Below are 112,701 nucleotides of genomic sequence, written 5' to 3' on the forward strand. Positions count from 1 at the left end.
GTCGCTAACCCACTTACCGGAGACCTCTTCAGTTATCGATCACCGCCACGCCGTGACCTCACCCGGCCCACGCCCACTTACGAAACACGGCCTAGGTCCTGTTTCATAAGGGCGGTCGAGCCGAGGCGGAGTCCGGACGGCGATCCGGCAAGGCGCGGTCTCGTCCGGATACCGGTGTTGTATCCGGACGAAACCGCAACGCCGCCGGTCGTCGTCCGGGCCCGCCGCAGGCCGGCCAGTTCTTATGAAACAGGACCTGGGTCCTGTGCCGGGTCGCACCACTCGGCACCGACGGCCGGCGGGGCATGACGCCCCGTCGGCCGCCGCCGTTTCGTCCTGATGGTGGGCACGTATTGACCGCGCCCGGTCGGGTATGCCGCTGCCGTGGCGGGTAACCGTCGCGTGACCTCGAAAGGGAACGCCCAGAGCCACCGCACGGGGGAGTGCAGCGCACATGGGTGTAGGAAGCGGCATTTTTCTCATCGCGATCGGCGCGATCCTGACCTTCGCGCTGAGGGCCAACGTCTGGTGGATCGACGTACGCGCCGTCGGCTGGGTGTTCATCCTGGCCGGGCTGGCCGTACTGCTGACCACTGTCTGGTTCTGGCAGGACCGGCGCAAGCGGGCTCGAACCCTCATCGTGGAGGAGAACCGGCTGTCTCATCCCACGGCGATGATGCCGCCACCGCCGGACCCGCCGCCACCAACCGCGCCGCCGTCCTGATCCCGGCACAACGCGTACCCCTGAGCCACCCGTCCGATCGGCGGGTGGCTCAGTCGCGTGCGGTGTGCCGAGCCGTGAGCGGCGCTCCCGCCCTGCTCAACTCCGTCCAGCCGAGCGGGCAGCGGTGCACCGCCAGCTCGGCGGTGCGCAGACCCTCGTCGTTCACGCCCTCGGGGTCGAGGAGCGCGGAGAGCAGCGAGATGCCTGGATTGTGGGCAATGAGCAATGCCGTGCGGGCCGCCGGGTCCACAGTGCGGACCAGCGACAACAACTCCTCGGGGTGCGCGTCGTACGCACCCGGCTCATAACGGACGGTTGGGCGAGGACCGGTCGGGCCACCCTCCGGCGGTGAACCGGTCATCCCCATCGCCACCCCGTGCCAGGTCTGGCGGGTGCGTCGGGCCGTCGAGCAGATCACCACGTCGGGCAGCAGCCCCTGGTGCGCCAACCAGGCCCCGGCCGCTGCCGCGTCGGCGTTCCCGCGTGCGCTCAACGGCCGCTCCGCGTCGTCCGCCGCGTCGTTGCCCTGCTCGGCCTTCGCATGCCGTAGCAACACCAGTGTCCGTGTGTCGGGGTCGGCGTCCGTCATGCCCCCAGCTTGCCCGATTGGCGATCTCCGTGCCTGGGTAAGTCGATGGATGCCGCACCCCTACCGACGGCCGCGGCGCGACGTACGCCAGGTTAGAGCCGAGGAGCGAGACATGGGCATTGGTGGCAGCATCTTCTTGATCGCGTTGGGCGCGATCTTCGCGTTCGCAGTGGAGGCCGACCTGGGTTGGCTGGACCTGGCCGTCGTCGGCTGGGTGCTGATGCTCGCCGGCGTCGCCGGCCTGCTCGCCACCCTCTACTTCTGGAACAGCCGCCGCCGCCCGGTAGTGGCCGCGCCGGTTCGCGAAGAGCGCGTGGTGGCCGACCGGGTCGTGCCGGTCCAGGCCGACCAGGTCGTGCAGGAGTACCGCGAGGTGCGTCGGCCGGGCCGACCGGTCTGATCCTCGCCCACACACTCCGGGGTCCCGCAGCGTCGCGGGGCCCCGGCTCGCGTGTGCACGATCATGGCTATTGCCGCCGCCGTGCGTTGCCGCCGAGCGGCGTTGCCGGGACCCTGGGTCCTGGCGGTTGGGTCAGGCGAACAGCGCGAAGTAGATCGCGATGTGGTGACAGAGCGCCGCCAGCAGGGTGCAGGCATGGAAGAACTCGTGGTGGCCGAAGACGGTCGGCCACGGGTTGGGCCGGCGCAACGCGTAGAAGACCGCGCCGACGCTGTAGATCGCGCCGCCGACGATCAGCAGCACCAGTGCCGCGACGCCGCCCCCGTGCAGGATCTCCGGGAGCATGGCCACCGCCACCCAGCCCAGCGCCAGGTAGAGCGGCGCGGACACCCAGCGTGGCGCGTGCGGCCAGACCACCTTGACCGCAACGCCGGCCAGTGCGCCACCCCAGACCAGGGCCAGCATCACGGTGGCTGGCCGGGGCGCGAGCAGCATCGCGCAGAGCGGTGTGTACGTGCCGGCGATGAACACGAAGATCATCGAGTGGTCCATCCGGCGCATCACCTGGTAGCCGCGCTCCGACCACACGCGACGGTGGTACAGCGCGCTCGTGCCGAAGAGCCCGCAGACCGTCAGGCTGTAGATGAGGCAGCTCACCAGGGGTGCCCACCCGGGCCGGGTGGCGGCGATCGAGCAGAGCACGATGCCGCAGACCAGGGCGACGAAGAAGGCGTACGTGTGCAGCCAGCCGCGCATCCGGGGCTTACCGATGTCGACCGGCTTCAGGCGAAGCGGGGCGGAGGTGGTCACCCAGTCAGGTTACGGCACCGTAGGTTACTTGCAAGTAGTGGCGTTGGTGACACCCGGCACCGTCAACGTGAACACCGGATCGGCACGGCATCGGCGAGGATGAGCGGATGCGGATCCGACCCGTCGGGGCGCACGCCCTGCTACTCGACTGCACCGCCCCCGCCGACATCCCGGAGGCCGCCCTTGTCGAAGCGTGGCGGGCCGAGCTGTGGCGGCGTCGGGAGCGGGGCGACCTGATCGCCGTGGAGATCGTGCCGGCGGCCCGGACCGTGCTACTCGACGGCCTGCCCGACCCGACTACCACCGCCGAGCAGTTGACCCGTTGGGCGTCCGCCGTCACCCGGGCGCGAGGCGCAGCCGAACTCCGCGACGCCACAACCGAAGGCGGGGCCGACGACGCGGCTGACGTGTTCGTGCCGGTCACCTTCGACGGGCCGGACCTGGCGGCAGTGGCGGAACACTGGGGCGTGGACGTGCCGGCAGTACGGCACCGGTTGACCAGTACGCGGTTCCGGGTCGCCTTCTGCGGATTCGCGCCTGGATTCCCCTACCTGACCGGGCTGCCCGCCGATTTGGCGCTGCCCCGGCTGGCCACCCCCCGTCCCCGGGTGCCGGCTGGCTCGGTCGCGTTGGCGGGCCCGTACGCCGGCATCTACCCGGGCGCTTCCCCGGGCGGCTGGCTGCTGGTCGGTCGGACCGACCTGGTGCTGTTCGACGTTGCCGCGGACCCGCCGGCCCGACTCGGCCCGGGCACCACGGTGCGGATGGTGGCGGCGTGAGGGGCCCGGCCGCCATCGAGGTGATCCGCGCCGGTGCGCTCACCACGGTGCAGGACCTGGGCCGGCCCGGCTGGGCGCACCTGGGCGTACCCCGGTCCGGCGCCCTCGACCCGGGTGCGCTGCGGTTGGCCAACCGGCTGGTCGGCAATCCGGAGCACGCGGCCGGCCTGGAGATCACCCTGACCGGCTGCACCCTGCGGTTGACCCGGGCCGGCACGGTGGCGGTCACCGGCACCGAGGTTCCCGTCCAGGCGGGTGCCCGGCCCGGTGACACGGGACGCCCGCTCAGCGTGCCGGCCGGGACGGTGCTGCGGATCGGTCCTGCCCGGCGGGGCGTACGGAGTTGGCTGGCCGTGGCGGGCGGCATCGACGTGTCACCGGTGCTCGGGAGCCGGGCCACCGACACCCTCTCCGGGCTCGGCCCGCCCCGGCTACGGGACGGTGACCTGCTGCCGCTCGGTGATCCGGTCGGCACCCCGGCACCGGTGGACCTGACCGTGTGCCCGACGCCGCCTGAGGAGCTGCACCTGACGCTGGGTCCCGGTCCTCGCGAGGACTGGTTCACGCCGACGGCGTTCGACCGGCTCTTCGGCAGCGCGTACACCGTCAGCCCGGTGAGCAACCGGGTCGGTGCGCGGCTCGCCGGCGCGGCGCTGCCCCGCGCGGTGGCCGGCGAACTCCCCAGCGAGGGCATCGTGCTCGGCGCGGTGCAGGTGCCGGCGGACGGACAACCCCTGATCTTCCTCGCGGACCATCCGACCACCGGTGGATACCCCGTCATCGGGGTGGTCACCGACGTGACCCCGCTCGCGCAGGCCCGGCCAGGTACTACCGTCAGATTCCATGGACCTCAACGCTGACCTGGGCGAGGGATTCGGCATCTGGCGACTCGGTGACGACGAGGCGCTGCTGAGCCTCGTGACCTCCGCCAACGTCGCCTGCGGCTTTCACGGCGGCGACCCGTCGACCATGCGGCGGGTCTGCGAGGGCGCCGCGCGACGCGGCGTCGCGGTGGGCGCGCAGGTCGGCTACCGGGACCTGGCCGGCTTCGGCCGGCGGCACATCGCGTACGACTTCGCCGAGCTACGCGACGAGGTGACCTACCAGTTGGGGGCGCTGGACGCGTTCTGCCGGTTGTTCCGCACCCGGGTCCGCTACCTGAAGCCGCACGGCGCGCTCTACCACGCGGCCAGCACCGACGAGTCCCAGGCGGCGGCGGTGGTCGCCGCAGTCAGCGGCTACGACCCCGAGCTGCCCGTCCTCTGCCTTCCCGGCTCGACGCTCGCCCAACTCGCCGTGGGCGCCGGCGTGCCGGTGGTTGCCGAGGCGTTCGCCGACCGCGCCTACCTGCCCAACGGGGCGCTGGTGCCGCGCGGCACCCCCGGCGCGGTGATCACCGACCCCGAGCAGATCGCCGAACGGGCGGCGCGGATGGCCACCCAACGCAGCGTGGTGGCTGTCGACGGCACTGTCATCCCCTGCTCGGTCGACTCGATCTGCGTGCACGGCGACACCCCGGGCGCGGTCTCCGCCGCCGAACTCGTCCGCGCCACCCTGATCGACGCCGACATCACACTGGCCCCGTTCGCCTGACCGGAGGGGCCCAGCCGGGCCCCTCCGAATCGCATCAGGCGTCCAGGCCGCGGAGCACCAGCGGCAGCCGGGTCACGGCGCCGTCGACCACCTGGACCGGTACGCCCCAGTCCTGCCGGGTCAGGTGGCACGCCGCGTGCTCGACGTCCGCGTCACAGGTCGCCGCCTGCGCGGTCACCTGGAGCACCCCCGCGGTGACCTCGCCGTTGAGCACCAGCCGGCGGGACAGCTCGGTGCCCGTGCCGGCACCGTCCACCAGCAGTTCCGGCGGGGACGCGGAGACCACCAGCCGGGTCGACGGCCCGTACGTCTCGTCCAGCTTCTGCCCCGGTGCCGGGGTGAAGACGATGTCCAGGGTGACCTCGCCGGCGGCGACGTCGGTCGGCTTGCGCTCGGTGCGGTGCCGTGGCCCGTCCACAGTGCTGGCACCCGCCGCCGACAGTGCACCGGGGGCGAGCCGGGTCAACCGGTGTGCGGCGGACTCCACCACCAGCACCTCACCGGACGAGGTGAGCACCAGGTCGCTCGGCTCCGCCAACCCGTCGGCGACGGTGGAGACCTGGTTGCTGGCCGGGTCGAAGCGGCGCACCGCACCGTTGTACGTGTCCGCGATCAGCACCGAGCCGTCCGGCAGCGCGCACACGCCCAGCGGGTGCTGGAGCAGCGCCGACTCCGCCGGGCCGTCCACGTGCCCGAAGTCGAACAGGCCCTGACCGACGGCGGTGCCCAGCACACCGTTCTCGACGTACCGGATCGAGCTGGTCTCGCTGTCGGCCACCCAGAGCCGGGTGCCGTCGACGGAAATGGAGAGCCCGGACGGCTGGGCCATCCACGCCTCGGCCAGCGGGCCGTCGCGCAACGCCTCCACTGTGGTGCCGGCGTACATGCCGGCGGTCCGCTTGATCGGGTCGAACCACCAGAGCTGGTGGATGCCGGCCATCGCGATGATCAGCTTGTCGTCGTACCAGGCCAGGTCCCACGGCGACGAGAGGTCGACGGCGAACGCGTCGTGGGCGTGGTCGTCGACCTCAGCGCGCCACTGCCGCCCACTGCCGGCAACGGTGATTACCTCGCCGGACTCCAGCCGTACGCCGCGCAGCAGGTGGTTGACGGTGTCGGCCACCACCAGGTCGTAGCCGGCCACCTCGGCGACGTGCGTGGGCAGCACGCACACGCCCTGCGGCTCGGAGAACGTCGCCGCCGCGGCCGGGCCGTCCGCCCGCCCGCGCTCGCCCGAGCCGATCCGACGCACCGGCGTCTCGCCGTCCGGGTCGACCTCGACCACTGAATGCCGGGCCGAGTCCGAGACCAGCAGGTTGCCGTTGGGCAGCAGCACCGCCTTACCCGGGAAGCGCAGCGCGGTCTCCGGTGCCGGCGGCGGGACGTACGGGCCGTTGCCCCGGTGCAGGGTGCCCTTGGCCTCGTGGGTGGTGATCAACTCGTCGATCAGTCGGGCCAGCCCCTCGGCGTGCCCCTCGCCGGCCATGGTGGCCACCACGTAACCCTCGGGGTCGATCACCGACAGGGTCGGCCAGGCCCGGGCCGCGTACTGCTGCCACATGTCCATCTCGGGATCGTCGAGTACGGGGTGGTGCACCCCGTACCGCTCCACCGCGGCGGCGAGCGCGTCGGCGTCCTTCTCGTGCTCGAACTTCGGCGAGTGCACGCCGATGACGACGAGTACGTCGCCGTACTTCTCCTCCAGTGGGCGCAGCTCATCGAGCACGTGCAGGCAGTTGATACAGCAGAACGTCCAAAAATCCGCGATGACGATCTTGCCTCGAAGGTCGGCGAGCTTGAGGTCGCGTCCACCGGTGTTCAGCCAGCCCCGACCGCGCAGTTCGGGAGCCCGTACTCGTGCGCTCATGCACCCATCGTGCCTGACCACCGGCCCGTGCCCGGCCGGAGGGGGCGAGATTCGGTACCACCTGCGGGTACGACGACGGCGGGGTCACGGTTGCCCGTGCCCCCGCCGTCGGTGCGGCTACTTCGCGGCCGGCTTCAGGCAGAGCACCCGGTTGGTGCCCTCACCCGGCAACACCACGTGGGGCTGCGTCGTGTCGGTGCACTTCTCCTTGGCGTCCACCTTCGAGACGATCGTGAACGCGCCCGCCTCGCCGCAGTCCGCCGCCGACGCGCCGGCCTGCCCGGACTGCTTCACGCAGGTGCCGACCGCCGGGTCGAAGGCCGGTGTGTCGTTCCCGCCGACCTTGCCGAGCAGCAGCAGCAGGCCGAGGGGCACCGCCAGGATGAGCATCGCGGCGATCAGCACCGCGGCCAGCACCCGGCCGTTGCGGACCTTCGGCGTCGGTGGCTCCACCTTCGGCTCGTCGACGGCGTCCGGCTTGAACGCGTCGAACCGGCCCTGGTCCGACTGGCCGGCCTCCTGGCCCCAGGACGGCGCGGCCTGCGGCGGTGGCGGGAACGACGGAGGGAAACCGCCGCCCGGCACCGATTCGGTCGCCGGCCCGCCGTAGCCCGGCGCGCCGGAGCCCGGGCCGCCGAAGTTCGGCGCACCGAAGGTCGCCGTTCCGTTCGCGGTGCCGGCGGCAGACGCCCCGGGGCCGCCGCCGAACTGGTCCGCCGGTGCCTCGGCACCGGAGTGCGGGCGGGTGCCGTTCACCGGCCTGTTGTTGCCCGGGGCGTCGACGAAGGACGGCACACCGGGCGGGAACGCCGGCGGCGCCTCGTTGAACGCGTTCGGTGCGGGCTGCCGGTCGTCGAAGCGCGGATCGGCCGAGGGCTCGCCGCCCCAGCCGGGCCCAGCCTGCCGCTGCGCGTCGTTCTGCCACTCGGGTGCGGGCTGCTGCCGCTGCGCGTCGTTCTGCCAGTCGGGAGCGATCTGCCGCTGCTCCTCGTGCTGCCAGTCGGGCGTGGCCTGTCGTGGCGCGTCGTTCTGCCACTCCGGAGCACACTGACGGTCGGTGCCCGGGTCGCCCTGGAACGCCTCCGGCTCCGGCTCGGCCTCCGGCTCCGGTCGTGCCGGACGGCCGTACACCCGGGGTTGCGGGTTGGCCGTGCCGGTCGGTCGGATGGCCTGGTCGGTCGGGGGCATCACCCGGCTCGCCAGCGGCACCGAAGCGCTCGCCGTGGCCCGGGCCGCCGCGCCGGCTGCCGACTCGGCGTCCGACACCGGTACGACCGCGCGGCCCGCTCCGGACTCGGGCGAGGTGCGCGGGGCGGGTACCACCGCGCCGCTCGCGGAGACGTCCTCGGGGCGGCCACCGTACTGCGCGGCGGCGTCCGGGGTCTCCCGCTCGGCGTAGGCGGGCTGCTCGGGGATCGGAGCGAACTGAGCCTGGGGTGCGTAGTCGGACGGCGGGACGGCGGCCAGGCTGGCACCCGGGACGCGCTGCTCCTGCGGGGGCAGCGGCACCGCGTTCGCCGGCGAGATGCCCGGCGCGGGCCCGGGCTGGTAGGCCGGTGCCTCGTCGCCGCGGTCCGCCTCCCAGCCTCCACGGGACTGGGCGGAAGCTTCGGCCTCCGCGCGACCCCACACCTCACCGGGGGCCCACGGCTCGGCCTCCGGCACGCCGCCGGAGTTGCCCTGGGCGGCGTTGTCCGGGCCGGCGGCCCAGTTGGGCGCGCCGCCACTGGTGGGCACGCTGGCGCTGGCACGGGCGGGAAGGTTGCTCGGCTCCGCCGGGGTCCACCCTGCCTGCTCCGGCCGCTCGGTCGGCTGCTCCGGTTGGGAGAGCACCCAGTCGGGCTGCTGCGGACGGCCCTCGGCCTCGGCCCAGGCGGCCGGCTGCGCGGGCTGGTCCTGCCGCGCGTCGTTGCCGTCGTTCCACGATGCGGGCTGCGCCTGCGCCTGCTGCTGCGCGGCCCACCCGCCGGAGTTGGCCGGATCGTCCTGCGCGGGCCAGTTCGTGGTCGGGGCCGGGACCTGGGCGGCGCCACGGGCCGGGCTCTGCTGGGCGGCCTGACCCCAGCCGGGGGCGGACTGCTCGGTCGCTTCGGCGGGCTGGCCCCAGGCCGGTGGCGACTGCTCCGCCGGCGTCCACACCGGCTGGTCGTCCCGGGCGGCGCCGGCGGCGGGCCAGCCGCCGTTGCCGGTGGCCTGCTCCTGCTGGGCGCCGCCGGACCAGCCGGCGGCCTGCGGTGCGTCGGACTGCGGAGATTCGGTCGCCCGCCAGTCGGCTGCGGGCGGGTTGGCCTGCGCCGCGCCGCCCCAGCCGCTGGCCGGGTCCTCCTGGGCGGGCCAGGCGGCGGTGGCCGGGGGAACCTGCGCGGCGCCCCGTGCGGCTGGCTGGGCCTGCACCCAGTCCGGCTGCTCAGCGGGGGCGTTCGGGGTCCAGGTCGGTGCGGGTGCGCTCTGCTCGGCCGGCGTCCAGCCCTGCTGCTGCGCGGCCCAGGGTTCGGGCTGCGCCGGAGACGGCGCGCCGTCGTTGCCGGTCCATGCGCCGGGCTGCCGCTGCGGCGGCTCGCTCGCGCCGCCACCGGCGGCCCAGGCGGGCTGCGCCGGGTCGTTGGGCTGCGCTGCGGCGGCACCCCAGGCGGGGGCCGGCGGCTGCTCGGGCTGGGTCGCCCATGCCGGCGTCGACGGGTTCGGTCGCGTCGGGGGCGGGGGTGCCCAGCCCAGGTCGGGGCCGGTGGCGTTCTGGCCGTTGTCCGGCTGCGCCGGGCGGTCGCCGTACGGCGCCGGTCCGCCGGCACCCGGTGACACCTCGTCCGGCTCCTGGCCGGGTCGGTGCGGGCCCTCGGACGTCATGGGTGCGCCTCCTCCATCACATGTCGGCTCGCCGGTGCCGATCGGTCTCCTCGGCGTGGCTGCCGGCGTCACCGGCGTACCGCTGTGCCGGCTCCCCGCACGGTATCGGGTGGTGGCACGAACCGTCCAAGGAGCACTGCTCGTCACTCACCGTGTCCGGTTGATGTCGAGCGGTTCTTGTCGGCTCGGCGTCTGCCGGGTCGGCGGGCGGCGACCGAAGCCCACCGTACCGGGCGCTGCGGCAGGGCGGAATCCCGGTGGTGGTGGTTGGGAAACGCCGATGGCCCACCCGGTGGGCCGGGTGGGCCATCGATCTGGAGGAGGTGAGGAATGTAGTGGAGCGTCAGCTCATGTGACGCTGGGCGATGACGAGGATTTCCTCGCGAACCGCCGGCGAGTTCGCCGAGCGCAGCGCGTGCTCGATGGCACGGGCGCGGCGGGTCGCGTCGCGGTGGTTGCGGATTCGCTCGATCATGCTGCTCATTGGTGGGTCCCCCTAGCTATTCGGTTGTCAGCCCCTGATGCATCTATTCAACAGCAGAAGCCGGCGAAATTCCATCGATTATTAGGTGAGCTGAGACACCTGCCTAACAATCAAAGGTCAACAGGCTGCTTGGCCGACGGTTCCTTCGCTCAACGGACACGGCCGGTGTGCCGGGCGTTAACCCGTGGCACACCGGCCGTGGCTGGCGTTCTGAAACGATCAGGTCCAGGCGAGCAGCGCCGCCTCCGGATCCGTGAGGAAGTCGCCGACGTCCCGCAGGAACTTCGAGCCCAGCTCACCGTCGATGATCCGGTGGTCGAAGCTCAGCCCCAGCGTGGTGATCTGGCGAACCTTGACCTTGCCCTTGTGCACCCAGGGCATCTCCCGCACCGCGCCGAAGGCCAGGATCGCGGACTCACCCGGCGGCAGGATCGGTGTGCCCGTGTCCACCCCGAACACGCCGACGTTGGTGATGGTCAGGGTGCCGCCGGACATGGCCGCGGGCGAGGTGCGGCCGGACTTCGCCGTCTGCACCAGGTCGGTCAGCGCGTCCGCCAACTCCCGCAGCGAGAGGCGGCCGGCGTCCTTGACGTTCGGCACGATCAGACCGCGCTCGGTGGCCGCCGCGATGCCGAGGTTGACGTACTCCTTGACCACGATCTCGTCGCCCGCCCAGGTCGAGTTGACCATCGGGTGCCGTTGCACCGCCAGCAGCACCGCCTTCGCCACCAGCAGCAGCGGCGAGACCCGTACGTCGCGCCACTCCCGCCGGCCGCGCAGCCGGTCCAGTGCCTTCATCGCCCGGGTCACGTCGACGGTCAGGAACTCCGTCACGTGCGGGGCGGTGAACGCCGAGCGGGACATGTTCTCGGCGGTCAGCTTGCGGACGCCCTTGACCGGGATGCGCTGCTCCCGGTCCGCGCCGAAGCTGGGCGCCGTCGTCGCCGTGATCGGCTCGGCAACCACAACGCTCGCGCCGCTCGCCGCCTGCTGCACGTCCTCCCGGGTGATCGAGCCGAGCGGCCCCGACCCGGTCAACGTGGCGAGGTCGACCCCGAGATCCTTGGCGAGCTTGCGCACCGGCGGCTTGGCCAGCACGGCTCCACCGCTCGCCCCGCCGCGTCGATCATTGACTTGTGGTGCCGGAATCGTGGGAGTCGGGGCCGGTGTGTGACCCACCACAACTCCATGATCGACCCCAGCGGGGGCGGCGGGCGCCGGGACCGCACCCTTGCGGGGGCGGCGCTTCGCGGAGGTGGTACGCGGCCCGTAGCCGACCAGCACCGCCGTCCGCCCGCCCGGGGCCTCACCGCCGATCAGACCGGGTTCGATCATGCCCTCGGCCGGTGCCACCTCCACCGCCGCCAGCGAGGCCGCCGACGGGGTGGGCAGGTCACCGCTGGCCGTGGCAGTGGTCGACAGCGCCTCCAGCGGCCCGGCACCCGGGTCGGTGTCGATCGCGATGATCGGCGTACCGACCTCGACCGTGGTGCCCTCCGGGTGGTGGATCGCCTGGACCTGGCCGGCCCACTTCGCCGGGATCTCCACGGCCGCCTTCGCCGTCTCCACCTCGACGATCGGCTGGTTCAGCTCGATGGTGTCGCCGACCTTGACCAGCCAGGCCAGGATCTCGCCCTCGGTCAGCCCTTCGCCCAGGTCGGGCAGGTTGAACGTCTTGATCCGGGACATGTCGCTCACCAGCCGAAGGTGCGGTCGACGGCGTCGAGCACCCGATCGAGGTCGGGCAGGTACTCCTCCTCCACCCGGGCGGCCGGGTAGGGGGTGTCGAAGCCGGTCACCCGCAGCACGGGCGACTCCAGGGAGTAGAAGCACTCCTCGGTGATCCGGGCGGCCAACTCGGCGCCGAGGCCGATGTTGGACGGTGCCTCGTGCACCACGACCACACGGCCGGTGCGCTTCACCGACTCGTACGCCGCGGTCAGATCCAGCGGCGAGAGCGAGCGCAGGTCGATGACCTCCAGCTCCCGGCCGTCCTCGGCGGCGGCGGTCGCCGCCTCCAGGCAGGTCCGCACCATCGGCCCGTAGGCCAGCACGGTGACGTCGGTGCCGGGCCGCACGACCCGGGCCGAGTGCAGGGGGTACGCGTCGGACAGCGGCGCGTCCAGGTCGACCTGGCCCTTCTCCCAGTAGCGCCGCTTGGGCTCCAGGAAGACGATCGGGTCGTCCGAGGCGATGGCCTGCTGGATCATCACGTACGCGTCCTGCGGGTTCGAGCAGGTCACCACCTTCAGGCCGGCGGTGTGCGCGAAGTACGCCTCCGGCGACTCGGAGTGGTGCTCGACCGCGCCGATGCCGCCGCCGAACGGGATCCGGATCACCATGGGGATGCTGAGCTTGCCGCCCGAGCGGTAGTGCATCTTCGCGACCTGCGACACGATCTGGTCGTACGCCGGGTAGACGAAGCCGTCGAACTGGATCTCGCAGACCGGCCGGTAGCCGCGGATGGCCAGACCGACAGCGGTGCCGATGATGCCGGACTCGGCCAACGGGGTGTCGATCACCCGCTGGTCGCCGAAGTCCTTCTGGAGACCGTCGGTGATCCGGAAGACGCCGCCGAGCTTGCCGACGTCCTCGCCCATGATGATGACCTTGGGGTCGTTCTCCAGGGCGCGGCGCAGACCGGTGTTGAGGGCCTTTCCGATGGTGAGCGTCTCCGTGGCCATCAGTGGGCGCTCCCCTCGAACGACTCCATGTAGCGGCTGAACTTCGCGCGCTGCTCGTCGAGCAGCGGAGACCCATTGGGGTAGACGTGGTCGAACATCGTCACCGGTTCCGGGTTCGGCATCTCGGGCACCCGCTCACGCAGGTGCACCGACTCGCGGCGGGCCTGCTCGTCGACCTCGGCGAAGAAGCCCGCGTCGGCGATCTGCTGCTTCTCCAGGAAGGCCTTGACCCGGGCGATCGGGTCCTTGGCCTGCCACGCCTCGACCTCGCTGGCGATGCGGTAGCGGGTCGGGTCGTCGGAGGTGGTGTGCGCGCCCATCCGGTAGGTGTACGCCTCGATCAGGCTCGGGCCCTGCCCGAGGCGGGCGTTGTCCAGCGCGGTGCGGGTGACCGCGTACGTGGCGAGCACGTCGTTGCCGTCCACCCGTACTCCGGGGAAGCCGAAGCCGGCGGCCCGCTGGTAGAGGGGCACGCGGGTCTGCCGCTCCAGCGGCTCGGAGATCGCGTACTGGTTGTTCTGGCAGAAGAAGACCAGCGGCGCGTTGAACACGCTGGCCCAGACGAACGCCTCGTTCACGTCGCCCTGGCTGGTGGCGCCGTCACCGAAGTAGGCGATCGCCGCCTCGCCGTCGTCGGTGCCGGTCTTGCCGTCGATGGTGATGCCCATCGCGTAGCCGGTCGCGTGCAGGGTCTGCGCTCCGATGACGATCGTGTACATGTTGAACTTGAACTCGTTCGGGTCCCAGCCGCCCTGGTCGACGCCGCGGAACAGGCCGAGCGGCATGATCGGGTCGATGCCCCGGCAGTAGAGGACGCCGTGCTCCCGGTAGGTCGGGAAGGCCATGTCCTGGGTACGCAGCGCCCGCCCGGAGCCGACCTGGGCGGCTTCCTGGCCGAGCAGGCTGGCCCACAGGCCCAGCTCGCCCTGACGCTGGAGAGCGGTCGCCTCGGCGTCCAGCTTCCGGACCAGCACCAGGTCGCGGTAGAGACCGCGGTATTCCTCGTCGGTGAAGTCGACGCGGTACTCGGTGCCGTCCGGCCCGATGGCGCTGTCGATCCGCTCGCCTTCGGGGGTGAGTAGCTGCACCAGCGCGGGGTCGCCGGCCGCGCCCTTCCTGGAGCGGGGTGCAGCCCGCCTGCTGCGGGTGGTGCCCCCGGGGTCGCCCTTTGCCATCGGTGTCTCCCTGTCGTGTCTGCGTCGGCACCGGGGGGTCACCCGGCCGCGCAACTCGTGCGCCTGCCCGGCTGCTGCCGGACCGGTTCCTGGCGGCCGCGCCTAGCCCCGGTGGGGGTTGCCGCACGGCGTGATCCGGGGTCTGGCCGAACCCGGATCGGGAGCGCCGGCGCTCAACCGCGCCTGCCGCGAGGGTGCGCGGAGGTCACGGCTGCGTTGCCGTCGTGCTCCATATTTGCAGAGCAGGTGAGCGCGCCCACAGTACGCCTGCCTCCGCAATCCGACTGCCCGTGCTTTGACGCCGTTTGTCGCCATCATGCCGGCCGGCGTTTCCCATGCGTTGAGGCACGATTCGTCACCGTTCGGGTAGCACCGCGTGTCGACACGCTGTGGAGGTTGGCTGACCCAGGGTGACTACGCCAGGCTGATTCCCGCAGGATCGCGCCTATTGGGTTATTTGTCGGGTTTTACCCTACGGCGGCGTCCATTCATGTCCTCCGACGGGGCCGACGACTAGGGGTGTGCGGTGTACGAGCCAGGTGACGGTCCCGGCACACCAGCGCTCGGTCGGCACCGGTCGGCTGGCGGCTATCGCCGGGTGGTCGGTGTCCACCGGGCCCCCGGCGCCGGTGGCACCTCCCGCGGTTACCTGCTCACCGTCGCGCTGCTGGCCGGCACGGCGTCGATGCCCATCCTCGCCGCGATCAGCGCGGGCTCGGCCACCCCAGGCAGCACCGCCCTACCGGACAGCAGCACCCCGTTCATGCCGACCCCGTCCGTCGGGCCGGTGGTGATCCCCATGCCGATGACCAGCCAACCGGCGCTTCCCCCGCTCGGCACACCCAGCGTCGGCCCGACCAGCGGCTGGCTGCCGGCCGCGCCGTCGAACGCGCGGGGAGGGCCCGCCGCTGCCGATCCCGGGCCCGCCCGGTGGACGACCGCCCCGCCGGTGGCACCGAGACCCACGCGGAGCACCTCGCCGCCGGTACCCCCGCCCGTCGCTCCGCCACCGCCGACCGACCCGGAACCGACCGATCCGCCGGATGCGACCGATCCGCCGGACCCCACCGATCCGCCGGACCCCACCGATCCGCCGGACCCGACCGACTCGCCGGACCCGGAACCGACCGACCCGGACCCCACCGACTCGGCGGACCCGGACCCGACCGACTCGCCGGGCCCCTCCAGCTCGGCCGATCCCGATCCGACCCCGACCCTGACGGTGGACCCGACACCCACACTGGACCCGACGTCCACGCCGACCGACGACGCGACAGCGACCGCCGTGCCGACCAGCACCCGGTCCGTCCCGGCCCCCAGACCCACGCCGCTCGCGGTACCGCCCCGCCGACCCGGCCCGGTGACCCCGTCGCCGTCGGCCGTCGCCCCGACGCCCAGCGTGAGCCCGGCGCCACTGGCCGGACCGACATACCCCGCGGTCTCGCCGACGGTACGGTGACGATCAGGCGCGACCCGTCCGGCGACGGCTGCGCCCGGCGGTAGGCGCGTACCGGAGGAGGTGGCGTGGGCGGCGGTGCGGAACCCCGCCCGGTCGTCACCCGGCCCGGCCCGGGGCTGCGGATCGCCCGGCTGGTCACCGAGGTGACCGCCCCGGCGGTACTCGTGTCGCTGCTGATCATCACGGTGAGCTGGCGCAGCGCCAGCCGCCCCGGTCAGGGCCTCGTCTGGGGTCTGCTCGCCACTCTCTTCGTCACCGGCATTCCGTTCGCCTACATCGTCGGCGGGGTACGCCGGGGCCGGCTCACCGACCACCACGTCGGCCGCCGGGAGCAGCGCCGGGGGCCGCTGCTGGTCGGCCTCGGTTCGGTCGCGGCAGGGCTTGCCCTGCTCGCCGTGCTCGGCGCGCCCCGCCCGGTGCTGGCACTGGCGGTGTCCGGCCTCGTCGGCCTCGTCGTCGCCGTGTCGGTCAGCCACTGGTGGAAGATGTCGATCCACTCGGCGGTGGCCGCCGGCACACTGGTCATCCTGATGCTGACCTTCGGGACCCGACTGGTCGTCGCCGCACCGCTGCTGGCGGTGGTCGGCTGGTCCCGGGTACGGCTGAAAGACCACACGCTGGCACAGGTGCTGACCGGAGGTGCGCTCGGCGCCCTGATCGCCGCGGTGATCTTCGGTTCGCTGCGTTAGCCGGGCCGAGGGCGGGCGGCGCGCAGCCGCCCACCCTCGGACGCCGTCAGGCGCCGTCGTCGGCGAGGCGGTGGCGGTTCGCCTCGATCCACGCGTCCAGCGCGGCCGGGTCGTCCGGGTCCACCCCGTCGGCCATCAGCTGCGCCACCGCGGCGGTGGCCGCGCTGCGCCGCTCACCGGTCGAGTAGAGGCGGGCGAACTCCGGCACCATCTCCTCGATCGCCTCGTCGGTGCGCGTCGTCGCCGCCTCGGGCAGCCCGCGCTGGCGCGACGCGTACCGCGCCCAGGCCCGCAGCACCCGGGGGAGCATCGCCGCGTCGTCCATGTCCAGCACGGCCCGGCGGTGCACCCAGTCCAGCAGGAAGAGCCCGGACACCGCCGGACTCCAGCGCATCGGATCGGCGTCCGGGAAGCTCGCCGAGTGGTCCAGCAGCAGGCTCAGGCAGAAGTGCAGCGAGGCCAACTCCGGGCCGTCGACGGCGTCCAGCCCAAAGCGGGCGGCCTCCGGCGCGGCGAGGAACCGCCGGACCAGGTCGGTGCGCTCGGCCGCGGAGAGCGGCTCGACCTCCGCCGGACCGGTCGGGTCGGCCGCGGTGGGCAGCATCGCCAGCCGGGCCCCGACCAACGCCCGGTCGGTGGCGAGCGACCCCTCGCCGGGCAACTCGCCCAGGTCGTCGGTGACCGCCAGGTGGCGAGCCACCTCGCCCCGGAACTGGGCTGGATCTTCGGTACGGAACCAGGTCAGCTCGTCGTCGGCGCACATCTGCCGGACCTGGTCCAGGATCCGTTCGGCCGGCCCGCCGACGAAGATGTCCTTGGTGATCCCGATGTTGTGGTCCACCAGGGCCACCAGCGCGTGCTCCGAGCCGCCGGACTCGTCGTCGTAGGCGAAGCTCGCGAGGTAGGAGGTCTGGTCGCCGTACACGTCGCCGTACGCCCAGGTGCCGGTGAGGTGCACCCGGCCGAGCTGAGCCGTCCAGGTGGGCGCCTGGCTGCCCGGGCGCACCCGATCGGCACCCTCGGCGGTCGGAACGAGGGTGGCGAAGACCTGCCGGATGGTGGTCGCCGCCGCGACCCTGCGGCGGGCGGTGGCGGCGAGGAAACCGGTGACGAACTCCCGTACGGCGGCGTCGCGGTCGGTCTCCGCGATCGCGTAGACACTGCCCAGCAGGGCGCTGCCGAGCATCTCGGCGTCGAGGGCGGACTCCAGCTTGGTCACGTCGCGTGCGGCGTGCAGCACCGCGTCGTAGGGGGTCTGAGGCGTGGCCATGCTCCGACCCTACGCCGCCCGGGGCGTACGCAGAGCGGTAGCGAGCCGTGCGGGAGCGTCAGCGGCGTGCGGCGTCCCGCAGCGCGTCGCGTGCCTGGGCGTACGAGCCGAGCACGGTCCGTACCGGTGTCAGTACGTACTCGTCGCCCACCTGGGCGACCCGCGCCGTCAGCCGCTGGTCGGCGCGGGCCCGGGCGCGCCGGGCGGCCAGGCGCACCACCGGCCGGGTCAGTGCCGCCACCAGCAGCCCGGCCAGCAGGCCGCCGAGCAGCAGGACGGTCGGCAGTGGCACCTGGCCGACCATCGGGTTGTCCAGCGCGGGCAGGCCGAGCGCCCGCAGCGCGTAGCCGAGCACCAACCAGCCCAGCCCGACCACGGCGGCGAGCGTGACCAACCACTGCACACCGCCGACGAGACGCCACCACAGCGGGCGACGGTCGAGGCCGAGGTCGGTGCCGGCGATCGTGCGGTCCAGGGCGTCCGGCAGGTCGCCGAGGCGGGACCGGGCGGCGGAGGTCACCGCGCCGGGCCAGGCCGCGGGCAGGTCGGCGGCGGCCCGGTCGGCCACCGCGCGGATGGCGAGGCCGAGCGCCGAACGCTGGGCGGCCGTCGGGTCCGGTACCGAGGTGGCCGCCACCAGGCTCTCCGCCGGGTCGGCCTGGTCACCGGTCGGACCGGGCAGGTGCAGCCGACGCAGCGGGTCGGGCCGCAACCGCCGCCAGCCCCGGACCACGGGCCAGCCGGTGGCCGCGCCGGCCCGGTGCCGGTACGCCCGCTCCACGGCCTCGGTCACCGCCGGCACCCCGGCGGCCCCGGCCAGCGCCCGGTTCAGCCCGTTGACGGAGGTGTCGTCGGGCCCGCCCGCCGGCCGGGCCGAACCGACCAGCTCGTCCAGGCCGGCGACGACCGTGTCGACGTCGCCAGCGAGCCGCCGCAACGCGGCCTGCCGCTCGGCGACCGTGCGCTCCAGCGCGTTGCGCAGCCCGACCATTCCGGCCGGATCGATGGCGGTGGTGGCTAGCAGGGGCACCCCGGTCAGCCCGTCCGTGTCGAGCAGCCGACGCAGGTCGTCCAGGACCCGGGGCACCTCGGCCGGAGGCAGCCGGTCGGCCTGGTTGAGCACGACCAGGGTGACGTCGCGGTGCCGGTGGAACTCGCGCAGGTAGCTGTCGTGGATGACCCGGTCGGCGTACTTCTGCGGGTCGACCACCCAGACCACCTGGTCGACAAGGCCCAGGAGTCGGTCCACCTCGAGCCGGTGCGATCGCTGCACCGAGTCGAAGTCGGGCAGGTCGAGCAGGATCAGCCCGTGCAGGGCCGTCTCGTCGTCCGCGTCCAGGGCGCTCTCCCGGACGAAGCGGTGTCGGGGCAGTACGCCGATCCAGTCGAGCAGGTGGTTGGCGCCCTCCAGCGGCCCCCACACGCAGGCGTGGGTGACGCCGGTGGTCGGCCGGCGCACCCCGACCGGCGAGAGTTCCAGTTGGGCCAACGCGTTGAAGAGGCTGGACTTGCCGCTGCCCGTGGCACCGGCCAGGGCGACCACCGTGTGGTCCCGGGACAGCGCGAGCCGGGTGCCGGCCCGCTCGACAAGGGTGTGCGCGGGCACCAGGTCGGAGTCCGGCAGCAGACCGTCCACGGCGCCCAGGAACCGGCGTACCGCGTCCAGGCGGGCGATCAGCGCGTCGGCGTCGACCCGCTGGTCCCCGCGGAACACCTCGCGTACCCGGCCGGCGATGTTGCTCACCGGGAGCCCTCCTCGTCGGCGGCGGACAGGCCGCTGCGGTGCCGGGCCAGCTCGACCCGGCCGGCGGCCCGGCGCAGTCCGTCGCCGGCGTCCGCGGCGGGGCGGGCGTCGGCGGTGCGGCTCAGGAAACGGTCGGCCTCCGCGTCGAGCAGCGTCCGCACCCGGCCCAGCAGGTCGGTGCGGGCCTTCGCGGCGAGGGTACGCACCGCCTGGTCGCCGAAGATCGCCTGGAGGACGGCCTGCGCGGCGACGGTGGTGCCGGCACCGGTCGCCAGTTCCAGCCCGGTCGGGATGAACGCGGTGGAGGCGAAGACGGCGATCATCACGGCCAGCCCGGTGGCGTTCACCGCGTACGCGGCGGTGCGGGCCACGAACCGCTTGTCACCGCCCTCGACCCGGACCAGTTCCAGCACTCCGCGCTGCCAGTCCCGGACCATGCGCTCGGCGCGTTCGGGTAGGTCGTCGCTCGGGTGGGCGAGCGCCGGGTCGAGCAGCCCGGCGCCGGCCGGGTGTGCCTTCCACCCGGTGTACGCGGACTCGGCAGCCTCCGAGGCCACCCCGCGCAGCAGCGTCACCAATTGGGACTCGATGGCGTTGCGCAGCTCGGCGGCGGGCGCCGGCCGGCCGGTGACGGCGGCCACGACCCGGTCCCGGAGGCGGCCGATCCGTGCCTCCAACGTGCGGAACAGCTCGCCGGTGCCGACGAACTCCTGCCAGCGGGCGAGCACCTCACCCCGGAGCAGCCGGCCGTCCTGGAGCCCCTGCTCGACGGTGCGCTCGGCACCCCGGTACGCGGCCCGGACCCGTTCGTCCAGCCCGTCGGCGGCGGCGAGCTGCTCGTCGGCGGCGTCGGCCAGATCTTCCACGGCGGGGTGGAGTGCGGCCAGCGCCCCGTCGAGGGTCTGGCGGACCACCGCCGCCCGGGCGTCCGCGTCGGCGGCCAACCGGGCGAACCAGTCGGCAAGGGGGGCGGTGACTCCCTCGGGGAGCAGCCCCTGACCGTCGGTCCAGGTTTCGGGCAGCACGAACAGCGGCGCCCGGCCGAGGTCCTGCTCGGCGAGCATCTCGGTCAGGTGCGCGGCGATCTCTTCGGTGGCCTCGGCGGGCACCCGGTCCAGCACCATGGCGATCACGGCGCCGCGTGCCCGGGCGCTGCGCAGCAGCTCCCAGGGCACCGCGTCCGCGTACCGGGCGGCGGTGGTGACGAAGAGCCACAGGTCGGCGGCGGCCAGCAGTTGGGTGGCGAGCGCCCGGTTGGCGTCGACGACCGAGTCGATGTCGGGCGCGTCGAGGAAGGCCAGCCCGGCGGGCAGGGCCGGGGCGGTGACGAGGTGCAGGGCGCGCGGATCGTCGCTCGGCTCGGTGGTGCGGGTCAGACCGGGCAGGAGCTCTCCCTGCCGAAACCAGGCCGCGTCGGACGGGTTGCAGACCAGCACCGGGGAGCGGGTGGTCGGCCGGAGCACGCCGGCGGCGCTGACCCGGGCCTTGACCAGGCTGTTGACCAGGGTCGATTTACCCGCGCCGGTGGAGCCGCCGACCACCACGAGCAGTGGGGCGTCCAGCCGGGCGAGCCGGGGCAGCAGGTAGTCGTCGAGTTGGTCGGTGAGGGCGGTGGCGGTGTGCCGGGCGGGGCCGGCGGAGGGCAGCGCGAGGGGATAGCGGGTCGCGCCGATCGCCTCCCGGAGGCCCGACAGTGCGCCGGGGAGGCTGCCGTCCCCGGTGGTGGCGGGGGGCTCCTCCGCGGCGGCCGGCGGGTCGGTGCGGGCTGCGACGGCGGGCGCACCGGAATGGGTGGCGGGATCGCCGTGCGTCGTCACCGCTAAAGCGTGCCCGACCGATGCAAGGGAAGACAACCGGACGGTAATAACGGCTGGGTTGCGTCGGGTTGACTCAAGTCACCTTGACGATTGGCCAACGCGTGGCACTATTGAGTCAAGTTCACTCAACTTGTGGTGGGGCCCGCTGCGGGCGGTGCTCGCCAGCAGCCCACGGGCGATGCCCGTCACCTGCACAACCTTACGAAGCGAGGAAGCGAAGATGGCACGTGCGGTCGGTATCGACCTCGGCACGACGAACTCCTGCGTCAGCGTTCTCGAGGGCGGTGAGCCCACCGTCATCGCCAACGCCGAGGGTTCGCGGACGACTCCTTCGATCGTCGCGTTCGCCCGCAACGGCGAGGTGCTCGTCGGTGAGGTCGCCAAGCGCCAAGCGGTGACCAACCCGGACCGGACGATCCGGTCGGTCAAGCGCGAGGTCGGCACGAACTGGTCCGTCGACATCGACGGCAAGAAGTACACCCCGCAGGAGATCTCGGCCCGGACGCTGATGAAGCTCAAGCGGGACGCCGAGGCGTACCTGGGCGAGCAGATCACCGACGCGGTGATCACCGTTCCGGCCTACTTCAACGACAGCCAGCGCCAGGCGACGAAGGAGGCCGGTGAGATCGCCGGCTTCAACGTGCTGCGGATCGTCAACGAGCCGACGGCCGCCGCCCTGGCGTACGGGCTGGACAAGGGCTCCAAGGAGCAGACCGTCCTGGTCTTCGACCTCGGTGGCGGCACCTTCGACGTCTCGCTGCTGGAGCTGGCCGAGGGCGTCGTCGAGGTCAAGTCGACGAGCGGTGACAACCAGCTCGGTGGCGACGACTGGGACCAGCGGATCATCGACCACCTGGTCAAGACGTTCCGTGGTGAGCACGGCATCGACCTTTCGCAGGACAAGATGGCCCTCCAGCGGCTCCGCGAGGCAGCCGAGAAGGCCAAGATCGAGCTGTCCGCAGCCACCACCACCAACATCAACCTGCCGTACATCACCGCCGGCGCGGCCGGCCCGCTGCACCTCGACGTGACGCTGAGCCGTGCCGAGTTCCAGCGGATGACGCAGGACCTGCTGGACCGCTGCAAGGGCCCGTTCGAGCAGGCCGTGAAGGACGCCGGGATCAAGATCTCCGACGTCGAGCACGTCATCCTGGTCGGTGGTTCGACCCGGATGCCCGCCGTGACCGACCTGGTCAAGCAGCTCACCGGTCGTGACCCGAACAAGGGCGTCAACCCGGACGAGGTGGTCGCCGTCGGCGCCGCCCTCCAGGCCGGCGTGCTTAAGGGTGAGGTCAAGGACGTCCTGCTGCTCGACGTGACTCCGCTGAGCCTGGGCATCGAGACCAAGGGCGGCATCTTCACCAAGCTGATCGAGCGCAACACCACCATCCCGACCAAGCGTTCCGAGGTCTTCACCACGGCCGACGACAACCAGCCGTCGGTGCTGATCCAGGTGTTCCAGGGTGAGCGGGAGATCGCGGCGTACAACAAGAAGCTCGGCACCTTCGAGCTGACCGGCCTCCCGCCGGCGCCGCGCGGCGTGCCGCAGATCGAGGTCGCGTTCGACATCGACGCCAACGGCATCGTCAACGTGCACGCCAAGGACCTGGGCACCGGCAAGGAACAGAAGATGACGATCACCGGCGGCTCCTCGCTGCCGAAGGACGACATCGAGCGGATGCGCCGGGACGCCGAGGAGCACGCGGAGGAGGACAAGCGTCGCCGCGACGACGCCGAGACCCGCAACGTGGCCGAGGCGCTCCAGTGGCAGACCGAGAAGTTCCTCGCCGAGAGCGGCGACAAGCTGCCCGCTGAGAACCGCGAGCAGCTCAACGAGGCGCTCGGCGAGCTGCGTGGCGCCCTCGGCGGTCAGGACATCGAGAAGATCAAGTCGGCGCACGAGAAGCTGGCTCAGGTCTCCCAGCAGGCCGGTTCGCTGCTCTACTCGTCTCAGGCCGAGCAGGGTCAGCAGCCGGGTGGCGAGCCCGGCCCGGGTGCGACCGGCGCGACCGGTGCGACCGGCCCGCAGGCCGGCGGCGCCGACGACGTGGTCGACGCGGAAATCGTGGACGAGGACGGCAAGAAGTGACCGTCGGCCTCCGACACGTTTCCACCGCGAAGGGGATGAGGTAGCCGCATGACGCAGAAGCCACGAGCCGCCGACCCGGGCGACACCGGGTCGACGCCGGGTGGCTCCGCGACCACGGAGCCGACCGGCGACGGGGAGCGGGTCGTCATCCGCAACAACCGTAAGCTCGTCGACACCGCCGAGCCGGAGGGGACCGCCGCGGACGCGGAGGCCGGTGTGCCGGCCGAGGGTCTGGTCGAGGACGCCGAGGTCGTGGTCGACGAGATCGAGGTCGAGGTCAACTCCACCGACGGGCCGGAGCCGTCCGGCCCGGCGGTGGTGGACGCCCCGGCGCAGCCGGTGGACGGTAGCCGCGCGGGCACCTCGCTCGGCGCCGAGCTGGAGGCACTACGGGCCGAGCTGGACGAGCGGACCAGGGATCTCCAGCGGGTGTCGGCGGAGTACGCCAACTACCGCAAGCGGGTCGACCGGGACCGCAGCCTCGTGCAGGAGCAGGCGACCGGCTCGGTGCTGGCCGCGCTGCTGCCGATCCTCGACGACCTGGACCGGGCCCGGGAACACGGCGACCTGGTCGGGCCGTTCGGCACGGTGGCGGAACAGCTCACCACCGCGCTGGGCAAGTTCGGCCTGAACGCCTTCGGCGAGCAGGGCGACCCGTTCGATCCGACCCGGCACGAGGCGGTCGCGCACCAGACCTCGGCCGACGTCAGCGAGCCGACCTGCGTACAGGTCATGCGACGCGGCTACCAGCTCGGTGAGCGGCTGCTGCGCCCCGCGCTGGTCGCGGTCGCGGATCCGGAATAGTGCCAGGCAGTGAGCAGGCCGTCCCACCCACCGCCCAGCGGTGGGTGGGACGGCCGGGCCACCAGGGTCGGAAGGAGGTGGACCGGTGAGTTCGAAGGACTGGATCGAGAAGGACTTCTACGCCGTGCTCGGCGTGGACAAGGCCGCCTCCGCGGATGACATCAAGAAGGCGTACCGCAAGGTGGCCCGGGAATCGCACCCGGACCACAACCCGGGCGACCCGAAGGCCGAGGAGCGATTCAAGGCCGCGTCCGAGGCGTACAACGTGCTGTCGGACAGCGGCCGCCGTCGCGAGTACGACGAGATGCGTTCCCTCTTCGGCTCGGGCGCGTTCCGGCGCAACGCCAGGGGTGGCGGTCAGCCGGGCGGCATGCCGTTCGACGTCTCCGACATGTTCGGTGGCGGCGCAGGTGGCGGCGATCGTCGCTTCGGTGGTGCCGGCTTCCAGGATCTGTTCAGCTCGATCTTCAGCGGCGGTCAGGCCGGTGGGCAGGCCGCGCCACGCGGTCCGGCCCGTGGTCGAAACGTGGAGACCGAGGTGGCGCTGGACTTCGGCGACGCGGTGCGTGGGGTGACGCTGCCCCTGACTCTGCGCGCGCCGGGAGTCTGCGACACCTGCCACGGCAACGGGGCGAAGCCCGGCACCCAGCCGCGTACCTGCCCGGTCTGTCATGGTGCCGGCGTGACCACCCGCGACCAGGGGTCGTTCAGCTTCTCCGAGCCGTGCCGCAACTGCCAGGGCGTCGGCACTGTGGTCGAGGAGAAGTGCCCGGAGTGCCACGGCAGCGGCGGCGTCACAAAGACCCGCACCATGAACGTGCGCTTCCCCGCCGGTGTGGCCGACGGTCAACGCATCCGGCTGGCCGGGCGCGGTGAGCCGGGCGAACGCGGTGGCCCGGCGGGTGACCTTTTCGTACAGGTCAAGGTTCGGCCGGACGAGCTGTTCGGGCGTACCGGGGACGACCTGACGCTGACCGTGCCGGTGACCTTTGCGGAGGCCGTGCTCGGCACGGACCTGCGGGTGCCCACGCTCGACGGGGCGGTGACCCTGCGGGTGCCGCCGGGGACGCCGAGCGGTCGGGTGCTGCGGGCCCGGGGCAAGGGTGTGGTCCGCCGCGACGGGCAGGCCGGTGACCTGCTGGTCACGCTGGACGTGGTGGTGCCGGCCCGGTTGTCCGACGAGGCGCGCACGGCGCTGGAGTCGTTCGCCGAGCAGACCCCGCCGGCGGCCCGGGAACATCTCGACGCGCGGGTGCGTCGAGTCAGTTAGTCCGGTGGAACGGACGCGGAGGTGAGCGGGATGTCGGGCGAGTTCCTCGGTTCGGGCGACCCTGCCTACGAGGCCAAGGTGTTGATGATCTCGGTGGCGGCTCGGATGGCGGGGATGCATCCGCAGACCCTGCGCCAGTACGACCGCCTGGGGCTCGTGCAGCCCGGCCGAGCCGCTGGTGGCGGGCGTCGCTACAGCGTCCGCGACGTCGTGCTGTTGCGCGAGGTGCAGCGGCTCAGTCAGGACGACGGAATCAACCTGGCCGGCGTCAAGCGGATCATCGGGCTGGAGCGGCTGCTGGAGCAGGCGCAGCAGCGGGTGGCCCGGCTGGAGGCTGAGCTGGACGCCGCGTACCGCCGGGTGGCGGAGCTGGAGTCGCTGGCCCGCTTCCCGGGCCGGGATCTGGTGCCGACGAACCGCACGTCCACCGCCCTGGTGGTGTGGCGTCCCCGCCGTACGCCCGATCGCTGAGCTGCCGCTCACCCGGATCTGTCTTCTCGGCCCGGACCGCGCCGGATTCCCGGCGCGGTCCGGGCCGCTTCAGTTAGCCTGTCGATAAGGGTCCAATCGGCCTAATCTGGACCTACCGGCATGGCGAGGGGGAGCGATGGCGGAATCGGCGAAGAAGGTGGCCCAACAGACCGAGGACCGGCTGGAGAACCTGGCCGAGACCGTCCGCAAGAAGTTCGACAAGGTGACCGAGGGGACCTACCGGGACCGGATCATCGCGGGCCGGTTCGCCGAAAACGGGGACCACGCCGCCGAACGGGTCCAAGCCGAACCAGAACGCAAGCAGGACTGACCGGTAACCAACGTGCGGGCCGGGACCCACGGGGGGTCCCGGCCCGCCCCGCGTACCCCGCGCGCCCCGCGCGCAATTCCGCGATCTTGCAGTTTGGGATGACGGAATGTCTAGCTTCGCGCAATAGGTCGGAACAGAAAGTGCAAGATCGGCGAAAGAACCGCAGCGAATCCGGCAGTTCAGCCGAGGCGGCGGTTCTCGCGGACCAGGCCGCCCTCGCACCAGTCCCGATAGACGAAGAGGTCCGGTCGGGCCAACAGCACCCGGCCGTTGTGCGCCCAGACCTTCATCAGTTCGTCGCCGTCACGCTCGGCCTGTTCGACGAGCTTGCGGAAGCGGCGCTTGGGATGGGCGCGGAAGTTCGTCCGGATGCCGTCGGCCGCGTAGATGTAGAGGCAGTGCAGCGCGAACCGCCGGGCCGGGCAGGTTGGATCCATCGCTAACTCGAAGAGCGTCAACACCAGCCGGTCGCCGGAGACCAGCAGGTCCCAGTCCGGTGGCATCGACGCCAACGGCACTGAATCGGGCTTGTACGCCCAAGCTCGCAACTCCGCCGGAGTCGGATCGACGGGGTTGGCGAAGCCGTGGAACGTCGACTCCTGCACGCTCACCGGCTGACCTTCCGCTCTCGCCCGCGTTTGGCAACGCTGCCTGCGGACCCTGGCTGCTGGGGCGAAACGGTAACCCGCCGTCGGGTGCTGCGGTAGTACCCGCGAGGAGCAATTCCGCAACCGTTGGCATGGGCGGGTCGGTTGCATCGATGACACAGCCGATGATGTCCCCATGACCATCCACGTACGACAGTTACAGCGAGGAGCCGAGGCCGAGTTCGTCACGGGGCTGGAGTGGCTTTTCGCCCCTCCCGGCCGCCGTCCCGGGGATTGGGACCGCGATCGTGCCGTCGAGCGGACCGGGCTCGCCCACGACGACGTCGCACTCTTCGCGGCGCGATCGGGTGAAGGCCAGGTGGTCGGTGTGGCCAGCGTCTACGTGGACATCCTCTCGGTGCGCTTCGGCCGTCGGGCTTCGATCGAGGACCTCGCTGTGCACCCTGAGTGGCGCTCCCGGGGTGTCGGCTCCAGCCTCCTGACGACGGCCAGGGCATGGGCGCACGACCACGGTGCCGACTACGTCTTCCTGGAGTCCGGCCTCGCCCGGACCGAGGCGCACCGCTTCTACCTCCGCGAGGGTGCGACCCATGCGGCTGCGGCGTTCAGGTGGACCTCAGTGCAGTGAGTCGATGACCGGGGCCGGCCCCCGCCGCTGCGCCGCCGCTCGGTTGCGCAGCCACCGCTTGAACCACGGGAAGTCCGGCAGCCGGGCCAGGATCGGCCCGGTCACCACGGTGATCAGGACGTACGTCGCGGCCAGCGCTGCCAACCGCGGCTCGACGCTCCCGGCGGCCACCGCGAGACCGGCGATGACGATGGAGAACTCACCTCGGGGTACGAGTGCCAGGCCGGTCCGCCATCGACCGGGTTCGGCGATGCCGACCCGACGGGCGGCGAGGTAACCGGTGGCCGTCTTCGTCGCCATGGTGATCACGGCCAGCGCGAGCGCCGGCAGCAGCACCGGCGGGATGTCCTGCGGGTCCGTGGTCAGGCCGAAGAAGACGAAGAACACCGCGGCGAACAGGTCCCGCAGGGGCGAGAGCAACTCGGTGGCGTGGTGCGCCACCGGGCCGGAGAGCGCGATGCCGACGAGGAACGCGCCGACCGCCGCCGACACCTGGAGCGACGCGGCGATGCCCGCGATCAGCAACGTCAGACCGAGTACGCCGAGCAGCAGCGCCTCCGGGTCCTTCGCCGACAGGGCGGACGAGATCAGGTGGCCGTACCGGATGGCGACCACCAGCACGATCAGCACGGTGCCCACCGCGACGGTGAGCGCGATCCCGCCGCCGAGCAGGCCGGTGCCGGCCAGTACGGCGGTGACGAGTGGCAGGTAGAGCGCCATCGCCAGGTCCTCGATGACCAGCACCGAGAGGATCACCGGGGTTTCCCGGTTACCGAGCCGGCCCAGGTCGGCGAGGACCTTGGCGATCACCCCGGAGGAGGAGACCCAGGTGATGCCGCCGAGCACCAGGGCGGCGACCCAGTCCCAGCCGAGCAGCAGGGCGAAGGCCGCGCCGGGCAGCGCGTTGAACACGCCGTCGATCAGCCCGGCCGGGGCTGCCGAGCGGAGGTTGCCGACCAGTTCGTTGGCCGAGTACTCCAGGCCGAGCATCACCAGCAGCAGGATGACGCCGATCTCGGCGCCGACCGCGAAGAACTCCTCGCTGGCGGCGAGCGGGAGCAGCCCGCCGTGCCCGAACGCGAGCCCGGCGAGCAGGTAGAGGGGAATGGGCGAGAGGCCGAAGCGCCGGCTCAGCCGGCCGAGGAGGCCAAGCAGCAACAGCAGCGCACCGACTTCGATGAGCAGCGTGGTGAAATCGTGCATCCGCCTCAGCCGTCCGGGTCACTGTCGGCGAGGATGGCGGACACACCGTCGAGACCTCTGCGGGTCCCGACGACGACCACCACGTCGCCGGCTGCGAAGCGGAAGGAGGGGAGTGGCGAGACGATCACTTCGCCTTCGCGCAGCACCGCCACGATGGAGGCGCTGGTGCGGGTACGCGCCTTGGTGTCGCCGAGCTTCCGGTTGACGTACGGGGAGCCGGCCGTGATGGCGATCTGCTCGGTGAGCAGACCGGCGGCCTGCTCCCGGAGCCCGGAGAGTTGACCGAGCATCAGCGACGCACCGAGGATGTCGGCCAGGGCCTCGGCCTCGTCGTCGGTCAGCGGGATGTCCGCCTGGCAGGCATCGGGGTCGTCGGGATCGTAGAGAACGAGATCACGGCGGCCATTGCGATGGGAGACGACGCCCAGGCGGCGTCCGGACTCCGTTACCAGATCGTGACGTACCCCGATCCCGGGTAGGGCGGTCTGCTCGACACGTACTCGCACCAGCCAAGGCTACCGCTTGATGAACAATCCGCAGATCTTGGACGGCCGCCGGTCGTCAGACCAGGCCCTGCGCAGCTCATCGGCCGTGATCGACTCGACTTTCATGATGTCGCGGTGTCCTGGTGGTCCGGACACCCCGACTTCAAGGAACCCGAGTCGATCTTTACGACTACTCCGCTACGAACACCCGTTCTTCCCGCACCTGCCGAGGAGAGGAAGATCGCTGATGGTTGACCGAGGGTGGCGGCGATGACCGGGCGGTACGTCATCCATCTGCCGATATCCGCGCCCGACCTGGCGCGCGCCAAGATGTTGGGGCGCACCGCCGGCCGGTCGCTGGCCTTTCTCGCCCGGATTGACCTTGGCGGGATAACCGTCTCGACCGAGGATGCCCAAGGGGTGCGGCACTGGGTCTTCTGTGACCGGCGGATGGACGGTGGCCATCGCTGTGTGCTCCGCGCCGACCATGAGACCCCCTGCACCGCCCGGTTGCCCCGGCGAATCGGCCCGTGATGGCCGTCCGGGTGCGCTCCTTGAGGTGATCGACTCGGCTTCCCGGAAGTCGGGGTGTCCGGACCACCAGGACACCGCGACTTCAAGGAAGCCGAGTCGATCAAGCGCTGGCGGTCAGCGGAGGCTGGCGAAGAACTCGCGGATGTCGGCGACCAGGACACCGGTGGCCTGGTGGGCCGCGTAGTGGCCGCCGACGTCGCCCCGGCCGTCGACGTCGGTCTCGTGCGCCGTCCACCGGACGATGTTCGCGTGGTCCCGCTCGGCGAAGCGGCGGATGGACTGGAAGTCGCCGGGGAACATGGCCAGCGCGGTCGGAGCGGTGGTCGGCTCGGTCGGCGGCTCGCCGGCGTGTGCGTCCTCCCAGTAGAGCCGGATCGCCGAGGCGGCAGTGCCGGTGAACCAGTAGAGCGCCACGTTGGCCAGGACGAAGTCGGCGTCCAGGCTCTCGTCGAAGAGCTGGGCGTTCCAGGCGAGCAGCCCCACCGGCGAGTCGGTCAGCGCGAACGCCAGGGTCTGCGGCTGCTGACTGTGCACCTGGTTGAAGGAGAACTTGTTCTCGTAGAACCACTGGAGGTGCCCGAGCGCGGCCTGGTCCGTCTCGGAGAGCCCGGCGAACTCGGCCGGGTCGCCGGAGGGGAACGAGAAGAGTTGGGTGACGTGTACGCCGAGCACGTGCTCCGGATCGACCCGGCCCAGCTCCGGCGCGACCATCGAGCCGGCGTCGTTGCCGACAGCGCCGTAGCTGTCGTACCCCAGGCGGTTCATCAGCTCGGCCCAGGCGCGGGCGATGCGGAACCGGTTCCAGCCGGCGCTGCGGGTCGGGCCGGAGAAGCCGAAGCCGGGCAGCGACGGGACGACCACGTGGAAGGCCGGCGCGTCCGGGTCGGTCGGCTCGGTGAGCGGGGCGATCACGTCGAGGTATTCCAGCACCGAGCCGGGCCAGCCGTGGGTGAGCACCAGCGCCGTGGCGTCCGGCCGGGACGACCGGACGTGCAGGAAGTGGATCGGCTCGCCGTCGATCTCGGTGACGAACTGCGGGTGGGCGTTCAGGCGGACCTCGACGGCACGCCAGTCGAACCCGCCTCGCCACCTGTCGACGAGGTCGCGCACCCGGTCGTTGCTCATCCCGTACGAGTCGCCCGCGTCGGGCAGTTCGACGGGCCAGAGGGTGCGGTCCAGCCGGGCGGCCAGGTCGTCGAGGGCGGTCTGCGGGATCTCGACGCGGAACGGGCGGATCGCGGTGTCACTCATGCCGGAACTCCTTCGGAACGGAATGTTTCGTTCTGCGACTACCATAGCAGAGCGGAACGATCCGTTCCACTGCTAGTCTGGACGCATGTCAACGACGTCCGGCAAGACCCTCGGCGGTCGCCGCGCCCAGGCCGCCCGCAACGACGAGGTCATCCTCGAAGCCGCCCGCGCGGTCTTCCTCGACGACCCGAAGGCCCCGATCGCCGCCGTCGCCGAGCGCGCCGGCGTTGGCATCAGCGCCCTCTACCGGCGGTACGCGGGCAAGGAGGACCTGCTGCGCCAGCTCTGCCACGACGGGCTGCGCCGGTACGTCACGGAGGCGGAGACCGCCCTCGCCGAGGCGGACGACTGGGCCGCGTTCACCGGTTTCCTGGCCCGGGTGGTCGACGCCGACGTGCACTCGCTCACCGTCCACCTGGCCGGCACCTTCACCCCGACTGAGGAGATGGGTCGGGACGCGGTGCGCGCCGGTGAGTTGGCCTCCGCCCTGGTCGACCGGGCCCACGCGAGCGGGCGGCTGCGCCCCGACGCGGTCGTCCACGATCTGGGGTTGTTGTTGGAGGCGTGCGCCGCGGTCCGCGTACCGGATCCGGAGCGAACCCGCGAGCTGCGCCGTCGCCAGCTCGCGGTCCTGGTGGCGGGCCTGTCGTCGGTGCCGGACGAGGGCCCGCTGCCGGGCCCGGCCCCGGCGGCCGGGGAGTTCGACTGGCGGTGGCGACGCCGGGAGTGATGGGCGTCACGCGCTAAGGTTGAGCGGAATACGCTCAACTCTGGTTGTGTCCAACCCAGTGGACAACGCCGATCCGGGGGAGCCCATGAACACCGAAAGACTCACCACCAAGAGCCGCGAAACCATCACGGGCGCTGTCGCGCTGGCCAACCAGCGTGGCCACGCGACAGTCGAGCCCTGGCACCTGCTGCTGTCACTCCTGGACACCGACGGCTCGACCGCCACCGGTCTGCTGCGCGCCGTCGGGGCCGACCCGACCGAGCTGCGCCAGGCCGCCCAGCGCGCGGTCGACAACCTGCCGGCCGCCCGCGGCTCCAGCATCGCCGAGCCGACGTTGGCTCGGGAGTTCGTCAACGCCATCGGTGCCGCCGAGCAGATCGCCCGGCCGCTGGGCGACGAGTACACGTCCACCGAGCACCTGCTCGCCGGCCTGGCCCGGGTGGGCGGGGCGGTGTCCGGCGCGCTGAAGACCGCCGGTGCCACCGAGGATGCCCTGGTCGCCGCCTTCCCGACCGTGCGCGGTGGGGACCGTCGGGTCACCACCGCCGACCCGGAGCAGACCTACCAGGCCCTGACCAAGTACGGCGTCGACCTCACCGCCAGCGCCCGCGACGGCAAGATCGACCCGGTCATCGGCCGGGACTCCGAGATCCGTCGGGTCATCCAGGTGCTCTCCCGGCGTACCAAGAACAACCCGGTGCTGATCGGCGAGCCCGGCGTCGGCAAGACCGCGATCGTCGAGGGCCTGGCCCAGCGGATCGTCACCGGCGACGTGCCCGAATCACTCCGCGACAAGAAGCTGATCTCGCTGGACCTCGGCGCGATGGTCGCCGGCGCGCAGTACCGCGGCCAGTTCGAGGAGCGACTGAAGTCCGTCCTGGAAGAGATCAAGAACTCCAACGGGCAGGTCATCACGTTCCTCGACGAACTGCACACCGTCGTCGGCGCCGGCAAGGGCGAGGGCTCGATGGACGCCGGCAACATGCTCAAGCCGATGCTGGCCCGCGGCGAGCTGCGGATGGTGGGTGCCACCACGCTCGACGAGTACCGCGAGCACATCGAGAAGGACCCGGCGCTGGAGCGCCGTTTCCAGCCGGTGCTGGTCGGTGAGCCGACCATCGAGGACACCATCGGCATCCTGCGTGGGCTCAAGGAGCGCTACGAGGTGCACCACGGCGTACGGATCACCGACGCCGCGCTGGTGGCCGCCGCGACGCTGTCCGACCGCTACATCACCGACCGGTTCCTGCCGGACAAGGCGATCGACCTGGTCGACGAGTCCGCCTCCCGGCTCCGGATGGAGATCGACTCACGTCCGGTCGAGGTGGACGAGATCGAGCGGGCCGTCCGCCGGTTGGAGATCGAGGAGATGGCCCTGGCCAAGGAGCCGGACGCCGCCTCGGCCGAGCGGTTGGAGCGGCTCCGCAAGGAGTTGGCCGACAAGCGCGAGCAGCTCACGGTGCTCTCCGAGCGCTGGCAGACGGAGAAGAGCCACATCACCAAGCTCTCCACGGCGAAGGAGGAGTTGGAACGCCTCGGCGGAGAGGCCGAGCGGGCCGAGCGGGACGGCGAGCTGGAACGCGCCGCCGAACTGCGCTACGGCCGGATCCCCGCCCTGAAGGTCGAGCTGAAGCAGGCCGAGGAGGAGCTGGCGCAACTCCAGGCCGACGGCGCGATGCTGAAGGAGGAGGTCGGCGCGGACGACATCGCCGCCGTGGTCGCCTCCTGGACCGGCATCCCCGCCGGACGCCTGCTGGAGGGTGAGACGGCCAAGCTGCTGCGGATGGAGGAGTCGCTGGGCGGCCGGGTGGTCGGCCAGACCGAGGCGGTCGGCGCCGTTTCCGACGCGGTACGCCGTGCCCGGGCCGGTATCGCCGACCCGGACCGCCCGACCGGCAGCTTCCTCTTCCTCGGCCCCACCGGCGTCGGCAAGACCGAGCTGGCCAAGGCCCTCGCCGAGTTCCTCTTCGACGACGAGCGGGCCATGGTCCGCATCGACATGAGCGAGTACGGCGAGAAGCACTCGGTAGCTCGCCTGGTCGGTGCCCCACCCGGCTACGTCGGTTACAACGAGGGCGGTCAGCTCACCGAGGCGGTGCGCCGACGCCCGTACTCGGTGGTGCTGCTGGACGAGGTGGAGAAGGCTCACCCGGACGTCTTCGACGTGCTGCTCCAGGTGCTCGACGACGGTCGGCTCACCGACGGCCAGGGCCGCACCGTGGACTTCCGTAACGCGATCCTGATCCTCACCTCCAACCTCGGGTCGTCGGTGATCAGCGACCTGACGCTCGCCGATGAGCAGCGCCGCGAGGGCGTGCTGGCCGTGGTCCGGTCGCACTTCAAGCCGGAGTTCCTCAACCGGCTGGACGACATGGTGGTCTTCGCCTCGCTGCGAGGGGACGACCTGCGCTCCATCGTCGACATCCAGTTGGACCGGATGCGGCGGCGGTTGGCCGATCGCCGGCTGGGTCTGGAGATCACCGATGCCGCCCGGGACTGGCTGGCCGAGCACGGCTACGACCCGATCTACGGTGCGCGACCCCTCCGTCGTCTGGTCCAGACCGCGATCGGAGACCAACTGGCGAAGGCCCTGCTCTCCGGATCAATCCGAGACGGAGAAACGGTGAAGGTGGACCGCTCCACCGAAACCAACACCCTCTCCGTATCCCCCGCCTAACCACCCTTCAACGCGGTGATCAAGAGGTTCGCGTCTTCCCATGACGCAAACCTCTTGATCAACAGGGTGGAGCGGGGGCAGGCGGGGAAAGGGTGGAGGCATGTTTGGAATGCGGAAGGCTTGGGAGCGCGAATTGGGCGCCGCCGTCGACGAGTTGGTGGCCGCTGACACGCTCGCCTTTGGTGGGGTGGGGATCGCGGGCACCCTGTTGCCGGTGACCGAGGCGTACCAACGGGTCGAGGCCGCCGTCGGCGACCACCCCGATGAGGTACGCCGCCAGCTCGACCGGGTGCTGGCCGACGGCACACCCGCCGGCCGGGCGTACGCGGCCACGCTGCTGGAGCGGGTCGACCCGGAGACGGCCCGAGCGACGTGGACGTCGCTGCGGGATGATCCGAGCGAGTTGACCACCTTCGTCGGCTGTGTGATGGACCGGGAAACCCTCGGCACCTACGCCAGTCGGCGGCTCGCCGCAGCATGATCCATTCGCCGGTCGGCGCTGCCCGATCGGTTCTGCCGGTTGCTGACGACGCACCGTACGTTGCGAGCCATGAGCCCGCCCGCCACCGCGCCGCGTCCGCCTCGCCCGGCCACCGTGACCATCGCCTTCTGGCTGCAACTGGCCGTGGTGCTGGTGCTGCTCGGCCTGGCCGCGCTGACGGTGGTCGAGGCGGTGCGCTTCGATGGCCAGATCGACCGCGCGGTACGACTGGTGCCGGACGCCGACCCGGACGAGGTGGCTGGCGAGCGGCAGGGCAACGTCGTGATGACGCTGATCCTCGGCGTGCCGGCCGTGTTGCTCGCGGTCTGGTTTGCGGCCACCGCCGTCCCGGTCCGGCAGGGCGCCAACGTCGCGCGGATCCTGGTCTTCGTGGCCAGTGGAGCGCAGTTGCTGGTCTGCTTCGGGCAGTGCTGTTCCGGAGGCTTTCTCGTGCCGCTGCTGACCATGCCGGAGATCGGCGACGAGCCGCCACCGGACTGGGACGAGGAGTGGGAGACCTCGACGTTCTACGACACGCTCTACGCCGGCACCGATCCCTGGGAGGACCTGCTCTTCCCGGCGGCAGGGCTGGGTGTGCTCACCGTTCTGGTCCTCTCCGCAGCCGTGACCCTGCTGCTGGCGCTGCCGCCGGCGAACCGCTGGTTCGTGCCGCGTACCGCGAACGAGGCGCTGCCCGGGCCGGCCTGGGTGACACCCTTCCCGACCTACGCGCCGACCGGTTACGGATACCCGACAGCTCCGCTCGTGCCGGGCTTCCTGCCGCCGAACCAGCCGCTCCCACCCGGCTACCTGATCTGCCCCGACCCGGCCGCGCACCTGACGCCGGGAGCCCCGGGCGCCTCACCAGGGCCGACGGGACCGCCGGTGCCGCCCCCGGAGGACGCACCCGATCACATCCGCTAGCTGAGCTGTCGGCCACAGCGCGGGCCTTCCAGGTGCCGACGGTTGTTACCGTCTGCGCCGACGTACCTGGGGAGGTGGTCGCGTGGACGCGCTGGTGACGTGCCTGGTGGCGGCTGTTGCCGTACTCGCGGTGGTCGTGGTCGTCGTGCGGGCCCGCCGACGGCCGACGGGCCGGCCCCCCGGCCAGCCGGCGGAGCCGCCGGGCGGTGGCCCGCTCCGCCGGCTGGCTCCGGGTGACAGCGTGCGGATCCGCGAGCGGGAGTACGCGGTGAGTGCCACGATCCGCCTGGTCGAGGGCGACTGGAGTTGGGTGCAGCACCTCCTCGACGACGACTCCGGCACCCGGCACCGGCTCTCCGTGGAGGACGGCCCCGAACTCGAGCTGGTCTTCTGGACCCCGGAGCCGGGCGCCACCGTCACCCCGGGCGCCCCGACCATCGAACTCGGCAGGCGGCGCTACACCTGGGCCGAGACCGGGCAGGCGCGTTACACCGCGACCGGAGAGACCGAGTTGCCGTCGACCGGGACGATGCGCTACCACGACTACCAGTCCGGTGGCACCGCGCGGCTGTCCTTCGAGGCGTACGGCGAAGAGGGTTGGCGGGTCGCCCGCGGTGACCTGCTCGACCCCGCCGACCTGACGATCCGCCCGCCCCGGGCCTGAGGCCCGCCGAGCCGGCCCGGGCGGACGCGCCGGGCTCGTCACGGCATGCCGAACTGGCCGGTTGTCGATACGGTGTGGGCGCGATCTAGGGAAGGAGAATCGTGGTCGATTCCCAGAGCACGCCGGCCCGTCAGCGGCCATCCATTGTGTCGATTTCCAGTTACCTGCTCTTCCTGTTCCTGGCGCTCCAGGTAATCAGTCTGATCATCACGCTCAGCACCTTCAGCAAGACTCGGGACGCGCTCCGCGAGGCGTACGCGGGCAGCGCCACCGACGGTGACCAGGTGGCCGACGTCTTCGCCGTCATCGGCATCGGCGGGAGCATCGTCCTGCTGCTGCTCGCGGTCGTGCTGGGTGTGCTGGCCCTGTTCAACAACCAGGGCCGCAACGGCGCCCGGATCACCACCTGGATCGTCGGCGGCATCATGGTCTGCTGCGTGGGCGGTGGTCTGCTCAGCAACGCGGCCGGCGGTTTCAACACCGGTGGCGGGACCACCGGCGACGCGCCGAGCCCGGAGGAGATCCAGCGCCGCCTGGAGGAGGCTCTGCCCTCCTGGGTGACCCCGGTCAGCCTCCTGCTGGGTGTGCTCAGCCTGATCGCGCTGATCACGGCGCTGGTCCTGCTGGCGCTGCCGAAGGCCAACCCGTTCTTCCGCAAGCCCACCGCGGGCTGGGAGCCGCCCACCCCGGGCGCCAGCTACCCGGGCCACCCGCAGGCGCCGGGCCAGCCCGGTTACCCGCAGGCATCCGGTGAGCCGGGTTATCCGTCGAGTGGGGAGCCGAGCTACCCGCCACCGGCCGCGGACCGCCCGGACGACACGCCGCCCACGGATCGGCCCGGGTCAACTCCGCCGCCGAGCAACTGACGGCTCGATAAGCACGACGCCGACGATCCCTCCGAGTAGGTTGCAACCCGATGCCTACCGGAGGGATTCGTCGTGTCGTACCCGGAATCGGCACCGGCCCGCCGGCCCGCCGCCGCCCTGTCGGCCGCGACGGTGCTGTTGGTGATGGCGGTCGCCGCGCTCGCGTACGCGGTGGTCTCCCTGGTGGTGCTGGGCGGGACGGTCGACGCGTTCCGCTCCGCCGCCCGCGACACCTCGGCGAGCCCGGAGCAGATCGACGGCGTGGTGGCTCTGCTCCGTGCGTCGGCCGTGCTGACGGCGGTGGTGGCGGTGCTGTCCGCGCTGCTGCTCGCCGGCCTGGCCCTCGGTCTGCTGGCAGGTCGCAACGGCGTCCGGGTGGCGACCTGGGTGGTCAGCGGGCTCGGCCTGTTCGCCGCCTGTTGCAGCGTGGTGGTGGTCGTCGGCGAACGGGCCGCGCCACTGCGAATGGGCTCCGGCGACCAGTCCCTCGCCGAGTTGCTGGGTCTGGTCGGCGACGCGTACCCGTCCTGGTGGATCCCGCTCAACGCCGGGCTTTCCGTCGCACAGGCGCTCGGTTACCTTGTAGTAGCTTCGCTGCTGGCGCTGCCGGCGGCGAACAGCTGGTTCGGCCGCCACCGCTCGACGGCGCCAACCGCACCGCCCGTGTTCCCGCCCGCCCCGCCCCAGCCCTCGTCGGCGCCGCATACGCCCCCGTACCCGCCCAGGTGAGGACCACTCCGTGACGCTCGACCCCACGACTGCCGAGCGCCGAGCTCTGATCACCGGGGCCACCGCCGGCATCGGCGCGGCGTTCACGCGACGCCTGGCCGCCGACGGCTGGCACCTGGTGCTCGTCGCCCGCGACGCGGCGCGGCTGACCGAGCTGGCCACCGAGCTGGGTTCCACGTCCGGACGCGAGGTGGAGACGATCTCCGCGGATCTGTCCACCGACGACGGCTGCGCCACCGTGGAGCAGCGGCTCGCCGACGGCAGCCCGGTGCACCTGCTGGTCAACAATGCGGGGATCAGCCTGAACAAACCGTTCCTGCGCTCCACGGCGGAGGACGAGGCGCGACTGTTGCGACTCAACGTGCACGCGGTCATGCGGTTGACCCTGGCGGCGCTTCGGCCGATGACTGAACGGCGAAATGGGGCAGTGATAAATGTCTCTTCGGTCGCCGGGTTCGGGACGGCCATGCCCGGGTCGACATACTCCGCCAGCAAGGCGTGGGTCACCAACTTCAGTGAGTCCGTCGGCCAGTCAGCGCGGCCGTTCGGCGTTCAGGTGATGGCCCTCTGCCCCGGCTACACCCGCACCGAATTCCATCAGCGGGCCGGCATCAACATGTCCAAGACGCCGGAGTGGCTGTGGCTGCGGGCCGAGGATGTGGTGGACGAAGCCCTGCGTGACCTGCGCAAAGGCAAGATGGTCAGCATCCCGGCGTGGAAGTACAAGGTGGTCGTGGCAGGTATGCGACACGCGCCGCGGCGGCTGCTCCAGGCGGTCGCGCGGGACACCCGCGGCCGGATCGGTCGCGACGAGCGCTGAGCCTCGACCGGCCCGCCGGCCCCGAGCGAGTGGTGGGACGGCGTTGGCACGCCGCTGTCGGGCCAGTTGCTGAGCGTAGTCGAACATCGCCAGTCATCGGTTCCCCTCGGGGCTGATCAGGGTGGACCCCGCATACGGCGTTCAGAGTTGCGCAGTAACCTCTATCGCCATGGGGGACCACGACGACCTGCGTAAATTCATTACCGACCTGGCTGTGGTCCACGGCCGGGTCGTGCTCTCGTCGGGGCGCGAGGCAGACTGGTACGTGGATCTGCGGCGCGTCACGCTCCATCACCGGGCCGCTCCTCTGGTCGGCCGGGTGTTGCTCGACCTCACCGCCGACTGGGAGTTCGACGCCGTTGGGGGCCTCACCCTGGGCGCGGATCCGGTCGCGCTCTCGATGCTGCACGCCGCCGCTCCGACCGGCCGGGCCCTGGACGCCTTTGTGGTGCGCAAGGCGGGCAAGGCCCACGGTCTTCAGCGGCGGATCGAGGGACCGGAGGTGGCTGGCCGCCGTGTGTTGGCGGTGGAGGACACGTCCACGACGGGCGGAAGTGTTTTGACAGCTGTCGAGGCACTTCGCGAGGCCGGGGCGGAAGTCGTGGGCGTGGTGGTTATTGTTGATCGAGGCGCCGGCGACGCGGTGCGAGCCGCCGGATTGCCGTACCGGGCGGCCTATACGTTGGCTGACCTCGGCCTTGTGGCGTAAAAGTCTGCCGATTCGGATCTGCTGATATGCAGGCGGATCGATGCTGCTGGTGGAAGGATGGAATACGTGGGAACTGCGTTGGCCGAAATGACTATGCCTCAGATCTCGCCGCTAAACGGCGAGCCGATCGAACGTGCCGATGCCGAGCGTCTGGCCGGGGTCCTCAAGGCCCTTGCTGATCCTGCTCGGTTGCGGCTGCTCAGCCTGATCCAGTCGGCCCCCGAGGGCGAGGCGTGCGTCTGTGACCTGACCGCGCCGCTCGGCCTCTCTCAGCCGACGGTCAGTCACCACCTGCGCATCCTCACCGAGGCTGGCTTGTTGCAGCGGGAGAAGCGCGGTGTCTGGGCGTACTACAGCCTGGTCCCGAGTGCGATCGCGACGATCGCCGACCTGCTGACCCCGCCGCGTAAGCGGGCCACCAAGAAGGCCCGCTGACGTAGGCACCATGCCGTCCCGAGCCGGGGCGGCGTCCGGTGGCGAGCCAGGGGTGGCGCCACCGGTGGTTGACACCTGCTCGGCCCCGGTCGCACCACCGGAGGCCGGGTGCGACATGCCGACGGCCGACCCCCTCACCAGGGGGCCGGCCGTCGTCGTACCGCTCAACGGTCCTGACCGTGCTCCGGGCGCTGACGGCCGTCCTGGTGCTGGTCGTGGTCGAACGCCTCGCGGGCCGCCTCCACGGCGCCGGCGGCGCTTGCCGCCGCGACCACCGCGACCGCCTCGCCGCGCTTACGAGCCCGCCGGTCGCGCAGGAACTCGAAGAAGATCGGCAGCACCGAGATCACGATGATCAGGGCCACCACCGGCAGGATGTAGTGGTCGATCTTGTCGCCGATGGCCTGGTAGATCTGCTCGGCCAGCAGGTAGCCGATCAGCAGGATGCCGTCCACCCAGAGCACCGCGCCGACGATGTTCCAGAGCAGGAACTTCTTGGCCGGCATGCCGAGCGCGCCCGCGACCGGGTTGAGGAACGTCCGGACGATCGGAATGAAGCGCGCCAGCACGACGGCCTTCGCCGGGCCGAACTTCTCGAAGTAGTACTCGGCCTTCTCCACGTACTCCTTCTTGAAGAGCCGGGAGTTCGGCCGCTCGAACATCGGCCGGCCGTACCGCGCGCCGAGCCAGTGCCCCAGCTGTGCCCCGACGATCGCGCAGATCGGCCCACCGATCAGCAGGCCGGCGAGGGAGAGGCGGGTGCCGTCACCGAAGATCGCGTCCGCCACCGGTGACGAGGCCACCCCGGCTAGGAACAGCAGCGAGTCACCCGGGAAGAAGAAGCCCACCAGCAGGCCGGTCTCGGCGAAGAGGATCACCCACACGCCGATCAGCCCGAAGGTCTGCAACAGATCCTTGGGATCGAGCGGGTTCAGGGCGACGCTCTCCACGAGAGCGCGGGTCTTCTCAGCTGTGTCCACGGCCACAAAGGGTACCGAAGCCCGGGGCCCCGGCCGCGCCGGACCGGCCCGTCACCACCCGCCCGCGCCGTGGGGCCCAACGACGGTGCCCCGCCGACCGTGGTGGTCGACGGGGCACCGGTGGTGCGGGATGGATCAGGCGACGAAGCGGGTCCGGCGGCGCTTGGCCACCAGGTAGCCGCCGACGCCCGCGGCGAGCAGCAGCGCGCCGAGGCCGGCGATCAGCCCGGTGGACTGACCGGTGATCGGCAGCGAGCCGCCGTCACCATCACCGTCACCGTCGCCACCGCCCGTGCCGCCGGCCACGTTGACCAGGATCTTGGCGACGTCGTTGGCCGGCTTCAGGTCCTCGGTGAAGCCGTCGCACTCGCACTTGGCGTTGATGGTGACGGAGCCCGCCGCGTTCTCGATCACCTTGTCGATCCGCAGGCCGATGTCGACCAACTGCTCCTCACCAACACCGATGAAGATGTCCGGGTAGCAGCGGTAGAGCTTTGCGCCCGGCTTGCCGGCGTTCTCCCAGTCCTGCTCGTCGCCGTTGAGCGGCGCGCAGAACTCGGGAACCTCGACTGCGGTGGTGCCCTCCGGAACAGCAATGTCGATCTTGGTGACCGGGGTGCCCGAGCGGCCGAAGTCCAGCGCGGCCGGGCCGTCGTTGCGGACTCCGACGGAGGCCGTGACCACGTCGCCGGCCTTGCCGGTCAGTTGGCCGCCGACCGCCACCAGGTCCGTGCCGTTCTTGCCGGTGACCTTGACGCTCATGCCGGACCAGTTGTTCATCGGGTCGGTGTCAGCCTGGAAGCCGCGCGCCCCCATCTTGGACGGGACCTCCGGAAGGCTCAGGACCGGACCGTTGCCGGGCTTCCCAACCGAGATGCCCCCGGCCTCGAGGTAGGCGTTGAAGTCCTCGAACTCGGCGATCGTCATCCAGTTGTAGTAGCCGTACTCGCTGCCCGGCGCGTAGGTGTCCTTGCCGAGCACGTAGGACAGCGAAACCGAGCGGGCCTTGCCGGCGGCGGTCACCTCGTCGAAGGCGCAGGTCCGCAAGTGACCGTCCTCGTAGGTGCAGTTGCTGTACTGCTTTTCGGGGCGGATCGCGTAGTCGAGGTCGAAGACCGCGACCGCTCCCTTGGCGGCGGTATTGCCAGCGTTGCTGAGTGTCAGCGGAGCGCTGAACGTGCCGCCAGGAGCGGACGAGATGTTGGTTTCCTCGCCCGGGGCGGCCAGGTCGACGCCCTCGCCGATCCGCAGCTTGGCGGTGTGGCTGGCCGGAGCGAGACCCTCGGCGCTGACCGTGACCTTGAGGTTGCCGGTGTCGCCGTCGGCAGCCTTCGCGGCCGGCGTCAGGGCCACCTCGAAGAGGCCGCCGAAGGCCCACTCCTCGAGACCGATCTCGAAGGGGTCGGTGCAGGTCAGAACACCGGCCTCCGGCGACTTGCAGTCGAAGCTCGATGATTCGGGCTTGACCTGGACGACACCGCTCAGGTCCCGGTAGTCGTAGGTGACAGTGAGACCTTCGACCACCACCGGCTCGGAGGCGAACAGGAGGGGGGAGTCGATCTTGCCTTCGGACCCCGCAGCAATTGTGGTGTCGCTGAAGTAGACGCCCAGTTCGATGGGCGCCTCCGGGGCGGCGACGGCCGGGCTGGCGGCGGCGGCGACGAACGCGCCTGCTACGCCCAGTCCGGCGAGCCAACGCCGGGTGGAGTGGGTGAGCATGAGGGGGGTTCCTCCAGTTGGGGGATCAGGTGGAGCCTGCGGATCTTAAGGAATCGCTAAGGCTGACTGCAGCCCCCAAAGCCGCTCGCTGAGCAAGACGAACCAAAAGGTTGATGAGAGTCACCGCAATGTTCGGTCGGTCCGCTTCCGTCAAGGGAGGCAGGAGCCCCCGGGAGGTGCAGTGACGTACGAGGAGTTCGCGGACACGCGGCTGGCCCCGCTACTGCGGTACGCGGTGATGCTGACCGGCGAACCACACCAGGCCCAGGATCTGGTCCAGGAGACCATGGTCCGGGTCCAGCTCAACTGGCGTCGGGTCGCCCGGGCCGACTCGCCCGAGCGTTACGTACGCCGGATGCTCACCAATCAGTACGTCGACTGGCGGCGCGGCTCGTGGGTGCGCCGGGTGCTGCTGCGCGGGGATCCCGACGCATCGGTGCCGGTGCCCACCGACCACGCCCAGTCCGCCGTGGACCGGGACCAGGTCTGGTCCTGGCTGTCCCGGCTGCCGCGTCGGCAGCGGGCTGCTCTGGTGCTGCGCTACTACGAGGACCTGCCCGACGTCGAGATCGCCGACATCCTCGGCTGTGCCGTCGGGACCGTCCGCTCGTCCATCTCCCGGGCCCTGGCCACGCTCCGGGCCGAGTACGTGGAGGCGTGAACATGCTCGAGGATGACCTGCGTGCCGCGTTCGCCCGGCACGAGACGTTGACCCCGTCGACCGGCCCGCTGCGGGTCGCGATCGATCGGCTCGCCGCTGTCCGCCGTCGCCGCCGGCAGCGGTTCCAGGCCGCTGGCGTCACGCTCGCCCTGCTCGCCGCGCTCGGAGTCGGGGTGCCGCAACTGCGCCCCGATCGGCCGGCGGAGGGCCCGCCGTCGTCGTCCGGTCAGCCGGCTGGGGCGCGGTCCGGGGCGCTGAACGTCCTGTTGCTCGGGGTGGACGGCTTCGGCGAGCAACCGCCGTACCGGTTGGCGGACTCCGTCCTGCTGGTGCACATCCCGGCCGACCGGAGCCGGCCGTACCTCATCTCGTTGCCGCGCGACCTGGAGGTCGCGATTCCCGGCCGGGGGATCGACAAGCTCAACAGCGCGTTCTACAGCGGTGCCGGGGAGCCCCGGCCCGACTTGGCTGCCGGCTACGACCTGACCCGCCGGGTGGTCGCCGACCTGACCGGGGTACGCGTCGACGCCGGCGCGGTGCTGACCTTCGCCGGTCTGCGCCGGATCACCGAGGCGGTCGACGGGGTGGAGGTGTGTCTGCCGAAGGAGGTGCGGTCCTGGCACACCAGCCGGACCTTCCCCGCCGGCTGTCAGCTGCTCGACGGGGCTGCCACCGTTGACCTGCTGCGGCAACGGCGGTATCTGCCCGACGGCACGTTGGACCGGGACCGCAACGCCCAGCGCTACCTGGCCGGGCTGGTCCGGCGGGCGGTCGCCCAGGACGTGCTGACCAATCCGGTACGGCTCACCGCGCTGCTGTCGGCCGCCGGCACGGGTCTGGCGGTCGACGACGACGGCCTGCCGCTGACCAGGCTGGTGGCGGTGCTGCCCGAGCTGAAGAGCGTCGACCCGGTGGGGCTCAGCCTGCCGGTCGGTCCCCCGGCAGGCAACGCTTCGCGGCTGCCGCTGAACCCGAAGCAGGGCCCGGAGTTCCTCGCCGCGCTGCGCGAGGATCGGTTGGCGCAGTGGGTGGCGCAGCACCCGGAGCAGGTCAATCCCGTCCGGTGACGGACGAGGGCATCACGACGACGCCCCGTCGGCCCGGTACGGGTCGGCGGGGCGTCGGTCGGGTCGGGGTGGGTCAGGCGGTGAAGCGGCCGCCGTGGCGTCGGGCGAGCAGGTGGCAGCCCGCACCGGTGACGAGCAGCAGGGCGCCGATGCCGGCGATCACTGTGGTGGGGGTGCCGGTGATGGGCAGCGAACCGCCGCCACCGCCGCCGCCATCGCCATAACCGTCATCGTGGCCACCGCCGCTCTGGGCCGCGTTGACCACTATGGTCGCCTTGTCGTTGGCCGGTTTGATGTCGTCCTGGAAGCTGTCGCCCGGTGCGCACTCGCACGGTGCGTTGACCCGCACCGCACCCCGGGCGTTGGCGATGACCTTGTCGATGCGTAACCGGAACTTCATGGTGTAGGTCTGCCCCGCCACCAGCAGCATCTCCGAGGCGCACTGGTACGTGCGAGTGCCCGGCCGCAACTGACAGGTGTCGGGGATCTCGACGGCGGTGGTGCCCGGTGGCAACTCGACGACGGTGTGGGTGGCGGCCTCGTAGTCCGCGTTCGTTCGGTCGAGCGTCGCCGGGCCGTTGTTCCGGAAGCCGACGGTCGCCGTGACGACGGTGCCAGCCGTGCCCTTGAGCGTGGCGCCGATCGCCGCGAGGTCGGTGCCGTTCGTGCCGGTGGCCTTGATGGTCCACCCGGTGTAGTCGTTACCGGGGCCGACGTCGGTCTGGGCGGCCTGCCGCATCCTGCCGGGCGCCTCGGTCAGAGTCAGTTTCGGACCGCTGCCGGGGGTGGCCGTCCGGGCGCCGACGGCTGCCCGTACCCGGGTCAGGTCCTCGAAGTCGGCAACGGTCATGAATTGGGCGTAGCCGGACTGGTTGGTCGGCGCGTAGGTGTCAGTGGCGAGTTCGAGGTTCAGCGTGGCGACGAGCCTGGTGCCCACCGGAATGTCCTCGTCGAACTGGCAGGAGACCAGGTGGTCGTCGGCGTAGCGGCAGTTGCTGAACCGGTCCTTGGCGCGGATCGAGTAGCTGAAATCGAAGACCGCGACGAATCCGCTGACGGCCTTGTCGCCGGCGTTCGCCACGACCAGCGGCACGGTCAGCTTTCCACCCGGCTTCGAGGAGAATTCGGTGAACGGCCCGCCGGCCAGGTCGACCCCCTCGCCGACCCGTACGCGGGAGGTGTAGCTGCCGCGCCGGCCGCCGGCGGCCTCGTAGCTGACCGCGACGTCCCCGGAGTCACCGAGCTGCGCACCCTCGGTGAGGGCAATGCGAACCTGCTTTGCCGCGTTGCGGTAGATCCCGCTGCCCAGCGGCGGCATCTCGTAGAGGGCGACATCGGCGGGCTCCGTGCAGACGAGAACGCCCGGCTCCGGCGCGGTGCACTTCTGGCCTTCGGCGGGGGTCACGGTGATCTCGGAGGCCAGGGAGCGATAGTCGTACCGCACGGAGACGTCCTTGAGGACCGTCGGCTCGTCGGCGTACAGGAACAGGGCCCGGGTGGTCGGCGTCGCGCCGACGGCCAGGGTGGTGTCCTGGAAGTAGGGCTCGATTGTGGCCGCAGCGACGGCGGGGGTGGCGGAGGTGGCGACCAGCGCGCCAGCCGCGCCGAGCCCGGTCAGCCAGCGGAGCGAGTGCTTGAGCATGGGGTCCTCCCGTGGGGGTACAGGTGGCGCTCGTCCAACCTAGGGACGCCCGGACCCTCCGGTAACCCCTACCGGATCGATATTTGTCTAATGACCCGAACGGCTGAACACCCCTGTCGCAACGGGCAGCCGACCCGCGGCGGAATCAGCGGTAGTCGTCCTCGTCCCCGGTGACCACCCGGGCCTGCTCCATCGCGTCCCAGTCGTCGACCTCCAGGCCGCGGTGCGGCTCACCGTCAAACTCGGTGGGGCCGGCGACAGTGGCCTGCTCGACCGCGTCCGCCGGGTCCGCCTCGGGGTCGCGTTCGTCGGGCGCGAGGTGGTCGCCGGGGGTGAAGTCCTCGTCGGGCTGACCCATCGTCCCTCCCGGGGGTCTCGGGGCACGGTTCCCACCCACCGTACGGGCTGGGCCGGCGCGCCGCCCGGAAGCCGAGTAGGCGGAATCAGCCCTCGGTGACGCGCCCCGGTGCCAGGATGGTGCCGTGGGCTTCCTCATCAGACTGGCGATCACCGCGGTCGCGCTGTGGATCACCACGCTGATAGTGCCCGGCGTCGACGTGCATGGTCGCTCAGGTGGCAACACCGTCCTCACCCTGATCGTGGTGGCTCTGATCTTCGGCGTGATCAACGCGGTGCTCAAGCCGGTGATCCGGGTCGTCGGGTGTGTGTTCTACCTGCTGACCCTGGGCCTGTTCGCGCTGGTGGTCAACGCGTTGCTGTTCCTGCTCACCGACCGGATCGCCCGCGGGCTCGACCTGCCGTTCCAGGTGGACGGATTCTGGCCGGCGTTCTGGGGAGCCATCGTGATGACGGTGGTGACCTGGTTGATCAGCGTCATCGTGCCGGACAACCTGGACCGCCGGTGAACGACCAGCACCGGGTCGGTTGTTCCGGCGCACCTCACCTACGGGATACTTCCGGGCGGAGGACAGCGCGGTCCGGCGCACAAATGAAGAACAGCGGCCAGCACGGCCGAGAGTGGTAAGTAAGGAGCACATCACATGCCCATCGCTTCCCCCGAGGCTTACGCGGAGATGCTGGACCGCGCCAAGGCTGGCCGGTTCGCGTACCCCGCGATCAACGTGACCTCCTCCCAGACGCTGAACGCGGCGCTCAAGGGCTTCGCCGACGCGGAGAGCGACGGCATCATCCAGGTCTCCACCGGTGGCGCCGAATACCTCTCCGGTCCCTCGATCAAGGACATGGTCACCGGCGCGGTGGCGTTCGCCGCGTACGCGCACGAGGTCGCCAAGAAGTACTCGGTGAACATCGCCCTGCACACCGACCACTGCCCGAAGGACAAGCTGGACGGGTTCGTGCGTCCGCTGATGGGCATCTCGCAGGAGCGGGTGAAGCGCGGCGAGGAGCCGCTGTACCAGTCGCACATGTGGGACGGCTCGGCAGTGCCGGTTGCGGAGAACCTCGAGATCGCCGCGCAGCTGCTCGACGAGGCCGCCAAGGCCAAGATCGTCCTTGAGATCGAGGTCGGTGTCGTCGGTGGCGAGGAGGACGGCGTCGAGAACGCCATCAACGACAAGCTCTACACCACCACCGATGACGGCCTGGCCATGGTCGAGGCCCTCGGCCTTGGCGAGAAGGGCCGCTACATGGCGGCGCTGACCTTCGGCAACGTGCACGGCGTCTACAAGCCGGGCAACGTCAAGCTGCGTCCGGAGATCCTCAAGCAGATCCAGGACGCCGTCGGCGCCAAGTACGGCAAGGACAAGCCGCTCAGCCTGGTCTTCCACGGCGGCTCGGGCTCCCTGCTGAGCGAGATCCGCGAGGCTCTGGACTACGGCGTGGTGAAGATGAACATCGACACCGACACCCAGTACGCCTTCACCCGCCCCGTCGTGGACCACATGCTCCGCAACTACGACGGCGTGCTGAAGATCGACGGCGAGGTCGGCAACAAGAAGCAGTACGACCCGCGCGCCTGGGGCAAGGCCGCCGAGGCCGGCCTGGCCGCCCGGGTCGTCGAGGCCTGCGAGCACCTGCGCTCGACCGGCACCACGATGACCAAGTAACGACGTCCCGCCCGACGGCCGGCTCCCCGCACTGGGAGTCGGCCGTCGTCGTCAGGTCGTCAGGTCGTCAGCAGGCGTACGGCCTCGCGAACGTCGTCGGTGAGGTGGATCGTCGACGACAGGTCACCGAACGGGGACGCCGCCAGCAGCGGACGCAACAGCGCCTCCACCGGCAACTCCCCGGTCCAGTAGGCGCGGTCCAGGAAGATGTACGCCCCGCTGGCGCCGTCGGTGCCGTAGTAGGTCTTGGTGGCCGCCTGGAACACCTCCTGCACCGTGCCCGCCCGCCCCGGCGCGAAGACGATGCCGCCCCGGGCGAGGCGCAGGATGGTGTCCTCCCGGATCGCGTTCGAGAAGTACTTCGCGATCCGCCCGGCGAACAGGTTCGCCGGCTCGTGCCCGTACAGCCAGGTCGGAATGGCCAGACCACCCGCACGCGCCCAGCCCAGCTCGTCGCCACGTGGCCGGGGCACCCCCGCGTACCGCTGCCGGACCGTCAGCGCCGTGGCCGTGTACCGGTGGTGGTCGGTGAAGTCGGGGGCGGTGGCCAGCAGGTCGATCGCGGCCGTCACATCGGTCTGCGGCCGGTCCGCCAGGTAGGCGCCGAGGTTCGCGGCCTCCATCACACCCGGGCCGCCGCCGGTCACCACCAGTCGGTCGGCCTGCGCCAGCTCCCAACCCAGCACGGCCGCCATCCGGTACGCGGGACTGCCGCGCCGCACCGCGTGCCCACCCATGATGCCCACCACCGACTGCGGCCCGAACGCATTCAGCCAGACCCGGGTGGCGTCGGCCAGCGCGTTGTCCACGCCGTGATCGTGCAGCCGTTGACCCAGCGCCTCCTTGACGTCCGGCAACGCGCCGCCGTGCGCCCGGTAGTGGTCGTACACCCGGGTGTCGTACATCCCGGTGAACCCGCCCTCGGCGAACCCGGCGGCCAGGTCGTCCGGGGTGTAGAGGTGCGTCGGCTGGCTCGGGTACGGCAACCCGGAGAACGGCGGCACCACGTTCGCGCCGCGCCGGACCAGGTCGGCACCCACGTCCCGGGACGCGAACCGGCAACCGACGAAGAGGGTGCCGGCGACGTCGACGCCGGTCAGGTCGGGCACCGGCGCGAGGTCGAGCCGCAGGCCCTGCACGGTCAGCCCGGCCAGCCGACCGGTGGCCAGCTGCTGGTCGAACTCGGCCCGGGTCTGGATCTCACCGGCATGCAGGTGCGGCTCAATGACGTCCGCGGGAGGTGGGGTCGGCACCGGGCCATCCTGCCCCTCCGTCGGGGCTGGTCAAACCTCGGGCCGGGGGTGGAACCGACAGGAGCCCGATGGTCGTGGCCACCGGGCTCCTGCATTACCGGTTCCTGGGGAGGCTCCGGACCATTATTTGTAGTGGAAAACACCAGGCGGCGGCATAGGCCGCAGGCGTGACCAACTCCTCAGCCGTTCAGCGGGACACGTCGGCCGACCCGCTCGCGTGTCGCCCTGTCCAGCGGGTTGAATGGGGCGATGCAGAACCTTTTGCCAGAGCCACCGGCCACCCGCCTGCCCGCGAACGACGAGGCCGACGCCGCCCTGGCCGCCGCCGACGAGGCCGGCACCGACGAGGCGTACGCCAACGTGGCGGCCGGCTTCCCGACCTACAGCGCGGCCTGGGCGGAGCTCGCGGCGCGGGCGTTCGCACAGGGCCAGGTGGTGACGGCGTACGCGTACGCCCGCACCGGTTATCACCGGGGCCTCGACCAGCTGCGCCGTAGTGGTTGGAAGGGGCACGGCCCGGTGCCGTGGTCACACGAGCCCAACCAGGGCTTCCTCCGCTGCCTCTACGTGCTGTCCCGTGCCGCCGACGAGATCGGCGAGGCCGACGAGGCGGCCCGCTGTGCCCAGTTCCTGCGCGACTGCGACCCGGAAGCGGCGGACGCGCTGGCGAGCAACTGACCCCTGCCCCGGCGGCCGGCCCGAGACCGGGCCGGCCGTCGGCGGGTCACAGCCCTTCGGCGACCGCGGCGGCGATCTTCAGCCAGGCGTCCCGGGTGGCCGAGGAGAGCCCGCCGTACCGGATCGGCTCGCCGCTGTCGATGAGCCGCTCGTACGGGGCCAGCAGAACCGCCCGGGTGCGGGCCGCGAAGTGCTCCTGGATGGCCGGCAGGTCGATCTCCTTGCGGGACGGTGGCATCGACACCACGGTCACGGCCTGGCGGACCAGCCGTTGCCGGCCGCTCTGCTCCAGGTGGTCGAGCATCCGGGCGGCGGTCTCGGCGGAGTCGTTACGGGCCGACATGGTGACCATCAACTGGTCGGTGGCGTCCATCGACGCCTGCCAGTTCTGCGCCCGGACGTTGTTCCCGGTGTCCACGAAGATCAACTTGTAGAACCGGCTGACCACCTCCCGGATCTCGGCGAACGCCGCAGCCGTCAACATCTCGCCACCGGTGGCCGACTCGTCCGAGGCCAGGACGTCGAACATCCCCTCGCCCTGCGAGCGGACGTACTGCGACAGGTCCCCGACCCGCCCGTGCGCACCCTGGAACTGCCCGAGGTCACGCAGCATGTCCCGCACCGTGCGGGAGTGGAAGTCCTGTTGGGCGCGCATCCCGAGCGTGCCCTGGGTCTCGTTGTTGTCCCAGGCCAGCACGTAGCCGCCGCGCTTCTGACCGAACGTCATCGCGAGCAGCAGGATGGCCACCGTCTTGCCGGCGCCGCCCTTCGGGTTGACGACTGTCACCTGCCGCAGACCGCCGAAGTTGCGGCGCACCATCTCGATGTCCCGCTTGAGCTCCTGCTCGTGCCGCCCCGGAGAGAGTCGGAGCAGGCCCATCTTGTTGACCACCGCGCGTACACCCATGGTCGCCACCGGATCGGCGGGTCGAACCTGGCGGCGTCGGGCGAAATCCTCGGCGGTCGGTGCGGCCGTGGTGTCCGGTGTCCAGCTCGCGTCCGGGTACGCCGCCGCGTCCGGGTACGCGGGGGCCGGAACCCGGGTCACCCCGTCGGCCTCCTGGTACGGCTGCCCGGGCGTGCCGCCGGGCGAGCCCTGCTGCCAGGGCGGTGGGTGCCAGCCCGGCGAGGGCGGGAACGGCCCGGGCGGCGGGGTCGCCGGCCCGGCCTGCCCGGGAGCGTGCTGCGGTGCGGCAAGGCCGTGCGGTGGGTTGCTGAACTGCGTCACGTCGGGCGGCGGCGGAATCTGCGCCGGGCCGACCTGACCGGGGATGAACGGCTGCCCGGGGTGTGCCTGCGCGGGACCGGCGTACGGAACGACCGAAGGCGGAGGCGGGATCGGAGGTGTCGCGCCAGCCTCGTCCGGAGCGGGCGCGGTCGTTCCGGACGGTCGTTGCGGCGGGTACGCCCACGGCGACTCGGCGATCGGCCGCGCCGGCCCGTCAGGGGACCCGTCCGCACCGGCCCCGCCGACCGTCGGGCTGTCGGTGGCGTTCGGGCTGGCAGCGGACGCGGTGGCCGCCGGAATGGGCGAGTCGGTGGCGGCGGTCGAGGTGGAGCGGTCGGCGGGTGCCGATGCGGCGGGGCGGTCGGCGGCGGTCGGGTTGTCCAGGGTGAACGGCAGGTTCAGGTCGACGCCGCCCGGGGTGACCGGCGCGGCGGTCGGGCCCCGGTCGCCGGGCATCACCCGTGCCGCGTCGGGCGCGGCACTGCCCGCGTCGCCCCCGGCGGGACGGCCGTCGCGCGGCGCGGCGGTGGTGCTCGGTGTCGCGGCGGCAGCCGGGACGCCGGGGCCGGCTGGCCCGCCGTTGCTCCCCGGGCCGGTTGGCCCGCCGTTGCCCCCGGGGCCGGTCGACGACGGCGTCGGCCGGGCCGCGGTCGCCGGCGGAGCGGCCGGCGGTGACGAAGCGGCCGGGTCGGTCGGCGGCGGCCAACTCGGCTGCGCCGGCGCCCAACCAGACCCGACACCGGACGGGCCGCTGGCCCTCCACCTCCCAGGTGCCGGGACGGCGCCGGTGAGCGACGGGTAGTCCGACGGCGAGGGCGGCGACTGGGCCGCAGCGCCGGGCTGGCCGGGAACCGGCGGTCGCCCGATCGGCGGCGCGGCCACCGGTGGCGTGACCGGATGTGTGACCGGCGACGGCCCACCCCGCTGCTCGGCGACCGCAGCCCACGGCGGCACCGCGCCCCGGTCGCCCGGATCTGGCGGCCAGAGTGGTTCGACGTCCCGCTCCGGCACCGGCTGCTGGCCGGGCACCTGCGCCCGGTCGGCGTTCTCGTCCATTACGGCCCTCCCCAGTCCTCCTGCGAGGATAGGCCCAATCGCCCAACAGGGCCGATCGGCGCAGGCAGGTCGGCCGGTCGCGGTCGAGGTCAGATCGACCAGACCGCCCAGGCGCCCGGCTCGACCCACCAGGAACGCTTACGGGTCAGCTCGCTCTCGACACCATCGTCGAGGTACGGCACCCTGCCCTCCCTGGGCAGCACCGACACCGCCCGCCCACGGGCCCGCCGCACTTCGAGGCGTACCCGCTTGCGCCCCCACGCCGAGCGGACGACCACCGGCACGGCCACCGCGACCTCGACCTGGCCGTCGGCCGGGTCCGGCGCGGTCAGCAGCGTCACGTCGTTGAGCGTCGCGTACCCGCCGGCGTTCCCCACCGCGCAGGCCAGCAGCGGTTCCGTACCGTCGGTGAGGATGGTGTCGTCGACCTCCACCCGGGCGCGCCAGTGCAGCGGCCGGCCGGTGTCGTCGGCCGCGCCGAGGAGCGCGCCGTCCAGGGTCACCGAGCCACCGTCGTTGCGGAGCAGGTCCAACCGGCGCGGCGTGCCGTCCAGCACCGCAGCGGCCACCGCCGCCGGGTCACGGGGCAGCCCAAGCTGCGCGGCCAGGTCCCGGTGGGTGCCGCCACGGGCCGGGTCGAGCGGGAGTACGGCCACCGGCGGCAGGTCGGGCAGGGTCCGGTTGCCGGGCAGATCCGCGGGGCGCTTGCTCGGCGCCGGGGCGTACCGCTTGACCAGCCGGCGCAGCACGGCGCGCAACTGCCCGTCGCTCGCCGTGGCGATGACCAGCCGGGTCTTGCTGTCCGGGTCCGGCCAGGTGAGGCCGTCCGGGCGGGCTGGGCCGTCGAACCGGGCCAGCACCGCGTCGATCTCGGCGTCGGAGCGGGCGGTGACCGTCTCCACCCGGGCGCCCCGGGCGTTCAGCGTGTCGGCGCACGCCAGCACCGGCACCCGTGGCCGCTCCGTCGCGCACTGCCCGGTGTCGGTCTCGCCGCTGCCGGCCTGGTCGGTGTTCGGCTGGCCGGTGTCGGCCCCGGTCGCGCCGCCGCAGCAGGCCCCGCCGCTGCCACAGCCCCCGGGAGCGTCCCGCTCCGAGCCAAGGGTGAGCAGCACCACGTCGTACACGGAAGGAGCCTCCTGCCTCTCGACGCGACCCCTGCCGGCCACGCCGTCACTACTTGTTAACCTGACACCCCGGGCTCGCCGAGCGGTCGCCACCTGGCACCCGAGCCTTCTGGAGGCGGAAAAGATGCCAGCGATCGTGCTCATCGGCGCTCAGTGGGGCGACGAGGGCAAGGGCAAGGTTACCGACCTGCTGGGTGAGCGGGTCGACTACGTCGTGCGCTACTCCGGCGGCAACAACGCCGGGCACACGGTGATCACCCCGGACGGCCAGAAGTACGCGCTGCACCTGATGCCGTCCGGCGCGCTCTCACCGAACGCGATGATCGTCATCGGCAACGGTGTGGTGGTCGACCCGAAGGTGCTGCTCGCCGAGATCGACGGCTTGGCGGAGCGCGGCGTCGACGTGTCCCGCCTGCGGATCTCCGGTGACGCTCACCTGATCATGCCGCACCACCGGGCGCTGGACCGGGTGATCGAGCGCTACCTCGGCTCGTCCCGGATCGGCACCACCGGCCGCGGCATCGGCCCGGCGTACGGCGACAAGGTCGCCCGGATCGGCATCCGCCTTCAGGATCTGCTCGACCCGGGCATCCTGCGCAAGAAGCTGGAACTCGCGCTGCGCGAGAAAAACCAGATCCTGTTCAAGGTCTACAACCGCAAGGCGATCGACGTCGACGCGACGGTCGAGGAGTACCTGGCGTACGCGGAGCGGCTCAAGCCGTACATCGCGGAGACCCGGGCGATGCTCTGGGACGCCCTGGACCGGGGCGAGACGGTGCTGCTGGAAGGCGCCCAGGCCACCATGCTCGACATGGACCACGGCACCTACCCCTTCGTGACCTCGTCCAACCCGACCGCCGGTGGCGCCTGCGTGGGCGCGGGCATCCCGCCGACCGCGATCAACAAGGTCATCGCGGTGAGCAAGGCGTACACCACCCGGGTGGGTGCCGGGCCGTTCCCGACCGAGCTGTTCGACGCCAACGGCGACCACCTGCGCAAGATCGGTGCTGAGTACGGCACCACCACCGGGCGGGAGCGCCGGTGCGGCTGGTTCGACGCGGTTGTCGCCCGGTACGCCTGCCGCCTCAACGGCGTCACCGACCTGGTCATCACCAAGCTGGACGTGCTGACCGGCCTGCCCAAGGTGCCGATCTGCGTCGGCTACGAGATCAACGGCGTCCGGGTCGACGACATGCCGATGAGCCAGACGGACTTCCACCACGCAAAGCCCGTCTTCGAGGAACTCGATGGCTGGTGGGAGGACATCACCAAGGCCCGCAGCATCGACGACCTCCCGGAGAACGCCCGCCGCTACATCGCGAGGGTCGAAGAACTCTGCAACACGAGGGTGAGCGTCGTAGGCGTAGGCCCAGGCCGAGAAGAAAACGTAGTCCTCCACCCCCTCCTCCCCTAACCCCCCCCCGGCGCACCGCACCCTCCCCTTCGCGTTGATCATGAAGTTATTGCCATCGCCGTCGGCGCGTCGAGGCAATAACTTCATGATCAACCAGTTCTGAGAGCCTCGTTATCCACAGGGGTGGAGGGGTTGTCCACAGGGGGATGTTTCGGGTTCGGCCAGGGTGGTCGGGTGGATGCCTTGGATGTGGTGCGGCAGGTTGCGGCCGTGCGGGACGGAGTTGTAACGCTCAGGCAGGCGCGTGCGGCTGGCCTGACGACGCATGAGGTGCAGCGGCTTTGTCGGGCTGGACGCTGGCGGGTCGTGGCGCGTGGTGCCTACCTGGTGGACGCTGACCGGTACGACGGCGTTCCCCGAGCGGCGCGGATCAGGGCTGCGGTGGCCTCCTTCGGGCCAGCCGCAGCCGCTGTGCTCGCAACGGCTGCGGAGCTGCACGGGTTGGCCGGTCTGCGGGCCACCGACGTGATCGACCTGTCGGTGCCAGGCCCGATCGCCAGGCCGGCCCGGCTTGCCCACCCGGAGGTGGTGGTCCATCAGTTGGTCATTCAGCCCGACCAACTTGTCCGGGTGAATGGAATCACCACTACAGAACCGCTGCGCACCCTTGCCGACGTGAGCCTTCGGGTTGATCGTCTTTCGGCGGTGAGTGTGCTGGATTCGGCACTGAATCAGCGGCTCGTAACCACCGATGATCTGCTCGCCATTCCGCGCCTCGTTCGAGGACGACGCGGTGCGGTCGTGGCGCGTGGCTACCTCAGCGAGGTCGATGGGCGTGCGCAGTCCCCGTTGGAGACCCGGACCCGGCTGCGCTGCGTGGACGGGAGAGTGCCACCGGACGCACTGCAACTTGAGGTACGCGATGAGGACGGCTACCTGTTGGGGATCGGGGATCTCGGCTGGCGTGGCCCTCGCGTCATCGCCGAGGCCGACGGCCGCGGCCCTCACGGTGCCCCTGAGGCCGCCTACGCCGACCGCCGTCGCCAGAACCGCCTCGTCAACGCCGGCTGGACCGTCCTCCGATTCACCTGGCAGGACACCCTCCACCCCGCCTACATCCCCCACACGGTCCGCCAGGCAATCGCCGCTGCCCGACACCGTCGATCATGAAGTTGTTGCCACGACACGCCGCGGCGGAGGGCGATAACTTCATGATCAACGGTGGGGTAAGGGGGGACAGTAGGATCTCGGGCGTGCGGGTTCTTCTGGTGGGTGGTGGCGGGCGCGAGCATGCGCTTGCGCTCGGGTTGGTGGCGGATTCGGCGGTTTCTGCGGTTGTCGCGGCGCCGGGTAATCCGGGGATCGCGAGCGTGGCTGAGCTGCGGGCCGTCAACGCCACAGATCCGGCCGCGGTGGCGGCGTTGGCCGTGGAGGTGGCGGCTGACCTGGTGGTGGTCGGGCCCGAGGCTCCACTGGTCGCCGGGGTCGCCGACGCGGTACGCGCCAAGGGCATCGCCGTGTTCGGTCCGTCCGGTGCGGCCGCGCAGCTGGAGGGCTCCAAGGCGTTCGCCAAGGACGTCATGACCGCCGCTGGCGTGCCGACCGCCCGCGCGTACGTCTGCGCGGACGAGGAGAGCACCGCCCGGGCGCTGGACGAGTTCGGCGCGCCGTACGTGGTGAAGGACGACGGGCTGGCCGCCGGCAAGGGCGTGGTGGTGACCGACGACCGGGCTGCCGCGTTGGCGCACGCCAACGAGTGCGGACGTGTCGTGGTCGAGGAGTTCCTCGACGGCCCGGAGGTCAGCCTCTTCGTGGTCACCGACGGCGAGGCGGCGCTGCCGTTGGTGCCGGCACAGGACTTCAAGCGGCTCGGCGACGGCGACACCGGGCCGAACACCGGTGGCATGGGGGCGTACGCGCCGTTGGCCTGGGCACCGTCCGGCCTGGTCGACGACGTGATGCGCGATGTGGTCCACCCGACGCTCGCGGAGATGCGTCGCCGGGGCACCCCGTTCGCCGGCCTGCTCTACGTGGGGCTCGCGATCACCGCCGCCGGTCCTCGGGTGATCGAGTTCAATGCGCGCTTCGGCGACCCGGAGACCCAGGTGGTGCTCGCGCTGCTGGAGACCCCGCTGGGCGGGCTGCTGCACGCGGCGGCCACCGGCTCGTTGGCCGAGCACCCGCCGCTGCAGTGGCGGGACGGCAGCGCCGTGACAGTGGTGCTCGCCTCGGCGGGTTATCCGGCCGCGCCGCGCACCGGCGACGTGATCACCGGTGCGGACCGTCCGGGCATCATCCACGCGGGCACCGCCCGCCGGGCCGGCGACGGCGCGTTGCTCTCCGCCGGCGGCCGGGTTCTTTGCGGTACGGCCACCGGCGCCGATCTGGCAGCCGCGCGGGACGCCGCGTATGCGCTGGTGGACGGGGTGGAGTTGGCCGGCTCGCAGCACCGCACCGACATCGCCTCCGCCGCGATCGAGGACCGGATCACAATTCCCGGCTGAACTCGGGCAACCCCTGTCGCAGCCGCCACCGGTCGCGCCGACCTCACCCCCGTACGACCCGCGGTCAGCCGTAGTAGCGGCGCAGCTCTCGGGTCAGCACCTTGCCGGTGGCGTTGCGGGGTAGGTACTTCACGAGGATCACGTCCCGGGGGACGCTGAACCGGGCCAGGAAGTGCCGGACATACTCGCGGACCGCCTCGGGGTCGAGGGTCTCGCCGGGGTGCAGGGCGAGGAACGCGGAGAGGCGCTGGCCGTACTCGGGGTCGGGCACGCCGATCACTGCCGCCTCGCGGACCTGTGGCAGTTGCGCGAGCAGGTCCTCCACCTCGGACGGGAAGACGTTCTCGCCGCCAGAGACGATCATGTCGTCGGCTCGGCCGTCGACGAAGAGCAGCCCGTCGGCGTTGAGCCGGCCGAGGTCGCCGGTGTCGAGCAGCCCGTCGTGGGTTTCCCGGCTGGCACCTGAGGTGTAGCCCTCGAAGAGCATCTCGTTGCCGACGAAGATCCGTCCGACCCGTCCGTCCGGTACGGGTTGGCCGTCGTCGTCGAGCAGCTCCAGGCGGGTGCCGTGCGGGGGACGACCAGCGGTGGTGGGTGCCTGACGCAGGTCCTGCGGGCCGGCGATGGAGGCCCAGGAGACCTCGGTGGACCCGTAGAGGTTGTAGAGGACGTCTCCGTAGACGTCCATGAACTTCGGGGCCAGTCCGCCGGGCAGGGCGGAGCCGCTGACCGCGACGACAGTGAGCTGGGGGCGCGGGTCGGGCGGGGGCACCTCCAGCAGCCGTTGCACCATCACCGGTACGGCGAAGAGCGCGTCGCAGCGGTGCGTGGTCAGGGCGGCGAGCGTGGCGGCCGGGTCGAAGCGGCGGTGCAGCACGATGGTGGCCCGTAGTGCCAGGCAGACCTGGAGGGCGGCGAATCCCCAGGTGTGGAAGATCGGTGCGGCGATCATCACCCGGTCCCGGGCGTGCAGGGGGATGCGGTCGATGATGGACACCAGTGGGCCGAAGCCGCCTGGTGTCGGCCGCCGGGCACCCTTGGGCGTGCCGGTGGTGCCGGAGGTGAGGACGATGATCCGGCCGTCGCGCTCGGGTGGTTGCAGGTCACCGGGCAGTGCCCCGGCCACCAGTTCCTCGCGGGCGCGTTCGTCGAGCCGGTGCAGCTCGGCGGGGAGGCCGAGGACCCGATCGGCGAACTCGTCGTCGTGCACGAGGAGCCGCAGTCGCTGCTCCTCGGCGACGGTGCCGAGCTGGGCGGCGCTGAGCCCGGTGTTGACCAGTACCGCGTCGACGCCGAGCAGGGTGGCGGCGACGATCGTCTCGATCAGTCCGCTGTGGTTGCGGCAGAGCACGCCGATCCGGTCGCCGGCCTGTACGCCGAGCCCGGCCCGCATCGAGCGGGCCAACCGTTCGGCCCGGTCGAGCAGGTCGTGGTAGGTCAGCTCGACGCCGTTCTCGTCGATGACGGCGGGCCGGCCCGGGTCCCGGGCGGCTGCCTGGCGTAGCTCGCCTGCCAGGCTCCACCCCCACGTGCGCAACGCGTTGAGCTGCGAGGCGACCCGGATCGGGCTGCCGGGGGTGAGCAGCCCGCGACGGGTCAGCGTGGTGACGACGAACGGCAGGTCCATGCCGCAGACCTCCTCGGGGTGGTGCGCGGACGGGCGGCGGCCCGCCCGTCCATCAGGGCTTCTTTCCTTGATCATGCACTGGGCGCGGCTGAGGGCCCAGTTCGCGTCGGCGTGGGGTGACAAAGACGGCACAGATCGTGGAGTCCGGGCCGCCGTCGGCCCGCCCGTCGAGGAAGGGCTGGGCCGACGGCGGTCAGCGGATCTGCATCCCGGAGATCGCCCGGGAGATGACCAGTCGTTGGATTTCCGAGGTGCCCTCGAAGATGGTGTAGATCTTGGCGTCCCGGTACCAGCGCTCGACCGGGTGGTCACGCAGGAAGCCGGCTCCGCCGAGCAGTTGCACTGCCTTTTCGGTGACCGACACGGCCACCTCGCCGGCCTTCAGTTTGGACATCGATCCTTCGCCCGCTGTGAACGGGCGGTTGTTGCGGCCCATCCACGAGGCCCGCCAGACCAGCAGCCGCGCCGCGTCGATCTCCATCCGCATGTCGGCCAACGCGAACGCGACCGCCTGGTTTTCGATGATCGGGCGTCCGAACTGGACGCGGTCCTTCGCGTAGTCGAGGGAGTACTCGTAGGCGGCCCGTGCCACGCCGAGCGCCTGGGCGCCGACGGTGGGTCGGGACAGCTCGAACGTGCGCATCGCGGCCTGCCCGGTGGACCGCTGACCGGAGCGGGCACGGTCGAGGCGTTCCAGCAGGGCGTCTCGTCCGCCGAGGAGGCAGCGGCCGGGTACGCGTACCCCGTCGAGGAAGACGTCGGCGGTGTGGGACGCGCGGAGCCCGAGTTTGCGTAGCTTGCGGGTGGCGGCCAGGCCGGGGGTGCCGGGCGGTACGACGAACGCCGCCTGACCCCGGGAGCCGAGCGCGGGGTCGACGGAGGCGGTGACCACGTGCACTCCAGCGATGCCGCCGTTCGTGGCGTACGCCTTCTGGCCGGTGAGCACCCACTCGTCGGTGGCCTCGTCGTAGACGGCCCGGGTGCGCATCGCGCCGACGTCGGAGCCGGCTTCCGGCTCGCTCGTGCAGAAGGCGGCGACGGTCGGCGAGTCGACGTCGCCGAAGCACTGCGGCACCCACTCGACCATCTGGTCCGGGGTGCCGGCGCCGTAGATGGCGGCGACGGCGAGCGAGGTGCCGAAGATGCTCATACCGATGCCGGCGTCACCCCAGAAGAGTTCCTCGCTGGCGATCGGGAGGGAGAGGCCGGTCGGGTCGGCCCAGCAGGTGGCGAGGAACTCGAAGCCGTAGAGGCCGACCTTGGCGGCTTCCTGGATCACCGGCCACGGGGTGTCCTCGCGTTCGTCCCACTCGGCGGCGGCCGGGCGCACGACCTCGGCGGCGAAGCCGTGCACCCAGTCGCGTAGATCCCGCTGTTCCTCGTTCAGGTCGAGCGAGAACTCAGCCATGTCAGGCCTTGGGGATGTCGAACAGGTTGGCGATGTTGGCGGCGAGGCCGAGGTCGCCCTTCGCCTTCAACTTGCCGGTCATGAACATCATCACCGGGTTGGCGCCACCGGAGACGATCTTCAGGAACTCGACCGGGCCCATGGTGAGGCTGAGCTTCGGGTCGTGCTGCGGGGTCGAGTTCACGACGCAGGTGCCGTCGGCGATGACCACCTCGTAGGTGTCGCTGCCGCCGTCGGGGCGACCGGTGATGATCCAGTGGATGACCGCGTTGGTGGAGCCGGCCCGGTCCGCGCGGAACAGCGACGGCATCCGGCCGAACACCTCGCCCAGGACCTTGTCGCGCATGTCGCCGGACATCACCTGGGCGATCTTGTCGTCCGGGGTGGACTTGACCAGCTGGGCGAACTCCTTGGGGCCGACGTTGGCGAAGTTGGCCGGGTCGAAGTCAGTCATCAGGTGCGCCTTCCGGAAGATTGGCTACTCGCGCGTAACCCTACGCACGAGTAGGTATGCTCGCAAGGTGTCCAGCGTCCCCGCCTTCAAGCGCCTGCCTCGCGCCGTCCGCGAGCAGCAGATGCTCGACGCGGCCGTCAAGGTCTTCTCCCGACGTGGTTTCCACGCCGCCAGCATGGACGAGATCGCCGAGGACGCCGGCATCTCCAAACCCATGGTGTACGCGTACCTCGGCACCAAGGAGGAGCTCTTCGTCGCCTGCCTGCACCGGGAGGGCACCCGGATGATGCAGGCCATCGCCGGGGCGGCGGCCCCCGACCTGCCGGCCGACGAGCGGCTCTGGCGAGGGCTGAGGGCCTTCTTCGGCTTCGTCGGCGCCTACCGGGACGGCTGGGCGGTGCTCTACCGGCAGGCCCGGGGCGAACAGCCGTTCGCCGGCGAGTTGGCCACCATGCGGGCCCGGTTGGTCGAGGTGGTCGCCGGAATGCTCGACCACGCGTTGCGCGCCGAGGGACGCGAGATCGCCGCCATCGACCTGGAGGTCGTCGCGTACGCCCTGGTCGGCGCGACCGAGTCGTTGGCCGACTGGCTCGCGGACCACCCGGACGCCGACCCGGGGAAGACGGCCACCCGGATGATGAACGTGGCCTGGCTCGGCGCCGCCCAACTGCTGCACGGCGTCACCTGGCGTCCGCCGGCCGTCTGACGGCCCCGGCCGGAAGAGCGTCGGTGCCCGGCTCGCCGGCCCGCGCCGTACGGCGGCGGTTGCGGAGCCAACGGACCACCTCGACGACCACCGTCACCGTCAGGGCGAGGCCCAGACCGAGCAGGAGACCACGCAGCGGAACCTGCTCGAAGGCGAGCCCGCCGACGTATCCGACCAGCGCGGAGTAGAGCCCCCACGAGCTGGCGGCCAGCGCGTCGAAGGCCAGGAACCGCCGCCGGGGATAGCGCACCGCACCCATGGTGAGGGTGACAGCGGTCCGGCCGCCCGGGATGTAGCGGGCCACGGTGAGGATCAGGCCGCCCCGGGTGGCGATCCCCCGACGGGCCCGATCGATGGCGGCCCGGCGTCGACCGTCGGGCGGCAGCCGGTCGAGCAGCCGGGTGCCGCCACCCCGCCCGATGGCGTACGAGATGTGGTCCCCGACCAGCGCCCCGGCGGCGGCCACCAGGATCACCGCCGGCAGGTACGGCGCTCCGGAGGCCGCGAACACCCCCGCGGTGATCACCGCCGTCTCGCTCGGCACCACCGGGAAGAAGCCGTCGAGCACCGCGATCGCGAAGATCGCCAGGTACACCCAGGGCGAGGACATCGTGTCGTGCAGCAGGTCGAGCAGATCCATGATCCCGATGCTGGTCGGGGCGGCTGCTCCCGACATCGGCCAGTGGTCAGGCGGGCGGCACTACGAAGGTAGCGGCCGGCCCGGACTGGGCATCGGGGTCATCCCCCACCTCACCCGCCGTGGACGGCGGCTTCCTGGTCCGGGCCCTGATCCCGCTGGTGGGTGCGGCGTGATCCGGGTCGTGGTGGTCGACGACGAGCAGTTGGTTCGGGCCGGGCTGCGGCTGATCCTTGAGGCGGCCGAGGACATCACCGTCGTCGGTGAGGCAGCGGACGGTGTCGGCGCGCTGGCGCAGGCCCAGCGGTTACGCCCCGACGTGGTGCTGCTCGACGTGCGGATGCCGGGCGTCGACGGGCTGACCGTGGCGCCCGACGTGGTCGCCGTCGGCCCAAAGGTGATCATGTTGACCACCTTCGACCTCGACGAGTACGTGCACCGCGCGCTACGTGCCGGCGCGGTCGGCTTCCTGCTCAAGGACACCCCGCCCCGCGAGCTGGCCGCCGCCGTCCGCACGGTGGCCGCCGGGAACGCGATGCTCGCCCCGACGGTGACCCGGCGCCTGATCAGCTCGTTCGCCGAACGTGGTCCGGCCCGCCGGGACGCGGCCCGTGAGCGGCTCGCACCGCTGACCGAGCGGGAGCTGGTGATCGTCCGGGAGGTGGCGCGCGGGCACGGCAACGCGGAGATCGCCCGGCGGCTGACGATGAGCGAGGCCACCGTCAAGGCACACGTCAGCCGGGCGCTGGCGAAACTCCACGCGGGCAACCGGGTGCAGCTGGCCATCCTGGTGTACGACGCCGACCTGCTGTGACGGGTGCGCCAGTCACCGTCGGGCGGCGGCGCGACGGTGCGCCTGGCGGCGCAGCCACCGGATCCCCTCCAGCCCGAACGTGACGACCAGCGAGACCCCCACCCCGACCAGCACGCCCTTCACCGGGTCACGTTCGAAGGCCAGCCCGCCGAAGTAGCCGAGCAGCCCGCAGTACAGCGCCCAGGTGATCGTCGCGATGCTGTCGTACAGCAGGAATGACCGGCGGGGATAGCCCACCGCGCCCATGGTGAGCGTGACGGCGGTCCGCCCGCCCGGCACGTACCGGCTGGTGGTCAGGATCATCCCGCCGCGTCGGTCCACCGCCCGCCGGGCCCACTCGGAGCTGGCCCGCCGGCGGCTGCCGTCGGGCAGGCGGGCCAGCCGGCGGGCACCTCCGCCCTTTCCGATGGCGTACGAGACGTGGTCGCCGACCAGCGCGCCCACGGCGGCGCTGACGATCACCAGGGTCAGGCTGGGGTGCCCGCCGCTCGCCGAGAGCACCCCCGCGGTGATCACCGCTGCCTCGCCCGGCACCGCGGGGAAGAACGCGTCGATCGCGGTGAGCCCGAAGATCACCAGGTAGACCCACGGCGACGTGACCGTCCCACGGAGGAGGTCGAGGAGGGCGTCCATTCCCCCATGCTTGCCGGGCGCGACCTGCCCGGTGGGCGAGTCGCCGGATCCCCCGGAGTTGTCAGCTGGCGCGGACCAGGGCCGGTGGGGCCAGCAGTGGGCCGCACGGGGTCTTGTCGTCGGCGGTGGGGCCGTGCGAGGTCAGCACCACCGGTGTTCCCAGCTCCGCGCGTACCGCCTCGGCCCAGTCCGCCGGTGGGCCGTCGTACACGGGGCGGGAGCGCAGCAGGCGGGCGGTGAGCGCGGCCTGCCGGTCCAGGTCACCGGGCGGGCCCGGGGTGAGCCGGTCGGTGGTGTCGTAGCGGCGGCAGATCCGCAGGTCGGGGCCGGTCAGGTCGAGGTGGGTCAGGGCCAGGCCGTCGACGCCGCCGGCCGCGGCGAGGGCGTACCGGTGGGCGACCGCGTCGAAGTGGCCGAACCGGAACCGGCCCTGCCACGGGTTCGTGGTGTTGTGCGCGTCGGCGAACGGCAGGCTGGGGTCCTCGGTCACCAACGGGCCGTGCCCGTGCCGGGTGGTTACGATGCGGAGCACCCCGATCCGGGTCACGTCGCCGGGCCGACCCGCCTCGGCGAGCAGGCTGTCGACGTTGGCGAACGTCGTGGTGCTCCAGGTGGTGTACGGGTGGAAGCCGTGCCACTCGTCGAGCAGCACCCCCTGCGCGCCCTCGAAGACGCAGGTCCCGGTGCGCAGCGCCTCGGCGAGCCAACTGCCGTCGACGATGGCGACCCGGTCGGCGAACCCCGTGTACGCGGGCAGGCAGTCCTCGATCGGTGGCGCGTCCAGTGGGCCCAGCTCGGCGGTCAGCCGGTCCCGCAGGATGGTCAGCCTGCGGCGCAGCAGTGCCGGGTGGTGGCAGTCGGCGACCCGGGGCGCGTCGTCGGGGTGGGCGAGACCGTACGCGACGGCCTCGCCCACCCCCAGCCCGCAGGAGCCGTGCCGGTCGGCTCCCCGGGTGATCTCGCGGGCCCGGTTGGCGGCCCGGTGGTACGGGGTGGCGAGCAGTGCGTCCCCGTCGACGGTCAGCCGGTCGAGCGCGTCGGGCACCCCGAGAGTGGCGAGGTGGTCGGCCTCGGCGGCCATCGCCAGCGGGTCCACCACCACGTGCCGGGACAGGTGCGTACGCACACCGGGATGGAAAGTGCCGGCGCCGAACTGCGCGAACGTGTGGTGCCGCCCGTCGCGCAGCACGACGTTGTGTGCCGCCTGCGCGCCCCCGTTGAAGCGGACCACCGTGTGCACGGGACGGGTGGCGCAGAGCCAGTCCACCACGGTGCCCTTGCCGGCGTCGCCGTAGCCGAGGTCGACCACCGCCACGTGGTTCACAGCCGGGTCACCGCGCTGGCCGTGTCGGTGAACGTCGGCAGCGTCGACACCTCGGCCCGCCGTCCCCGGCCGAGGCGGGCCAGCGCCTTCGACACGGTCCCGGTGGCGCTGGAGCCGGCAAGGTCCAGGTCACGCAGGCCCTCGTCCAGGTCGATGGCCTGCTCGCCGAGGCCGATGGTGAGCGCGATGGTCTCGCAGACCGCGTCGAGGTCGTCGAGCACGACGGCGTTCTGCCCGAGCAGGTCCCGCCAGAAGTCGAGCACCTTGGCGTTGCCGGAGTAGTGGCTGCCGGTGGGGAGCAGGTAATAGGTGTCCCAGCGGCGGGTCACCTCGTCGACGACCTGCCGCAGCGGCACGTCCTCGGAGAGGTCGTCCCCGATCAGGCCGGCCACCTCCCGGGCCTTCACCCGCTGGTACGCCAGCTCGTCGCCGATGATGAACAGGTAGCCGCGCCGGCCGCGCTTCTCCCAGTTGTCGGTGACCGTGTGCCGGGCCATGAAGTACATGGCCAGCTCGTACGACTCGCTCATCTGTCCGCCGCCACCGCCCTCCAGCACGATCCGGCCGAGGTCGTCGTCCATCCGGTTGTCCGACTCGAACTGGCCCACCTGCAACGGCACCCGGTCGCAGGCGGCGTCGCCGATGGCACCGAACATGATCTGCGGGTCGCTGGCGTAGCCCTGCCGTTGCAGCAGCCCGAGCAGTTGCGGCAGCTTGGTCTGCAGGACCCGCGGCACCGTGCGCATCGAGCCGGTCACGTCGAAGAGCACCGCGACGGGGGTCGACCGGGGGTGCTCGGCGGAGTCGCGGCTCTCGCGGGTCGCGTCCCTGGGGTCGAGCGCGGGGTGCACGGTGCGCGCCCCACTGTCGCTGTAGGAGAAGGCGCTCCTGCCGGTCGACCGGCGGTAGCGGTCGGCTGCGTCGTACACGTCGGTGGACCAGATTCCACTGCCCATGACAGCTCCTTAGGGGGTGAGGGTGAAGGGTCGGAAGGTGCGTGGCCCGTAGAGCCGGTCCAGCACCTGGTCGAGTTCGCGCAGCAGGCGCCACGCGTCGTCGGGCCGGGCGCCCAGCGACCGTTGCCGGCAGCCCTGCGCGAAGGTGTGCAGCTCGCGGGGCGCGCGCGGGCCCATCAGCCAGCTCATGCAGTGGCTGGCCATCGCGATGTCGGTGCCCGGCCCGCACGGCTGCTTCTTGAGGACTTCCTCCGGGTCCCAGCCGTGGCCGGGGACCACCGCCGGGATGGTGCTGCCGACAGCCGCGGAGAAGCACCAGTCGATCAGCACCACGCCGTGGGCGTCCGGCTCGATCAGCACGTGTCGGGGCACTACCGCGCCGTGCACCACGCCCGCGCGGTGGGCCAGGCCGAGCACGACCAGCAGTCGCCGCCACATCCAGGCCACGTCCCGGGCGTCCAGCCCGTCGGGGTACGCGCGCCGCACCTCGTCGAGGTCGTGCAGGCCGGGTGCGGTGGCGAGCACGTTTATTCGCCGTTCCGCGCCGGTGGTGGCGTCGCGGTGCCGGAACTCGTCGACCAGCCGGGGCACGTACGGCAGGTAGCGCGGGTCGCCGCGCTCGGCGATGGTGCGCAGGGCGTGCGCCTCGCGGGCCATCAGGTCGTTGTCGGTGGGCCGTCGGGGGAGCTTCAGCAACCGGTCGTCGCCGACGTCGTAGAGGTCGGCGAGGTCACCCGAGTGGGCCGGCGCGCCGAGCCGGTAGTCGCCGAGGACTGTGGTCTGCCGTGCCTGCCACCGGGTGGTGACGTGGATGAACGCGTCGATGGCGTCGGCGCGTACCGCCGGGTCGGTCGGTAGGCGGTCGGGGTGCAGGGCCGCGACCAGCTCGCGGTAGCGGCGGGCCGGCTGGTCGGCGCCGAACAGGTCCGCGTCGGTGCGGGCGGCCGCGACCAGGTGGATTGCCTCGGTGGCCCTCACCGCACCGTCTCCTCGCGGGCGGGGCGCAGCAGCGCCGGGTGCAGCAGGCGGGCGTCGCCGGCCCGGTAGAGCCGGGCGCGCGGGCCGCCCCGGGCACCACCGCGCTCGGTGCTGGCGCCGGTGCTCTCCACGAAGCCCGGCACGGAGAGCACCTTGCGGTGGAAGTTGCCGGCGTGCAGCGGGTGCCCCCAGACCGTCTCGTAGACGCCGCGCAGTTCGCTGATCGTGAACTCGGCGGGGAGGAAGCGGGTGGCGAGCGGGGTGTACTCCACCTTGGAGCGGGCCCGTTCCAACGCGTCGTCGATGATCCGGCCGTGGTCGAAGGCGAGCTGCCGGCTGGTCAACGCGGTCACCGGCAGCCAGATCGCCTCGTCGGCGTCGCTGCCGGCGGCCGGGTCCGGCAGGTCGGGGGCGAACGCGAGGTGGGCGATCGAGACGACCCGCATGCGCGGGTCGCGGTCGGGCGCGCCGTAGCTGCCCAACTGCTCCAGGTGTACGCGGCGCAGCTCCTCGCCGCCGAGCCCGGTCTCCTCGGCCAGCTCCCGTCCGGCGCCAGTGGTCAGGTCCTCGTCGGGGCGGACGAAGCCCCCGGGCAGCGCCCAGTGCCCGGCGAAGGGTGCCTCGCCGCGTCGGATCAGCAGCAGGTGCAGTGCGCCGTCGCGGATGGTCAGTGCCACCACGTCGACGGTCACGGCGACCGCCGGATAGGCCCGGGGGTCGTACGCGGCCAGGAACTCCTGCTCGTTCATCATGTCTCTCTCACTTTGAGAACATCTCTCTCTGAGAACAACTTAGCGCAGAAGTGCGTGCCTGCCAAGGGCAGGACCAACTCAGCACACGAGGCGGTGGCGTGGTGCGCTCAGCGCACGAGGCGGTGGCGTGGTGCGCTCAGCGCACGAAGCCCGTCAGGTGGGGTCGGCCCCGTGAGTCGTGCAGGGCGAACCCGCCATCCGGCAGGAGCGCGAAGCTCACAGTGCTCGGCAGTGGCACGGGCAGCTTGAAGGCGACCTCGACGGTGTACGCGTCCGGAAGCCGGGCCTCCAGCGCGGCCAGGCAGCGCGCCTTGCTCCACATGCCGTGCACGATCGGCCGGCGGAAGCCGAACAGCCGCGCACCGAGTCGGGAGGTGTGGATCGGGTTGTGGTCGCCGGAGACCCGCGCGTACTCCGTACCGACGCGCGGTTCCACACGCCAGCGGGCGGTGGCCGTCGGTGCGGCGGGTCGCTCGCCGGGCTCGCGCCCGCCCGGCCCGCGCTCCCGACCGAGGTACGTCGAGACGCCGCGCCACACCTCCTCCCCGTCGACCGAGCCGACCAGCACCACGTCCACCTGCCGCCCCCGGTCGTGGGGGCGCAGGTTCTCCGCGTACGTCGTGAAGTCGAGGGTCTCGTCGGCGGTGATCGGGCGGTGCGTGGTGATCCGGTTGCCAACGTGCACCAGGCCGATCAGCGGGAGGGGGAAGTCCGGCGCGGTCATCAGGCGCAGGGCCAGCGGAAAGCCCATGACGTGCGGAAACGTCGCGGGCAGCCGATCGGTGAGCCGGAACCCGCAGACCCTGTCGTAGTCGGCGAGCTGCGCTCGCTCGACGCTCACCCCACCCACTGTCAACTCGACAGCCGGCAGGTCGGGCCCGCGCCGTCCACCCCCGAGGCCCGGTAGCGCGCCGAGCAACGCCCGTCGGTGCAGCGCCCCGACCGCCGGCATCCGGGGCAGCTCGACCAGGCTACGGCCGCCCGACTCCGGCCCCGTTCCCATCACGCCCCCAGCAGGCTCTGGCCGCAGACCCGGACCACGTTTCCGCTGACCGCGCCGCTGGCCGGCCAGGCCAGCCAGCCGATCGTCTCGGCCACGTCCACCGGCAACCCGCCCTGGGCCAGGCTGTTCATCCGCCGCCCCGCCTCGCGGACCACCAGCGGGATGCGCGCGGTCAGCCGGGTCTCGATGAAACCCGGGGCCACCGCGTTGACGCTGATCCCGTGCTCCCGCAGGGCCGGCGCGAGTGAGTCGACCAGCCCGATCACGCCGGCCTTGCTGGTGGCGTAGTTGGTCTGCCCCCGGTTGCCGGCGATCCCGGCGATCGACGAGACCGAGATGATTCGCCCGCCGGCCGGGATCAGCTCCCGCTCCAGCAGTACGTCGTTGATCCGTTCCTGGCTGGAGAGGTTGACGTCGATCACCTGGTCCCACCGGTCGGCGTCCATCCGGCCCAACGTCTTGTCCCGGGTGATGCCGGCGTTGTGCACCACCACGTCGACCCGGCCGTGCCGGCCGGCCAGGTGCTCAGCGAGTCGGGTCGGCGCGTCCGGCGCGGTCAGGTCGAGTTGGACGGCGGTGCCGCCGATGTCGTTCGCCACGGCGGCGAGCGCGTCGCCAGCGGCCGGAATGTCCAGGGCCACCACCTTCGCGCCGTCGCGGGCGAGCACCTTCGCCAGCGCGGCACCGATGCCCCGTGCGGCGCCGGTGACCAGCACGACCTGCCCGTCCAGCGGGCGGTCCCAGTCGGCCGGGACGCTCGCCGCGCCGCCGCCGACCCGGATGACCTGCCCCGACACGTACGCGGACCGGCCGGACAGCAGGAACCGGAGAGTCGATTCGAGGCTCGTGAGTGTGCCGGCGTCACCATCCGCGCGGCTCACGTGGACGAGTTGCGCGGTGGTGCCCCGGCCGAACTCCTTGCCGATGCTGCGGACCAGCCCTTCGAGGGCGCGCTGGGCGGTCGCCTCCCGGGGTGTCGGGCACTCCTGCGGAGGGGTGCCCAGCACGATCACCCGGCCGCTGGGCAGCACGGCCCGAGCCTGCGGGTGGAAGAAGTCGTAGAGCTGGCGCAGCTCGGTCGAGTCGGTGATGCCGGTGGCGTCGAAGAGCAGCGCTCCGTACCGCTGCGGGGCGGCGGCGGCCGGGTCGGCCAGCTCGACCCCGGCGCTGGTGAGGATCTTGGCAACCGGCTCGGTGAGCCGGCCGCCGGTGGCCGCGCCGAGCAGGGCCGGGCCGGCCAGCAGCGGGTCGCCGGGGTGGTGCCGGCGCAGTCGGGGCGGGTCGGGCAGCCCGAGGCGCTTGACCAGCGCGCGGCCGGCGGCCGATTGGACGAAGCTCGCGTACCTGTCGGTCATGGGCGTAGCCTACTGGCGAGTAGGGTTCGAGCAACACATGTCGAGGAGGCGGATCGTGCAGAGCATCCGGCGGGTCGCGGTCATCGGGGGCAACCGCATCCCCTTCGCCCGCTCCAATTCCCGCTACGCGGACGCGTCGAACGCGGACCTGCTCGGCGCGGCGCTCGACGGCCTGATCGCCCGCTACGGGCTGGCCGGGCAGCGCATCGGCGAGGTGGTCACCGGGGCGGTGCTCAAGCACTCCCGCGACTTCAACCTCACCCGTGAGGTGGTCCTCGGCTCCCGACTCGACCCCCACACCCCGGCGTACGACATCCAGCAGGCCTGCGGCACCGGCCTGGAGGCCACCATCCTGGTCGCCAACAAGATCGCCCTCGGCCAGCTCGACGTGGGCATCGCCGGCGGTGTCGACACCACCTCCGACGCCCCGCTCGCCGTCAACGAGGAGATGCGCCGCACGCTGCTCAAGCTCAACTCGGCCCGTACGTTGGGCGAACGGCTCAAGATCGCGGCGAAGCTGCGCCCGTCCCAGCCGTTCAAGCCGGAGATCCCGCGCAACGCCGAGCCGCGTACCGGGCTGTCCATGGGCGACCACGCCGCCCGGACCGCAGTGCGCTGGCAGATCGACCGGCGCTCCCAGGACGAGCTGGCGCTGCGCTCACACCAGCGCCTCGCCGCCGCGTACGACAGGGGTTTCTTCGACGACCTGATGACGCCGTACCTGGGGCTCACCCGGGACGCGAACCTGCGCCCGGACAGCAGCCTGGAGAAGCTCGCCTCGCTGAAGCCGGTCTTCGGCACCCGTGGCCCGGACGCCGAGCACGCCACCATGACGGCCGGCAACTCGTCACCCCTCACCGACGGGGCGTCCACCGTGCTGCTGGCCAGCGAGGAGTGGGCGGCGGCGCACCACCTGCCCGTGCTGGCCTGGTTCAGCTGGTCGGAGACAGCGGCGGTGGACTTCGTGCACGGCGACGAGGGGTTGCTGATGGCGCCCGCGTACGCGGTGCCCCGGATGCTGGCCCGTGCCGGGCTGACGTTGCAGGACTTCGACTACTACGAGATCCACGAGGCGTTCGCGTCGCAGGTGCTGGCCACCCTCGCCGCCTGGGAGTCGCCGGAGTTCGCCAAGGACCGGCTCGGCCTGGACGCGCCGCTCGGCGCTGTCGACACCGACCGGCTCAACGTCAACGGTTCGTCGCTGGCCGCCGGGCATCCGTTCGCCGCCACCGGCGGGCGCATCGTGGCGACCCTGGCGAAGCTGCTGGCCGAGCGGGGCAGCGGGCGCGGGCTGATCTCCATCTGCGCCGCCGGTGGGCAGGGCGTGACCGCCATCCTGGAACGCTGACTGGCCTTCGTACGACGACGCCCGCCAGACCCTGAGGTCTGGCGGGCGTCGATCGTGTGGTGGGGCTCAGCCGAGGGTGAACTTCTCCCAGGTGCTGATGGTCGGGCCGTTGGCGATCAGCGGCTTGGATCCTGCGCCGTCCGCGCTGACGTACTTGTTGTTGATGGCGGCCTTGAAGCTGACCGTGCCGTCGCTGTTGCGGACGATGGTGAACCGTTCCCAGGTGCTGGCCGTCGGGCCGTTGGCGATCAGCGGCTTGGCGCCTGCGCCGTCGGCGGACACGAAGTGGTTGTTGACCCGGGCGAGGAGGCCGACCTGCCCGTTGCCGAGATCCACCACGTCGAACCGCTCCCAGAGGCTGGCCGTGGCAGCCGAGGCGATCAACGGCTTGGCTCCTGCGCCGTCGGCGCTGACGAAGCGACCGTTGACCTTCGCCTTCAGCGACCGGTTCGCGTCCGGTACGACGACCTGGAGGAACTTCTCCCAGGTACCGATGGTGGGCCGGTCGGCGCTCATCGGAACGGCCCCGCTGAAGTCGGCGGTCACGTACATGTTGGTGATGGGGGCCTGGAGGCTGATGGTGCCGTCGCTGTTGCGCACCAGCGTGAACGCCTCGCGTATGTCCACGAGCTTGCTCGTCGCGGTCAACGTGACGTGGTCGAACTGGGAGATGCCGACGTAGCGCCCGGCCGCCCGGGAGAAGAGGGCGACCTTGCCGTCGCCGGCGTCCGCCAGGTCGAACTGCGCGATGGTGCTCGGTTCGGCCTGGTTGGGTCGAAGCCCGAAGCCGGTCTCGAAACTCACGTAGCGGCGGTTGGACAGGGCGCGCAAACCAATGGTCCCGGTCGGCCGCAGCATGCTGATCTGATTGCCGTAAGCCGTCGACCGACCGTCGGTGCCGGTAACCGTGACGGTCACGGGGTAGAGGTCCGGCTTCGCGTAGGTGTGCGAGGCGATCGGGCTCGTCTGGGTGACGACGCTGCCGTCGCCGAACGAGAACTGGTAGGACGCGATCGGGTTGAGGCCGGGGGTGGAGGCGGACGCGTCCACAGTCACCGACTGCGTCTGGAGATTCAGGGCAACGTCGAACGACACGACCGGGGCGCGGACGGCCTCCACGGCACCACGGTCCGCGAAGGTGACCGGGCCGGCGCCGGTGTTCGCCACCGCCGGGTCGTCGACGCGCGGCCAGCCGGCGCGGTCGAGCGTCTGGTAACCGGGCGCGGCCGAGTTCGCCGAGTCGATGTTGTCCCGGGCCTGTCCCGTCTCGCGGTCGTGGGCGGCCTGGCCGGAGGCGGCACGGAACGCGGCGAGGCTCATCCGGGTGTTCCAGGCGTAGATCTGCGGTGAGTCGTTGTTGTAGTGGTGGGCGTTGTTGTAGTCGACCACCGTCTTCCCGACGGCACCGCCGTAGACGCCGATCTCGACACCGTCGAGGAACGCCTCGTCGCAGTAGCTCTGGTCGAAGAAGCCGTTCGTGATCAGCACGTTGTTCTGCACGGAGACACCGGACGAGGCTCCGTCGACCCGGATCCCGTCTCGGCAACGGTCCTTGATGGTGTTGTTGGTGATGGCCGTGCCGGTGCCACCGTTGTTGTGCACCCCGTGGCCGGGGCCACCGTCGATCTGGTTGTTGGCCACCACAGTGTCGACCGCGCCCGCCCCGATGGCGACTGCCGCTCCGGTGAAACCGCTGACCTTGCTGTCGAGGATGCTGACTCTCGGCCCGTCGACCCGAACGCCGACGCCGTCGGAGGGTGTCCGGTACCCGGCGCTGCTCAATACGTTCACGGATTTGACCAGCACGTCGCTGCTAGCGGCGTCGATGATGATTCCGGCGTTCAGGGTCGGCCCGCTGGCGTTGATCTGCTTCAGTGTCGACCCGGTGACGCCGGCCAACCGGACAGCGGGCGCGGTCGAGGAGGTGTCCATCGCGAAGTTGCCGCCCTGGATGGTGATCCGCGAGGAGTTGCGCAGGTCGAGGCCGGGCAGCACGCTTGTCGACCCGTTGGTGCGCAGATTCTTGAGTACGACGTCGTGCTGGCCGTCGATCACGAAGCCGGCGGTCGCGCCGATCAGAGTTGCCACCTCACTGGCGAAGAAGGTGACTGGCTGCTCTGGCGTGCCGGACGTGGGGATCGTGACGCGTTCCCGGTAGTTGCCGCTGCCGACGTCCACCGACTGGCCGGCCGTGACCACCGCAGCCGCGGCACCGATGGTGCAGAACGGCTGCGTCAACGTGCCCGGGAACTGGTCGGAGCAGCCGGTGGCGGGGTTCTGCCGGACGTAGAGCGTCGTCGGAGCGTCCGCCTGGGCCGGCAGCATGGTGCCCACCAGGGCACCACCGGTCAGCACGACGGTCGCGAGACCGGAAAGGAGGGATTTGCCCATGCTTTGCCTCGGGGATGAGGAGGATCCGGCGGTCGCCGGGAGTCAGATAGAGGTGATCATGCATCACCGGCGGGTCGTGGCACTGACCGCAGTGACAAAAAGGCCACTCCGCCGCTGTGTGCACGGCGACGCCCGCCGGACCCGAGGGCCCGGCGGGCGTCGACAGTGCGGTAGGGGTCAGCCGAGGGTGAACCTCTCCCAGGAGCTGATGACCGGGCCGCTGGCGATCAGTGGCTTGCTGCCCGCGCCGTCCGCGCTCACGTACTTGTTGTTGACGGCGGCCTTGAAGCTGACGGTGCCGTCACTGCTGCGGACCATTGTGAACCGCTCCCAGGTGCTGGCCGTCGCCGCGCCCGCTATCAGCGGCTTGCTGCCAGCGCCGTCGGCGGACACGTAACGGTTGTTGACCCGGGCGAGAAGGCCGACCTGCCCGTTGCCGAGATCCACCACGTCGAACCGCTCCCAGGTGCTGGCGGTCGCCGCGCTCGCGATCAGCGGCTTGGCCCCCGCGCCGTCGGCGCTGACGAAGCGACCGTTGACCTTGGCCTTCAGCGACCGGTTAGCGTCCGGTACGACGACCAGGAGGAACTTCTCCCAGGTGCCGATGGAGGGTCGGCTGGCGCCAAGCGGAGTGGCGGCGTTGACGTCCGCGGTCACGTACTGGCTGGTGACGGGGGCCTGGAGGCTGACGGTGCCGTCGGCGTTGCGCACCAGCGTGAACATCTCGCGTACGTCCACGACCACGCTGTCCGCGGTCAACGTGGAGAGGTCGGACTGGGCGACGGCGACGTAGCGACCGACCGCCCGGGAGAAGAGGGCGACCTTGCCGTTACCGGCGTCCGCCAGGTCGAACTGCGCGATGGTGTTCGGTTCGGCCTGGTTCGGTCGAAGCCCGTAGCTCTTCTCGTAGCTCACGTAGCGGCGGTTGGACAGGGCGCGCAGACCGACGGTCCCGGTCGGCCGCAGCATGCTGATCTGCCTGCTGTAAGTCCCCGACCGACCGTCGGTGCCAGTGACCGTGACGGCGATCTGGTAAGCGCCCGGGTTCGCGTAGGTGTGCGAGGCGATCGGGCTCGTCTGGGTGACGGTGTTGCCGTCGCCGAACGAGAACCGGTAGGACTCGATCGGGCTGAAGCCGGGGAGGGAGGCGGACGCGTCCACAGTCACCGAGCGCGCCTGGATGTTCATGGCGAGGTCGAACCGCACCTCCGGACTCCGGACGGCTTCGGTGGTGCCACGGTCGGCGTACGTGACCGGGCCGGCGCCGGTGTTCGGCACGCCCGGGTCGTCGATGCGCGGCGAGCCGCCGCGGTCGAGGGTCGGGTAACCGGGGGCGGCCGAGTTCGCCGAGTCGATGTTGTCGCGTGCCTGCCCCGTCTCGCGGTCGTGGGCGGCCTGGCCGGAGGCGGTCCGGAACGCGGCGAGCCCCATCCGGGTGTTCCAGGCGTAGATCTCCGGTGAGTCGTTGTTGTAATGGTGCGCGTTGTTGTAGTCGACCATCGTCTTTCCGACGGCACCGCCGTAGACGCCGATCTCGACCCCGTCCAGCACCTTGTTGTCGCAGTAGACCTGACCGAAGTGACCGTTCAGAGCGAGCACGTTGTTCTGAACGGAGACGCCGGACGAGGCTCCGTCGACGCGGATGCCGTCCTGGCAGCGGTCCTTGACGGTGTTGTTGGCGATGGCCGTGCCGGTGGCCCCGTTGTTGTGCACGCCGTGGCCGGCGCCCCCGGAAATCACGTTGTTGGCCACCACCGTGCCGGCCGCGGTGGGCCCGAGCGCGATCGCCGCATTGGTGAAGCCGTAGATGCTGCCACCGATGAACGAGTTGCGCGGCCCGTCGATCCGGACGCCGACCGTGTTGTCGGCAAGGATGTAGTTGGCATAGCCCTGCACGCTCGTGTCCTGGATGGCCACGTCACTGCTGGCGGCGTCCATGGTGATGCCGGCGCTGGCGGTCAACCCACTGACGGTGATCTTCGACAGGCTCGAGCTGGTCACGCCGGCGAACCGGATCACCGGTGACGTCGCGGGTATGTTCAGGCCGTAGGTGCCGCCCCGGATGGTGAGGCCCGAGGAGTTGCGTGCGTCCAGGGCCGGCACCTCGCCCGACCCGACGACGCGGAGGTTCTGGAGCACCACGTCGTGCTGGCCGTCGATCACGAAGCCGGCCGTCGCGCCGATCAGGGTGGCTGAGGAACTGGAAGTGGTGAGGAAGGTGACCGGCTGCTCCGGCGTGCCGGATGTGCCGATCGTGACGCGCTCCCGGTAGTTGCCGCCGCCGATGTCGACGGTCTGCCCGCCGGTGACGATCGCTGCTGCGGCTCCGATGGTGCAGAACGGCTGCGCCAAGGTCCCCGGGTACTGATCGGAGCAGTTGGCGGGGGGATTCTGCCGGACGTAGAGCGTCGTCGGAGCGGCCGCCTGGGCGGGCAGCGCGGTGCCCACCAGGGTGCCACTGGTCAGTAAGGCGGTCGCGAGACCGGCGAAGAAGGATTTACGCATGCTGGCCTCGAAGAAAAGGAGGATCCGGCGACGCCGGGAGTCAGATTAGGCGATTCTGCATGATCGACAAGCGAGGTGCTGACCTGGGTGACAAAACGGCCACCCGTCTCGTGACCGTCCCGGTTCCGGCGAACCGAAGTGGCCGGCAGTAGACGTTCACGTCCCGTTCAACGGCCGGCTGACCGCCCGTGAGGTTGTCGGGTAACGGTGACCGTTCGCACCCCCGAACGAGGTGCGTTCGATGACACCTGCGTCCGGAACGGGGCCGGTAAGTGTTGGTGCTGTCTGTCGTCATCCCGATGTACAACGAGGCCGCGGTCATCCCGGCCCTGATCGCCCGGCTGCGTCCGGTGCTCGACGCGCTCAGCGTTGAGTACGAGGTGGTGGCCGTCAACGACGGCAGCCGGGACGACACGGTCTCGGTGCTCTTCACCCATGCGCGGAGCTGGCCGCAACTGCGCCTGGTCCAGTTGCGCCGAAACAGTGGACACCAGGCGGCGTTGACCGCCGGGCTGTACCGCGCCCGTGGGCAGTGGGTGGTCAGCCTGGACGCCGACCTGCAGGACCCGCCGGAGACGGTCGCCGAGATGCTGCGGGTAGCCCGTGAGCAGGGCGTCGACGTGGTGTACGGCGTACGCGCCGACCGCAGCTCGGACACCGTGTTCAAACGGCGAACCGCGCAGCTCTACTACCAACTGATGCGCCGGCTCGTCGGCGCCGAGGTGCCCGCCCAGGCCGGTGACTTTCGGCTGGTCAGCCGGGACGTGATCGAGACCCTGCGTCAGCTGCCCGAACGCACCCCGGTCTACCGGCTGCTGGTACCCGCGCTCGGCTTCGCCAGTGCGGAGGTGCGCTACTCCCGGGAGGTTCGGGCGGCGGGCGAGACGAAATATCCACTGCCCCGGATGATCGCGCTCGCGTGGGACAGCATCGCCAACTTCTCCGCAGCGCCGCTGCGTCTCGCCACCTGGCTGGGAGCGATCAGTTTCCTGGCCTGCCTCGGCCTCATCGGCTTCGGCGTCGTGGCGTACCTGCGCGGTCTGACCATCCCCGGCTGGACGTCGACCTTCGTGGCGGTCCTGCTCCTCGGTGGCGTGCAACTGGTCTGTCTCGGCCTGCTCGGCGAGTACGTCGGGCGGATCTACGCGACAGTGCAGGGTCGACCGACGTACCACGTCGGGGCCGACTCGGCGGACACCGAGCTGGCCTCCCCGTTTCCCGCCGCGCCGGTGGGTAGCGCCGGTGCCTGACTCGCTCGGGTTGGTGGACCGACCCGCCTCAGCGCCCGCGCCGCAGCCGGACCGACGATCCGCCCGGTCACTCCGGTCCGCCGTGGTCGCGGCCCTGCCCTGGGCGGTGCTCCTCGCCGCGTTGCCGGCCGCCTGGTCGTACACCAACGTTCCCGCCGTCGACGTGCTCCGCTATGTGGCGTACTGGTCATTGGCCCTGGTGTTACCCGGCACCCTGGTGCACCGGGCGGTACGCGGTGGCCGCGGCAACCTGCCGGAGGACCTGGGCTTCGGCGCGGCCACCGGGCTGCTGCTCGAACTCGGCGTCTGGATCGCCGCCGCGGCCACCGGTCAGCAGCACCTGCTGCGATGGTGGCCGGTGCCCCTCGTGCTCGCCTTCCTGGCCGTTCCCCGGCTACGTCAACACTGGCGGGTCGGGGCCCGCCGGCCGCTCCCTCTCGCCTGGCACTGGTCTGTTGTCGCTGTGCTGCTGCTCGCGCTGCTGTGGGCCGTCGCGCAGTGGCGTCTGGTGCCGCTCCCGCCGGTTAACCACAGCTACTACCAGGATCTGCTCTACCACCTGTCGCTGGTCCAGGAGCTGACCCGGGACCTGCCCTTCCAACTGCCGCAGATGGCCGGCGAGCCACTGCGCTACCACTACCTGTCCGACGCGCACATGGCCGCCGGCAGCATGATCACCGGTATTCCACCCGCAACGGTCCTGCTGCGGCTGTGGCTGGCGCCGGTTGCCGTCGTCAGCGTGCTGGTCACCGCCGGCCTGGCCCGGGACCTGACCGGCCGCTCGTGGGCGGGCCCGGTGGCGGGCGCGGCGGCTGGCCTCGGCATGCCGGTGGCCGTCAACTCGGCCATCGCGGACGGCGCCTTCGCGTTCTCCTTCTCCAGCCCGTCACAGACGTACGTCCTGCCACTGCTGGTGCTGCTCGCCGGCATCTGCGTCGACGCCGTACGCGGGCGACCGCTGGGCGTGGCCTGGGCGCTGCTGCCGGCACTCGGGCTGGCCTGTGCCGGCGCCAAGTCCAGCGCGCTGCCGCCGCTGATCGCCGGCGTCGCAGTGGCCGTCGCCGCCACCTGGTGGCAGCAGCGCCGGCGGGTGCCCTGGCCGGCACTCGCGACCCTGCTCTGCCTGGTGGTGCCGATGGGCCTCGGCTATCTCCTCTTCGCCGGAGGCGGAGCGGGCACCCTGGCCCCACAGGCGTTCGCGTTCCTGCACGCGATGCCGCAGTACCGGGAGACCATCGGCGCGGGCGACGGGGTGCGCGGCGGCGGGCTGCTGCCGTTCGGTCTGAGCAGGGCGGGGGCGTCCGGTTGGCTGCTCACGTTCGTCCTGCTCGGCTGGTGGCTGCTGGTGCAGTTGCCCCGGCTGATCGGGATGCTGGTCCTCGCCGGGCCACGCCGTGCCGATCCGGCACCCTGGCTGCTGTCGGGGGCGGTGCTCGCCGGCGCGGGCGGCATCTGGACCCTGCACCATCCGTCGCTGAGCCAGGTCTACTTCTGGTTGGACGTGCTCCCGTTCGGCGCGGTGCTGACCGTGTGGCTGCTCACCCTCGTCCGGCCGCCCTGGCCGGTGGCGGTGTCCGCCGCGGTGCTCGGCGTGGCGTCGTACCTCCTTGTGCCCATGATGCCCCGGCCGGCCGCGACCATGGTCGGTTGGATGGGCGTCCTCGGCCGGTCGTACCTGCGGCTCGCGGTCCTTCTCCTGCTGGCCGCGTTCGTCGCGATCGGAGTCCGTGCGCTGCTGGGTCGCCCCGACGGCGGCGGGCGGCGGCGGACCGTAACGGTGGCGTTGGCCGGCGTCACGGCGGCGTTGCTCGGCGCGAGCGTCGCCCGGGGCGTCGACGGAGCGGTCCGGTACGTCCAGGTCGCACCGGGGCTGCCCGCGTCTGTCGCGCAGCCGTCCACGGTGACGGCAGCGGAGATGCGGGCCGCGCTGTGGCTGGACGAGCACGCGGCGGACGGCGACGTGGTGGCCACCAACGTGCACTGCCGTCCGGTGCCGACCACCGCGCACTGCGACGCCCGCGCCTACTGGGTGACCGGGCTGGGTGGGCACCGGACGGTGGTGGAGAGTTGGGGTTACACCGATGCCGCCCTGGCCGCCAACGGACGGCGGGGTCTCGGATACGTACGGCAGGATCCGCCGGACCCGGCCCGGTTCGCGCTGAACGAGAGGGTGTTCCGGGCACCCACCACGGCCGACCTGGACCGGCTGCGCGCCGACTACCGGGTCCGGTGGCTGTTCGCCGACACCCGGGCCGGCGAGGTGTCGCCGGCGTTGGCCGGGCTGGCCCAGGTACGCCTCGTCTCCGGCAGCGTCACGGTCTACGAGCTGCGCTGATCGGCCCTCGCACGACGACGCCCGCCGGACCCTGAGAATCCGGCGGGCGTCGTTCGGTCGCGCCGGCTCAGCCGAGGGTGAACTTCTCCCAGGTGCTGACGGCCGGGCCGTTGGCGATCAGCGGCTTGCTGCCCGCGCCGTCGGCGCTGACGTACTTGCTGTTGATGCCGGCCTTGAAGCTGACCGTGCCGTCGCTGTTGCGGACCATGGCGAACTTCTCCCAGGTGCTGACGGCCGGGCCGTTGGCGATCAGCGGCTTGGTGCCCGCGCCGTCGGCGGACACGAAGCGGCTGTTGGCGCGGGCGAAGAGGGCGATCTGACCGCTACCGAGGTCGGCGATGTCGAACCGCTCCCAGCTGCCGACGGTCGCCGCGCTCGCGATCAGCGGCTTCACACCGGCACCGTCGGCTATCACGTAGCGGCCGTTCACGCTGGCCTTCAGCGACCTGTTCGCGTCCGCGACCGGCACCTGGGCGAATTTCTCCGAGGCGCTGATGGTGGACCGGCTGGCGCTCATCGAGATGGCGCCGCTGGCGTCGGCGGTGACGTACAGGTTGTTGCTCGCCTTGAGGCTGACGGTGCCGTCACTGTTGCGGACGACAGTGAACTTCTCCGGCGTGCCGACCACCTGGCCCACGGCGTTCAGGGACTCGTTGGCCGACTGCGTGACGTAGCGGCCGTTGGACCGCGCGACGAGGGCCACCTGGCCGTTGCCGGCGTCCCCCAGGTCGTACTGCGCGGCGGCGGTCAACCCGGCCTGGTTCGGCAGGAGAACCGACGCGGACGTTCCCACGTAGCGACGGTTCGACATCGCGAGCAAGCCCACGGAAGCGGTGCGCCGCAGCACGCTGACCTGCTCGGTGCTGCTGCCGGTCAGGCCGTCGGTTCCGGTGGGGCTGACGGTGACGTTGTAGGTGCCCGGCGTGGCGTACTTGTGCGTGGCGATCGGACTGGAGTGGCTGGTGGAGATTCCGTCGCCCCAGCGCACGTCGTAATCACGGATCGGGACGAAGCCCGGCGTCGAGGCCGAGGCGTCCACCCTGACCGTGCTCGTGGCGAGGTCCACTGTGGCGTCGAAGGACGACACCGGGTGTTTGATGGACTCACCAGCGCCACGGTCGGCGTACGCGATCGGGCCGGCGCCGGTGTTCGCCACTGCCGGATCGTCCCGGCGAGGCTTGCCCTCGGTGTCGAGATCCTGGTAGCCGGGCGCCGTCGAGTTCGCCGAGTCGACATTCTCCCGGACATCCGACGTGTACCGGTCGTGTGCGGCCTGCCCGGAGACGGTGCGGAACTGGGTGAGACCCATCCTGGTTCCGTTCCACGAGTAGCCGGTCGCGGAAGCGGACTGGTGCCAGGTGTTGTTGTAATCGATCACCGTGCCGCTCACCGCGGCGTCGTGGACCGCGATCTCAGCACCTTCGGAAGCCTGCGGGTCGCAGTAGCCCTGGTTGAAGGCGGCGTTGTTGCGGAGCACGTTGTTCTGCACCGAGACCTGCGACGATGCACCGTCAACCTGGATGCCGCCCAGGCAGCGGTCCTGGATCTCGTTGTTGGCGATGGCCGTGCCCACGGCTCCGCGGTTGTGGATGCCGTACCCGATCCCGCCCTTGATCCGGTTGTTGGCGATCACCGTCCCGGCGGCGGCAGGGCCCACCGAGATGGCAGCTCCGGAGAAGCCGGCGACATCGCCGTCAACGATCGTGCTGCGCGGCCCGTCGACTCGAATGCCCACGCCGCTACCGGCGGCGCCGTGGTTCGGGGCGGTCGACACCAGCGTGTTGCTAACGCGCACGTCGCTGGTGGAGGCATCCATCGTCAATCCGTCGGCGAGCGTCGCTCCGGTGGCGATGAGGCCATCCAGCCATGTCCACGTCGAATTGGCGAGTCGGATGGCGGGCGCGGTGGCGACGTTCGCCATGGTGAATCTGCCGCCTGCGACCACTACGTTCGAGGCGTTCCGCAGATCGAGGGCGGGCACGTCGGCAGACCCACTGACATTGATTTCCTGGATATAAATGTCGTGCTGGCCGTCGACGACCAGCCCCGCGTTGGGACCGACGAGCGTCACCGGGGTGCGAGTGGTCTTGGCGACGAAAGCGATTCCCGATTCCGGGGTGCCAGAGCTGGTGATGGTGACGCGCTCGGCGTAGGTGCCGCCGTCGATCCAGACCTCCCCGGGGGCGGTCACCACGGCGGCTGCGGCACCGATCGTGCAGAACGGCGTGTCGTCGGAGCCGGGCCCCTGGTCGGAGCAGTTCGCGTCGGCCTGCTTGACGTGCAGAAGCATCACAGGGTCGTCTGCCTGGGCGGGTGCGCCGGTGGCCAGAAGGGTGCCGCCGGTTACCGCGATCGCGGTGAGGCCGGCGAGGAATTTTCTACGCATGCATGCCCTCTGTCGTGAAGGGTGGATTCGGCTTCGCCGGAGATCAGATGGAGACCATGATCCGATACCGGCTGGTAGCGCGCCGCCCCGGCGGACAAAACGGCCAACGGGCCCCAGCGGCACCCGCCCTGGCCTGCCGGCCGTACGGGCCGCCGGGTAGGAGAGAATGAGGCACGTGACGACGATCCCCAACGTGCTGGCCAACCGGTACGCCTCGCCCGAACTGGTCGCCCTCTGGTCCCCGGAGGAGAAGGTCCGGATGGAGCGGCGGCTCTGGCTCGCCGTTCTCCGCGCTCAGCGCGACCTGGGAGTGCCGGTGCCGGACGGCGTTGTCGAGGCGTACGAGCGGGTGCTCGACCAGGTCGACCTCGCCTCGATCGCCGAGCGGGAGCGGGTCACCCGGCACGACGTGAAGGCCCGGATCGAGGAGTTCAGCGCGCTCGCCGGGCACGAGCACGTGCACAAGGGGATGACCTCCCGGGACCTCACCGAGAACGTCGAGCAGCTCCAGGTGCGCGCCTCACTGGAGCTGATCCGCGACCGGGTGGTGGCCACCCTGGCCCGGTTGGCCTGGCTGGCCCACGAGCACTCCGAGTTGGTCATGACCGGCCGGTCGCACAACGTGGCGGCGCAGGCCACCACGTTGGGCAAGCGCTTCGCGTCGGCGGCCGAAGAGCTGCTGATCGCGTACGAGCGACTGGAGGAGCTGATCGCCCGCTACCCGCTGCGGGGGATCAAGGGACCGGTCGGTACGGCCGCCGACCAGCTCGACCTCTTTGACGGTGACGCCGACAAGGTGGCCGAGTTGGAGCGGCGAGTCGCCGAGCACCTGGGCTTCTCGCGGGTGCTGGACAGCGTCGGGCAGGTCTATCCGCGCTCGCTCGACTTCGACGTGCTGGCCGCGCTGGCCCAGACGGCCGCCGCGCCGTCCTCGTTGGCCACCACGATCCGGTTGATGGTCGGCCAGGAGCTGGCGACCGAGGGCTTCAAGCCGGGTCAGGTCGGTTCCAGCGCGATGCCGCACAAGATGAACACCCGTTCCTCCGAGCGGGTGAACGGCTTCGCCGTGATCATCCGTGGTTACCTGTCGATGGTCGGCGAGCTGGCCGGTGACCAGTGGAACGAGGGGGACGTGTCCTGCTCGGTGGTCCGCCGGGTGGCCCTGCCGGACGCGTTCTTCGCCGCCGACGGGCTGTTCCAGACGTTCCTCACCGTGCTCGACGAGTTCGGCTCGTACCCGGCAGTGATCAACCGGGAGCTGGAGCGGTTCCTGCCGTTCCTGGCCACCACGAAGATCCTGGTCGCGGCGGTCCGGCGCGGCGTCGGCCGGGAGGTCGCCCACGAGGTGATCAAGGAGCACGCGGTGGCGGTGGCCCTGGCGATGCGCGAGAAGGGCTCACCGGAGAACGACCTCTTCGACCGCCTGGCAGCGGACGGCCGACTCGGCCTGTCCCGCGCCGACATCGACACCCTGGTCGCCGACCGCAACGCCTTCGTCGGCGCCGCCCAGGCCCAGGTGGCAGCCGTGACGAGCCGCATCACCACCGTGGTGACGGCCCACCCGAACGCCGCCACCTACAGCCCACCCCCCATCCTCTGACCCCACCCCACCCCTTACTCTCCCGGGCTGTTGATCATGAAGTTGTTGCCACGACACGCCGATTGGGGTGGCAACAACTTCATGATCAACGAGGTTGGGGGTCTGGACCCGGGCCGCGGTGGGTGGGGTTACTCGCCGGTTGGGGTTTCTGCTGCGGTGCGGAGGTTGGGGGCGCTGGCGGGTTCGGCGATGCCGCCAAGAGATTCGGCGAAGGCCGGGTCGGTGGCGGTCTCCGCCGCGACCGCCGGCTGGTCGGCCGGCATGACCTCGGGCATCTTGGGTACGGCGACCACCGCCGTCCCGTAAGCGCAGATCTCCATCCACATCTCGCCGCAGTCCCGGCTGTCGAACCGCATGCCGATCACCGCGTTCGCGCCGATCCGGAGGGCCTCCTCGCCGAGGCGGGTCACCGAGTCGGTGCGCCACCGGGTCAGGTTGTCCGGGGCCATCGGGTCGTACGCGCCACCGCGCAGGTTCTTCACACCCTCGCGGTACGGGTTGCGCGTCCTGGCCATCGATGACACCACCTCACCGAGAATCTGGCGGATCTCGTAGCCGGGCAGTTGCTCTGTCGTCACGACCAGCACGGTTCCGATGCTGTCAGGAGTGGCCCGACCCGATCGGGTGCATTGTTCACCTGATCGGATGCTGCAAAACGACGCGGCGCGGACGGCCGGCACGTGGCCGACCATCCGCGCCGAGCGGGGCGCTAACCGTCAGACACCGGCCACCGAGGTGATCCAGGCCCGGTTGTACGCGACGCTGCCGTAGTTCTGGATGCTCGACCCGTCGGCGGTGGAGGCGACGCCGACCTGCAGACCGTTGTAGAACTGCGGGCCGCCGGAGTCACCGCGCCAGGCGTTGCCGTTGATCCGGGAGCTGCGGATCGCCTGGCCGCCGTACGCGTCGGTGGCGCCGTTGCTGGTCACCCGGACGGTGGCGGTCTTGAGCTGGGTGGACGCCGAGCAGCCGCTGTAGCAGGTCATGCCCCAGCCGTAGATCGAGTTCGTCGAGTTGATCGGCGGGTTGCTGCTGGCCAGGCTGACCGCGGAGGTGCTGACGGTGCTGGAGAGCCGCATGAGCGCGAGGTCGTTGCGGGTGTAGGTGGCGCTGACCGTGCGGGTGACCCCGCCGGAGGTGCGATTCACGCTTCCGACGCGCACCGACATGGTGCCGCTGATGCAGTGCCGGGCGGTGAGCACCCACTGCGCGGCGATGACGCTGCCGGAGCAGGTGAACGAGCCGTTGCTGAGCACCGCGGCGGCCCAGGGGGCGGACGACACGGTGCCGCCGCCGATGATGGGCTGCGGGCCGGCGGGGGCGGCGGACGCGGCGGACGTGACGCCGAGGGCGCCGACCAGCGCGGTGCTGAGGATGGTGAGCAGGGGGCGGATGCGCATCGGGTGGACTCCTTGGACGGGGCGGGCCCGGGGTCGCCGGGCGCGGGCGGCGCCGGACGGCGGGCGCTCCGGCGCCGGCAGATCGACCTATGTCGATGTAGAGTAGGGCGCGACGCGATCGTTATCAAGGAGGTCATCGAGCGTTGTCATGAAGGTCATCGAGGTTGCCCGATGTAACAATTCGGCCACCCACTGCGCCGTATACGTCCTGCTAGGGCCACTTGTAGCGCCTGGCGTGTCACCCTGAGCGTCAGTAATGTCGATCACTGCCTGAACCGCACCCGGCCGGTGCGTCCGCGGCGATATCTGCCAGGTACGCTGGCTGCGCTCGCCCATTTGTGGGTCGGCACCCAACTGCGTACACAGTCAGGAGTGCCCAGTGCCTCGCGTCGTCGTCGACGTCATGCTCAAGCCCGAGATCCTTGATCCGCAGGGCCAGGCCGTCGCAAACGCGCTGCCCCGGCTCGGCGTCGGTGACGTCGCCTCGGTTCGGATCGGCAGGCGCATCGAGATCGAGTTCACCGGTGAACCGGACCTGGACCGCGCCCGGGAGATTGCCGACAAGCTGCTCGCCAACCCGGTCATCGAGGACTTCACCGTCCGCGTGGTCGAGGCCGACGAGACCGCGGACGCCCGCTCGTGACCGCCCGGGTCGGTGTGGTCACCTTCCCCGGCTCGCTCGACGACGGGGACGCGGCCCGGGCCGTCCGGATAGCCGGCGCTGAGCCGGTCCGGCTCTGGCACGGCGATCCGGAGCTGCACGGTGTCGACGCGGTCGTCCTGCCCGGCGGTTTCTCCTACGGTGACTACCTGCGGTGCGGCGCCATCGCCCGGTTCGCCCCGGTGATGGAGACGATCGTGGACGCCGCCCAGGGTGGCCTGCCGGTGCTCGGCATCTGCAACGGCTTCCAGATCCTCTGCGAGGCGCACCTGCTGCCCGGCGCGCTCACCCGCAACCAGCACCTGCACTTCCGCAACCGGGACCAGGTCCTTCGCATCGAGTCGGCCGGGACGGCGTGGACCAACGCGTTCCAGCCCGGCCAGGAGGTGCTCATCCCGGTCAAGAACGGCGAGGGCTGCTACGTCGCGGACACCGCGACGCTGGACCAGCTCGAAGCCGAAGGTCGGGTGGTCGCCCGCTACGTCGGCGGCAACCCCAACGGGTCCCAGCGCGACATCGCCGCGATCACCAACGCCGCCGGCAACGTGGTCGGCATCATGCCGCACCCCGAGCACGCGGTGGAGGCGCTCACCGGCCCTTCGCTGGACGGCCTCGGCTTCTTCACGTCGGTCCTCAAGCACCTGGTCGGGGCGCCGGCATGAGTGCGACTAGCGGCTTCGGCGGGCACGAGCGCAGCGAGGAGAGGTCATGACCACCCATCCGGATCCGGTACGGGACACGCCGGAGGCGTACTCCGCCCCGGCGCAGCCGGCCGAGCCGAGCCCCGCGCAGCCGGCCGCACCGGCGACCGCTCCCGCCCAGCCGGCCGCCGCCGTCTGGGCCGAGGGCGTGGACACCGTGCCGCGCGCCGGTGGCACCCCGGGCGAGCTTCAGCCGTACACCGAGCTTGGTCTGCGCGACGACGAGTACGACCGGATCCGGCAGATCCTCGGTCGCCGGCCCACGCAGTCCGAGCTGGCGATGTATTCGATCATGTGGAGCGAGCACTGCTCCTACAAGTCGAGCAAGGTGCACCTGCGCCAGTTCGGCGAGAAGGCCCCGCACAGCGACCGGCTGCTCGCCGGCATCGGTGAGAACGCCGGTGTCGTGCAGATCTCCGACGAACTGGCGGTGACCTTCAAGGTCGAGTCGCACAACCACCCGAGCTTCGTCGAGCCGTACCAGGGCGCGGCGACCGGCGTCGGCGGCATCGTCCGGGACATCCTCGCCATGGGCGCTCGCCCGGTCGCGGTGATGGACCCGCTGCGCTTCGGTGCCGCGGACCACCCGGACACCGCCCGGGTGCTCACCGGCGTGGTCGCCGGAGTGGGCGGCTACGGCAACTGCCTGGGCCTGCCCAACATCGGTGGCGAGCTGGTCTTCGACCCCTCCTACCAGGGCAACCCGCTGCTCAACGCGCTCTGCCTGGGCGTGCTGCCGGTCAACCGGTTGCAGAACAAGGCCGCCGCCGGGCCGGGCAACGTTGTCGTCCTCATGGGCGCCAAGACCGGCCGTGACGGCATCGGCGGCGTGTCGGTGCTGGCCAGCGCCACCTTCGACGAGGGCAGCGAGGCGCGCCGACCCGCCGTGCAGGTCGGCGACCCGTTCACCGAGAAGCTGCTCATCGAGGCGTGCCTTGAGCTGTACGACGGCGAACTTGTCGTCGGTATTCAGGACCTCGGCGGCGCCGGCCTGACCTGCGCGCTCACCGAGACCGCCGCCGCTGCCGGCACCGGCATGCGGGTCTGGCTGGAGCGGGTGCCGCTGCGTGAGCCCTCGATGGACCCGCACGAGATCCTGGCCAGCGAGTCGCAGGAGCGGATGCTGCTGGTCGTCGAGCCGGACAAGCTCGACGCCGTGCTCAAGACCTGCGAGAAGTGGGGCGTTCTCGCCATCGCGATCGGTGAGGTCACCGCACCGGAGCCGGACGGCCGTCCGGGTCGCCTGCTGATCACCTGGCAGGACCACCTGGTCGTCGACGTGCCGCCGGGTTCGCTGGTGGACGACGGCCCGGTCTACGCCCGGCCGATGCGCGAGCCGGCCGACCTGATCCTGCTCCAGGCCGACCGTGCCGAGACGCTGCCCCGCCCGGCCGACCCGGACGCGCTGCGCGAGACCGTGCTGCGCATGATCGCGTCGCCGAACCTGGCCGACAAGACCTGGGTCACCGAGCAGTACGACCGCTACGTGCTGGGCAACACGGTGCTCGCCCAGCCGGAGGACGGCGGCGTGATCCGGATCGACGAGCGGACCGGTCTCGGTGTGGCGCTGTCGGTGGACGGCAACGGCCGGTACACCCGACTGGACCCGTACAACGGCACCAAGCTGGCCCTGGCCGAGGCGTACCGGAACGTCGCGGTGACCGGCGCGAAGCCGATCGCCGTGACCAACTGCCTCAACTTCGGTTCGCCGGAGGACCCGGGCGTGATGTGGCAGTTCGCCGAGGCCGTACGCGGCCTGGCGGACGGCTGCCTGGAGCTGGGCATCCCGGTGACCGGCGGCAACGTCAGCTTCTACAACCAGACCGGCGCGGCGGCCATCCACCCGACCCCGGTTGTCGGCGTGCTGGGTGTGCTGGACAACGTCGCCGACCGGGTGCCGATGGGCTTCGCGCCGCGCGCCGCTGGCGACCACGACCAGCTCTACCTGCTCGGCGAGACGAACGTGGAGCTGTCCGGCTCGGAGTGGGCCTGGGTGACGCACGAGCACCTCGGTGGTATCCCGCCGCAGGTCGACCTTCTCCGCGAGAAGGCGCTCGCCGAGTTGCTGGCCGAGGCGGCCCGCGTCGGTCACCTCAGCTCGGCACACGACCTCTCCGACGGGGGCCTGGCCCAGAGCCTGGTCGAGTCCTGCCTGCGTCGCGGCGTCGGTGCCCGGGTCGCGGTGCCGGAGCAGTTCGCCGAGGGTTCGATGCCGTTCGTCTACCTGTTCAGCGAGTCCGCCACGCGGGCGCTGGTCTCGGTGCCGCGCGGCCACGACAAGGCGTTCGCGGCGCTCTGCGCCGAGCGGGGCGTGCCGTTCGAGCTGATCGGCGTCACCGACCCGTCCGGTGGAGCGCTCGAGGTGCACGGCCAGTTCCGGATCGGCCTGGACGAGCTGCGTACCGCGCACACCGAGACGTTGCCGCGCCTCTTCGGGGGTTCGGCGGCCGTCGAGGTGCCCGCGCCGGCCGCCGGTGTGGCGGGTGCGGTCGAGGCCGTACCGCTGCCGGGCGAGCCGGCCGAGCCGGTCGACGCGGCCGAGGTGGTCTCCGAGCCGATCGCATCCTCGGGTCCGTCTCCGGAGACTGGCGCGGTCGAGCCGATCGGATCAGAGCAGCCGGGCGAGGTGTCCGAGCCTGACTCCGGTGTCACCGAGCCGTCGCCTGACGAGCGCTGAGGCGTTGTCGGCCGCCGTCCACGGCCAGCCCGGATCGGGTGCCCGGTTCGACTGGGGGCTGACCGGGGCGGCCGAACTCGGCCGGGTCTGCGCGGCGCTGGTGGTGGTGGACGTTCTCTCGTTCACCACCGCCGTGGAGGTGGCGGTCGCCCGGGGCATGCGGGTGCACCCGTTCCCCTGGGGTGAGCAGGCGGCCGAGTACGCCGTCCGGGTCGGTGCGACCGCTGCGGTCGGGCGGCGGCAGACGACCGCGGAACATCCGTGGTCGCTCTCGCCCGCCGCGCTGAGCAGCGCACCGGTGGTGGCGGACCTCGTGCTGCCCTCCCCGAACGGCTCGGCCATCAGCGCCGCCGCCAGCGCCACCGGTCTGCCGGTGGTCGCGGCGTGCCTGCGCAACGCGCGCGCCGTCGGGCACTGGCTGCGCCGCCAGGGGTACGGCACGCTGGACGCCCCGATCGGCGTGATCGCCTCGGGGGAACGGTGGCCGGACGGGTCGCTGCGACCGTCGGTGGAGGACCAACTCGGCGCTGCCTCGGTGCTGGACGCCCTCTCCGGTGTGCCCGGTGGGCTCTCGGTGGAGGCGGCCATGGCGCTCGCCGCGCTGGCGAGCACCCCGGATCTGCCCGCCGCGGTCCGCGGCAGCGTCTCCGGACGGGAGTTGACCGAGAGCGGCTTCGCCGCGGACGTGGACATCGCGGTCCGGATCGGCGTGTCAAACGTCGTGCCGGTGCTCCACCAGGGCGTCTTCTCCGCCGCCTGACCCGCCCCCATCCCGCGATCTTGCACTTTCTGTCCTGACATAGGGGGCATTGCGTGCGTATCGGCGACCGAAACTGCAAGATCGGCGCGGGTCGGGTTGGTCTTGTGAGAGCGAAACGGCCACCCGGATCTCCGGGTGGCCGTTTTCGTGTGCTGTGGTGGGTTCAGTCGTCCAGCCAGTCGAGGCGGCGACCGCCGCGCTCGGTCGGCGGGGGGGTGTCCGGTCGGTTCCGCCCGGCGGGCTGGCCGTAGCCGCCCTGGTCGTAGCCCCGGTCGTCGTAGCCGCCGCGCTGCTGCGGAGGCTCCTGGCCGTAGGTGCCGCCCTGGTCGTAGCCGCCGGCGGGCTGGCCGTAGCCGCCCTGGTCGTAGCCCCGGTCGTCGTAGCCGCGCTGCTGCGGAGGCTCCTGGCCGTAGGTGCCGCCCTGGTCGTAGCCGCCGGCCGGTTGGCCGTAGCCGCCCTGGTCGTACCTGCCAGCCTCGGGAGCGCCGTACCCTGCGGTCGGCTCGGCGGCGCGACCGCCGTACGGGGCGGCATCGGGCTGGCCGTAACCCTGCCCCTGCTCGGGCTGGTAGACGCCGGTGGCGTACGGGTCGGCCGGGGCCGGGTACTGGGTGCTGTCGCCGGTGTAACGGCCGGTCGGCTCGTCGAACCGCTCGCCGTAGCCAGCTCCGCCAGCGGGAGCCGGCGGGTAGGCGGCGGTGCCGCCCGGGGCGTCGTAATCACGACCGCCGTAGCCGCCACCGGAGGCTGGGGCGTTCCCGTAGCCGGCACCGGAGGCCGGAGCATTGCCGTAACCGGCACCGGGCGTGGCACCGTAGCCGTCACCGGCCGCACCAGCGCCGTAACCGCCCTCGGGGCCGGCCGGGGAGCCGTAGCCGCCACCGGAGGCGGGGGCGTTGCCGTAGCCGCCGGCACCGTACCCAGCGGACGCCGGTTCCTCGCCGTAGCCCGCGCCACCCCAACCCTGCTGACCCGCGCCGCCGTAAGGCTGTGCAGGCGCGCCGTACGGGTCTGGCGGAACGTCGTCGACCACCGGACGGTGCATCATCGTCGGCGCCTCGCTCAGCGCCGCGCCGCCGACCATCGTTGGATCCACTCCACCGCCGGGCCGACCGCCGACCACGCGGGTCTGGTCGTCCGGACCGCGGAAACCGCCCCGAGAGGGAGGCACCACACCGCCGCCGCCGGCAGCCGCCGGAGCGTCGTCGTCGTCGCCGTTCTCCCTGCGCTTCATCCAGAGCAGCACGATCGTGCCGACACCGGCGGCGACCAGGAGACCACCAAGCAGAATGATCAGGTACGAGCTGAAGCCGCCGCCGTCGTCCTCGCTGTTCGCCGCGTTCGCCGGAGCACCCTGGCTGGCCTCCTCGGTGGGCTCCTCCTCGGTGCTCTCCTCGGTCGCCTCGTCGGTGGGAGTGGCCTCGGGGGTGGCGGACGGCGTCGCGCTGGGCGTCGTCTCGACCTTGATCGCGAGGCTGAGCCGCTGACCGGTGACGGCCTGCCCGGCGCTGGCGTTCAGGGACTTGAACGCCTTGATGTTGTCGAACGATGCGCCCAGGTCGATCCGTCCGGGCGCGATCGGGTTCTGGGTGGTGCCGGTGAACCGGAAGTCGCCGCTGCCATTGCTGGTGGCGTCGTAACGGTGACCGGCGGTGTCCTGGAGGACCACGAACGCGTTCGCCACGGCCTTGCCGTCGCCCTGCGCGACCACCTTGCCGGAGACCGACCGCACGGTCTGGTTCTGCGGCGGCGGCGGAGCGGCGGCCGCGTTGACGGTGACGCGGAGAGTGCGGGAGTTGGAGTCCCCCGTTACCGTGATTTTCGCCTGAGTGCCGTTGGCTGCGGGCGCGTTGCCTGCCGCAGACAGGGTCAGGGTCACGCTCTTCGGCGCGAGCGCTTCGTCGAAGGTGACCGGGCCGCACCCGCCGCAGGTGACACCGTCAGGAAGACCGGTCACGTCGATGTCTGCGGAGTTTTCGCCGACATCGGGTCTTATGACCACGTTGACTCTGCTGCTCTTGCCAGCATCGATTGTGACGGAGTTGTCAGCGGTGCTGATCTTCGCGGCCAGGGCTGGTGTGGCGGGGACGGCGAGCAGAGCGCCGGCAACCAGCGCTACGACCACACCGGCCCGCTGCTTCCAGGCACGTCGGTGTGTTGACACGTCCACCGCCTTCCGGGCTGACTTCCCTCTGACCGGCGGGGCGCCGGGCCGGGGATCATCACGGTACGAATACGCCGTCGGCAACTATGCCTTGTCCGACTGCATGAGCGCGACCCAGGGCCAGCGTCGCGTGTCTGGCCTGGGGGTCGTATCGTCCCGTCGTGTCCTCTCCGCACAGTAAGTCCGCTGCCGTTGCGGCCGCTTTGTCGGCGCTCGACGAGGGGCGTACACCCGAACGGCCGGTGTTCCGAGAAGCGGTCCGGTCGTTGTTGGCCGTCCTCGCGGAGCGCGCCCCCGGCCGATCGGTGGAGGTGCGCGTTCCACCATACGGGGCGATCCAGTGCGTACCGGGGCCTCGACACACCAGGGGAAATCCACCAAACGTGGTCGAGATGGCCCCGAACACCTGGTTGGAGCTGGCAACCGGCAGGGTCGCCTGGGCGGAGGCGGTCACCGACGGTCGCGTCCAGATGAGTGGCAACCGCGCGGACCTCTCGGCGTATCTGCCCCTCTAGTTGTCCCGATGTCCACTCCCCGTGACGCTGAGCAGGGGAATCGTGACTTTCTGTATTGACGCCGATTCGCGTACACTGTCAGGCGATGACAGTGGTCCCGGCAGAGGAGAGTGGATCCGCCCGTGATCCCCGCCCGGCCGGTCCAGACCAGCATGAGGGAGCGGTAGGTGCCCCGAGGCGACGGCCGGCTGAGCCACGACCTTGATCCCCAACGACCTGGCCCCCAGGATGCCTGCGGCGTCTTCGGCGTCTGGGCCCCCGGCGAAGAGGTTGCCAATCTGACCTACTTCGGCCTCTACGCCCTACAGCACCGCGGCCAGGAGGCGGCGGGCATCGCGGTGAGCGATGGCTCCGGCGTGGTGGTCTACAAGGACCTCGGCCTGGTGGCGCAGGTCTTCGACGAGCCCACCCTGGCCAGCCTGCGTGGTCACCTGGCGATCGGGCATGCCCGATACTCCACCACCGGCGCGTCCAACTGGGAGAACGCCCAGCCGACGATCCGGTCGACGACCTCCGGCACGACCATCGCGCTGGCCCACAACGGCAACCTGGTCAACACGGCCGAGCTGGAGAAGGAGGTCGCCGAGCGCGGCCTCATCGCGGACGGCTCGACAAACGACACCTCCCTGGTGACGATGCTTCTCGCCAGCCGACCGGATCTGTCGGTCGAGGCAGCGGCGCTGGAGGTGCTGCCGCAGCTGCGCGGCGCGTTCAGCTTCGTCTTCATGGACGAGTCGACCCTCTACGCGGCCCGCGATCCGCACGGCGTCCGCCCGCTGGTGCTCGGCCGCCTTGAGCGCGGCTGGGTCGTCGCCAGCGAGACGGCCGCCCTGGACATCGTCGGCGCCAGCGTGGTGCGCGAGGTCGAGCCAGGCGAGTTGATCGCGATCGACGAGAACGGGCTGCGCTCCACCCGGTTCGCCGTGCCGGAGCCGAAGGGCTGCCTCTTCGAGTACGTCTACATCGCCCGCCCGGATGCCACGATCGCCGGGCGCAACGTCCACTCGGCCCGGGTGCAGATCGGCCGGCAGTTGGCCAAGGAGCATCCGGTCGAGGCCGACCTGGTGATCCCGGTGCCCGAGTCGGGCACCCCGGCTGCCATCGGGTACGCGGAGGCGTCCGGCATCACGTACGGCGCCGGCCTGATGAAGAACCCGTACGTGGGTCGCACCTTCATCCAGCCGTCGCAGACCCTGCGTCAGCTCGGCATCCGGCTCAAGCTCAACCCGCTGCGGGAGAACGTCCGCGGCAAGCGGTTGGTGGTGGTGGACGACTCGATCGTGCGCGGCAACACCCAGCGCGCCATCGTGCGGATGCTGCGTGAGGCGGGGGCGCTGGAGGTGCACGTCCGGATCTCCTCTCCGCCGGTCAGCTGGCCGTGCTTCTACGGCATCGACTTCGCCACCCGGGCGGAGCTGCTGGCCAACGGGTTGGACAACGACGGCATCCGGCGCTCCATCGGCGCCGACACGCTGGGCTTCGTTTCCCTTCCCGGTCTGATCGCCGCGACCGAGCAGCCGAAGACCAGGTTGTGTCGGGCGTGTTTCGATGGGGAGTACCCGATCGAGTTGCCAGCCGGCAACCTGATCGGTAAGCACCTGCTCGAAGGGGTGGGTCGACGCGTCGCCAACTCGGCGCCGGAGGCCCCGCTCACCAACGGCTCGTCCGTCGCCACTCCGGGTGGCGTTACCGCAAACCGCCCGTAGCACCAACCGGCGCGGCCCGGCTACCGCCGGCGGCACCGAGAACCAAAGGGGAGAACCGTGACGCACGTGTCCGAGCGCAGCGGCGCAGGAAGCAGCCCGACCGGCGCCGGCGGCGACCGCCAGCCGTGGACGGGCGGTGCTGGCCGCCAGGCGCGCAAACGCTCGGTCTCGTACGCCGACGCCGGTGTCTCCATCGACGCGGGCGACCGCGCGGTGGAGTTGCTCAAGTCGAAGGTGCGGCAGACCCGCCGTCCCGAGGTGCTCGGTGACCTCGGTGGCTTCGCCGGCCTGTTCCGTCTGGACACGAAGAAGTACAAGAGCCCGATCCTGGCGTCCTCCACGGACGGGGTGGGCACCAAGCTGGTGATCGCCCAGCAGATGGACATTCACGACACGGTCGGCATCGACCTCGTCGCGATGGTCGTCGACGACCTGGTGGCCTGCGGCGCCGAGCCGCTGTTCCTGCTCGACTACATCGCCACCGGCGAGGTGGTGCCGGACAAGGTCGCCGAGATCGGCGCGGGCATCGCCGACGGCTGCCGCTACGCCGGCTGCGCGCTGCTGGGCGGGGAGACCGCCGAGCACCCCGGCGTCCTGCGTCCGGACGAGTACGACATCTCCGCGACCGGTGTGGGCGTGGTCGAGGAAGCCGACATCCTGAGCCCCGAGCGGGTCGAGGTGGGCGACGTGGTGATCGCCATGCGCTCCTCCGGCCTGCACTCCAACGGGTACTCGCTGGTCCGGCACGTGCTGCTGGGCGCGGCCCGGATGCGTCTGGACATCGTGATCGACGACTTCGGTCGGCAGCGGACCCTCGGCGAGGAGCTGCTCACGCCGACCAAGATCTACGCCAAGGACTGCCTCAAGCTGATCGCTGAGGCCGAGGTGCGGGCGCTGTCCCACATCACCGGTGGCGGCATCCCCGGCAACCTGGTCCGGGTGCTGCCCGAGCACGTGGACGCGGTGGTCAACCGGTCCACCTGGAAGCCGCAGCCGATCTTCGACCTGATCCAGACGAAGGGTCGGATCGACGACCACGACATGGAGTCGACCTTCAACATGGGCGTCGGCATGTTCGCGATCGTCTCGGCCGAGGACGCCGACCGGGCGCTGGCCACCCTGACCGGCCGTGGCGTCGAGGCGTGGCAGGCCGGCGAGATCATCGAAGGCACCGGCAACGTGCAGATGGTCGGTCAGCACACCCGAGGATGATCACCCTGCGGTGATCGTACGGGCACCTGATCAGGGCTTCACCCGAGTGGCCAATGCCGCCTAGCCTGAAGGGCACCCTTCAGAGACGGTCGGGAAGCCGCGAGGCTTCCCGACCGCCTCTCAGGCTAGGCGGAGGAGGGCGATGGCTGCTCGGGGACAGTCGTTCAGTGGGATGCGCGGCCTTGCCGCCGTCCCGTCGTACGTCGTCATGCAGCCCATCACCCTCTGCAACCTCGACTGCGCGTACTGCTATCTGCCGTTTCGCGCCGCCGACCGCCGGATGCCGGTGGCGGTGGCCGAGGCGGTCGCGGCAGCGGTCAATCCGTGGGCGGCGACTGGTCGGTTCTCCGTCGTGTGGCACGGCGGCGAGCCCCTGGCCGCCGGTCGAGAGCACCTGGCCGATCTGATCGCCCCGTTCGGGCCGGCGGTCGAGCACCACGTGCAGACCAACGCCACCCTCATCGACGACGACTGGTGCGATTTCTTCGCCCGGCACGAGATGCGGGTGAGCGTGAGCGTCGACGGGCCCCGGGCGCGTAACGGCGACCGGGTCAACCGGGGCGGTCAGCCGGCGTACGACCGGATCCTGCACGGCATCTCGGTGCTGCGCCGGCGCGGTCTGCCCTTCTCCGCGCTGGCCGTGGTGTCCCGGCCCGAGCCGGGGCTCGCCACCGAGCTGTACGACTACTTCCTCGAGCTGGGCTGCGACGTGCTGGGCATCAACATCGAGGAGACCGAGGGGGTCAACACCCGCGACAACCGCCACGACCCGTCGGCGGTGTCCGCGTTCTGGGCGGAGTTGGTCGGGGCGTGGCGTCGGGAGCCCCGGATCCACCTCCGCGAGATCGAGTGGTCGTTGCGTTACGCCGCGGCGGTGCTGGACAACTCGGCGGACGGGGTGCTGCCCCGCCATCTGGATCCGATCCCGACGATCGGTCACGACGGCTCGGTGATCGTGCTGTCGCCGGAGTTGGCCGGGTTCACCGACCCCCGCTACGGCGACTTCAGCAGCGGCAACGTGCTGACGACCCCGTTGGCGCAGATCCTCGGCAACGCGGCGTCGACGCCGTGGGTGGGGGAGTTCCTGGCCGGGGTGGAGGCGTGTCGGGCGTCCTGCCCGTACTTCGGCTTCTGCGGTGGTGGTCATGCCGCCAACCGTTACTTCGAGCTGGGGCGTTTTGACGGTACGGAGACCGAGCACTGCCGCAACAGCAAGATCCGCCTATTGGAGGGAGTGTTGGAGCATGCCCGAGACCACCAGTCACCGGCGGCCTGAGCGCGAAGCGAACGACGGAGTCACCGAACGGGTGCGGGACGCGGCGCCCGCGCTCGTCGCGCTGCTCCAGGAGGCCGAGGACGCACGGCTGCTGCGTTCGGAGGTGTCGGGCGGAGGGGGCACCAGCGTGGTCTGCGCCTGGAACCACTTCGAGAACATCCCGACGTTCTACAACTGGAACAATCGCCCGCGCTGAGGGAGCCGTTGTCAGGGGCCTGTCGAACGACCGGAGTGGATCCGGTCGGGCCAGGCCCCTGATCGTCGGCGACTGCACCTGCACGGGACGTGCGTGAGCACGCGGGGGTTACCGCGTGCTCAGCTGCGTCGAGAGGTCAGCGGGTCGGACGGACCCAGGGATCTGGGTCGTCGTCAGCGTGATCCTCATCATCATCGCCGACGGACTCTTTAGAGTCGTCGTCGAAGTGGTGCTCAGACTTACCAGCACCCGCCAGTTCGCGCTGCAAAGCGGTGAGGTCGGTGTTCGGGGAGTGGTACTTCAACTCCCGCGCCACCTTAGTCTGCTTGGCCTTAGCACGGCCGCGCCCCATGGCTCGACCCCCTCGCACAGAATGCGGGGCAGCCCGAAGGCGGGCCCCGATGACGTCAGGCATCTCTCGTGGCTCTTACGGTACATGGGGATGCCAACGTTCGGCACCTCGGGTTGCCGTCAGCCGGCTCTGCGCGTCGCGTCGATCCGGCCGTCACCCAGTGTACCGGGTAAGGAGCGGAACGGTTAGCACCCGTGACACCGGACAAACCGCATCAAATTCGACCCGGGCTCAGCTTACCCAGCGAGGCCCGGCACCGGGGCCCGGAGGCGGATCTCGTCGACCCGCCCCCGGGGGCGCTCAGCGCAGGTGGATCGCGCGCAACCGGCCGACGTCCGCCATCCGGCGCTCCGCCAGCCGGTCGGCGGCCACCGCCGGGGGCACACCCTCCGCGTCGGCCAGGTGCAGGATCTCGCGGGTGGTGTCGTAGATCCGGGTCGCCCGCAGCTTCGCCCGGTCGAAGTTGAAGCCCTCGATCTCGTCGGCCACCTGGATCACGCCGCCCGCGTTGACCACGTAGTCCGGGGTGTAGAGGATGCCCCGGTCGGCCAGCAGCTTCTCGATGCCCGGGTGGGCGAGCTGGTTGTTCGCCGCCCCGGTGACCACCTTGGCGCGCAACGCCGGCACGGTGTCGTCGTTCAGGGCGCCGCCCAGCGCGCACGGCGCGTACACGTCGATGTCCGCGGCGACCAGCGCGCTGGCGTCGTCGACGAGGGTGACCTCAGGGTGGTTGCTGCGCACCCACGCCAGCGCCTTCGGGTTGACGTCGGTGGCGACCACCTCGGCGCCGTCCTCCAGCAGGTGCCCGGTGAGGTACTTGCCGACCTTGCCCAGCCCGGCCACGCCGACCCGCCGGCCCCGCAGGCTCGGAGTGCCCCACACGTGCTCGGCAGCGGCCCGCATCCCCTGGAAGACACCCCAGGCGGTGAGGATCGACGAGTCGCCGGCGCCGCCGTGCTCCACGCTGCGCCCGGTCACGTAGCGGGTCTCCCGGGCCACCACGTCCATGTCCGCCACGTAGGTGCCGACGTCACAGGCGGTGTAGTAGCGACCGCCCAGCGACTCCACGAAGCGGCCGTACGCGCGCAGGAGCGCCTCGCTCTTGATCTGCTCCGGGTCGCCCCAGATGACGGCCTTGCCGCCGCCCAGGTCCAGCCCGGCGAGCGCGTTCTTGTACGCCATCCCGCGGGACAGGTCCAGCACGTCGGCGAGGGCGTCGTCCTCGCTCGCGTACGGGTAGAAGCGGGTGCCGCCGAGTGCCGGGCCCAGCGCGGTGGAGTAGATCCCGATGATCGCCTTCAGGCCGCTCTGCTTGTCCTGGCAGAACACGACCTGTTCGTGACCGGTCGATACCGGGTCGTCGGTGCTCGCGAATACGCCCATTGTTGGCTCCTACTGTGGTGTGCGTCCTTGTGGGACGTGGACCTGGTGGACCCCGGCGGGGATGCTGCCGGTGTGATCGAGCCTAGTATCGGCCGCCGGGCAGGCGCTCGACGTGCCGCCGCCGTCCCACGGTGCGGCGCGCGTGCTCCGGCCGCTGACCGCGTACGGGCGTGGTTCGTGGGAGGATCGCGCGGTGCCGTCGCTCTTCGCTTCTTACCTGCGCGTGTACGAACCGCTGGCCGCGTTCGATCGGGACCGGCAGAGCTACTGGCGCCGTTACGTCTCGGAGGGGCGCGCGATCGCCCCGGTCGAGGGGCCCGGTCGGCAGCGGACGGCGGTGATCGAGGCGCTGGGCGCTGGCTGGACCCGGCTGCCCGACCTGCCGGAGGAGGCGTACGTCCTGGAGACGGACGACGGCCTGCTGGTCTGCCCGTGGAACCTGCGCATCCGGGTCGCTGAGGCGGCGCTCAGCGCCCGGGACGGGGTGCCCTCTGTGCTCGCCGACGCCTTCGTGCCGCCGGTGCTCGCCGGGCAGGCCAGGGCGGTGGTGGACGACTGGCGCTCTGGCGCCCGGGTGCTGGAGCACGGGGTGCCCCGGGTGCACGAGCAGATCGCCACCTGGGGCGTACCGCTGCGGTGGTTCGTGCTCTTCGATCCGGCGGAGCGGGACCTGGTCACCCAGCCCGGCCGGCGGGCGTTGCGCTACCGCACCGAGATCTCCAAGGCTCGACGCCGCTCGTCGCGGGCGCTGTCGGTGCTGCGCAAGTCGGTGGGCGAGGCGCCGATCACCGAGGCGGTGGAGGAGGCGGCCCGCTGGCTGGAGGAATTCCATCCGCGGTCCGTGGTCGAGCTGGACTACAGCGGTCTGGTCGACCTGCTCTCCGACGAGACGCTCGCCGCGGACGACTCGCCCGAGCTGGTCGCCGCTGGCCTCGCGGGGCTGTCGCGCGGCGAGGCCGAGGAGGCGTCGGCCGCGTACGACAAATTGGTGGCCCGGTGGCGCGCGGTGCAGCTGTTGGAGCGGTGCAACTAGGGCATTTTGCACTAGGAGCGCTCCCAAGGTGAGGTGTGCTCGTAGTTGACGCATCACGAACCGTGATCATGTGTCCTAATAAGGTACTTTCTGCCGTGTAAAAGTCGTAAAAATCGGGCATGGTTCATCCGTCCGTCTAGGGACCTTCATCCGTTCGGCCCATGTCGGACATCGGGGACTAGCCGGACCATGGGAGACGCGTCGGCCGGCGGGACCCCGGCCGATGTCTATACATGTGGAGGAGTGACCGATGGCATCGCGAACGCACGAACCAGAGCCGCTACTCACGCCGGCCGAGGTGGCGTCGATGTTCCGGGTCGACCCGAAGACGGTGACCCGGTGGGCCAAGGCTGGCAAGCTCAGTGCCATCCGCACCCTGGGTGGCCACCGTCGGTACCGTGAGTCGGAGGTCAGGGCGCTTTTGCAGGGCCAGATCCCGCAGCAGCGGCAGGGCGACTGAGCAGCGATAGTTCTTGAAAAGGGGCGGTGGATCTCGATCCGCCGCCCCTTTTCATGCCCCCGACCGCGCGTGGGGTCAGCGCCGTGGCTCGTCCAACGTCACCCGGATGCCCACCGTGCCGCCCTCGCCGCGACGCAACCGGCTGCTCAGCAGACTCAGTCGACCGATCACGCGGTACTTGTGCTTGAGCAGGTCGCGGATCCGGCCGGTGTCACCACCTCCGTAGAGCGTCGCGTGAGCTGGCACCTCCGCCCCGTGTGGTCGACCCCGGACGTCGCACGGGGCGACGGTCACCTCGCCGTTGCGGCGGATCCGCTTCACCTTGCCGGAGTCGGCCCGGGTCCAGACCGCCAACGCCTCGCCGTCGCGCACCGCCCAGACCGGGGTCGGCACCGCCCGACCGTCCTTGCGAAAGGTCGTGAGCAGGATGTACTTCTCGGCGGACAGCCGGTCCAGCATGGTCACGCCGCCAGGATACGGCCGGTGCGGGGCACTGAGTGGCCAGATAGCGTGAACGTCGTGACGGTGGAGCCCCAGATCGGTGACGTGGTCGGCGAACTGCTGCGGGACACGCTCGCCGTGGCCACCGGAGTGGGCCCCCGGCCCCTGGTCGGTGGTCGACTGCCGCGACCGGTCATCGAGATCATCGAACGGGACGACGGTCTGATCAACGGCGCCCCGGCCGCGCACTACCTGGACGGGCCGGCCGAGTGGCAGCCGTACGACCACCGCGCGGTGAACCGGGCGCACGGCGAGACGCTGGACATCGGCACCGGAGCCGGCCGGATCGCGCTGCTGCTCCAGGAGCGCGGCGTACCGGTCACCGGGCTGGACACCTCCGCCGGCGCGCTGGAGGTGAGCCGGCGTCGCGGTGTCCGGCGGCTGGTGCACGGCACCGTCGACACGCACGTCGCCGACGGGGCGCGGTACGACACGTTCTTGCTGCTCGGCAACAACCTCGGGCTGTTCGAGGGGCGGGAGCGTGCTCCCGAGTTCCTGGCCGCGCTGGCCGCGCTGGCCCGACCGGGGGCGCAGATCATCGCGCAGGGCACCAACCCGTACGGCACCCGCGACCCGCTGCACACCGGCTACCACGAGCGCAACCGTCGACGCGGCCGGTTCGGTGGCCAGCTGCGGCTGCGGCTGCGCTACCGCGAGTTGAGCACCGAGTGGTTCGACTACCTGGTCTGCTCGGCGGACGAGTTCGCCAGCCTGGTGCACGGCACCGGTTGGCGGCTCACCGATGTGGACGACCGCGACGCCCCCTACTACCTGGCCACCCTGCGCCTCGTCGACTGAGCAGAACGGCCCCCGCTCACCGCCGGGCGGAGAGCGGGGGCCGTCCGTACGTCTCAGACCTGGACGGTCGGGGGAAGCTGCTCGGGCGGAAGGCCGCCGTCGCCGTCGACCACCTCGTCCGGTTGGCCGTCCTCGTCGATGTCGACCATGGTGATGTCCACCTTGCCGTCACCGTCGGTGTCGAACTGGAACAGGTCCGCCTTGCCGTCGCCGTCGGTGTCGACCACCCACACGTCGGTCTTGCCGTCGTTGTTGGTGTCGGCGCGCAGCAGTTCGACCCGCTCGTCGCCTCGGGTCTCCACGGTCTCCCCGGTGGTGACGCTCTCCGGTGCCTGGCTCATGTCGATGCGGTCCTTCCCTCGGTTGACGGGGCATCATTACCCGATCCGGCGCTCCCCCACGCATGGACCGGGTCGTCGCGCTGTCTAGGGTCGCACCATGAGTGAGCGGAGCGGGCGGGACACCCGGGCCGGCGTAGCGGGGACCCCGCGCGTCGGCGGGCGGGACAGGGAGGCGTGATGAGCGACCGTTTCGTGGTCGTCGGTGCCGGCACGATGGGGCTTGGCATCGCGTACGTGGCGGCCGGTGCCGGGCACGCCGTCGAGTTGGTCGAGGTGGACCCCCAGCGGGGTGCGGCCGCGCTGAACCGGCTCGCCGAGCTGTGGGAGCGGGCGGTGCAGCGCGGGAAGTTGAGCGCCGACGAGGCCGCCACGAACCGGCAGCGGGTGACGCTGCGCCCAACCCTCGCCGATGTCGCTCCCGCCCCCCAGGTGATCGTGGAGGCGGTGCCGGAGCGCCTCGATCTGAAGCGCGCGGTGCTCCGGGACGCCGCCGCGCTGCGTCCGGCACTGCTGGGCAGCAACACCTCCAGCATCGCCATCGGGGCGCTGGCCGCCGAGCTGGACGCGCCGGAGCGCTTCGTCGGCCTGCACTTCTTCAACCCGGTCTGGGCGATGGCGCTGCTGGAGATCGTGGTCGGCCCGGCCACCGCCGAGGAGACCACCGCCGCGGCCGTCGCGCTCGCCGGCCGGCTCGGCAAGGACCCTGTCGTCGTACGCGACATGCCCGGATTCGCCACCTCCCGGCTCGGGGTCACCCTCGGGCTGGAGGCGATCCGGATGGTCGCCGACGAGGTGGCCAGCCCGGCGGACATCGACAAGGCCATGGTGCTCGGCTACCGGCACCCGATCGGGCCGTTGGAGCTCACCGACCTGGTTGGGCTCGACGTGCGGCTGGACATCGCCCGCACCCTCCAGGCCGCGTACGGGGACCGTTTCACGCCGCCGCCGCTGCTGGTGGAGATGGTGGCCGCCGGGCGGCTGGGCAAGAAGTCCGGGCAGGGCTTCTACCGCTGGGAAGGCGGGGTCAGGCAGTGAGCGCGAGGAGTGAGCTTGCGAGCCCCGCAGTCGCGAACGGAAGGTGGGCCCGGTGATCGGGTTGCGGATCGAGGAGCGTCCGGACCGGCTGGTGGTCACGCTGGACCGGCCGGAGAAGCGCAACGCCATCGACGCCGACCTGATCGCCGAGCTGCACCAGGTCTGCGCCGAGTTGGAGGCCCACCCGCGCCTGCTGCTGCTCACCGGCGGCGCGTCGGGCATCTTCGCCGGTGGCGCCGACATCGGCCAACTCCGCGAACGGGGTCGCACGGACGCCCTCGCCGCGATCAACTCGGCTGCCTTCGCCCGCATCCGGGCACTGCCCATGCCGACCGTGGCGGCCGTCGACGGCCCGGCGTTGGGCGGTGGCGCCGAGCTGGCGTACGCCTGCGATCTGCGGGTGTGCACGGCGCGGGCGGTCTTCGGGCAACCGGAGGTGCGGTTGGGCATCCTGGCCGGCGCCGGCGCGACCCACCGGCTGCCGGCGTTGATCGGCGAGGGCCGGGCCAAGGAGCTGCTCTTCACCGGTCGGCGGGTGGACGCCGCTGAGGCACTGCGGATCGGCCTGGTGAACCGGGTGGTGGACGAGCCCGGCGAGCTGCTGACGGTGGCGCACGCGTTGCTGGACGAGATCGCCCTGGGATCACCGTTGGCGGTGCGGCTGACCAAGCTGGCGGTGGACGCGCCGGCCGCCGCGCACCCGCACCTCGACCTGGTCAGCCAGGCGGTGCTCTTCGAGGACGACGAGAAGCACCGCCGGATGACCGAGTTCCTGGAGCGCCGCCGGCCGCGCTGATCCGCGTACACAGAAACGGCCGCACCGGCGTGAAGCCGGTGCGGCCGTCGTGGTTTCCGGTCCTGCCTACTGCCGGATCTGCACCCCGGCGTCGGCCAGGCCGCGGATCACCTGGGCGGACTCACCGAAACCGATGATCAGCACGGCGTCCGCGCCGAATTCCTTGATCTCCTTCGCGCCGCCGCTGAAGTCGACCGGAGCGGCCTTCGCGTCGGCCGGCGGCTCGTACGTCAACAGCTTGAGCCGGTCGTTGGCGATACCGGCCTTCTCCAGCTCGTCACGGACGGTGCCCTGGAGGCCCTCACCGTAGGAGTCCTTGCGGGCGACGATGACGATCTTCTGCGACCCGTCGCGGAGGATCACGTCGGCCAGCGCCCGGCCCTGGAGGCTGTCCGGCGGGGCGGTGCGGAAGTAGAGGCCGTTGTCCTCCACGTCGGTCAGCCCGCTGTCGGTGTTGGACGGGGAGAAGAGGACCTTCCCGGCCTGCACCACGTCCGGCAGCACCGCCCGGGAGATGCCCGAACCACCCGCGCCGATGATCACGCTGACGCCGTCCGTCACGTGCTTGGCCACCGTCGCCTTGGCCACCGCCGGGTTGGTGCCGTCGTCGCCGTCGAGCCACGTCACCGGCTTGCCCAGTGCGCCGCCAGCGGCGTTGACCTCCCTGATCGCCAGCGCCGCGCCAGCGGCCATCGGCGGGTAGGCGATGGAGAGGTCACCGGTCTTCGGCAGCAGGCCACCCAGGATCAGCGGCTCCTGGTCGGCGGCGGCGCCACCCGGGCGCTGCTTCTTCGGCTTCGGCGGGGCCTTGGTGCTCGCCGCCGACTCGATGCCGGCGCCGACGAACTCGGTCTTACCGTCGTTGATCTGCTGCCCGTCGAAGGTCAGCGTCGCGTAGCTCGCCGTGGCCGGCTCACCCTTGTCGGTGAAGCCCGCCCGGGTCAGCGACACGCTGCGGTACTCGATGTCCTGCCCGTTGCGGGCCAGCGTGAGACAGCTCGTCGGGTTTTCGCAGCGCTGCCCGTCGTTGGTCACGCCGACGATCTGCTTCGCGATGTCGGTGGGGTTGGTGCTGCCGGCCAACTGGGCGGCGAGCACGGCGATCACCACCGCGTCGTACGTCTCGGCGGAGTAAAGATAGTCCGTCAGCGCCGGATTGACGCCCCGTAGCCGACTCTTGAAGTCGTCTGGTAACGGAGTGAGGGGCGTGGTGCCCTTCATCCCGTCGACGAGACTCGCCCGTTCCTTCAACTCCGCAGGATAGGAGTTGAGCATGTTGCCGTCAGTGCCGTAGAGGCGCACCTGTTGGGCGCTGGCCTCTTCGGGCTTGTCATCCCCGCAAGCGCTTGTGGCGAGCAGGATCGTCGCGCAGGCAGCCAGTGTGGCTACCCGCGAGCGGCGTGATACGAACATGGTCGTCCTTCCTCCGGCGAAGGTCCGCTGCGCACATTAGCGTGCCGAGGCCGGCGGCGGGACCGTGGAGGTGGCGTAATGCGCAGGTAGCTCGCGTTGAACACGGACAGTGACGGTTGAGGGGGCGCTTGACCACCCGTCCTACTGTGCGCTGCGTGACGGACCTACCACAGCAGACGTTCGATGACGCGGCCGCCGTGCTCCGTTCGGCGCTGACCGGCGATGGAGACGCGGTGGTGGGAGCCTTCGACGCGGTCGTCGACCGGGCCGGCCTGGACGGCGCGTACGACGTCGCCTGGTGCCTGGCCGCGACGATGCTCGGTGACGCGCCGGCAGCCAGCGGGGCGGCGCTCGACTTTCCGGGGATCGACCAGGCCGGGTACGACACCCGCTGGGTGGCCCGCTTCGTCAGCGCGTACGCGAATCGGGACGAGCCGACCGGGGAGGCGCTGTTCGGCGCGGCGGCCGCCGACGGGCTGCTCCCCGACTGCCTGCTCACACTCGCCGGTTCGACGATCGCCACCCTGCGCAGCCGCGCGGAGTGAACCGCCGCCGGGTCGCGGCGTCCGTCGGGGGGCGGACGCCGCGACCGTGCGGGTCGCTCAGAACGCGTGATACGCGATGAGCGGTTCGTACTCGTAGCGCAGGTTCTCGAAGCGGACCCGGAAGTTGACGCCGTCCCGGACGTTGGTCGCTACCGTGATCCAGCCCGAGTTGGCCGGCAGGTAGGTCCAGTAGTTGCAGGCGCTCGTCTTGTCGACGAAGATCACGCACGCGTCGGTGCCGTACACGCTCGCGTTGCGCACGTTGATGTCGCGGCAGCGCGTCGTGGTGCGGTACTGGCCGGCTGAGCCGCCGTAGCGGCCCGTCTCGAAGTACGACCGGACCGCCCCGCCGTAACAGGTGGCGAGCGGGGCGAACACGTTCGGCCCCGAGCTGACCGGCGTGGTCGGTGTGGTCGGCTCCGCCTGGGCGGGCGTGCCGACGGCGAGCAGTGCGATGGCCGTGGCGACGGCGAGCAGACGAGCGGTCGGGGATGGCATCCGTTCGTTCCTCCAAACAGTTGGTCAACGGTCCGTATAGGACTAATCATCTGGCGGTGACGATGATACGTATCGATCGACTACCGCGCGGCCCCGGTGATGTCCGGCCCGTGTGGTAGCTCTGTAGGCATGTCCGAGGCCATGCTCAGCAAGGTGCGCAAGCTGTTGGCCCAGGCCGAGGACCCGGCCTGCACGCCGGCCGAGTCCGCCGCGTTCACCGCCAAGGCGACCGAGCTGATCGCCCGCTACGGCGTCGACCGGGCGCTGCTCGCCGCCCGTGACCCGACCACCGACCCGGTCGGCGATCGGGTGCTCGACGTCGTCGCCCCGTACGCCCGCGACAAGGTCGGCCTGCTCGCCGCGGTGGCCGAGCCGCTGCGCTGCCGCTGCGTACGCCGCCGGCAGGGCAACGGCTTCGCCCTGCACCTCTTCGGCTTCGCCAGTGACCTGGAAAGGGTCGACCTGCTCTTCACCTCACTGCTCGTGCAGGCGGCGCACGGCTTGGCCGCCACCCAGGTGCCCGCCGACGACCACCCCGCCGCTTTCCGCCGCTCCTGGCTGGCCGGCTTCGCGGAGGTGGTCGGAGGGCGACTCTGGGCGGCGGAGTCGGCGGCGGCCAGCGAGTCGGGCACCCCGTCGGTGGCGCTGGTGCTGGCCGACCGGTCCGACCGGGTGCAGCGCCGGCTCACCGAGGAGTACCCGCGGCTGCGGACGGCACCGCCACGTCGGTTGGGCGGCACCGGCTTCGGTTCGGGGGCGGAGGCCGGCGAACGCGCGAACCTCGGTGGTCGTGACCTCGGCGGCACCGCTGCCGGTCGGCGGCTCGGCCGGTGACCCGGTACGCCCGTCAGGCCGCCGTGCTGGGGCGATGGCGCGACACCGTGGCGACGTAGCGGGTGAGCAGCTCGTGCCAGCCGGCCGTGAGCGCCTTGCGGTAACCCTCGGCAGCCTCGCCGTGCCGGTCGAAGTGCCGGTGCTCCAGCTCGAGACGGGTCTGTTCCGGCCCCTCGGCATGGAACAGCACCTCGACCTCGCTCGCGCGGGCCGGGTCCGGCACCGGTGCCCGGTCGGGGCCGATCTGCCACACGAAGACCAGTCGGCGAGGCGGATCCCAGGTGAGCACCCGGCCCCAGTCGGCCCGGAAACCGTACGGGCCGATCTCGTAGAGCATGCCGCCGGCCCGAGGCTCCATGCCCAGCTCGGCCAGTGCGTCCGGGCCGGACCAGGTGTATTCGGTGACCCACCAGTCGGTCAGCTCGTCGCTGAAGACCGCGAATGCGTGCTCGGCGGCGCCCGGGACGAGAACGCTGCACCGGAGAGAGAACTGGCCGACGTCCTGCCGGATGTCGGCCGGATCAGTCAATTCCTGTCCCATAGGCCCGGACCATACCGGCTGATGCCTCGGTGTGCAGCTTCGCGCGGTGCCCGGTTCCAGACAGAGGGTCGTCGAGTCGTCACGGACGGGATGCCCGGCCGTAAAGCGGGTAACCGCGCGGACGACCGGGACTTTCGGGCGGGCGGGCGGGCGGGCGGGAGATCATGAGCGAGAACGCGCAGCAACGAGGGCCGGACCGGACCGTCGACGACGCAGCAGACCCGGACGTCCTGCTTGACATTCCGAAGGTCACCGTCGACTCCATCCGACTGGCGGTCGACGGTCTGGAGGCCGACCTGTCGCTGCGGGCCCGGGTGGCCAACCTGCTCCAGGTCGACGCCGGCGTACGGGTGCGCCTCAACGGCGGCGAGTTGAACATCGACGGGGTGAACGCCGAGGCGCAGCTGCGCGTGCGGTTGGAGCAGTTGACCAGGATCCTGGGCCGCGCGCTCGACACGCTCGACGACAACCCACACATCATCGAGACGATCGCGCGCACGGCCGGCACCGCCGTCGACGACGTGAACCGCGGCGCCCAGCAGCTGGCCGCAGGCTCAGCGGAGATCAAGGCATCGGGTCGACGCTCGGACGACGTCCGTGGCGAGCCGAGCCGGCAGGTCGGCGCGGCCAGCCCGGTGGCCGACCGCGACCGGCTGGGCTCCGACCGGGCTGGTCCAGGTCGGCCATCGGGCTCTGGTCAGCCGGGCCCCGATCGCCATGGTCCCGATCGCCATGGTCTTGATCAGCCGGAGCTGGATCAGCCGGAGCTGGATCAGCCGGGTCCTGGGCGACCGGGTCCTGACCGGCCGAATGCGGATCGGCCGAATGCAGGTCGGGCGGATGCGGGTCGGTCCGGGGCTGGTCCGGTCGGCTCGGGACCGGGTGCCGGCGGCCCTGGACCGCGAGCCGGTGGCCCAGGACCGGTCGACCAGGCGCAGCCGCAGGGCCAGCGTTCGCAGGGCCAGCGTTCGCAGGGCCAGCGTCCGGAGGACCAGCGTTCGCAGGGCCAGCGTCCGGAGGACCAGCGTTCGCAGGACCAGCGTTCGCAGGGCCAGCGTCCGGAGGGCCGTGCGCCGGAGGCCGGCCCGCCGGCTGCCCATGGCTCGGAAGGTCAGCGGCACGAGGGGCCGCGTCTTACCGAAGAAGCCCGCACGCAGTCGGATGGGTCGGGTCCGAGCCCGTCCGGTGGGGGCGATGGTGGTCTGCCGGGCGCGGCGCGGGCTGCGGCGCAGAGCGCAGCCCAGTTCGCCGAGCAGGCGGGGGAGACGCTGCGAGAGGCCGGACGCAGCGTGTGGGAGGCGATCCAGGGCAGCGTGGCCCAGCATCGCCCGCAGGGGCGCCGTGACCACTGACGTCGCGCGGCCCGCCCGTCGCGCTGCCCTGATGCGGGGGTGACCGCAGGCATGATCGACTCGGTTTCCTTGAATACGCGGTGTCGCGCCAGCCGGGACACCGCGACTTCCAGAAAGTCGTGATGATCACGCCCGCCAAAGCAAGATCCCCACCTGCGTATTCGCTGGTGGGGACCTCTGTAGCCCGGCGAAAGGCTATGTGGCCAGGGGCGGGGTCGAACCGCCGACCTTCCGATTTTCAGTCGGACGCTCGTACCAACTGAGCTACCTGGCCGTGTCGCTCGGCTCATGTTACCCGGCAACCGGACGAACCGGCGGCAAGGCGACCTGCTCCGATACGCAGAACGCCGCGCGGGGCGCGGCGTCAGCGCTGCGGTCCTGACGGGACTTGAACCCGCGACCTCCGCCTTGACAGGGCGGCGAGCACTCCAACTGCTCCACAGGACCTAGCTTGTGTTGCTCCGGCTTGCGCCGGCCTTGCTCCGGCTTGCGCCGGTCGTGCCCCCAACGGGATTCGAACCCGTGCTACCGCCTTGAAAGGGCGGCGTCCTGGGCCGCTAGACGATGAGGGCGGCCCCGCCATCATTGCACACTCGCAACTTCAAGCGGACTTGCTCCCATCCGGCCCCGCCGGAGGCTTCGAAAGCATACGTGATGCTCCGTCGGTCGACAAAATCGGTGTCGGCAAGGGCTTGGGACGGGAAATAACAGCAGGTCAGAGCGGTTCTAGCGGAGTCGGGTGATGCCGAAGCGCTGCTTCAGGTCGGCGATCACCTTTGGGCATGCGGCGAGTGTCGCGGCCCGATCACCGCCTCCGTCATGCAGCAGAACGATCGCACCGGGCCGGGTGGCGGCGTGGACACGCGTGCCGATCGTGGCTGCGGTCGGCTTGTCCCAGTCCTGCGGGTCGACCGACCAGTGCAGTGGACGCATGCCGAGGTCCTTGGCCACCCTGACCACCTCCGACGTCCACCGGCCGCCGGGCTGCCGGTAGAACGACACCTTCGCGCCGGGAACGGCCTTCTGGATGGCCTTGTTGGTGCGGTCCAGGTCGGCCCGGATCTCGCCGACGGGTCGACGGGCGAGCTCGAGGTCGTGTCGCCAGCTGTGGTTGCAGAGCTGGTGTCCCTCCCGGACGATCCGCCGGACCAGCTCCGGGTGACGCTGTGCCTCGCGACCGACGACGCAGAAGGTCGCTGTCACCTTGGCGGCCTTCAGCTGGTCGAGCACCTTGGGTGTCCAGGCCGGGCTGGGCCCGTCGTCGAACGTCAGGGCCACCGGTCGTACGCCGGTGTTGCGCCCCAGGCCGGAGGGGAGCTTGGCCGGCAGCGGCCGCAGCGGCGGCTTGGCCGGCTTGGTGACGCTGGGGTGCGGTTTCGGGGTGGGCGGCGGTGTCGATTCCACCGGCTTCGGAGCGGCGGCGGGTGTGATGGTGCGGGTTGGCTGGGCGCAGCCGGACAGGAGCAGCGCCACGGCGAGGACGGACGCCAGGATGGCGCGGGCTTGCATCTGCTCGCTCCCGGAGGGTCGGGGTAGGCGGACCCGCCCGACGGTAGTTCACGCCGCGATCCGGCGACAGTGCGATCAATCACGCCTCGACTGGTCCAGGGAGTCGCGGACGGCGGCGGAGAGCGAGACCGCCTCGGCCAGGTCGACCGGCCGCACCACCCCGGCGGGCAGGGTGTCGGCTCGCCAGCCGGGGCCGGCGGCGAGCACCAGCAACGGGCGCCGGGGGGCAGCGAGCAGCGCGCTGAGTTGGGTCGGGTCGGCGGTGGCCCGGGTGTGCGACCAGAGCACCACGGCGGCCGGTCCGGTCCGGTTGACCGCCTCGACGAGAGCGGCCACCGGCACCCGGGCGCCGAGCATCCGGTAGCTGACACCGGCCTCCGCGAGAGCTGCCGCCAACGCTTCCAGCGGCAGTGTGTGCTGTTCCTCGTCAGCGCAGGAGAGCAGGATCCGGGCCGGCCCGGTGGGGACGTTGGCCCGACTGGCCGCCGCGAGCGCTTCCGAGACGCAGCGGGACATCAGGTGTTCCACCTCGATCAGGCCGGCGGTGGCGGCGTGCCGTTCGCCGATGCCGACGAGCACCGGGCGCAGCAGGCCCTCCCAGGTGGCGACGACCCCGTTGGTGGCCAGGGCGTGCGCGATCGTCTCGCTGATCGCCGCGGTGTCCAGCCGCATGGCGGCCCGGGCCAGGCCGCGCGCCGCCGGACCGGCACGGCCGACCGGGATGGAGCCGCCGCCGTCCCGGCCGGTCGGGTGGATCCGGGCGGGGGCGACGGTGCCGTTCGGCATCGGGTCCGGTGCCTGGCGGGCCCAGCGGGCCGCCTCGGCGGGGCTCACTCCCTCTGCGGTGAGCCGTCGCATGATTTCGAGACGGGCCAGATCGGTGGGTGTGTAACGGCGGTGGTGACCGGGGATGTGTTCGCTGGGCCCGAGCCCGTAGCGCTGGTGCCAGGTGCGGAGGGTCGTCACCGCGACCCCCAACCGACGTGCGACGGCGCCCGCGCTCAGCGCCTCATCGACCACCCGACCGCTCCGCCGTGTCATCCGCCGACGATCCGGGCAGCATCATGGCCGGGCCGGTTGCGCCCGACCGGGACTCCGCGGGGCGGAGCAGCCGGTTCACCACCCCGCCCAGCCAGGGCGCGTACGACCGTGGGTCGAGCTTCAACTCGGCCTCCAACGCGCCGGGGTCGGCCCACCGCAGCTCGGCCACCTCGGCCGGGTCGGGCAGCAGCGGAGCGCCGGGCAGGAACTCGCCGCGCAGCACGTGGTCGTATTCGAACTCGACCCGACCGGTCGCCGGGTCCTCGGCGTAGTAGACGTAGATGCCGACCTCGGTCAGCTCGACCGGTCCCGCGCCCAACTCCTCGCGCAGCCGTCGGTTGGCCGCCTCGGCGAGTGACTCGCCAGGCTGTGGGTGGCCGCAGCAGGAGTTGGCCCAGCGCAGCGGGAACCGGGTCTTGACGGCGGCTCGGCGCTGGAGCAGCACCTGGCCGTCCGGGTCCACCAGCAGCACCGAGAAGGCCCGGTGCAACTGCCCCGGTGGTTGGTGTGCGGCCGCGACGGTCGTCTCGCCGTGGGCCGTGCCGGTCTCGTCGACGAGCTCGACGAGGTGCTTCTCACGGCTGCTCATCGGCCTTCCCCGGTGATCCGGCCGGCGGCGAGCTTGCCGGAGATGAGCACCATCGGTACGCCGACGCCGGGTTGGGTCCCGGAGCCGACGAAGACCACGTTCGACAGGTCGCGGTGCAGGTTGGACGGGCGGAACGGGCCGGTCTGGAAGAGGGTGTGCGCGGCGGCGAACGGGGTGCCGGCGGCCATCCCCTGCTCCTCCCACTCGGCGGGGGTGATCGCCCGGAGCACCTCGACCCCGGCGCCGAAGCCGACGTAGCCGCGCTCCTCCAGGGTGCCGATGAGCTGGTCGGTGTAGCGCTGGGTCAGGTCGCCGCGCCACTCGAACGGTGCCCGGTGCAGGTTGGGCACCGGGGCGAGCACGTAGTAGGTGTGTCGGTCCGGCGGGGCCACCGCGGGGTCGGTCCGGCTGGGGTTGGTCACCAGCAGCGACGGATCGGTCATCAGCTCACCCCGTCGGATGACCTCATCGAAGGTGCCCTTCCACGCGCGCCCGAAATGGATGTTGTGATGGGCGATCTTCGCATAGGCCTGTCGGGAGCCGACGTGCAGAACGACGCAGGACGGTGAGTAGGTGAGCCGGCGCTGCGGCGCGGCGGGGAGCAGGTCCCGGTATGCGACCGGCAGGTCGGGGTTGAGCACCACCACGTCCGCCGGCACCAGGTCGCCGTCGGCGGTGAGCACGCCGGTGGCGCGGCCGTTGACGGTCTCCACCCGGGTCACTGTGGTGTCGTACCGGATCTGCACGCCGTGCTTCTCGGCCGCGCCGGCCATCGCCCTGGAGACCGCGTGGATGCCGCCGCGTGGGAAGTAGACCCCGGCCACCGAGTCGAGGTACGCGATCACCGCGTAGATGGCCAGCGCGTCGTGTGGCGCGAGGCCGGCGTACATCGCCTGGAAGGAGAAGATCCGCTGGGTACGCGGGTCTCGGAAGAATTGGTTGATCTTCGTCTGGAGGCGTCGGAAGGCTCCGCCGCTGAGCAGCTTGAGCAGGTTGCCGGTGATCAGGTCGGTCGGCGCG

105 protein-coding genes and 3 tRNA genes (1 of these 108 only partly in view) are annotated in these 112,701 nt (G+C 71.4%); 55 read left to right on the forward strand and 53 right to left on the reverse strand.

Going from position 1 to position 112,701, the window contains the following annotated elements; all coding sequences use genetic code 11:
- Window positions 1-454 precede the first annotated feature (454 nt).
- The gene (locus ACIBEF_RS19290) at window positions 455-724 is read left to right on the forward strand and encodes a DUF6458 family protein (RefSeq protein ID WP_030487564.1); all 270 of its coding nucleotides are present in this window, start codon (window positions 455-457) and stop codon (window positions 722-724) included.
- Between the two features lie 49 nt (window positions 725-773).
- On the opposite strand, the gene ACIBEF_RS19295 is transcribed toward ACIBEF_RS19290, so the two are convergent.
- Entirely contained in the window at window positions 774-1,313 is a 540-nt protein-coding gene (locus ACIBEF_RS19295) for a SixA phosphatase family protein (protein ID WP_396794595.1), read from the reverse strand.
- A 112-nt stretch (window positions 1,314-1,425) separates the two neighbouring features.
- On the opposite strand from ACIBEF_RS19295, the gene ACIBEF_RS19300 reads away from it, so the two are divergent.
- A complete protein-coding gene (locus tag ACIBEF_RS19300; RefSeq protein WP_396794596.1) occupies window positions 1,426-1,713 on the forward strand; it encodes a DUF6458 family protein in 288 nt (95 codons plus the stop codon).
- Between the two features lie 132 nt (window positions 1,714-1,845).
- On the opposite strand, the gene ACIBEF_RS19305 is transcribed toward ACIBEF_RS19300, so the two are convergent.
- Window positions 1,846-2,523 (reverse strand): hemolysin III family protein, encoded by a 678-nt coding sequence (locus ACIBEF_RS19305; RefSeq protein WP_355004642.1) that lies wholly within the window; start codon window positions 2,521-2,523, stop codon window positions 1,846-1,848.
- A 107-nt stretch (window positions 2,524-2,630) separates the two neighbouring features.
- On the opposite strand from ACIBEF_RS19305, the gene ACIBEF_RS19310 reads away from it, so the two are divergent.
- From ACIBEF_RS19310 to ACIBEF_RS19320, 3 genes are read left to right on the forward strand one after another with little or no spacing between them, the layout of a single operon-like run.
- Window positions 2,631-3,302, forward strand: coding sequence for an allophanate hydrolase subunit 1 (locus tag ACIBEF_RS19310; RefSeq protein WP_396794597.1), 672 nt, complete (start codon window positions 2,631-2,633; stop codon window positions 3,300-3,302).
- Window positions 3,200-4,162 (forward strand): biotin-dependent carboxyltransferase family protein, encoded by a 963-nt coding sequence (locus ACIBEF_RS19315; RefSeq protein ID WP_396794700.1) that lies wholly within the window; start codon window positions 3,200-3,202, stop codon window positions 4,160-4,162. Before ACIBEF_RS19310 ends, ACIBEF_RS19315 begins: the two co-directional genes overlap by 103 nt.
- Entirely contained in the window at window positions 4,146-4,895 is a 750-nt protein-coding gene (locus ACIBEF_RS19320) for a LamB/YcsF family protein (RefSeq protein ID WP_396794598.1), read from the forward strand. The genes ACIBEF_RS19315 and ACIBEF_RS19320 overlap by 17 nt, the downstream gene beginning before the upstream one ends.
- 34 nt (window positions 4,896-4,929) lie before the next feature.
- Here the strand turns inward: ACIBEF_RS19320 and ACIBEF_RS19325 are convergent, their stop codons facing one another.
- The 6 genes from ACIBEF_RS19325 to pdhA form a co-directional block, all read right to left on the reverse strand.
- Entirely contained in the window at window positions 4,930-6,762 is a 1,833-nt protein-coding gene (locus ACIBEF_RS19325) for an NHL domain-containing thioredoxin family protein (RefSeq protein WP_396794599.1), read from the reverse strand.
- Window positions 6,763-6,879: 117 nt separating this feature from the next.
- Complete coding sequence (locus ACIBEF_RS19330; protein WP_396794601.1) at window positions 6,880-9,606, reverse strand: hypothetical protein; 2,727 nt, start codon at window positions 9,604-9,606, stop codon at window positions 6,880-6,882.
- Window positions 9,607-9,949: 343 nt separating this feature from the next.
- Window positions 9,950-10,090: a hypothetical protein gene (locus tag ACIBEF_RS19335; protein WP_355004647.1), complete on the reverse strand. Its 141-nt coding sequence runs from the start codon at window positions 10,088-10,090 to the stop codon at window positions 9,950-9,952.
- A 219-nt stretch (window positions 10,091-10,309) separates the two neighbouring features.
- Window positions 10,310-11,779, reverse strand: a complete 1,470-nt coding sequence (locus ACIBEF_RS19340; protein WP_396794701.1) for a dihydrolipoamide acetyltransferase family protein — start codon at window positions 11,777-11,779, stop codon at window positions 10,310-10,312.
- Window positions 11,780-11,784: 5 nt separating this feature from the next.
- Entirely contained in the window at window positions 11,785-12,774 is a 990-nt protein-coding gene (locus ACIBEF_RS19345) for an alpha-ketoacid dehydrogenase subunit beta (protein ID WP_355004649.1), read from the reverse strand.
- A complete protein-coding gene (pdhA, locus tag ACIBEF_RS19350; RefSeq protein ID WP_396794603.1) occupies window positions 12,774-13,949 on the reverse strand; it encodes a pyruvate dehydrogenase (acetyl-transferring) E1 component subunit alpha in 1,176 nt (391 codons plus the stop codon). The genes ACIBEF_RS19345 and pdhA overlap by 1 nt, the downstream gene beginning before the upstream one ends.
- 526 nt (window positions 13,950-14,475) lie before the next feature.
- On the opposite strand from pdhA, the gene ACIBEF_RS19355 reads away from it, so the two are divergent.
- Together ACIBEF_RS19355 and ACIBEF_RS19360 are read left to right on the forward strand one after the other, a co-directional pair.
- Window positions 14,476-15,408 carry a hypothetical protein gene (locus ACIBEF_RS19355; RefSeq protein ID WP_396794604.1) on the forward strand — a complete coding sequence of 311 codons (933 nt, stop codon included), beginning with the start codon at window positions 14,476-14,478 and terminating at the stop codon, window positions 15,406-15,408.
- A 65-nt stretch (window positions 15,409-15,473) separates the two neighbouring features.
- Entirely contained in the window at window positions 15,474-16,097 is a 624-nt protein-coding gene (locus ACIBEF_RS19360; RefSeq protein WP_396794605.1) for a phosphatase PAP2 family protein, read from the forward strand.
- 46 nt (window positions 16,098-16,143) lie between these two features.
- Here ACIBEF_RS19360 and ACIBEF_RS19365 read toward each other — a convergent pair whose 3' ends face one another.
- The 3 genes from ACIBEF_RS19365 to ACIBEF_RS19375 are packed head-to-tail and all read right to left on the reverse strand — an operon-like array spanning window position 16,144 to window position 20,928.
- Window positions 16,144-17,367: a hypothetical protein gene (locus tag ACIBEF_RS19365; protein ID WP_396794606.1), complete on the reverse strand. Its 1,224-nt coding sequence runs from the start codon at window positions 17,365-17,367 to the stop codon at window positions 16,144-16,146.
- 58 nt (window positions 17,368-17,425) lie between these two features.
- Entirely contained in the window at window positions 17,426-19,111 is a 1,686-nt protein-coding gene (locus tag ACIBEF_RS19370; protein WP_396794608.1) for a GTPase, read from the reverse strand.
- Window positions 19,108-20,928, reverse strand: coding sequence for an ABC transporter (locus ACIBEF_RS19375; RefSeq protein WP_396794610.1), 1,821 nt, complete (start codon window positions 20,926-20,928; stop codon window positions 19,108-19,110). Before ACIBEF_RS19375 ends, ACIBEF_RS19370 begins: the two co-directional genes overlap by 4 nt.
- A gap of 220 nt (window positions 20,929-21,148) precedes the next feature.
- On the opposite strand from ACIBEF_RS19375, the gene dnaK reads away from it, so the two are divergent.
- The 5 genes from dnaK (at window position 21,149) to ACIBEF_RS19400 (ending at window position 25,893) form a co-directional block, all read left to right on the forward strand.
- A complete protein-coding gene (gene dnaK, locus ACIBEF_RS19380; protein WP_355004656.1) occupies window positions 21,149-23,017 on the forward strand; it encodes a molecular chaperone DnaK in 1,869 nt (622 codons plus the stop codon).
- Between the two features lie 48 nt (window positions 23,018-23,065).
- A complete protein-coding gene (gene grpE / locus ACIBEF_RS19385; protein ID WP_396794612.1) occupies window positions 23,066-23,821 on the forward strand; it encodes a nucleotide exchange factor GrpE in 756 nt (251 codons plus the stop codon).
- Window positions 23,822-23,906: 85 nt separating this feature from the next.
- Window positions 23,907-25,091 (forward strand): molecular chaperone DnaJ, encoded by a 1,185-nt coding sequence (dnaJ, locus tag ACIBEF_RS19390; RefSeq protein ID WP_357208537.1) that lies wholly within the window; start codon window positions 23,907-23,909, stop codon window positions 25,089-25,091.
- A 30-nt stretch (window positions 25,092-25,121) separates the two neighbouring features.
- Window positions 25,122-25,562: a heat shock protein transcriptional repressor HspR gene (locus ACIBEF_RS19395; RefSeq protein WP_030332087.1), complete on the forward strand. Its 441-nt coding sequence runs from the start codon at window positions 25,122-25,124 to the stop codon at window positions 25,560-25,562.
- A gap of 136 nt (window positions 25,563-25,698) precedes the next feature.
- On the forward strand, window positions 25,699-25,893 hold the full coding sequence (locus ACIBEF_RS19400) for a hypothetical protein (protein WP_396794614.1): 195 nt from the start codon (window positions 25,699-25,701) through the stop codon (window positions 25,891-25,893).
- A gap of 179 nt (window positions 25,894-26,072) precedes the next feature.
- Here the strand turns inward: ACIBEF_RS19400 and ACIBEF_RS19405 are convergent, their stop codons facing one another.
- Window positions 26,073-26,504 (reverse strand): hypothetical protein, encoded by a 432-nt coding sequence (locus ACIBEF_RS19405; protein ID WP_112677468.1) that lies wholly within the window; start codon window positions 26,502-26,504, stop codon window positions 26,073-26,075.
- A 172-nt stretch (window positions 26,505-26,676) separates the two neighbouring features.
- Between ACIBEF_RS19405 and ACIBEF_RS19410 the strand changes: the two genes are divergently transcribed.
- Window positions 26,677-27,129 (forward strand): GNAT family N-acetyltransferase, encoded by a 453-nt coding sequence (locus ACIBEF_RS19410; RefSeq protein WP_396794615.1) that lies wholly within the window; start codon window positions 26,677-26,679, stop codon window positions 27,127-27,129.
- Here the strand turns inward: ACIBEF_RS19410 and ACIBEF_RS19415 are convergent.
- Window positions 27,118-28,332: a cation:proton antiporter gene (locus ACIBEF_RS19415; RefSeq protein ID WP_396794616.1), complete on the reverse strand. Its 1,215-nt coding sequence runs from the start codon at window positions 28,330-28,332 to the stop codon at window positions 27,118-27,120. The genes ACIBEF_RS19410 and ACIBEF_RS19415 overlap by 12 nt on opposite strands.
- A gap of 5 nt (window positions 28,333-28,337) precedes the next feature.
- Window positions 28,338-28,838, reverse strand: coding sequence for a cation:proton antiporter regulatory subunit (locus tag ACIBEF_RS19420; protein WP_124815967.1), 501 nt, complete (start codon window positions 28,836-28,838; stop codon window positions 28,338-28,340).
- A gap of 249 nt (window positions 28,839-29,087) precedes the next feature.
- On the opposite strand from ACIBEF_RS19420, the gene ACIBEF_RS19425 reads away from it, so the two are divergent.
- Complete coding sequence (locus ACIBEF_RS19425) at window positions 29,088-29,351, forward strand: hypothetical protein (protein ID WP_396794617.1); 264 nt, start codon at window positions 29,088-29,090, stop codon at window positions 29,349-29,351.
- A gap of 114 nt (window positions 29,352-29,465) precedes the next feature.
- Here ACIBEF_RS19425 and ACIBEF_RS19430 read toward each other — a convergent pair whose 3' ends face one another.
- Window positions 29,466-30,602, reverse strand: coding sequence for an epoxide hydrolase family protein (locus tag ACIBEF_RS19430; protein ID WP_396794620.1), 1,137 nt, complete (start codon window positions 30,600-30,602; stop codon window positions 29,466-29,468).
- Between the two features lie 85 nt (window positions 30,603-30,687).
- On the opposite strand from ACIBEF_RS19430, the gene ACIBEF_RS19435 reads away from it, so the two are divergent.
- The 10 genes from ACIBEF_RS19435 to ACIBEF_RS19480 all read left to right on the forward strand — a co-directional run bounded on the left by ACIBEF_RS19435 (window position 30,688) and on the right by ACIBEF_RS19480 (window position 39,637).
- Window positions 30,688-31,332 (forward strand): TetR/AcrR family transcriptional regulator, encoded by a 645-nt coding sequence (locus tag ACIBEF_RS19435; RefSeq protein ID WP_396794621.1) that lies wholly within the window; start codon window positions 30,688-30,690, stop codon window positions 31,330-31,332.
- 85 nt (window positions 31,333-31,417) lie between these two features.
- On the forward strand, window positions 31,418-34,009 hold the full coding sequence (clpB, locus tag ACIBEF_RS19440; RefSeq protein ID WP_396794622.1) for an ATP-dependent chaperone ClpB: 2,592 nt from the start codon (window positions 31,418-31,420) through the stop codon (window positions 34,007-34,009).
- Window positions 34,010-34,109: 100 nt separating this feature from the next.
- Window positions 34,110-34,490, forward strand: coding sequence for a hypothetical protein (locus ACIBEF_RS19445; protein WP_396794624.1), 381 nt, complete (start codon window positions 34,110-34,112; stop codon window positions 34,488-34,490).
- Window positions 34,491-34,559: 69 nt separating this feature from the next.
- Window positions 34,560-35,414, forward strand: a complete 855-nt coding sequence (locus ACIBEF_RS19450) for a hypothetical protein (RefSeq protein ID WP_396794625.1) — start codon at window positions 34,560-34,562, stop codon at window positions 35,412-35,414.
- A gap of 82 nt (window positions 35,415-35,496) precedes the next feature.
- Complete coding sequence (locus ACIBEF_RS19455) at window positions 35,497-36,078, forward strand: DUF4178 domain-containing protein (protein WP_396794626.1); 582 nt, start codon at window positions 35,497-35,499, stop codon at window positions 36,076-36,078.
- Between the two features lie 101 nt (window positions 36,079-36,179).
- Complete coding sequence (locus ACIBEF_RS19460; protein ID WP_396794628.1) at window positions 36,180-36,944, forward strand: hypothetical protein; 765 nt, start codon at window positions 36,180-36,182, stop codon at window positions 36,942-36,944.
- A gap of 72 nt (window positions 36,945-37,016) precedes the next feature.
- A complete protein-coding gene (locus ACIBEF_RS19465; protein ID WP_396794629.1) occupies window positions 37,017-37,673 on the forward strand; it encodes a hypothetical protein in 657 nt (218 codons plus the stop codon).
- A gap of 10 nt (window positions 37,674-37,683) precedes the next feature.
- Window positions 37,684-38,493 (forward strand): SDR family oxidoreductase, encoded by an 810-nt coding sequence (locus tag ACIBEF_RS19470; protein WP_357225866.1) that lies wholly within the window; start codon window positions 37,684-37,686, stop codon window positions 38,491-38,493.
- A gap of 169 nt (window positions 38,494-38,662) precedes the next feature.
- A complete protein-coding gene (pyrE, locus tag ACIBEF_RS19475; protein ID WP_112586136.1) occupies window positions 38,663-39,202 on the forward strand; it encodes an orotate phosphoribosyltransferase in 540 nt (179 codons plus the stop codon).
- Window positions 39,203-39,259: 57 nt separating this feature from the next.
- Window positions 39,260-39,637: a helix-turn-helix transcriptional regulator gene (locus ACIBEF_RS19480; RefSeq protein ID WP_030332125.1), complete on the forward strand. Its 378-nt coding sequence runs from the start codon at window positions 39,260-39,262 to the stop codon at window positions 39,635-39,637.
- A 164-nt stretch (window positions 39,638-39,801) separates the two neighbouring features.
- Here ACIBEF_RS19480 and ACIBEF_RS19485 read toward each other — a convergent pair whose 3' ends face one another.
- Complete coding sequence (locus ACIBEF_RS19485; protein WP_396794630.1) at window positions 39,802-40,623, reverse strand: DedA family protein; 822 nt, start codon at window positions 40,621-40,623, stop codon at window positions 39,802-39,804.
- Window positions 40,624-40,752: 129 nt separating this feature from the next.
- Window positions 40,753-42,336, reverse strand: coding sequence for an LPXTG cell wall anchor domain-containing protein (locus ACIBEF_RS19490; protein WP_396794631.1), 1,584 nt, complete (start codon window positions 42,334-42,336; stop codon window positions 40,753-40,755).
- A gap of 181 nt (window positions 42,337-42,517) precedes the next feature.
- Between ACIBEF_RS19490 and ACIBEF_RS19495 the strand changes: the two genes are divergently transcribed.
- Both ACIBEF_RS19495 and ACIBEF_RS19500 read left to right on the forward strand, forming a co-directional pair.
- Window positions 42,518-42,997, forward strand: a complete 480-nt coding sequence (locus ACIBEF_RS19495; RefSeq protein WP_396794632.1) for a SigE family RNA polymerase sigma factor — start codon at window positions 42,518-42,520, stop codon at window positions 42,995-42,997.
- A gap of 2 nt (window positions 42,998-42,999) precedes the next feature.
- A complete protein-coding gene (locus ACIBEF_RS19500) occupies window positions 43,000-44,064 on the forward strand; it encodes an LCP family protein (protein WP_396794634.1) in 1,065 nt (354 codons plus the stop codon).
- A gap of 73 nt (window positions 44,065-44,137) precedes the next feature.
- On the opposite strand, the gene ACIBEF_RS19505 is transcribed toward ACIBEF_RS19500, so the two are convergent.
- Both ACIBEF_RS19505 and ACIBEF_RS19510 read right to left on the reverse strand, forming a co-directional pair.
- Window positions 44,138-45,706, reverse strand: coding sequence for an LPXTG cell wall anchor domain-containing protein (locus ACIBEF_RS19505; RefSeq protein ID WP_396794635.1), 1,569 nt, complete (start codon window positions 45,704-45,706; stop codon window positions 44,138-44,140).
- A 145-nt stretch (window positions 45,707-45,851) separates the two neighbouring features.
- A complete protein-coding gene (locus ACIBEF_RS19510; RefSeq protein ID WP_396794636.1) occupies window positions 45,852-46,064 on the reverse strand; it encodes a hypothetical protein in 213 nt (70 codons plus the stop codon).
- A 124-nt stretch (window positions 46,065-46,188) separates the two neighbouring features.
- Here ACIBEF_RS19510 and ACIBEF_RS19515 point away from each other — a divergent pair, with 124 nt between their 5' ends.
- Both ACIBEF_RS19515 and fbaA read left to right on the forward strand, forming a co-directional pair.
- Window positions 46,189-46,572: a phage holin family protein gene (locus ACIBEF_RS19515; protein WP_030491363.1), complete on the forward strand. Its 384-nt coding sequence runs from the start codon at window positions 46,189-46,191 to the stop codon at window positions 46,570-46,572.
- Window positions 46,573-46,707: 135 nt separating this feature from the next.
- A complete protein-coding gene (gene fbaA / locus ACIBEF_RS19520; RefSeq protein WP_355004685.1) occupies window positions 46,708-47,733 on the forward strand; it encodes a class II fructose-bisphosphate aldolase in 1,026 nt (341 codons plus the stop codon).
- Between the two features lie 59 nt (window positions 47,734-47,792).
- Here the strand turns inward: fbaA and ACIBEF_RS19525 are convergent, their stop codons facing one another.
- Entirely contained in the window at window positions 47,793-48,986 is a 1,194-nt protein-coding gene (locus tag ACIBEF_RS19525) for an LOG family protein (protein ID WP_396794638.1), read from the reverse strand.
- 249 nt (window positions 48,987-49,235) lie between these two features.
- On the opposite strand from ACIBEF_RS19525, the gene ACIBEF_RS19530 reads away from it, so the two are divergent.
- Window positions 49,236-49,664 carry a DUF3151 domain-containing protein gene (locus tag ACIBEF_RS19530; RefSeq protein WP_396794639.1) on the forward strand — a complete coding sequence of 143 codons (429 nt, stop codon included), beginning with the start codon at window positions 49,236-49,238 and terminating at the stop codon, window positions 49,662-49,664.
- Between the two features lie 46 nt (window positions 49,665-49,710).
- Here ACIBEF_RS19530 and ACIBEF_RS19535 read toward each other — a convergent pair whose 3' ends face one another.
- Together ACIBEF_RS19535 and ACIBEF_RS19540 are read right to left on the reverse strand one after the other, a co-directional pair.
- Window positions 49,711-51,948 carry a chromosome partitioning protein gene (locus tag ACIBEF_RS19535; RefSeq protein ID WP_396794640.1) on the reverse strand — a complete coding sequence of 746 codons (2,238 nt, stop codon included), beginning with the start codon at window positions 51,946-51,948 and terminating at the stop codon, window positions 49,711-49,713.
- A gap of 89 nt (window positions 51,949-52,037) precedes the next feature.
- A complete protein-coding gene (locus ACIBEF_RS19540) occupies window positions 52,038-53,072 on the reverse strand; it encodes a diacylglycerol kinase family protein (RefSeq protein ID WP_396794641.1) in 1,035 nt (344 codons plus the stop codon).
- Window positions 53,073-53,196: 124 nt separating this feature from the next.
- On the opposite strand from ACIBEF_RS19540, the gene ACIBEF_RS19545 reads away from it, so the two are divergent.
- From ACIBEF_RS19545 to purD, 3 genes are all read left to right on the forward strand, one after another.
- Window positions 53,197-54,486, forward strand: coding sequence for an adenylosuccinate synthase (locus ACIBEF_RS19545; protein WP_396794644.1), 1,290 nt, complete (start codon window positions 53,197-53,199; stop codon window positions 54,484-54,486).
- A 174-nt stretch (window positions 54,487-54,660) separates the two neighbouring features.
- Window positions 54,661-55,596 (forward strand): type IV toxin-antitoxin system AbiEi family antitoxin domain-containing protein, encoded by a 936-nt coding sequence (locus tag ACIBEF_RS19550; RefSeq protein ID WP_396794645.1) that lies wholly within the window; start codon window positions 54,661-54,663, stop codon window positions 55,594-55,596.
- Window positions 55,597-55,679: 83 nt separating this feature from the next.
- On the forward strand, window positions 55,680-56,930 hold the full coding sequence (gene purD, locus ACIBEF_RS19555) for a phosphoribosylamine--glycine ligase (protein WP_396794647.1): 1,251 nt from the start codon (window positions 55,680-55,682) through the stop codon (window positions 56,928-56,930).
- Window positions 56,931-56,994: 64 nt separating this feature from the next.
- Here the strand turns inward: purD and ACIBEF_RS19560 are convergent, their stop codons facing one another.
- From ACIBEF_RS19560 to ACIBEF_RS19570, 3 genes are all read right to left on the reverse strand, one after another.
- Window positions 56,995-58,557, reverse strand: coding sequence for an AMP-binding protein (locus ACIBEF_RS19560; protein WP_396794648.1), 1,563 nt, complete (start codon window positions 58,555-58,557; stop codon window positions 56,995-56,997).
- A 193-nt stretch (window positions 58,558-58,750) separates the two neighbouring features.
- Window positions 58,751-59,965: an acyl-CoA dehydrogenase family protein gene (locus ACIBEF_RS19565; RefSeq protein WP_396794650.1), complete on the reverse strand. Its 1,215-nt coding sequence runs from the start codon at window positions 59,963-59,965 to the stop codon at window positions 58,751-58,753.
- A gap of 1 nt (window position 59,966) precedes the next feature.
- The gene (locus tag ACIBEF_RS19570) at window positions 59,967-60,419 is read right to left on the reverse strand and encodes an SCP2 sterol-binding domain-containing protein (RefSeq protein WP_396794651.1); all 453 of its coding nucleotides are present in this window, start codon (window positions 60,417-60,419) and stop codon (window positions 59,967-59,969) included.
- Between the two features lie 67 nt (window positions 60,420-60,486).
- Between ACIBEF_RS19570 and ACIBEF_RS19575 the strand changes: the two genes are divergently transcribed.
- The gene (locus ACIBEF_RS19575) at window positions 60,487-61,125 is read left to right on the forward strand and encodes a TetR/AcrR family transcriptional regulator (RefSeq protein WP_396794652.1); all 639 of its coding nucleotides are present in this window, start codon (window positions 60,487-60,489) and stop codon (window positions 61,123-61,125) included.
- Here ACIBEF_RS19575 and ACIBEF_RS19580 read toward each other — a convergent pair.
- A complete protein-coding gene (locus tag ACIBEF_RS19580) occupies window positions 61,100-61,765 on the reverse strand; it encodes a DedA family protein (RefSeq protein WP_396794653.1) in 666 nt (221 codons plus the stop codon). The genes ACIBEF_RS19575 and ACIBEF_RS19580 overlap by 26 nt on opposite strands.
- Before the next feature lie 169 nt (window positions 61,766-61,934).
- On the opposite strand from ACIBEF_RS19580, the gene ACIBEF_RS19585 reads away from it, so the two are divergent.
- Window positions 61,935-62,576 (forward strand): response regulator, encoded by a 642-nt coding sequence (locus ACIBEF_RS19585; protein WP_396794655.1) that lies wholly within the window; start codon window positions 61,935-61,937, stop codon window positions 62,574-62,576.
- Between the two features lie 12 nt (window positions 62,577-62,588).
- Here ACIBEF_RS19585 and ACIBEF_RS19590 read toward each other — a convergent pair whose 3' ends face one another.
- The 7 genes from ACIBEF_RS19590 to ACIBEF_RS19620 form a co-directional block, all read right to left on the reverse strand.
- A complete protein-coding gene (locus tag ACIBEF_RS19590) occupies window positions 62,589-63,209 on the reverse strand; it encodes a DedA family protein (protein ID WP_396794657.1) in 621 nt (206 codons plus the stop codon).
- 61 nt (window positions 63,210-63,270) lie between these two features.
- Window positions 63,271-64,533, reverse strand: a complete 1,263-nt coding sequence (locus tag ACIBEF_RS19595) for an adenylosuccinate synthetase (RefSeq protein WP_396794658.1) — start codon at window positions 64,531-64,533, stop codon at window positions 63,271-63,273.
- On the reverse strand, window positions 64,530-65,489 hold the full coding sequence (locus tag ACIBEF_RS19600) for a hypothetical protein (protein ID WP_396794659.1): 960 nt from the start codon (window positions 65,487-65,489) through the stop codon (window positions 64,530-64,532). The genes ACIBEF_RS19595 and ACIBEF_RS19600 overlap by 4 nt, the downstream gene beginning before the upstream one ends.
- A gap of 9 nt (window positions 65,490-65,498) precedes the next feature.
- Window positions 65,499-66,467 (reverse strand): serine/threonine protein kinase, encoded by a 969-nt coding sequence (locus tag ACIBEF_RS19605; protein WP_396794661.1) that lies wholly within the window; start codon window positions 66,465-66,467, stop codon window positions 65,499-65,501.
- Window positions 66,464-67,216, reverse strand: a complete 753-nt coding sequence (locus ACIBEF_RS19610; protein WP_396794662.1) for an NUDIX domain-containing protein — start codon at window positions 67,214-67,216, stop codon at window positions 66,464-66,466. Before ACIBEF_RS19610 ends, ACIBEF_RS19605 begins: the two co-directional genes overlap by 4 nt.
- Window positions 67,217-67,355: 139 nt before the next feature.
- Window positions 67,356-68,222, reverse strand: a complete 867-nt coding sequence (locus ACIBEF_RS19615; RefSeq protein ID WP_396794663.1) for a MaoC/PaaZ C-terminal domain-containing protein — start codon at window positions 68,220-68,222, stop codon at window positions 67,356-67,358.
- A complete protein-coding gene (locus tag ACIBEF_RS19620) occupies window positions 68,222-69,577 on the reverse strand; it encodes a 3-oxoacyl-ACP reductase (protein WP_396794665.1) in 1,356 nt (451 codons plus the stop codon). Before ACIBEF_RS19620 ends, ACIBEF_RS19615 begins: the two co-directional genes overlap by 1 nt.
- A gap of 55 nt (window positions 69,578-69,632) precedes the next feature.
- Here ACIBEF_RS19620 and ACIBEF_RS19625 point away from each other — a divergent pair, with 55 nt between their 5' ends.
- Window positions 69,633-70,925: an acetyl-CoA C-acetyltransferase gene (locus ACIBEF_RS19625; RefSeq protein ID WP_357203710.1), complete on the forward strand. Its 1,293-nt coding sequence runs from the start codon at window positions 69,633-69,635 to the stop codon at window positions 70,923-70,925.
- 66 nt (window positions 70,926-70,991) lie between these two features.
- Here ACIBEF_RS19625 and ACIBEF_RS19630 read toward each other — a convergent pair whose 3' ends face one another.
- The gene (locus ACIBEF_RS19630; protein ID WP_396794666.1) at window positions 70,992-73,316 is read right to left on the reverse strand and encodes a PKD domain-containing protein; all 2,325 of its coding nucleotides are present in this window, start codon (window positions 73,314-73,316) and stop codon (window positions 70,992-70,994) included.
- Between the two features lie 177 nt (window positions 73,317-73,493).
- Entirely contained in the window at window positions 73,494-75,821 is a 2,328-nt protein-coding gene (locus ACIBEF_RS19635; RefSeq protein ID WP_396794667.1) for a PKD domain-containing protein, read from the reverse strand.
- A gap of 278 nt (window positions 75,822-76,099) precedes the next feature.
- Here ACIBEF_RS19635 and ACIBEF_RS19640 point away from each other — a divergent pair, with 278 nt between their 5' ends.
- Together ACIBEF_RS19640 and ACIBEF_RS19645 are read left to right on the forward strand one after the other, a co-directional pair.
- Entirely contained in the window at window positions 76,100-77,071 is a 972-nt protein-coding gene (locus ACIBEF_RS19640; protein WP_396794702.1) for a glycosyltransferase family 2 protein, read from the forward strand.
- Entirely contained in the window at window positions 77,064-79,406 is a 2,343-nt protein-coding gene (locus tag ACIBEF_RS19645; protein ID WP_396794669.1) for a hypothetical protein, read from the forward strand. Before ACIBEF_RS19640 ends, ACIBEF_RS19645 begins: the two co-directional genes overlap by 8 nt.
- A 67-nt stretch (window positions 79,407-79,473) precedes the next feature.
- Here the strand turns inward: ACIBEF_RS19645 and ACIBEF_RS19650 are convergent, their stop codons facing one another.
- A complete protein-coding gene (locus ACIBEF_RS19650) occupies window positions 79,474-81,792 on the reverse strand; it encodes a right-handed parallel beta-helix repeat-containing protein (RefSeq protein WP_396794671.1) in 2,319 nt (772 codons plus the stop codon).
- Window positions 81,793-81,967: 175 nt separating this feature from the next.
- On the opposite strand from ACIBEF_RS19650, the gene purB reads away from it, so the two are divergent.
- Window positions 81,968-83,392: an adenylosuccinate lyase gene (gene purB, locus ACIBEF_RS19655; protein ID WP_238689259.1), complete on the forward strand. Its 1,425-nt coding sequence runs from the start codon at window positions 81,968-81,970 to the stop codon at window positions 83,390-83,392.
- 128 nt (window positions 83,393-83,520) lie between these two features.
- On the opposite strand, the gene ACIBEF_RS19660 is transcribed toward purB, so the two are convergent.
- Both ACIBEF_RS19660 and ACIBEF_RS19665 read right to left on the reverse strand, forming a co-directional pair.
- Complete coding sequence (locus ACIBEF_RS19660) at window positions 83,521-84,084, reverse strand: YbjQ family protein (RefSeq protein ID WP_357203695.1); 564 nt, start codon at window positions 84,082-84,084, stop codon at window positions 83,521-83,523.
- A gap of 24 nt (window positions 84,085-84,108) precedes the next feature.
- Window positions 84,109-84,792, reverse strand: a complete 684-nt coding sequence (locus ACIBEF_RS19665) for a S1 family peptidase (protein WP_396794673.1) — start codon at window positions 84,790-84,792, stop codon at window positions 84,109-84,111.
- Between the two features lie 379 nt (window positions 84,793-85,171).
- On the opposite strand from ACIBEF_RS19665, the gene purS reads away from it, so the two are divergent.
- The 4 genes from purS to ACIBEF_RS19685 are packed head-to-tail and all read left to right on the forward strand — an operon-like array spanning window position 85,172 to window position 89,591.
- Window positions 85,172-85,435, forward strand: coding sequence for a phosphoribosylformylglycinamidine synthase subunit PurS (gene purS / locus ACIBEF_RS19670; RefSeq protein ID WP_350854676.1), 264 nt, complete (start codon window positions 85,172-85,174; stop codon window positions 85,433-85,435).
- Window positions 85,432-86,115, forward strand: coding sequence for a phosphoribosylformylglycinamidine synthase subunit PurQ (gene purQ, locus ACIBEF_RS19675; protein ID WP_210784151.1), 684 nt, complete (start codon window positions 85,432-85,434; stop codon window positions 86,113-86,115). Before purS ends, purQ begins: the two co-directional genes overlap by 4 nt.
- A gap of 46 nt (window positions 86,116-86,161) precedes the next feature.
- On the forward strand, window positions 86,162-88,831 hold the full coding sequence (gene purL, locus ACIBEF_RS19680) for a phosphoribosylformylglycinamidine synthase subunit PurL (RefSeq protein WP_396794674.1): 2,670 nt from the start codon (window positions 86,162-86,164) through the stop codon (window positions 88,829-88,831).
- Between the two features lie 4 nt (window positions 88,832-88,835).
- Window positions 88,836-89,591, forward strand: coding sequence for a 2-phosphosulfolactate phosphatase (locus ACIBEF_RS19685; protein WP_396794703.1), 756 nt, complete (start codon window positions 88,836-88,838; stop codon window positions 89,589-89,591).
- Window positions 89,592-89,754: 163 nt separating this feature from the next.
- Here ACIBEF_RS19685 and ACIBEF_RS19690 read toward each other — a convergent pair whose 3' ends face one another.
- Window positions 89,755-91,755, reverse strand: a complete 2,001-nt coding sequence (locus ACIBEF_RS19690) for a hypothetical protein (protein ID WP_396794676.1) — start codon at window positions 91,753-91,755, stop codon at window positions 89,755-89,757.
- 161 nt (window positions 91,756-91,916) lie between these two features.
- Between ACIBEF_RS19690 and ACIBEF_RS19695 the strand changes: the two genes are divergently transcribed.
- The 5 genes from ACIBEF_RS19695 to amcA all read left to right on the forward strand — a co-directional run bounded on the left by ACIBEF_RS19695 (window position 91,917) and on the right by amcA (window position 96,660).
- A complete protein-coding gene (locus tag ACIBEF_RS19695; protein WP_238672767.1) occupies window positions 91,917-92,270 on the forward strand; it encodes a sterol carrier family protein in 354 nt (117 codons plus the stop codon).
- A gap of 167 nt (window positions 92,271-92,437) precedes the next feature.
- Window positions 92,438-93,976, forward strand: a complete 1,539-nt coding sequence (gene purF / locus ACIBEF_RS19700) for an amidophosphoribosyltransferase (RefSeq protein ID WP_396794678.1) — start codon at window positions 92,438-92,440, stop codon at window positions 93,974-93,976.
- Between the two features lie 57 nt (window positions 93,977-94,033).
- A complete protein-coding gene (gene purM, locus ACIBEF_RS19705; RefSeq protein WP_196920530.1) occupies window positions 94,034-95,188 on the forward strand; it encodes a phosphoribosylformylglycinamidine cyclo-ligase in 1,155 nt (384 codons plus the stop codon).
- Between the two features lie 172 nt (window positions 95,189-95,360).
- Window positions 95,361-96,464 (forward strand): cyclophane-forming radical SAM peptide maturase AmcB, encoded by a 1,104-nt coding sequence (gene amcB / locus ACIBEF_RS19710; RefSeq protein WP_396794704.1) that lies wholly within the window; start codon window positions 95,361-95,363, stop codon window positions 96,462-96,464.
- Entirely contained in the window at window positions 96,433-96,660 is a 228-nt protein-coding gene (gene amcA, locus ACIBEF_RS19715; RefSeq protein WP_396794680.1) for a multiple cyclophane-containing RiPP AmcA, read from the forward strand. The genes amcB and amcA overlap by 32 nt, the downstream gene beginning before the upstream one ends.
- 136 nt (window positions 96,661-96,796) lie before the next feature.
- Here the strand turns inward: amcA and ACIBEF_RS19720 are convergent, their stop codons facing one another.
- Complete coding sequence (locus ACIBEF_RS19720) at window positions 96,797-97,012, reverse strand: DUF3073 domain-containing protein (protein ID WP_124821603.1); 216 nt, start codon at window positions 97,010-97,012, stop codon at window positions 96,797-96,799.
- Between the two features lie 300 nt (window positions 97,013-97,312).
- Complete coding sequence (locus ACIBEF_RS19725; protein ID WP_145796214.1) at window positions 97,313-98,395, reverse strand: Glu/Leu/Phe/Val dehydrogenase dimerization domain-containing protein; 1,083 nt, start codon at window positions 98,393-98,395, stop codon at window positions 97,313-97,315.
- Window positions 98,396-98,588: 193 nt separating this feature from the next.
- Between ACIBEF_RS19725 and ACIBEF_RS19730 the strand changes: the two genes are divergently transcribed.
- Both ACIBEF_RS19730 and ACIBEF_RS19735 read left to right on the forward strand, forming a co-directional pair.
- The gene (locus ACIBEF_RS19730; RefSeq protein WP_396794705.1) at window positions 98,589-99,428 is read left to right on the forward strand and encodes a hypothetical protein; all 840 of its coding nucleotides are present in this window, start codon (window positions 98,589-98,591) and stop codon (window positions 99,426-99,428) included.
- Window positions 99,429-99,678: 250 nt separating this feature from the next.
- The gene (locus tag ACIBEF_RS19735) at window positions 99,679-99,888 is read left to right on the forward strand and encodes a BldC family transcriptional regulator (protein ID WP_007073996.1); all 210 of its coding nucleotides are present in this window, start codon (window positions 99,679-99,681) and stop codon (window positions 99,886-99,888) included.
- A 75-nt stretch (window positions 99,889-99,963) separates the two neighbouring features.
- Here ACIBEF_RS19735 and ACIBEF_RS19740 read toward each other — a convergent pair whose 3' ends face one another.
- Window positions 99,964-100,353, reverse strand: coding sequence for a PPOX class F420-dependent oxidoreductase (locus tag ACIBEF_RS19740; RefSeq protein ID WP_396794682.1), 390 nt, complete (start codon window positions 100,351-100,353; stop codon window positions 99,964-99,966).
- Window positions 100,354-100,407: 54 nt separating this feature from the next.
- On the opposite strand from ACIBEF_RS19740, the gene ACIBEF_RS19745 reads away from it, so the two are divergent.
- Window positions 100,408-101,187, forward strand: coding sequence for a class I SAM-dependent methyltransferase (locus ACIBEF_RS19745; RefSeq protein ID WP_396794684.1), 780 nt, complete (start codon window positions 100,408-100,410; stop codon window positions 101,185-101,187).
- Window positions 101,188-101,240: 53 nt separating this feature from the next.
- Here ACIBEF_RS19745 and ACIBEF_RS19750 read toward each other — a convergent pair whose 3' ends face one another.
- Window positions 101,241-101,528, reverse strand: a complete 288-nt coding sequence (locus tag ACIBEF_RS19750; RefSeq protein ID WP_396794686.1) for a hypothetical protein — start codon at window positions 101,526-101,528, stop codon at window positions 101,241-101,243.
- A 177-nt stretch (window positions 101,529-101,705) separates the two neighbouring features.
- Here ACIBEF_RS19750 and ACIBEF_RS19755 point away from each other — a divergent pair, with 177 nt between their 5' ends.
- On the forward strand, window positions 101,706-102,563 hold the full coding sequence (locus tag ACIBEF_RS19755; RefSeq protein ID WP_396794687.1) for a 3-hydroxyacyl-CoA dehydrogenase family protein: 858 nt from the start codon (window positions 101,706-101,708) through the stop codon (window positions 102,561-102,563).
- Between the two features lie 52 nt (window positions 102,564-102,615).
- A complete protein-coding gene (locus ACIBEF_RS19760; protein WP_396794688.1) occupies window positions 102,616-103,359 on the forward strand; it encodes an enoyl-CoA hydratase/isomerase family protein in 744 nt (247 codons plus the stop codon).
- A gap of 66 nt (window positions 103,360-103,425) precedes the next feature.
- On the opposite strand, the gene ACIBEF_RS19765 is transcribed toward ACIBEF_RS19760, so the two are convergent.
- Window positions 103,426-104,772 (reverse strand): ABC transporter substrate-binding protein, encoded by a 1,347-nt coding sequence (locus ACIBEF_RS19765; RefSeq protein ID WP_396794689.1) that lies wholly within the window; start codon window positions 104,770-104,772, stop codon window positions 103,426-103,428.
- A gap of 155 nt (window positions 104,773-104,927) precedes the next feature.
- Here ACIBEF_RS19765 and ACIBEF_RS19770 point away from each other — a divergent pair, with 155 nt between their 5' ends.
- Window positions 104,928-105,317: a hypothetical protein gene (locus tag ACIBEF_RS19770; RefSeq protein ID WP_357208505.1), complete on the forward strand. Its 390-nt coding sequence runs from the start codon at window positions 104,928-104,930 to the stop codon at window positions 105,315-105,317.
- A gap of 57 nt (window positions 105,318-105,374) precedes the next feature.
- Here ACIBEF_RS19770 and ACIBEF_RS19775 read toward each other — a convergent pair whose 3' ends face one another.
- Complete coding sequence (locus ACIBEF_RS19775) at window positions 105,375-105,815, reverse strand: hypothetical protein (RefSeq protein ID WP_396794690.1); 441 nt, start codon at window positions 105,813-105,815, stop codon at window positions 105,375-105,377.
- Between the two features lie 129 nt (window positions 105,816-105,944).
- Between ACIBEF_RS19775 and ACIBEF_RS19780 the strand changes: the two genes are divergently transcribed.
- Window positions 105,945-106,649 carry a DUF2786 domain-containing protein gene (locus ACIBEF_RS19780; RefSeq protein WP_396794691.1) on the forward strand — a complete coding sequence of 235 codons (705 nt, stop codon included), beginning with the start codon at window positions 105,945-105,947 and terminating at the stop codon, window positions 106,647-106,649.
- A gap of 13 nt (window positions 106,650-106,662) precedes the next feature.
- Here ACIBEF_RS19780 and ACIBEF_RS19785 read toward each other — a convergent pair whose 3' ends face one another.
- The gene (locus tag ACIBEF_RS19785) at window positions 106,663-107,190 is read right to left on the reverse strand and encodes an SRPBCC family protein (protein ID WP_355004723.1); all 528 of its coding nucleotides are present in this window, start codon (window positions 107,188-107,190) and stop codon (window positions 106,663-106,665) included.
- A gap of 164 nt (window positions 107,191-107,354) precedes the next feature.
- Here ACIBEF_RS19785 and ACIBEF_RS19790 point away from each other — a divergent pair, with 164 nt between their 5' ends.
- Window positions 107,355-108,542, forward strand: a complete 1,188-nt coding sequence (locus tag ACIBEF_RS19790) for a hypothetical protein (RefSeq protein WP_396794692.1) — start codon at window positions 107,355-107,357, stop codon at window positions 108,540-108,542.
- 200 nt (window positions 108,543-108,742) lie between these two features.
- Here the strand turns inward: ACIBEF_RS19790 and ACIBEF_RS19795 are convergent.
- From ACIBEF_RS19795 to crtI, 7 genes are all read right to left on the reverse strand, one after another.
- Window positions 108,743-108,816: transfer RNA gene (locus tag ACIBEF_RS19795), tRNA-Phe, on the reverse strand.
- A 99-nt stretch (window positions 108,817-108,915) separates the two neighbouring features.
- Window positions 108,916-108,989 (reverse strand) — tRNA-Asp (locus tag ACIBEF_RS19800).
- A 52-nt stretch (window positions 108,990-109,041) separates the two neighbouring features.
- A tRNA-Glu gene (locus tag ACIBEF_RS19805) sits at window positions 109,042-109,114 on the reverse strand.
- A gap of 154 nt (window positions 109,115-109,268) precedes the next feature.
- A complete protein-coding gene (locus ACIBEF_RS19810) occupies window positions 109,269-110,051 on the reverse strand; it encodes a polysaccharide deacetylase family protein (protein ID WP_396794693.1) in 783 nt (260 codons plus the stop codon).
- A gap of 75 nt (window positions 110,052-110,126) precedes the next feature.
- On the reverse strand, window positions 110,127-111,071 hold the full coding sequence (locus ACIBEF_RS19815) for a MerR family transcriptional regulator (RefSeq protein WP_396794706.1): 945 nt from the start codon (window positions 111,069-111,071) through the stop codon (window positions 110,127-110,129).
- The gene (gene idi / locus ACIBEF_RS19820) at window positions 111,061-111,681 is read right to left on the reverse strand and encodes an isopentenyl-diphosphate Delta-isomerase (protein ID WP_396794694.1); all 621 of its coding nucleotides are present in this window, start codon (window positions 111,679-111,681) and stop codon (window positions 111,061-111,063) included. Before idi ends, ACIBEF_RS19815 begins: the two co-directional genes overlap by 11 nt.
- Window positions 111,678-112,701 carry the 3' portion of a phytoene desaturase family protein gene (crtI, locus tag ACIBEF_RS19825; protein WP_357203073.1) on the reverse strand. It continues 458 nt past the right edge of the window, so 1,024 of the gene's 1,482 nt are visible here — the last part of the coding sequence; its start codon lies off the right edge, out of view; its stop codon occupies window positions 111,678-111,680. Before crtI ends, idi begins: the two co-directional genes overlap by 4 nt.

The organism is Micromonospora sp. NPDC050795 (assembly GCF_044456785.1).
Lineage (GTDB): Bacteria > Actinomycetota > Actinomycetes > Mycobacteriales > Micromonosporaceae > Micromonospora.

Bases quoted from the DNA above. Each gene is read 5' to 3' on its own strand.
- ACIBEF_RS19290 (WP_030487564.1), top strand. From the start codon at position 455: ATGGGTGTAGGAAGCGGCATTTTTCTCATCGCGATCGGCGCGATCCTG.
- ACIBEF_RS19295 (WP_396794595.1), bottom strand. From the start codon at position 1,313: ATGACGGACGCCGACCCCGACACACGGACACTGGTGTTGCTACGGCAT.
- ACIBEF_RS19300 (WP_396794596.1), top strand. From the start codon at position 1,426: ATGGGCATTGGTGGCAGCATCTTCTTGATCGCGTTGGGCGCGATCTTC.
- ACIBEF_RS19310 (WP_396794597.1), top strand. From the start codon at position 2,631: ATGCGGATCCGACCCGTCGGGGCGCACGCCCTGCTACTCGACTGCACC.
- ACIBEF_RS19320 (WP_396794598.1), top strand. From the start codon at position 4,146: ATGGACCTCAACGCTGACCTGGGCGAGGGATTCGGCATCTGGCGACTC.
- ACIBEF_RS19325 (WP_396794599.1), bottom strand. From the start codon at position 6,762: ATGAGCGCACGAGTACGGGCTCCCGAACTGCGCGGTCGGGGCTGGCTG.
- ACIBEF_RS19330 (WP_396794601.1), bottom strand. From the start codon at position 9,606: ATGACGTCCGAGGGCCCGCACCGACCCGGCCAGGAGCCGGACGAGGTG.
- ACIBEF_RS19335 (WP_355004647.1), bottom strand. From the start codon at position 10,090: ATGAGCAGCATGATCGAGCGAATCCGCAACCACCGCGACGCGACCCGC.
- ACIBEF_RS19340 (WP_396794701.1), bottom strand. From the start codon at position 11,779: ATGTCCCGGATCAAGACGTTCAACCTGCCCGACCTGGGCGAAGGGCTG.
- ACIBEF_RS19345 (WP_355004649.1), bottom strand. From the start codon at position 12,774: ATGGCCACGGAGACGCTCACCATCGGAAAGGCCCTCAACACCGGTCTG.
- pdhA (WP_396794603.1), bottom strand. From the start codon at position 13,949: ATGGCAAAGGGCGACCCCGGGGGCACCACCCGCAGCAGGCGGGCTGCA.
- ACIBEF_RS19365 (WP_396794606.1), bottom strand. From the start codon at position 17,367: ATGGCCACGCCTCAGACCCCCTACGACGCGGTGCTGCACGCCGCACGC.
- dnaK (WP_355004656.1), top strand. From the start codon at position 21,149: ATGGCACGTGCGGTCGGTATCGACCTCGGCACGACGAACTCCTGCGTC.
- grpE (WP_396794612.1), top strand. From the start codon at position 23,066: ATGACGCAGAAGCCACGAGCCGCCGACCCGGGCGACACCGGGTCGACG.
- ACIBEF_RS19395 (WP_030332087.1), top strand. From the start codon at position 25,122: ATGTCGGGCGAGTTCCTCGGTTCGGGCGACCCTGCCTACGAGGCCAAG.
- ACIBEF_RS19400 (WP_396794614.1), top strand. From the start codon at position 25,699: ATGGCGGAATCGGCGAAGAAGGTGGCCCAACAGACCGAGGACCGGCTG.
- ACIBEF_RS19410 (WP_396794615.1), top strand. From the start codon at position 26,677: ATGACCATCCACGTACGACAGTTACAGCGAGGAGCCGAGGCCGAGTTC.
- ACIBEF_RS19415 (WP_396794616.1), bottom strand. From the start codon at position 28,332: ATGCACGATTTCACCACGCTGCTCATCGAAGTCGGTGCGCTGCTGTTG.
- ACIBEF_RS19425 (WP_396794617.1), top strand. From the start codon at position 29,088: ATGACCGGGCGGTACGTCATCCATCTGCCGATATCCGCGCCCGACCTG.
- ACIBEF_RS19430 (WP_396794620.1), bottom strand. From the start codon at position 30,602: ATGAGTGACACCGCGATCCGCCCGTTCCGCGTCGAGATCCCGCAGACC.
- ACIBEF_RS19435 (WP_396794621.1), top strand. From the start codon at position 30,688: ATGTCAACGACGTCCGGCAAGACCCTCGGCGGTCGCCGCGCCCAGGCC.
- clpB (WP_396794622.1), top strand. From the start codon at position 31,418: ATGAACACCGAAAGACTCACCACCAAGAGCCGCGAAACCATCACGGGC.
- ACIBEF_RS19445 (WP_396794624.1), top strand. From the start codon at position 34,110: ATGTTTGGAATGCGGAAGGCTTGGGAGCGCGAATTGGGCGCCGCCGTC.
- ACIBEF_RS19450 (WP_396794625.1), top strand. From the start codon at position 34,560: ATGAGCCCGCCCGCCACCGCGCCGCGTCCGCCTCGCCCGGCCACCGTG.
- pyrE (WP_112586136.1), top strand. From the start codon at position 38,663: ATGGGGGACCACGACGACCTGCGTAAATTCATTACCGACCTGGCTGTG.
- ACIBEF_RS19480 (WP_030332125.1), top strand. From the start codon at position 39,260: ATGGAATACGTGGGAACTGCGTTGGCCGAAATGACTATGCCTCAGATC.
- ACIBEF_RS19490 (WP_396794631.1), bottom strand. From the start codon at position 42,336: ATGCTCACCCACTCCACCCGGCGTTGGCTCGCCGGACTGGGCGTAGCA.
- ACIBEF_RS19500 (WP_396794634.1), top strand. From the start codon at position 43,000: ATGCTCGAGGATGACCTGCGTGCCGCGTTCGCCCGGCACGAGACGTTG.
- ACIBEF_RS19505 (WP_396794635.1), bottom strand. From the start codon at position 45,706: ATGCTCAAGCACTCGCTCCGCTGGCTGACCGGGCTCGGCGCGGCTGGC.
- ACIBEF_RS19510 (WP_396794636.1), bottom strand. From the start codon at position 46,064: ATGGGTCAGCCCGACGAGGACTTCACCCCCGGCGACCACCTCGCGCCC.
- fbaA (WP_355004685.1), top strand. From the start codon at position 46,708: ATGCCCATCGCTTCCCCCGAGGCTTACGCGGAGATGCTGGACCGCGCC.
- ACIBEF_RS19530 (WP_396794639.1), top strand. From the start codon at position 49,236: ATGCAGAACCTTTTGCCAGAGCCACCGGCCACCCGCCTGCCCGCGAAC.
- ACIBEF_RS19535 (WP_396794640.1), bottom strand. From the start codon at position 51,948: ATGGACGAGAACGCCGACCGGGCGCAGGTGCCCGGCCAGCAGCCGGTG.
- ACIBEF_RS19545 (WP_396794644.1), top strand. From the start codon at position 53,197: ATGCCAGCGATCGTGCTCATCGGCGCTCAGTGGGGCGACGAGGGCAAG.
- ACIBEF_RS19560 (WP_396794648.1), bottom strand. From the start codon at position 58,557: ATGGACCTGCCGTTCGTCGTCACCACGCTGACCCGTCGCGGGCTGCTC.
- ACIBEF_RS19565 (WP_396794650.1), bottom strand. From the start codon at position 59,965: ATGGCTGAGTTCTCGCTCGACCTGAACGAGGAACAGCGGGATCTACGC.
- ACIBEF_RS19570 (WP_396794651.1), bottom strand. From the start codon at position 60,419: ATGACTGACTTCGACCCGGCCAACTTCGCCAACGTCGGCCCCAAGGAG.
- ACIBEF_RS19580 (WP_396794653.1), bottom strand. From the start codon at position 61,765: ATGGATCTGCTCGACCTGCTGCACGACACGATGTCCTCGCCCTGGGTG.
- ACIBEF_RS19590 (WP_396794657.1), bottom strand. From the start codon at position 63,209: ATGGACGCCCTCCTCGACCTCCTCCGTGGGACGGTCACGTCGCCGTGG.
- ACIBEF_RS19600 (WP_396794659.1), bottom strand. From the start codon at position 65,489: ATGGGCAGTGGAATCTGGTCCACCGACGTGTACGACGCAGCCGACCGC.
- ACIBEF_RS19610 (WP_396794662.1), bottom strand. From the start codon at position 67,216: ATGAACGAGCAGGAGTTCCTGGCCGCGTACGACCCCCGGGCCTATCCG.
- ACIBEF_RS19615 (WP_396794663.1), bottom strand. From the start codon at position 68,222: ATGGGAACGGGGCCGGAGTCGGGCGGCCGTAGCCTGGTCGAGCTGCCC.
- ACIBEF_RS19620 (WP_396794665.1), bottom strand. From the start codon at position 69,577: ATGACCGACAGGTACGCGAGCTTCGTCCAATCGGCCGCCGGCCGCGCG.
- ACIBEF_RS19630 (WP_396794666.1), bottom strand. From the start codon at position 73,316: ATGGGCAAATCCCTCCTTTCCGGTCTCGCGACCGTCGTGCTGACCGGT.
- ACIBEF_RS19635 (WP_396794667.1), bottom strand. From the start codon at position 75,821: ATGCGTAAATCCTTCTTCGCCGGTCTCGCGACCGCCTTACTGACCAGT.
- ACIBEF_RS19650 (WP_396794671.1), bottom strand. From the start codon at position 81,792: ATGCGTAGAAAATTCCTCGCCGGCCTCACCGCGATCGCGGTAACCGGC.
- ACIBEF_RS19660 (WP_357203695.1), bottom strand. From the start codon at position 84,084: ATGGTCGGCCACGTGCCGGCCGTCCGCGCCGCGTCGTTTTGCAGCATC.
- ACIBEF_RS19665 (WP_396794673.1), bottom strand. From the start codon at position 84,792: ATGCGCATCCGCCCCCTGCTCACCATCCTCAGCACCGCGCTGGTCGGC.
- purL (WP_396794674.1), top strand. From the start codon at position 86,162: ATGACCACCCATCCGGATCCGGTACGGGACACGCCGGAGGCGTACTCC.
- amcB (WP_396794704.1), top strand. From the start codon at position 95,361: ATGCGCGGCCTTGCCGCCGTCCCGTCGTACGTCGTCATGCAGCCCATC.
- amcA (WP_396794680.1), top strand. From the start codon at position 96,433: ATGCCCGAGACCACCAGTCACCGGCGGCCTGAGCGCGAAGCGAACGAC.
- ACIBEF_RS19720 (WP_124821603.1), bottom strand. From the start codon at position 97,012: ATGGGGCGCGGCCGTGCTAAGGCCAAGCAGACTAAGGTGGCGCGGGAG.
- ACIBEF_RS19725 (WP_145796214.1), bottom strand. From the start codon at position 98,395: ATGGGCGTATTCGCGAGCACCGACGACCCGGTATCGACCGGTCACGAA.
- ACIBEF_RS19735 (WP_007073996.1), top strand. From the start codon at position 99,679: ATGGCATCGCGAACGCACGAACCAGAGCCGCTACTCACGCCGGCCGAG.
- ACIBEF_RS19750 (WP_396794686.1), bottom strand. From the start codon at position 101,528: ATGAGCCAGGCACCGGAGAGCGTCACCACCGGGGAGACCGTGGAGACC.
- ACIBEF_RS19755 (WP_396794687.1), top strand. From the start codon at position 101,706: ATGAGCGACCGTTTCGTGGTCGTCGGTGCCGGCACGATGGGGCTTGGC.
- ACIBEF_RS19765 (WP_396794689.1), bottom strand. From the start codon at position 104,772: ATGTTCGTATCACGCCGCTCGCGGGTAGCCACACTGGCTGCCTGCGCG.
- ACIBEF_RS19775 (WP_396794690.1), bottom strand. From the start codon at position 105,815: ATGCCATCCCCGACCGCTCGTCTGCTCGCCGTCGCCACGGCCATCGCA.
- ACIBEF_RS19780 (WP_396794691.1), top strand. From the start codon at position 105,945: ATGTCCGAGGCCATGCTCAGCAAGGTGCGCAAGCTGTTGGCCCAGGCC.
- ACIBEF_RS19785 (WP_355004723.1), bottom strand. From the start codon at position 107,190: ATGGGACAGGAATTGACTGATCCGGCCGACATCCGGCAGGACGTCGGC.
- ACIBEF_RS19790 (WP_396794692.1), top strand. From the start codon at position 107,355: ATGAGCGAGAACGCGCAGCAACGAGGGCCGGACCGGACCGTCGACGAC.
- ACIBEF_RS19810 (WP_396794693.1), bottom strand. From the start codon at position 110,051: ATGCAAGCCCGCGCCATCCTGGCGTCCGTCCTCGCCGTGGCGCTGCTC.
- idi (WP_396794694.1), bottom strand. From the start codon at position 111,681: ATGAGCAGCCGTGAGAAGCACCTCGTCGAGCTCGTCGACGAGACCGGC.